This window comes from Solwaraspora sp. WMMD937 (assembly GCF_029581175.1).
In the GTDB taxonomy this organism is placed as follows: Bacteria; Actinomycetota; Actinomycetes; order Mycobacteriales; family Micromonosporaceae; genus Micromonospora_E.
This window is the reverse complement of record NZ_CP120738.1, coordinates 6447037-6562379: the sequence shown is the minus strand read 5'-3', so window position 1 is coordinate 6562379 and position 115343 is coordinate 6447037. Positions and strand designations below refer to the sequence as shown.

Genomic DNA, 115343 nt, shown 5'->3' with positions numbered 1-115343 from the left:
GCCGGTGTCGGCAGCGAAGGCGGTGCCGTCCGAGCTGGTGAAGGCGCTGCCGCCAGCGTTGATGGCGAAGACCGTCTGAGTGGGTGGTGCTGTGGTTGGTGGTGCTGTGGTTGGTGGTGCTGTGGTTGGTGGTGCTGTGGTTGGGGTGGTGGAGCCGGTGCAGACGGTGCCGTTCAGGGTGAACGAGGTGGGCTCCGGGTTGTTGTTGGTCCAGGCTCCGTTGAACCCTGGGCTGACGGTGCCGTTGGTGGGAATGTTGCCGTTGTACGAGGCGTTTCTGACGGTCACGTTGCTGCCGGACTGGCTGACTGAGCCGTTCCAGAGCTGAGTGATTGTCTGGCCTGCGGGGAAGGTGAACTGTAGGGTCCAGCCCGAGATCGGGTCGCCGAGGTTCGTGATGTCGATGGTTGCGCCGAAGCCGCCGGACCATTGGCTGGTGATGTTGTAGTCGACCCGGCAACCGGCTGCGGCGTTGGCTTGAGTGGCGACGGCGACTGTTGCGCCGGAAGCAACGACGAGCGCAGTCGCGGCAAGGGCGCTACGTCGGAGTCCGGACAGTCGAAATCTCCTGTGTTTGGCAAGCCTCATCGGGCTTCCTCTCTGCCGCCCTAATCAGGACGATGGGCGGCGAATAGCGCAGCTGGACCTGAGTCGAGCGCATTGCTGCCAGAAGGTGAACGGACATGTCGCCGGCTGCCGCCCCAGCTGCGGGTATGAAGGACGGAAGCTTCTGCGGCCGTTGCCCTCGGCCACAGAATGAGCAGAACCTCCGGTCTCCCGAACGCCATATCGACAGTCATCGTCGCAGACGGGAATCGCAGCTGCAAGGGTAGTCGTCACTGAATATCTATTCTATGTCCGTTGGGTGTGCTGTTTCGCCTTGAATGGCGTCGGTGTTTGTGGGGTGCCCGGCCGGGCTGACGCTTTCCAGTGGGCGCTGCGCATGCGACAGCGAGCGTCGCTGCGGTGACCGCGCGACGCCGGGATGGGCGTAGCTGAGGGCGTGGGCCTGCTTCTCGCCGGGTGGCCGGCGTGCTACTGCTGGCCTTTGCCCTCAGCTACGTCGTCGAGGAATGGGTGCATCCGTCGCCGTTGCCCTCGGCCACGGAACATCAGCGCTTCTGGGCTCCCAGCGCGTGTTGTCCACACCTCATCATGCCAGTAGAGGTCGGGCGCTGCAAGGAAAGTCGGTTATGAATACCTACTCGACGAGGGTGCGACATCGGTTGACTGCGGAAGTAGGCAATCTTGTCGACCTGCCAGACTTACCAGTTTCGCTGGCCTCGGCGAAACAAAATCGGATGAGCTACCGGGAAGTAGGTCGATCTGGGGTGTCAACCAGGAGTTGGGCGACCGTGAGATCGGTGATGAGCACATTGACGTGCTTGCCGAGCAGCGCGCCGCGGATGGCGGCGAGCTTGTTCCGCCCGCCAGCGACGGCGACCCGCCGAGGAATCGTCTGCAACTCTGTGGGACTGATGCCAAGGATTCGGTCGCCGAGCGGGGTGTGCACGGCCTGACCTACGGCGTCGTAGAACCGCAGACAGACATCCCCTACGGCACCGCCAGCGCGTAGGGCCGCCTGGTCAGGCTCCGCGAGGGCGTTGCCGCTCTCGAGTAGCAGCGGCGAGGGCTCGAGGCTGCCGATGCCGACCAGTGCCATCGTCAGCTTCGGCCAGGTCTGCAGCACTTCCGCGACGGTGGGATCCCGCAACAACGCCTCGCGAGCAGCCTCGGTGCCGAGCATCGCCGGCGCCGGCATGAAGAGTGGCTCGGCTCCGGTCATCGCCGCGAATCGGCTCATCAGCAGGTTTGCGCGTACCTGCACGCGAGGATTCCCGACACCACCGACGATCTGGACAACCTGATCAACGACGCGGGTGCGGGACGGACGCATCCGTTCGACGGCGGCCAGCAGAGTCGCGCTCCACGAGGAGATACCGACCCGGTCCCCGCCGGTGAGGGTGGTCTCCAGGTATTCAGCTGCCGCCGCGCCCAGAGCTGGGAGCAGATCATCCACGCTCGAGGCATCGACCACCACGGCCTCATGTAGGTCGTACTGCTGCTCGATGGCCTCCTCCAAGTCGGTGTGGACACCGGCCGGCAGCGACACGATCGTCCGGACGATGCCGATCTCAGTAGCTCGTTTAAGCAGCCTGGACACACGTGCCTGCGAGATGTGCAACTCATCGGCGATGCTGGTCTGCCGCATGTTCCGTTCGTGGTACATGCGGGCGACCTTCGCGACAAGCCGAACCTGGTCGTCGCTGTATGCCGCTCGTGGTTTCGTGCCGACGACGTCCTCCTCAGCTGCGGCTTGGTGGCTGCCCTCTGGCACTTGCCCGAGAGCCGGTTGGCCGATCCCTGCCGATCGTAGCGCCCGCCTTCCGGTCGGCAGGCGCACGCGCAGCACGGCCTACTCGGAACCCCGTGTGGGTCAGCGTCGAAGCGCCCGGTGGGCCGCGTCCACGATGCCGGCGGGAGAGATCCCGAAGTGATCCAGCAGCCATCGGGCCGAACCGGTGGGCGCGAATACGCCGGGGACGCCGACGAACCTGACCGGAACCGGATGGTGCTGCACAACGGTCTCCGCGACCGCTCCGCCCAGACCACCCGTGGTCAGCGCCTCTTCGACGGTGACGATCGCGCCGGTGTCCCGAGCCGCCGCGACGACGGCGTCGACGTCGAGCGGCTTCACGGTCGGCATCGACAGCACCCGGGCCTCGATGTCAAGTCGACTCAGCAGCCCGGCGGCCTCCATCGCCGCGGCCACGACGGTTCCGTTGGCGATGATTGTGAGGTCGGTTCCTTCGCGGAGCCGGACCGCCTGCCCGGCCACGAAGCGGTAGTTCTCGGCGTTGACCGCAGCGACTCCCATCCGACTGACCCGGATGAAGACCGGCCCGGGATGTCCGGCCGCCCAGCGGACCGCCTGTCCGGTCTCGGCGGGGTCGCTGGGCACGATGACCGTGAGATTGGGTATGGCACGGAGCCAGGCCAGGTCCTCGATCGAGTGGTGGGTGGGTCCCAGTTCGCCGTACGCCATGCCCGGGCTCATCCCGCACAGGTTCAGGTTGTGGTTGGAGTACGCGGCGTCGACCTTGATCTGCTCGAGCGCGCGGGCGGTGAGGAAACACGAGGCGGCCGAGACGAACGGGATCTTCCCGCCGTTGGCCAGGCCGGCGGCAACGCCCACCATGTCCTGCTCGGCGATGCCGACGTTGATCAGCCGGTCAGGAAATCTGCTGCTGAACTCGCTCAGCTTGCTGGAACCCACCGAGTCGTTGACCACCGCGACGATCCGTGGATCGGTTGCTGCGAGCTCGACGAGGGTCGCCGCGTAGGCGTCGCGGCAGTCGTGCAGGACCTGATCGGTCGTCAAGGTGCTCACTCTGTCTCCAACTCAGCGAGGGCGGTGGCAACCTGGTCGGCGTCGGGGACCTTGTGGTGCCAGGCGACCTCGTCGCTCATGAAGGTGATCGGATGGCCCTTCACCGTGTGGGCGATCACGAACGTGGGTTTGCCGTCGGCCGGGGCGCGGGTGAGCACGTCGAGCAGCGCGCCGTGGTCGTGTCCGTCTACCTCGACCGGCTGCCAACCGAAGGCACGGATCTTGTCCGCGAGTGGCTCCAGCTCGTTGGTGTCAGCGACCCGGGCACCCTGCTGCAGCCGGTTGCGGTCGACAATCGCGGTGAGGCGCTCCAACCGGTGGTGTGCGGCGGCCATCATCGCCTCCCAGTTGGAGCCCTCCTGCAACTCGCCGTCGCCGAGGACGACGAAGGTGCGTCGACGGGAACCGTCGAGCTTGCCGGCCAGGGCGGTGCCGACCGCGATCGGCAGTCCGTGCCCGAGCGGGCCGGTGTTGGCCTCGACACCGCGGACCTTGGTCCGGTCGGGATGTCCGTTGAGCTTCGACAGCGGCTGCAGGAATGTGTCCAGGGCGACCGGGTCGAGCAGACCGGCGGCGGCCAGCGTGGCGTAGAGTGCGCCGGCCGCGTGACCTTTGGACAGGATGAGCCGATCTCGCTCCGGATCATCCAAATGGTCTGCGGAGATCTCCAGCACGTGCAGATAGAGGGTGGCCAGGATGTCGATGACACTGAATTCGCCACCGACATGCCCCAGCCCGGCCGCGTTGATCATGCTGATGTCGCGCCGCCGGATGAGCCGGGCTCCCTCCCGGATGTGCGCGATGATCGCTTCCCGGCCGGCCTCGGGGCCGATCCGACCGAGAACCGGCAGCGCCGGGGTGTCGGGGGCAGCGACCGGTGCCGCGTTCATCGGTCCACTGCCATTGATCGCAGCAGGGCGTCCTGCACCAGGCGTTGTGCGGTGAGTGCGTCCTGGCGGTGCTGTGCCTCGCGTAGCGCCTGAACGTCGAGCAGATCCAGACCTCGGTGCACCGCTTTGAGGAAGCGGATCGACAGCCGGGCCGCCTCGATGCTGTCCTCCCGGAACGGGAACTGGTCGAGCTGCCAGACGCCTTCCCAGTTGTTCACCCGCAGGGTGTAGAAGAACTCGAAGATCTCGGTGAGGTGGACGGTGCCGACGACCAGGTCGTCGTCCCAGCCGCGGAGGTTGTCGTTGACGTCCATCCCGTAGAGCCGGCCGTGGTCGATGAGCAGCTGAGCGGCGTCGGCGGGCGACTCTCCGCCGTACAGTGAGTGACCGAAGTCGAGCAGGACCCCGACGTTGTCCAAGCCGATCTGCTGGATGCCCAGCAGCGAACGGGCGGCGGAGTCCCAGGTCATGTGCACCCGGGGCTCGCGCGGCTTGTACTCGATGGCGAACTTCAGGTCGGGATGAGCGCCAGCGAGCTCGCGCATGCCGTCGACGGCCAGTGCCCAGAGCTGCCGGTGGTCAACCTGGAACGGGTAGTCCCAGCCGTCCTGACCGGGCCATATCTTGACGTAGTCGGCGCCGAGCTCGCGGACGACTCCGGCTGCCTCGTGCATCAGGTCGAGCGCGGCGGACCGCACCGCCGGGTCCGGGTTGGTGAAGGCACCCTTGCTGAACCTGCGCAGGTAGATCTCCGGCGTGATGCCGATGGCAGCCAGGCCGGCCTCGGCAAGCGCGTCCTTCACCTCGGACAGACCGACTCCCGCAGTGAACGGGTAGTTCAGATCGACCACGGACAGCTCACCGACCTCGCCCGCCCGGGCTATTGCTTCCAGGGTGGTGACAGCGGGGGCGTAGCCGTCCACCGCGTAGCGGTCGACGTAACTGGCGAAGTGCCACAGTCCGGCACCGAACCTCGGCTCACTAGGCATATCTATTCAACTCCGAAATCCGATTCATTAGAAGGTTACCAGAGCCCGGTAGGGGCGCAAAGCTTCCCAGCGCCCCTACCGGGCGGCGTACGTCACTCCAGCGCGAACAAGGTGTACGAGTCGGCGTTGTCCGCGGTGATCAGGGCGCAGTCGATGGACTGCTTTTCGGGCTGGCTGGCGGTACCGGTGCGAATCACCTCGTCGGCCTGTTCCACCGCGGTTTCGGCGATCAGCACGGCCGGCTGCAGGCCGGTCGCGAGCAACTCGCCGGCCTTGATCGCGGCCACCGCGTCCGGGCTGCCGTCGAAGCCGGCGATGACGATGTCGTCGCCCAGGCCGGCGGCCTTGACCGCGGCCAGCGCACCCAGTGCCATCGTGTCGTTACCCGCAATAATGCCCTTGATGTCCGGGTTCGTCTGCAGAATCGTCTCCGTCTTGGTGAACGCCTCCTGCTGGTCCCAGTTCGCCGTCTCCTGGGCGACCAGCTGCATGTCCGGGTACTGCGAGATCACACCCGAGTAGGCGCTGGAACGAACTCCGGCGTTGGTGTCGGAGGCCTTGCCGGTCAGCTCGACGTAACCGCCGCTACCGTCCATCGCCCGGACGAACTCCTCGGCGACCAGCGCAGCACCCTGTGAGTTGTTCGCCACGATCTGCGCGGTGGCCAGGCCGGTCTCGTTGATCTCCCGGTCGATGAGGAAGACCTTCACGTCGGCCTCGACCGCCTTTCGGATCGGGCCGATCGACGCGTCGGCGCCGGCGTTGTCCAGGATGATCGCTTTGGCCCCAGCGCTGATCGCCGAATCGATCAGCTCGGACTGCTTGTTGGGGTCGTCGTCGTGCGACGTCGACGTCGTCTCGTAGCCGAGCGACTCGGCCTTGGCCACCGCCGCGTCGGCCTCTGCCTTGAAGAACGGGTTGTCGTGCGACGGGGTGATGACGGCGATCAGCCCGCCGGCCGAGTCGGTCGAATCGTCGGTGGCCGGTGCGGTGCCGTCGTCGGTGCCGCACGCCGCCAGGGCGAGCGTCCCGGCGACCAGCAGCGCGGTCGCCCGCAGTACGGGAGAACGGAACATCGGTGCTGCCTCCTCAGTTGGGGTTTTGTGGGGAAGAGGGTGCCGTCGGCGGCGGCTGAGAGGATGCCTGTCTCGCCGCCGTAGCTGCAGTGGAGCGTTTGAGCCGTTGCTGGCCCTGATCGAGCAGCACGGCGAGGATGATCACCGCTCCCTTGATCACGATCTGCCAGAACGTCGAGACTCCGACCATCACGAGACCGTCGGAGAGAAAACCGATCACGAACGCACCGACCAACGCGCCGCGGACCGTGCCCCGCCCGCCGGCCAGAGACGCACCGCCGATCACGACGGCGGCGATCGCGTTGAGTTCGAAGGTCTCTCCGGACTGTGGCGCGGCCGAGGTCAGCTCCGAGGCGATGATCAGACCGACCATGGCGGCACAGAATCCGGATAGCATGTAGACCCACATTTTGACCTTGCGGATCGGTACGCCGGACAGCTCGGCCGCCCGCTCGTTGCCGCCGACGCTGTACAACCAGCGCCCGAACGGCATCCGACGGATCAGCACCATCGCGAGCAGGGCCAGCAGCACCATGATCCAGATCGAGGTGGGAATACCGAGCAGTCGGCCGCGGCCGAGGAAGCCGAAACCGGTGTTGCCCAGTTCCGGGCTGCCTTCGAGCCGGGGGAACGTGGCGCCGTCCGAGATCAGCATGGCGATCCCGCGCGCCACGTACAGCATGCCGAGGGTGGCGATGAACGGGGCCAGGTTGAATCGTGCGACGAGCAGCCCGTTGACCGCGCCGACCAGCATCCCGACCGCGAGGGAGATGACGATCACCGCCCACACCTGCGGGTACAGGACGACGTCGAAGGAATTGATCTCCCAGCCCTGCAGCAGCACCCCGGCGACGATGCCGGACAGCCCCACGATCGAGCCGACAGACAGATCGATGCCGCCGGTGAGGATGACTAACAGCATGCCCAGCGCGAGAATGGCGTTGATCGCCACATGGCGGGTCATCGTGATCAGGTTGCTGCTGGTCAGGTAGGTGTCGGACAGCGAAGCGAAGATGACCACGATGACGGCGAGGGCGATGAACGCCCGCAGCTCCAGGGCGGCGTCACCCAGCCGGCGGGTCCAGGTCGGTCCCGATCGCACCGTCGGCCGGCGTTCGCCGGCCGTGGCGGTGGCCGGCTCGCTGGTGCGGATGCTGGTCATGCGGTCGCTCCATTCGACGGTGGCGGCGGCTCGGCCTCGCCGGAGGCCGCCATGAGCTGCTCCTTGCTGGTGGTCGCCGGGTCCAGGATCTGCACCACCCGGCCGCGGTACATCACCACCACCCGGGTGGCGGCGTTCAGCGCCTCACCCAGCTCCGAGGTGGCGAACAGCACCGCGACACCCTGCCGGGCTTGGTCCGCCATCAGGGTGAAGATGTCCGCCTTGGCGCCGACGTCGATACCCCGCGTCGGTTCGTCCAGCAGCAGCACCTGCGGCTCGGTCAGCAGCGCCTTTCCGATCACCACCTTCTGCTGGTTGCCGCCGGACAGCGAAGAGATCGCTACACCGGCACCAGCGGCCTTCACCGTGACACTGGCAATCGTTCGGCCGACCGCGCTGGCCTCCTTCGCCCGGGCGATGAGCGGCCCGAGCCGGAGCCGCCGGATCGCCGCCAGTGTCAGGTTCTCGCCGACCGACATGGTCTGCACCAGGCCGTCCCGTTGACGATCCTCAGGAACCAGTACGAGCCCCAGGCTGATCCGCTCGGCGATGCCCGCCGAGGCGACGTCCCGGCCGGCTACCGCGACCGATCCAGCGTGCAGCGGAAGCCGGCCGGCTAGCGCCTCCAGAAGTTCGGTACGGCCAGCGCCCATCAGGCCGTACAGGCAGACCACCTCGCCGGCGTGCACGGTCAGGTCCAGACTGTCGACGGCGAGGCGAGCCGGGTTGGTCGCGTCCACGACGCTCAACCCGCGAATCTGCAGCAGCGGCTCGCCCGCCGGAGTCGTCAGCTTCGGGTACAGGTCGTCCGGGCTGCGACCGACCATGTTCGCGACGATCCAGTTCAGGTCGACGTTGGCGGCGTCGTCGGTGGCGATGAGCGTCCCGTCGCGCAGGACGGCGACATCGTCGGCGATCTCCAGTGCCTCCTCCAAGTGGTGGGAGATGTACACGATCGCCACACCGTTGCCGGTCAGCTCGCGGATGACCCGGAACAGCACCTCGACCTCGGAAGCGCTCAGCGCGGAAGTCGGTTCGTCCATGATCAGAACCCGGGTGTCGAGCGAGATCGCACGCGCGATCTCGACGATCTGCTGCTGACCCAGACGAAGGTCACCGACCAGGGTGTTCGGATCGATCGGCTCCTCCAGCCGGTCCAGCAGGGCCGCTGTGATCCGCCGTTGCCCTCGAGAGTCGAGCAGGCCTCCGCGCCCGGTGCGCTCACGCCGGAGGAACAGGTTGTCGGTCACGCTGAGGTTCGGGCACAGGTTGAGCTCCTGGTGGATGATCGCGACGCCGTGCCGGACGGCGTCAGCGGCCGACCGGAACGTCACCGGCGTGCCGTCCATCTCGATCACCCCGCTCGACGGCGTCTCCACCCCGGCCAGGATCTTCATCAAGGTGGACTTGCCGGCGCCGTTCTCACCGAACAGGGCGGTGACGGCGCCGGTACGGATGCTGAAATCGACTTCGGTGAGCGCGTGGGTGCCGCCGTACACCTTGCTGACCGCACGGGTGCGCATCACCACCGGCCCGGCGGTGTTCACCGTGCCACCGTCAGTTCGACCGGCGTGACCTGGATCAGCTCCGGGTTGCTGCCGTAGGTGAACGCACCCACGAACGACACCTGCTCGCCGGCTGCGGCCTCGGCGTCGAACCCTGCCAGCACCTTCGCCTTCACCTGGTTGTTCAGCTCGGTGGCGGCGTCGGCGTACTCCAACTGATTGAGGAACTGGTCGAAGGTGATGAAGCCGACGGCGTCGCGAAGGGCGGTGCCGTTGATCGCCGGCCCGATCTGCAAACTCACCTGCACCCCCGCGGGCACCCCGTCGATCTGCAGTGGCAGCAGGGTGCCCGCGACTGGTCCGGCCACGCCGGTGCCGGAGACGGCAAAGGCATAGCGGGCGTTCGGGCCGTCGCGGTGCCCGTACTCCTGCCCGGCCGCCGCCGGGTCGGCGGTGACCGCCTCCAGCAGCTGGGCGATGTCGACCGCGTTCTGTTCGATGGCCGGCACCACCTCTGAGTCGTAGCGCTGTGCGGCGTACTCGGAGGCGTCGAACTGCTGTGCCGCACCCGCGACGGCGGCTTCCTCCGCATCGACCACCTTGGTGGTGGACACGATCGCGATCAGCAGCGCCACCAGGCACGTACCGCCGATCACCGAGGGACGGCGTAGCAACGCTACGGCGGATTGTCGGGTTGTCTGCGTCATCGCGAAGGTGCTCCTCTCGACGGGGTTGTCGCGGACGGGTCGCGGCTCGTCCGGTCGTCAGTCGCCGACGTCCGGCAGGTCAGACACCAGACCGACCCTGGACCGCGCAACGGCTGCGGCCCACTCGGTCCGGCGCCGGGCCCGAGCCTCGGCCGCCATGGTGGGCTCGACGAGCATGCCTGCGGACACCGCCGCGTCGGCATCGGTCAGGCCGAGCGACTGCCGGGCGAGCGTCGCCGCGCCCAGCGCGGACGCGTCCACCGCGTCCGCCACCCGAATCGACCGGCCCAACAGGTCGGCCTGCAACCGCATGAGTCGACCGCTGGCGGTGGCGGCACCGTCGGTGTGCAGCACGTCGATCGCGGACGAGTCGACCTCGATCGCCTCGAGTACGTCGGTCACCTGGTGAGCGACACTCTCCAGGGCAGCCATCGCCAGATGCGCCCGGTCGGTGCCGCCGGTGATTCCGGTCAGGATGCCGGTCGCGGACCGGTCCCAGTACGGGGCGCCGAGGCCGGAGAACGCCGGTACGAAGTGCACACCGCCGGCGTCGTCGACCGCGTCGGCGACCTTCTCCAGCTGCCCCACGTCGGGCAGACCGAGAGTACGGGCCATCCAGGCGAGCGCGGCTCCGGACGCGATGATGTTGCCTTCCCGGGCATAGGTCGGCTTGCTGGTCAGCCAGGCCAGTGTTGTGGCCACCCCGGCGGCCGGGACGTCGGGGCGCGCGACCGCCGCCATCACCGAGGTCCCGGTGCCGTAGGTGGCCTTCGCCGTACCGGGCAGGTGACAACCGTGCTGGTACAGCGCGGCGTGCGAGTCGGCCAGCACTGCGGCGACTGGCAACTTCGCCGGCAGTACGCCGAGGTCGGCGGTGACCCCGAAGCCCGCGTCGGAGGCGCGCACGGGGGGCAGAGCCGCGCGGGGTACGCCGAACGCGGTCAGTAGGTCCGTGTCCCAGTCCAGCGTCGTGAGGTCGTAAAGCAGCGTTCGGGAAGCGTTGCCGGCCTCGCAGGCGAACACAGCTCCACCGGTGAGGTTCCAGACGAGCCAGGCGTCGACCGTGCCCACGGCGATCCCGGCCTGCTGCGCCGTGCCGGGTTGAGTCAAACCTGCCGCCGCCAGCAGCCAGGCCATCTTGGGTGCGGAGAACATCGGGTCCAACGGCAGTCCGGTCCGCTGGCGTACGGTGTCGGCCAGCCCGGCGGCGGTCAGCTGCCGGCACTTGTCGTCCGCTCGGGCGTCCTGCCAGCTGAGCACCGGGCCGATCGGCCGGCCGGTGCGGCGGTCCCACCCGACGACGGACTCCCGCTGGCTGGACACGGCGACCGCGGTGGGGGTCTGGCCGCCTGCGGCGTCGAGGCAGTCCCGAACCGCGGTCAGAACGCTGCGCCACAGCTCCTCGGCGTCCTGTTCGACCCAGCCCGGGCGGGGAAAGGTGACGCCTGCGGGGGCCGACGCCCGGCCGAGGACCGTCCCGGAGCCGTCGACGAGCAACGCCTTCGTGTTGGTGGTGCCCTGGTCCACCGACAGGATCGTGTCCATCGTCACCCTCTGGATATCTATTCACTATTGAATCAATTGGTCATCAGGTTACGGCCCCGTGACCACCACGTGTCAAGAGTCGGCTGCGTACCCGTTACTGCACGATCTGTGTCCGCTGGCGGCGTTCACCGGGCAGCGGCGGGCTGGGTGAGACCGGCAGGGTCGGCCAGCGCCGTCGCTCGTCAGCTAACCGGAGGTCCGGTACGGTGGCAGGCGAATTCTGCGGCCCCTCGACAACGCCAACGGCGGAGCGGCCGACGGCACCTGGGCTCAACCGGCGCCGAAGCAGACGAACGCGGCGGCCGTCGCATGCCGGGCCCCGACCGCACCGTCCGGGTCCGCGGCGAACGCCCGCTGTGCCCGGGCCAGCGCCACCGCCGGAGCATGCCCGGCCAGCATCTCGCGGTGCAACTCCAGCATCAGCGCGGTGGTCAGCTCGCCCGGCACCGGCAGCACCGTCGCGATCAGACAGCGGGCGCCCAGCGCCAGCAGCACCGCAGTGAAGCCCATCACCTCGTCGCCGGGGCGGATCCCGGCCAGCCCGGAATCACAGGCCGACAACACCACGCAACCGGGCGGACTGATGATCCGCTCCAGTTCGTACGCGGTCAACGGTCCGTCAGCCAGCTCCAGCGTAGAGAACAGCGGGTTGTCCGCCCGGAAGCGCCCGTGCGCGGCGATGTGCGCCAGCCCAGCGCCGTTGAGCGCCCCGGTTACCGCGTCGGCGGTGGCGGCGGCCCTGGTGAGCACGCGGGAGCCGGGCAGCACCGCACCGAGCTGCCGTACCTCGGTCTCGGCAGCCGGTAGTCGCGGCCCGGCCACCAGTACCGCTGGTCCGCCGGCCCGCTGCACCCCGGCCGCCGGTCCGCCGGCCTGCTGCGGGTCCGCCCCGCCGGTGCGTCGGCCGGTGGCCCGCAGCCACGCTGTCGCCGACGGGGCCACCGTCACCGCCCGGCCCGCACAGGTCGGCAGACCCGACCACGGTACGGCGTGTAGTTCGCCGATCGGCACGATCACCAGCGGTCGGTCGGCGATCAGGCCGCGTACCGGATCGAACAGCTGCCGGTCCAACGCGCCGGCCGTGTGCCGTACCCCGGCCTGGGCGTCGGCACTGTCGCCGGTGGTGACCAGCCGACGTAGACCGAACCGGTGCAGCCGGGCCACCCGTACCGTGTCGGTCAGTGACCCGAGATCGTGCAGCGTCGGCCGGCCGTCGCGGACCAGCACCGCGAGCAGCCGCTCGCCGTGCGCCACCAGTTCCAGCAGTACGGCGGCACCGAGCGCACCGGCGAGGTCGGCGACCCCGGGCGGCGCGAGCAGTTCGCCGCCACCGTTGACCCCTCGGGCCAGCTCCCGGATCCGCTGCTCCAGCCGGGCCTGACTGCCGCGTAGCGTCTGCACCGGGTTGCCGGCCAACAACGCGTCCTCGAGTGCGGCGCTGACCATCCGCAGCTCGGTCAGCGCGGTGGCCAGGTCCGGATCCGGCGGCGGTGAGACCCGCCGCATCCGTAGCGCGTTGGCCCGCCACCGTTCCGCCCAGGCGAACACCTGCGCCGGTGCGCCCCGCTGGATGGCGATGTCCAGGCCTTCGGCGGCCAGCTCCTTACCGTACGTCCCGCTGTTGGCCCGCAGCTCGGTCGCGCCGAGCGAGGCGCGGTGCCCGTCGAGTACGGCCAGTCCGTGGCGTAGCGCACGGGCCGCCCCGGCCTCGTCGCCGGCCAGCCGGTGGCGCAACGCCAGGGCGTACCACCCCTGGGCGCGGCGGGGTGCGGTGCCCCGCCGCCGGGCGTCAGCGGCGACCTCCAGCAGTTCGACCGCCCGGCTGTGCCGGCCCAGCGTGGTGGCCAGCCGGGCGGCCTCGATCCTGCTGGTCAGGGCGGGTCCGGGCCAGCCGGTGGCGTCGAGCTGGTCGGCGGTACGGATCATCGCGGCGAGCAGCGCGGGGGACCGAGTGCCCCGGGCGTACCCGGCCCGCAGCTCGACGTGCCGGGCGAGGATTGCCCAGGCCCGCCGGCCCTGTCGTCGGAACCGGCTACGCGCCGCCCCGGCAGTGTCGGCCGCAGTGGCCAGGTCGCCGGCGAGCAGGGCAGCCCGCGCCTGGGCGAGCAGCGCCTCGGCCAGGTCCGAGGCCATCCCGAGCCGGCGCAGCTCGGTCACGGCGGTCCCGGCCACCGCGACCGCCTCGTCGATCAGCGGTACGGACAGCAGCAGCTCGAAGCGGTCCAGCAGCAGCGCGGGGCGGGGCACCGCGAGCCGGCGGTACTCGTTGTCGACCTCGGCGAAGCAGTGCAGCGCGCCGGCCACGTCGCCGCGTTGTCCGGTGGCGATGCCGCTGTTCCACCGGGCGTCGGCGGCGGCCAGGTCCAGCCCGAGCTGACTGAAGATGGCCGCGGCGCGGTTCAGATCGTCGTCGGTGTCGGCATCGAGGTGGGCGTTCAGGTGTGCGTTGAGCAGTCCTCGGTTGTTGCGGGCGCGCGCCTCCAGCAGCAGGTCGCCCTCGCGGCGGGCGATCTCCACCGCTTGGTCGTAGTCGCGGACCGCCTCGTCGAACCGGCCCCGGTAGTGCAGCACCACGCCGCGCTGCATCCGGGCCCGGCCGGCGTCGGCGCCGGTCAGCTGCGGCAGGGCCAGGGTGACGACCCGCAGCGCGGCGGTGGTCCGGCCGGCGCTGGCCAGGACGTAGCCGAGGCTCATCCGGGCCAGTGCCCGAAGCCGGGCGTCGTCCCCAGCCCGCACCGCCCGGCGCAGGTGGCGTGTCGCGCCGGTCAGGTCGTTGAGCTCGCGTAACGCCAGGCCGATGGCGCGTTCCGCAGTGGACCGGGTGCGGGCGTCCGGCGCGTCGGCAAGCACCCGGTGGGCGATCGAGATGGCCTCGTGTGGGTAGCGCTGGACGGTGTCCAGGGCCCGCTGTGCCAGGTCGACACCGGAATCGGTGCGTTCGGTCACGAGAGAGAGAATTCCCCACCCGTGCACCCCGGGTCAACGGCGGCGCCCGGACGCCAGTCATTTAATTGACACATAACTATCCTTTGAAATAATCGTGTCGGTCCCGTAACCTTCTGTGGTCGCCCTCGTGGTGCCGGCCCCGTCTCCCACCCGCTTGGAGGGTCAGGTGTCGTCCGACCACCGTCACCCCGTGCCGGGTCTCCCCGGGCAGATCTCCCGCCGGCAGCTGATGGGGTGGTCCGCGCTGGCCGCCGCGCTGCTGCCCCTAGGTCCGGCGACCAGCTGGCCGCACCTGACCGGCCAGGCCGGCGCGCCAGGACCCGCCGACCGGTCCCTCGACCAGAGCTATCAACGCGCGTTCCTGGAGACCCTGGCCGCCCACCCGGCGGTACGGCGGTACACCGCGGCAGCCGGCAAGGAGTTCCTCTACCGCCCCCGGCAACTACTGGTCGCCCCGGCCGACGTCGAGCGGGTGACGGCCCGGCTGCGCGCCGACGGCCACCAGGTCACCGAGGACGACGGGTTCGCCCAGGTCGGCCGGCTGCGCTTCGACCGGGAGACCGACATCCCGGCCGTGGTCGACAAGCTCCGCGACCCGCGCCAGTGGCCCGGCGGGCGGGCCCCGCAGGTGCAGCCGCACCACGTCCTGCTCGGCTTCGGCAACATCATGGGCAACCCCGGCGGGCCACCACGGTTGGCGGCCGCGCTGCCACCGCCGGACCCGGCCCGGCTCGGTGAAGGGGCCGACGTCACGGTCGGTGTCTGCGACACCGGCATCTGGCGGCTGGCCGGCGACGTGCACCCGGACTGGCTCGGCGGCAGCTACCTGCCGGAGACCGACGATGAGGACCCGCTGTACCTCGGCGGCACCCAACTGGCTCTGCAGGGCGGGCACGGCACCTTCGTCGCCGGTGTCGTACGGCAGGCCGCCCCCGGCGTACGGGTCGACCCGGAGTCCGCACTGGACGCCAACGGCATCGGCGACGAGGAGAGCCTGATCGCCGCGATCGGCCGGCTCGGCCAGCAGGTGTCGGTCATCAACCTCTCCCTCGGCTACTTCACGCAGCACGACCAGCCGCCGTTGCCGCTGGCCAACGCCCTCGCCGCGCTGCCCAAGACGACGAAGGTGGTCGCCGCCGCCGGAAACGCCGGCACCAGCCGCCAGTCCTGGCCGGCGGCGCTGCCCGGGGTGCTGGCCGTCGCCGCCCTCGACGCGACCGACGGCGTCCCGGTGCCGGCCGACTACAGCAACTACGGCTCGTGGGTGGACGCCAGCGCGTACGGCGACCGCACCAGCACGTACGTCGACGGGGAGATGGTCCTGCCCGGCCAGCCGGTGCTGCACTTCGACGGCTTCGCCGCGTGGGCCGGCACCTCCTTCGCCACCGGCCACGTGTCCGGTCGGCTCGCCGCCCTGATGACCGGCACCGGGCTGGACGCGGCGGCCGCCGCGGCGGTGCTGACCGCCGGTCCGGCCTGGCACCCCGACTACGGCGTGCTGGTCGAATGAGCAGCCCCGACGCCGTCCCCGACCCAGCGCCGGCTACCGACCCACCGCCGGCTACCGTTCCCGACCTGGTTTCCGCTGCCGCCGACGGCGACGAGACCGCCTGGGCTGCACTGGTCCACCGGTACGGCCCGCTGGTAGCGGCGGTGATCCGCAGCCACGGGCTCGACCACGCCGACGCCGCTGACGTCAACCAGACCGTCTGGTTGCGGCTGGTCGAGCACCTCGGCCGGCTGCGTGAGGCACACGCTCTGCCCGCGTGGCTGGTGACCACCACCCGACGGGAGTGTCACCGAATGCTGCGGCTCGGCCGGCGTACGCAGCCGTTCGACCCGTACGACGAGTCGACCGACGCGCATGTCGGTGTCTTCCGGCTGGTCGACCCGACGACCCCTGACGAGGATCTGCTCCGGGACGAGCGGTGCCAGGCGCTGCGCGACGCGCTCGCCGAGTTGCCGCCGCGCTGCCGGGAACTACTCACGCTACTCGTCGCCGACCCGCCGGCCAGCTACCGTGAGATCGGCGAGCGACTCGGCATGCCCACTGGAAGTGTCGGCCCGACCCAGGCCCGATGCTTGGCGAAGCTGCGCAACTGCCCAGCCCTCGCCCCGTACGTCAGGATCGGCCCGCTCGGAGAGCAGCAGGGGAACGGAGGTGAACGTGATGCGGCAGTGGCCACCAAACAGTGACGACGAGCTGCTGATCGAGCTGGGTGCCGCCCTGCGCGACTCCGGACCGGTGCCGGAGCACTTCCTGGCCGCGGCACTGGCCGCGTTCAGCTGGCGGACCGTCGACGCCGAGCTGGCGGTCGCCGAGCTGATCTTCGACTCGGCTTGTGACCTGGAGCCGGTCGGGTCGACCCGGTCCGGCGGTACCGACCGGACCCTGACCTTCCGGTCCGGCCCGGTGGTCCTCGCCGTCGAGGTCACCGGTAGCGGGGTGGTGGGGCAGCTCTCTCCGGCCGCGCCGGGACGACTCAGCGCCCGGTCCGCCGCCGGGCAGTACGAGGACGTGCCAGTGGACGAGGCCGGGTTCTTTTCGATGGGCGTACCGCCGACCGGCCCGGTGCAGCTGCGGGCCAGCACCGCGACGTACAAGGTCCGGACCTGCTGGGTCAGTCTTCGCTGAGCCAGCAGATCCGGAACCTTGTCGGGACGGAGGTCACGGGTCCCGGACGCCACCTCCGTCCCTGCCCTGCGAGGTGGCTAACGGTCCTGCTTGCTGACGGTCACGTCGTAGCGCACACCACCCAGGTCGGCCCGGTCGGAGCCGTCGACGTCCGGGCCGAACTGCGTCACCAGTACGGCGATCGGCTTATCGACCGGGTTGGTGGCGGTGAACAGCAGTCGCATGGTCAGCCGCTCGTTGCCCCGGAGCATCAGGTTGTCCAGACTGGCCTGGCCCGGTTCGACGATCTCGACCCGGTTACGGCCCGCCTCCCGGATGCCCTTACCGGCCATGCCGCCCTCGACCCAGCGGGCGAACAACGTCGGCCCGAGATCCACCACGAGCCGCCCGCCAGCGGCCTGCAGTGGTGCACCTTCCGCGCTGAAGACCACGCTGTTGCGGGTCGGCTGGGCCAGTGCGTTGCCGATCGCGAACGGCCGGACCTCGGTCTGCCCGTTGGCCGACAGCGCCACCGAGTCGACGTTGCGCCACGCGATGTTGTTGTTCTGCCGGGTGTTCACGCTGATGCTCGGACCTTCGATGGTCATCGGGTCGTTAGGGGAGACCCAGCGGGCGAGCAGACAGAAGTGTCCCGGACCGGGGACACCGTTCCAGGGGATGGTGACGGTGGTGACACCGGCGTAGACCGGCACCGACATCCAGCCGATCTCGGTCCAGTGGGTGGGCCAGGTCGCGCCGCCACCCGGCGTGGTCCGGTAGACGTGGATCTCACCCTGCTCCATGCCGCCGGAACCGTACGGTCCGGGGTTGCGCAGCTTGATGAAGATGTAGTTGGTCTGCCCGACGATCGGGTTCTGGCTGGTCGAGCACTCGACGGCGGTGGGGCAGACCTTGATGTCGGGGCTCGCCCAGATCGGGTTCAGGCCGTGCGGCTGAATCCCGACGTCCGACGGATGGTCCTTCATGAAGACGTCGACGGGTGCGGCGGTTGCACCGCTGCCGGTCGAGCGGTCCAGCGCCGCCGCCGTGGCCGAGCTGACCGGCAGCAGCAGTGCTACGGCGGCAGCGGTTACCAGGGCGAGCGTTGATCGACGTACGCGTTGCGTCAGTCGCGTGGACAAGGTTCCTCCCGAGGTAGGGGTGTGAGAGGCAGACCGTGACGGTCACGGTCGCGCGGGGCGGATACCTCTACCGAGAGAGATCGATGGACAGAAATACCTTTGGTGGGGTGGTGGGATCGGCAGATGGCGAAAATTGCGGCGTCTGGCGTCCGGTGTCGAGTTCTGGGTTCTTCGGAGAGCTGGTCAGCTGGTTCTCATCAGAACAGGCGCCACTGCTGCCGGGGTGCGTTGAGGCAGTCCCACAGCTGCAACGGGGGCGCCGTCCCGCGTATCGGGTCCGCGCACATCGACGCAGCGGCTGGCGAACAGGCTCTGGATCTGCTGCGGCGCACTCGACGGGGCGACCACCACGGCAGGGCTGGGCGCGTGCTGGCGGGATACGGCGCGGCATTCGGCACAGCTGCTCGCCACGGGCCGGTGGGGGCCGGACACAGTGGAACAGACGATGAAGGCCGCTGACTGGGCTTGCCCTGGTCAGCGGCCTTCATCGTGCAGGTCAAAGGTTCTTTAGCAAGTGTGCCCCCGGCAGGATTCGAACCTGCGCTCCCGCCTCCGGAGGGCGGTGCTCTATCCCCTGAGCTACGGGGGCTCAGCGACCCAGGAAGATTAGCAAACCCAGCACCGGGTCGCCGAATCGGTATCCGCCGTGTCCGGTCCCGGCCGGCGCGGTGGTCCGGTCGCCGGCCGCGACGCCGGAGTTGCTCAGGCCGACCGGGCCGGGCGGGCGCAGCTGGGCAGCAGGTGCGTGACGATGCTCCGGGGCAACCGGCGGGGCAGTTCGGAGCTGGCCCAGGAGCCATCCACCACGAGATGCGCCCCGCGCCGGTCCGGTCCGCACAGCCGCAGCAGGAACTCGCGCGGCAGTGGCGGATCTATCGACGGGGTCAGGATCATGAACCGGGTCTGGCCGCGTACCGAGGCGGCCGACAGCACGTCGGCGGCCGGGGTGGTGCCGTGCAGCCGGGTCCGCCCGAGCCACCACAGGTCCGTCCGGTGCTCCCGGGCCGCGCGCAGCACCGTCGGGTAGACCCGCTCGGCCCACTCGTTGACCGCATCGACGCAGAGTCCGCAGGCGCGTTCCTCCGGCCGCCGGGGTGCCAGCCCCCAGGCGTCCAGGTAGTGGCCGACGTCAGTCGGGCTCAGCGTCAGCCCGAACCGCCGCTCGATCAGCGTCGCGACGGTACGCCGGCTCCACAGCTCGTCGTCCAGCGCGTGGTCCTCCGGCCATCGGCCCCGCAACAGGTCGATCAGGTCGAGTTCCTGCTCCGGTGTCAGCCCGCCAGCGTCACCGGTGGGTGATCCGCGACGGCGGGCCGCCACCGCGCCGTCACCGCCGAGCGTATGCCGTCGGCACCAGCTCGTGATCGATCTCCGAGTATCGCTAAGAAGTGCCCCCACGTCAGGACCAACGAGGCTGTATCAGGACGGTAGCGATATGTGCCTAGAAAACGTCTGAGACGGTAGAGTCCGTCAAAGTGTGCGAAGTCGTGGTATAGGTAGACATACCCGACCGGGTGCACCGGGAGGCGAGCAGGTACGACGCCGCCCGCCCCGGCGAAGGCCGGGACGGGCGGGTGAAGCCGGCAGGCGTAGGGGCCGCCGTCGGGCGGTGCGGTGTCAGCCGCCGACCTGGGACTGCAGGGTACGGATCAGCTCAATCTCCTTCTGCTGGCCGCTCACCATCGACTCGGCCAGCCAGCGCACGTCCTCGTCGTCGGAGAGCTCGAGCACACCGTCGGCCATGTGGATGCCGCCCAGGTGGTGGGTGAGCATCAGCGACAGGTACAGCCGGTCCACCTCGGCGCCGGTCGCCGCCCTCAGTTCGGCGCGCTGCGCGTCGGTGGCCATCCCCGGCATCAGACCGTCGACCACCGCCCACTCGCCGGTGGTCTCCATCCAGTCCATCCGGGGCTGGGTGCCGGTCGGCTCCAGGCCCCACTCGCGTAGCCAGGTCTGCATCATGCCGATCTGGCCCTGCTGGGTCAGCGCGATGTCGCTGGCGAGGGTTCGCACCGCCGGGTTCTCGCTGCGCTCCAGCACGATCATCGACATCTCCACGGCCTGCGCGTGGTGGGTCGACATGTCCCGGGTGAACCCGGCCTCCGGCGAGGTGTCGCCGGGACGCAGCAGACCGGGGGTGAGCAGGCCGGCGGCGTACCCGAGCAGGAGACCGACCACGACGGCCGCAGCCAGCCACGCGGTGCCGAACCGGCCACGACGGCTGGTTGCGGCCGCATCGCCGCCGGGCGGCGGTGGATCGGTCGGTTCCCCGCCGGCCGGGTCGGCCGGCCGGTCCTGCGTCGCCGGCCCGTCGACGGGCCCCCGCCCGGTGTCGGCCATCGCGTCCGTCTCCGTCCTGGTGGTCACGACCCGGCGCCGCCGTCCATCTGCTGCTCCTGGGCGCCGATGTCACGCGGGGTGGTGCCGGTGGCGGTGATCCCACCCGAGCAGGTGGCGCCCGGCTCGACGGTGGCGTTCTGCCGCAACGCCCGGATGAACTCGTCGATCCGTGGGTCGTTGACGTCGTCGACGGCCAACTGGTAGCCCCACGCCTGCAGCGAGACCGCCGACTCCAGGCCCTCGAACGGGCTCATCAAGGTGAATTCGTTGCCCCGGATCTTGCTGGCCAGCGTCTCGACCTGGTCGGCGGGCAGGCCCTCCTGGTAGGTGAGCCAGACCGCGCCGTGCTCCATGCTGTGCACGGCGTGCTCACTGGCGATCGGCGCGTCGTAGACGTCACCCATGCAGTTCTGCCAGTTCGGGTTGTGGCTGCTGCCGACCGGCGGCTGGATCTCGTACTCCAGCGGGCCCCACTCGTGCGACTGCTTGCCGGCCATCGGGTCCAGCGCCGCCGGGTTGGACTCCCGGTAGTTGATCAGGTCGGTGATGTCCGAGGCGCGGTCCTGCCATGACCGGGCCTCCTGGGATACGGCGTACGCCCCGTACCCGATGATCGCGGTGGCCAGCACGCCGACGCCGACCATCAGCGCGATCGGACCCCAGTTGCGCTCCTGGGTGACCTTGACCGGTTTGACCGGCTTGCGGCCGCCCTTGCCGGCCTTGCCGCTGGTCTTGCCGCCGGCGGTCCGGGCGGCCGTGGCACCACCGCCCCGGCTGCTCGCCGATTTGCCCTTCGCCGGCTTGCCCGCGGCCTTGTCGTCGGTCCGGGGCTTGCCGCCGGCCGCCGGCTTGCCGGTGCTGACCACGGAGGGGTTGCGGTTGTCGCCACCCTGGGTGCTGATGCTCATGGTGTGGTGCCTCGTCAGGTCGGTCGGTCAAGGGGCATTCAGCGGGGACACAGCAGGTGAGGGTCGCCGCCAAGGCCACGAGTCTACCCCCGGTAACATGCTTTGGTGACTCCCGCCAATCTCGCTGAGCTCGTCCGCGCCGCGGCCCGGTCGGTCTTCGTCGACCGTGACATCGATCTATCTTTACTCCCCGACGTGGTCACCGTCGAGCGTCCGCGCAACCCCGACCACGGCGACTACGCCTCGAACCTGGCGTTGCAACTGGCGAAGCGAGTCGGCACCGCCCCACGTGAGCTGGCCGCCGCGCTGGCCGCCGCGCTCAGCGAGGCCGACGGGATCGCCTCGGTGGAGATCGCCGGGCCGGGCTTCCTGAACATCCGACTCGACTCGGCCGCCGCCGGTGCGCTGGCCCGCACCGTGGTCCTGGCCGGCCGGGAGTACGGCCACAGCACCCGTCTGGCCGGCCGCCGGCTCAACCTGGAGTTTGTCTCGGCCAACCCGACCGGCCCGGTGCACCTCGGTGGCACCCGCTGGGCCGCCGTGGGCGACGCTCTCGCCCGGATCCTGCGGGCCAGCGGGGCCGACGTCGGCACCGAGTACTACTTCAACGACGCCGGCTCCCAGATCGACCGGTTCGCCAAGTCGTTGCTGGCCGCCGCGCGGGGCGAGGCGGCGCCCGAGGACGGGTACGGCGGGGCGTACATCGCCGACATCGCCGGTGCCGTGGCCGCCAAGCACCCCGAGGTCCGCGAACTCGACGACGACGCCGCCCGGGAGCTGTTCCGGGTCGAGGGCGTGGCGTTGATGTTCGACGAGATCAAGGCTTCGCTGGCCGGTTTCGGGGTGCACTTCGACACGTACTTCAATGAGAAGGACCTGCACGCCCGGGGCGAGCTGGAGCTGGCGTTGACCCGGCTGGGCGAGCAGGGGCGCACCTACCAGCGCGACGGCGCGACCTGGCTACGTAGTACCGACTTCGGCGACGACAAGGACCGGGTGCTGCGCAAGTCCAACGGCGAGTGGACCTACTTCGCCGCCGACTGCGCCTACTACCTGGACAAGCGGGAGCGCGGCTTCGACCAGGTCGTGATCATGCTCGGTGCCGACCACCACGGCTACATCGGCCGGCTGCGGGCGATGGCCGCCTGCTTCGGCGACGACCCGGATCAGACTCTGGAGATCCTGATCGGGCAGATGGTGAACCTGGTGCGCGAGGGGACGCCGGTGCGGATGTCCAAGCGGGCCGGCACCGTGGTCACCCTGGAGGACCTGGTCGAGGCGATCGGCGTCGACGCAGCCCGGTACGCCCTGGCCCGCTACTCGTCCGACTCGCCGATCGACATCGACGTGGAGCGGTGGACCCGGGCCAAGAACGACAACCCGGTCTTCTACGTGCAGTACGTGGCCGCCCGGACGGCCAGCGTGGCCCGCAACGCCACCGAGGTGGGGCTGACCCGGGGCGCACCGGACGACTTCCGGCCCGAGCTGCTCGACCATGAGAAGGAGAACGAGCTGCTCAAGGCGCTCGGCGAGTTCCCCGCCGTGGTCGCCTCTGCCGCTGAGCTGCGCGAGCCGCACCGGATCGCCCGCTACCTTGAGGAGCTGGCCGGGGCGTACCACCGGTTCTACGACAAGTGCCGGATCATGCCGCTCGGCGACGAGGAGATCACCGACCGGCACCGGGCCCGGCTGTGGCTCAACGACGCCACCCGTACGGTGATCGCCAACGGCCTGGACCTGCTCGGCGTCTCGGCGCCCGAGCGGATGTGAATGGCTGACACGACCCATGAGCGACGAAGGACGGTAGCGCCGTGCGCGCACACGAGGCCGGGGCCCTGCACGGTGACCTCGGCAGCCGGGGGCCGGGCTGGCTGCGTACCCCGGATGACGTCAACACCCTGCTGCCGCAGCTGTGGCCGCGGACGGTGACCCGGACGGACACCGGGTCGATCACCGTCGGCGGCCGGGACGTGCGGGAGCTGGCCGCCGAGTACGGCACCCCGGCGTACCTGCTCGACGAGGACGACCTGCGGGCCCGCTGCCGCGACTTCCGGGCCGCCTTCGCCGGCCAGGACGTCTACTACGCCGGCAAGGCGTTCCTGTGCCGGGCGGTGGTGCGCATCATCGCCGAGGAGGGCCTGCACCTGGACGTCTGCACCGGCGGTGAGCTGGCCGTCGCGCTGTCGGCCGGGATGCCGCCGGAGCGGATCGGCCTGCACGGCAACAACAAGAGCGTCCCCGAGCTGACCCGGGCCCTCGACGCCGGGGTGGGCCGGATCATCGTCGACTCGTTCGACGAGATCGACCGGCTGACCGCGCTTGGCCGGGAGCGGCAGGTCCGGCCGAAGGTGCTGGTCCGGGTCACCGTCGGGGTCGAGGCGCACACCCACGAGTTCATCGCCACCGCCCACGAGGACCAGAAGTTCGGCTTCTCGCTGGCCGGCGGCGCAGCGTTCGAGGCGGCCGCCCGGATCCTCGACGAGGGTGTGCTGGAGCTGCGCGGGCTGCACTCGCACATCGGTTCGCAGATCTTCGACACCGGCGGCTTCGAGGTGTCCGCCCGGCGGGTGCTGGCGCTGCAGGCGCAGATTCGCGACGCGCGCGGCGTCGAGCTGCCCGAGCTGGATCTCGGCGGCGGATTCGGCATCGCCTACACCACCCAGGACGACCCGGCGCCGGCCCACGAGCTGGCCAAGCGGATGAACAAGATCGTCGACAGTGAGTGTGAGGCGTTGCGGCTCGCCGTGCCGCACCTGTCGGTCGAGCCGGGCCGGGCGATCATCGGCCCGGCGGTGTTCACCCTCTACCAGGTCGGCACCGTCAAGGACGTCGACGGCATCCGGAGCTACGTCAGCGTCGACGGCGGGATGAGCGACAACATCCGTACCGCCCTCTACGACGCCTCCTACTCGGCGACGGTCGCCTCCCGGGCGTCGACTGCGGCTCCGATCCTCGCCCGCGTCGTGGGAAAGCATTGTGAGTCCGGGGACATCGTGGTGAAGGATGAATTCCTGCCCGCCGACGTGCAGCCGGGAGATCTTCTCGCGGTGCCGGGCACGGGGGCGTACTGCCGGAGCATGGCGAGCAACTACAACCATGTGCCCCGGCCGCCGGTTATCGCGGTCCGCGACGGAGCGGCCCGGGTGATCGTCCGTCGGGAGACCGAGGCCGATCTGCTGGCACTGGACGTGGGATAGCGCCGCAGGCGGCGGGACGACGTGGATAGCGCGTGCGGCGCGCGGTCGCGAGGTATGGGGTGAGCATGGGTAAGCCGGTACGGCTGGCGTTGCTGGGCTGCGGCACGGTGGGCTCCGAGGTGGTGCGGCTGCTGCACGAGCAGGCTGCCGACCTCGCCGCCCGGGTCGGGGCGCCGATCGAGATCGCCGGGATCGCGGTCCGCCGGCCCAACCGGGCCCGGGGTGACCTGCCGGTCGACCCGGCGCTGTTCACCACCGACGCGTTGGGCCTGGTCAAACGGGACGACGTCGACGTGGTGGTCGAGGTGGTCGGCGGCATCGAACCGGCCCGGACCTGGCTGGTCGAGGCGCTGCGCAGCGGCAAGAGCGCGGTCACCGCCAACAAGGCGCTGCTCGCCGAGGACGGCGGCACCCTGCACGACGCCGCCGCCGAGGGCGGTGCCGACCTGTTCTACGAGGCGTCGGTGGCCGGCGCCATCCCGCTGCTGCGCCCGCTGCGCGATTCGCTGCACGGCGACTCGATCACCCGGGTCACCGGCATCGTCAACGGCACCACCAACTTCATCCTCTCCGCGATGGACGCCACCGGGGCCGGGTTCACCGAGGCGTTGGAGGAGGCGACCGCCCTCGGGTACGCCGAGGCCGACCCGACCGCCGACGTGGAGGGGTTCGACGCCGCGGCCAAGGCCGCCATCCTGGCCTCGCTGGCCTTCCACACCCGGGTCGGCGCCGACGACGTGCACCGCGAGGGGATCACCGAGGTCAGCGCCGCCGACATGGCCAGCGCCAAGGCGATGGGCTGCACCATCAAGCTGCTCTGCATAGCCGACCGGGGCCCGGGCGCCGACGGCGCCGAGTCGGTCAGCGTCCGGGTGCACCCGGCGATGATCCCACGTAGCCATCCGCTGGCCAGCGTCGGCGACGCGTTCAACGCGGTCTTCGTCGAGGCGGTCGCGGCCGGGCAGTTGATGTTCTACGGCCGGGGCGCCGGTGGGGCGCCGACCGCCAGCGCGGTGCTCGGCGACATCGTCGCGGTGGCCCGCAACCGGCTCGCCGGGGTGCACACGGCCAGCGAGTCCGCCTACGCCGACCTGCCGATCCGGCCGATGGGGGAGGCGGTCACCCGCTACCACATCAGCCTCGACGTGGCCGACCGGGCCGGGGTGCTGGCCGCCGTCGCCGGGGTGTTCGCCCGGCACGACGTGTCCATCGCCACCGTGCGCCAGTCCGGCCGGGACAACGACGCCAGCCTGGTGATCGTCACCCACCGGGCGCCGGACGCCGCCCTCGCGGCCACCGTCGAGGAGCTGCGCGGCCTGGACGTCGTCCGTTCCATCGCCAGCGTGCTGCGGGTCGAGGGCGGCCAGTAGCCGCCCGGTACGCTGTGCCGGCGCGAACCGAGGAGGTTGTCATGTGGCGGGGCCTGATCGAGGCGTACCGGGACCGGTTGCCGGTCACCGACGCCACGCCGGTGGTCACCCTCTACGAGGGCAACACGCCGCTGCTGCCGGCGCCGGTGCTCTCCGCCCGGGTCGGTGCCGACGTCTACCTCAAGGTCGAGGGGGCCAATCCGACCGGGTCGTTCAAGGACCGGGGCATGACGATGGCGGTCTCCAAGGCGGTCGAGGAGGGCAACAAGGCGATCATCTGCGCCTCGACCGGCAACACCAGCGCGTCGGCCGCCGCGTACGCCGCCCGCGCCGGCCTGACCTGCGCGGTGCTCGTGCCGCAGGGCAAGATCGCGCTCGGCAAGCTCGCCCAGGCGCTGGTGCACGGGGCCCGCCTGCTGCAGGTCGACGGCAACTTCGACGACTGCCTGTCGATGGCGGCCAAGCTGGCCCAGGACTACCCGGTGGCGCTGGTCAACTCGGTGAACATCTTCCGGCTGCACGGGCAGAAGACCGCCGCGTTCGAGATCGTCGCCGGGCTCGGCGACGCCCCGGACATCCACTGCCTTCCGGTCGGCAACGCCGGCAACATCAGCGCCTACTGGATGGGTTACCTGGAGGACGTCGAGGCCGGCAACGCCACCCGCGTCCCGAAGATGTACGGCTTCCAGGCGTCGGGTGCCGCCCCGATCGTCTCTGGCGAGGTGGTCCGCCAGCCGTCGACGATCGCCACCGCGATCCGGATCGGCAACCCGGCGAGCTGGACCAAGGCGCTCGACGCCCGGGACGCCTCGGGGGGTCTGATCGACGCGGTCACCGACCGGGACATCCTGGCGGCGTACCGGCTGCTGGCCCGGGAGGTCGGGGTCTTCGTCGAGCTGGCCAGCGCGGCCAGCGTCGCCGGGCTGCTGCAGGCCGCCGCCGCCGGCAAGGTACCGGCCGGTGCCACCGTGGTCTGCACGGTCACCGGGCACGGTCTGAAGGACCCGGAGTGGGCGATCTCCACCGCTCCGGCACCGACCACCATCGGCAATGATCCGCTACTCGCGGCCCGTGCTCTCGACCTGGCCTGAGGACGGCGCCGGTCGGGTGTGACGCGGCTCGACCTGAGCCGTGTCGGTTTCGGCCAGGTCCGCTTCCGCGGCGTCGACCAGCAGCCGGGTCGCGACGGCAACGGTACGCAGCTCGTCGGTGTCCAGCCGGGCCAACAGCCGGGCCTGGCGGTCGGTGCCGGCGGTGACGATCCGGTCCATCAGCTGCCGCCCGTCGTCGGTCAGCTCGATCCGGCGGACCCGCCGGTCCCCGGGGTCCTCCCGGCGGCCGACCAGCCGGTGCGCCGCGAGTCGGTCCACGATTCCGCTGACCGTGGCCATCCGTACCCCGAGCACCTGGCTGAGCTCCTGTCCCGAGGCGCTGCCACGCAGGTACAGCAGGAGCAGTATCTTCAGCTGCGGCACGGTGAGGTGTGAGTCGAACAGCGGGTCGGAACGGTCGGAGGCGAACAGGACCTGCAGCCGGCGGCTGGTCGCCGTGATCTGGTCGATCAGTTCGTCCCGCTGGGCCACCTGCGCTCCCTCTGGTCCGGCACGGTGGTGGGCCGGCCGCCCGCCGTGCGCAGACGATATCCCAACAACTTCGCGTGACGCTAACTGTTAGCCTTGGCCGAACAATTCCCGTCGTTCCGCCGCCGGACTCTTCCAGGAGTGAGCCCGCACATGTCGTTGCTCGCCAGACTCAGCCTCGCCAACCGAGGGCTCGTGGCGCTCGTCGCGGTCGTGATCACGATCTTCGGCGCCGTCACCATCCCGACGCTCAAACAGCAACTTCTGCCTTCGTTGGAGTTCCCGGCCGCCTTCGTCAGCGCGGTCTACCCCGGCGCGGCACCGGAGATCGTCGAATCGCAGGTGACCGAGCCCATCGAGAACGCCATCTCGGGCGTCGCCGACCTCGAGAGCGTCACCTCCACCTCCAGCGAGAGCTTCGCCACCGTGCAGGTCGAGTTCGCCTTCGGCACCGACCTGACCAGCGCCGTGAACGAGCTGGAGACCTCGATCAACCGGATTCAGCTGCCCGACGGTGTGGAACCGGCCGTCTTTGCCGGCAGCACCGATGACCTGCCGGCTGTGGTGCTCGCCGCCACCGGCGCCGGTGGACCGGGGCTCGCCGGACGTCTGGACGAGGTCGTGCTGCCCGAGCTGGAAGCAATCGATGGGGTACGCGCCGTCGACGTCACCGGCGCCGGTGAACAGATCGTCTCGATCACCCCCGACTACGCCGCGCTGGCCTCCGCCGGTCTCGACCCGAGCGCGATCGGCAACGCCCTGCGGGTCAACGGCGTCACCATCCCGGCCGGCTCCCTCACCGACGGCGACGAGAGCCTGACCGTCCAGGTCGGCACCAGGATCGATTCACTGAGCGACCTCGCCGGGATCTACCTCACCGCGTCCGGCCGGCCGTCGGTGCGGCTCGGCGACGTCGCCGAGATCAGCGAGCAGACCGCTCCCGCCACCTCGATCACCAGAACCAACGGCGCGGACAGCCTCGGGATCGCGGTGACCGCCGGCCCCGACGGCGACGCGGTCGGCATCTCGCACGAGATCCGGGACCGGCTCGACGAGCTTGGCGCGGCCGCCGACACCGAGCTGATCGTGGTGTTCGACCAGGCGCCGTTCGTGGAACGCTCGATCGAGGCGCTCACCACCGAAGGCATGCTCGGCCTGGTGATGGCGGTGCTGGTCATCCTGATCTTCCTGCTGTCGGTACGGTCCACCGTGGTCACCGCGGTCTCCATCCCGCTGTCGGTGCTGATTGCGCTGATCGCCCTGTGGATCGGCGAGTACTCGCTCAACCTGCTCACCCTCGGCGCGCTGACCATCTCGGTCGGCCGCGTGGTGGACGACTCGATCGTGGTGCTGGAGAACATCAAACGACATCTGGAGTACGGCGAGGACCGGCGTACCGCGATCCTGACCGGGGTCCGGGAGGTGGCCGGTGCGGTCACCTCGTCCACCCTGGCGACCGTCGCCGTCTTCGCCCCGATCGCGATCGTCGGCGGGTTCGTCGGCCAGCTGTTCGCGCCGTTCGCCATCACGGTGACCGTCGCGCTGCTCGCTTCGCTGCTGGTCTCGCTCACCATCATCCCGGTGCTCGCCTACTGGTTCCTCAAGCCGGCCGCCGCCGGCACCGACCTGGAGCAGGTCCGGCAGGAGGCCGAAGCCAAGGAGCTGCGCAACCCGTTGCAGCGCGGCTACCTGCCGGTGATCCGGTTCGCCACCACCCGGCGGTGGGCCACCGTCGGCATCGGGCTGGCGGTACTGCTCGGCACGTTCGCGCTGAGCACCCGGCTGGAGACCAACTTCATCGACGACGCCGGCCAGGACACCCTGAGCATGCGGCAGGAGTTGCCGGCGGGCACCAGCCTGGCCGCCGTCGACCGGGCCGCCATCTCGGTGGAGCGGGTCCTCGCACGGACCGACGGAATCGAGTCCTACCAGGTGTCGATCGGCGCGAGCAGCAACCCGTTCGCCGGTGGCGGCGGCAACACCACGGCGAGCTACTCGATCAGCCTGACCGAGGACACCGACAACATCGCCGTGCAGCAGCAGTTGCGGGACGAGTTCGCCGGCCGCGACGGCCTGGGCGAGATCACGCTCGGGGCGGCCGACGGCGGGCCCGGTGGCGGGAGCGCCAACCAGCTGCAGGTCATCGTGCAGGCCAACGACCCGGACGATCTGGCCACCGCCGCGGAGCGGGTCCGGGCCGCGATGTCGCGGACCCCGGACGTCGCCGACGTCACCAGCACCCTGTCCGAGGACGTGACCCGGCTGCAGGTGCAGATCGACCGCGCGGCGGCAGCTCAGGCCGGGCTGAACGAGGCCGCGCTCGGGCAACTCGTCGCCCAAGCCTTCCGCGGCAGCCCGCTGGGACAGGTCACCATCGACGGCGACCGGCTGGACGTGGTGCTCAGCCCGAGCGCCCGGGTGACCTCGGCCGAGGAGTTGGCGGCGTTGCCAGTCGGGCCGGCGACCCTCGCAGCCTTCGCCGACATCGTCGAAGTCAGCGGGCCGGTGCAGATCAACCGGGTGGACGGCGAACGCAGTGCCACTGTCACCGGCACCGCGACCGGCTCCAACGTCGGGCGGACCAGCGCGCAGCTCGAGGATCGGCTCGAGGAGCTGCGGCTGCCGGCCGGCGCCACTTACACCATCGGTGGGGTCAGCGCCGACCAGGCGGAGGCGTTCGCCGACCTCGGGCTGGCCCTGCTCGCCGCGATCGCCATCGTCTTCGTGATCATGGTGGCGACGTTCCGCAGCCTGATCCAGCCGCTGATCCTGCTGGTGTCGGTGCCGTTCGCGGCGACCGGCGCGATCGGTCTGCTGGTCGTCACCGGTACGCCGATGGGTGTGCCGGCGCTGATCGGCGCGTTGATGCTGGTCGGCATCGTGGTGACCAACGCGATCGTGCTGATGGACCTGATCAACCAGTACCGCGAGCAGGGGATGAGCGTGTCCCAGGCGGTGGTCGAGGGCGGCCGGCGTCGGCTGCGGCCGATCCTGATGACCGCGATTGCCACCATCTGCGCGTTGACGCCGATGGCGCTCGGCCTGACCGGGGTGGCCGGCTTCATCGGCCAGCCGTTGGCGATCGTGGTGATCGGCGGCCTGTTCAGCTCGACGCTGCTCACCCTGGTCCTGGTGCCGACGCTCTACACCATGGTCGAGGGCACCAAGGAGCGGCTGCGGCAGCGCCGGGCCGCCCGCCGGTCGGCCGGCCCGGCCGACGACACGGGTGACGTCGCTGCGGCACCGGACCGGCCGTCAGGAGCCGTTACCGGCACCGATGCCGTACGAGGCACCGGCGACGCGGCGGATGGCCGCAACGGCTCCGACACCGCCGGCCCCGCCAGTCGTACGTCGCCGGTCGCCGCGCCGCCGGCCCGCCCCTCGGCGGCACTGGTCGACGGTACCGACCAGTTCGAGGTGCTGAAACTGCCGAAGAGCCGCACCTCGCCGCTGCCGCCGACGGATCCGCCGACGGAGAAGTGACCGTGCGGGTCCCCGGGGCGCCGGCCCCGGGGACCCGCGACGACCGGTCGCGCAGATCACACTTCGTCCACTGTCCGGTTTCCGGTCGGTAAGGTGTCGGTACGTGTCCTCACCGTTAGCGGTCCTTACCGGAAACCGGGATTTCCGCCGGCTGCTCCTCGCCGAGCTGGTCGTCTTCGGGGCGGACTGGTTCGTCATGGTGCCGCTGGTGGTGCTGCTGCCGGAGCTGACCGGCAGCGGCGTCTGGGGCGCTCTGGTGCTCGCCGTGGACACCGGCATCCACGCCCTGATGTTGCCGTTCACCGGTACGCTCGCCGACCGCTTCGACCGCCGTCGGATCCTGATCGCCGCGAACCTGGCCGCCGTCGTCGCGGTGCTGTTGCTGCTGGCCGTGCGCACCCCGGGTACCGCCTGGCTGGCGTTGTTCGCCATCGCGTCGCTCGCGGTGGCGAAGTCCTGCTACTCGCCGGCCGCCCAGGCCGCGCTGCCGAACGTGGTCTCGGCGGCGGAGCTGCCCGCCGCCAACGTCTTCGCCGGATCCGCGTGGGGCACCATGGCGATCGTGGGCGCGTCGCTGGGCGGGCTGCTCAGCGCGGCCCTCGGCCCGTACGCGTGCTTCTGGATCGCTGCCGCGGCGCTGCTGCTGGCGGCGGTGGTCACCATGTCGATCCGCCGGCCGATGCAGGCCCCGCGCGACGCCACGCTGCCGGCGCCCCGGACGCTGACCGCGATCCGGGAGGCGCTGGTCTACATCGCTGGCCGTCCGCAGGTGCTCGCCCTGGTGACCGCGAAGAGCGCGGTCGGCCTCGGCAACGGCGTACTCACGTTGTTTCCGCTGTTGGCCGGGGTGTACGGGGTCGGCGCGATCGGCACCGGGCTGCTGTTCGCCGTGCGGGGCGCCGGCGCGGTCATCGGGCCGCTGCTGACCCGCCCGGTGCTGAACCGGCGGTCCTGGCTGCTCACCGGGTTGGCCGCGTCGATGTCGGTGTACGGGCTGTCCTACGCCAGTATCTCGCTGGTCACCTGGTTCCCGCTGGTGCTCGCCCTGGTCTTCCTGGCGCACCTGGGCGGCGGCAGCAACTGGGTGCTGTCGAACTACGCCCTGCAGGCGGTGGTGCCGGACCGGCTGCGCGGCCGGGTCTTCGCCACCGATCTGATGCTCGCCACCCTGTCGATCTCGGTGAGTCAGTTGATCGTGGCCAGTGTGATCGACACCCTGGACACCCGGATCATCCTGGCGACGTGCGGCCTGGTGACCGTCACCTATGCGATCGGCTGGCGGTTGGCGACCCGCCGGCTGGGCTCGGTGGTTGCGGCCAGCCGCTAGCATCGTGATATCACTTTGATAGCGAGCTGGTGGTGGAGGGAACGAGCATGGAACGAGCCGTGTTCCGGATGTCCGGATTCGTGGCGATCAGCGGCCTGATGGTGCCAGGTCTGCTCGGCCTGGCGGTGGTGGCGCCCGGCATCAATTCGGTGGCCGACGTGGATGTCTGGATGGCCGTCGCCGCCGTGGTCTACGTCGGGGTCGTCGCGCTGGCCGCCACCGGGTTCACCGTGGTCGACCCCAACGAGGCGCAGGTGGTGCAGTTCTTCGGCCGCTACCTCGGCTCGATCCGGGTCGCCGGCCTGCACTGGACCTGGCCGCTGACCGCCCGGCGCAAGGTCACCCTGCGGGTGCGCAACTTCGAGACCGACCGGCTGAAGGTCGCCGACGCCGACGGCAACCCGGTAGAGATCGCCGCCGTCGTGGTGTGGCGGGTGGTCGACTCGGCGAGCGCTGTCTTCGCCGTCGACGACCACGTCGAGTACGTGGCGGTCCAGGCCGAGGCCGCCGTCCGGCACCTGGCCACCAGCTACCCGTACGAGGCGCACGACGCCGAGCGGGCCAGCCTGCGGGACAGTACGGTGGTCGCCGACGAGCTCACCGAGGAGTTGCGGGAGCGGGTCGAGTTGGCCGGCGTGGAGGTGCTGGAGTCCCGGGTCACCCACCTCGCGTACGCCCCTGAGATCGCCCACGCGATGCTCGCCCGGCAGCAGGCCGCCGCTGTCGTCGCGGCCCGGTTCCGGATCGTCGAGGGCGCCGTCGGCATGGTCTCCAACGCGCTGGAACGGTTGGCCGACGAGCATGTGGTCGACCTCGACGAGGAACGCAAGGCCCAGATGGTCGCCAACCTGCTGGTGGTGCTCTGCGGCGATCGGGCGGTGCAGCCGGTGGTGAACACCGGGTCTCTCTACAGCTGAGGCGGTCCACGGCTGATGGCCGAACGCAAGAAGCTGCTGTTGCGGCTCGATCCGGCGGTCCACGAGGCGATTGCCAAGTGGGCCGCCGACGACCTGCGCAGCGTCAACGCCCAGATCGAGTACGCGCTGCGGTTCGCGCTGCGCGCCGCCGGCCGGGCACCTGGATCCGATCGGGCACCTGGATCGGGCCCGTCGGCCGCCGGCCCGGACCGGCCGCCGGCGCCCTGACACCGGACGACCTGCCAGGACCTAGCATGGTGCGATGGCTATCAGCTTCGTCCCCGGGCCGGTGACCGTGCGGGTCCCGGCCACCAGCGCCAACCTCGGCCCCGGGTTCGACGCGCTCGGGTTGGCGCTCGGTCACCACGACGAGGTGACCGCCCAGGTGGTGCCCGCCGGCTGCCGGGTCGAGATCTTTGGCGAAGGCACCGGGGAGTTGCCGCTCGACGACGGCCATCTCGTCGTCCGCGCCATGCACGCCACCTTCGACGAGCTCGGCGGCCGGCCGGCCGGCCTGGCGCTGAGCTGCGTGAACCAGATTCCCCAGGCACGCGGCCTGGGTTCGTCGTCGGCGGCGATCGTGGCCGGCGTGCAACTGGCCCGCGGGCTCGTCGTCGGCGGGACGCAGCTGCTGGACACCGCCGCCGCGCTGCGGATCGCCGCGCGGCTGGAGGGCCACCCGGACAACGTGGCGCCCTGCCTGCTGGGAGGCTTCACCATCGCCTGGACCGAAGCGTCCGGGGCGCGCGCGGTGTCGGTGCCGGTGCATCCGGCGGTGTCGCCGACCGTCTACGTACCCAGTAACCGGGGTCTGACCGAGGCGGCGCGGGCGGCGTTGCCCGCTCAAGTCCCGCACGCGGACGCCGCGTTCACCGCCGGTCGGGCCGCCCTGCTGAGCCACGCGATCAGCGCCGACCCGACGCTGTTGCTGGCCGCTACCGAGGACCGGGTGCACCAGGACTACCGGGTTCCATCGATGCCGGCCAGTGCGGAACTGCTTCGCCGCCTGCGGGCAACCGGTGTGGCTGCCGTGATCAGTGGGGCAGGTCCGAGCGTCCTGGCGTTGACCGAAGTCCCGGCGGGCTTCTGTCCGGGAATGGACTGGCAGACTCACTTGTTTCCGGTAGACGTTGCCGGAGCGCGGATCGAAGGCGCTATAGTAGGACACGCCGAGCGGGACCCTGTTGCCGCAGGTCGGAAGAGTTGACTACGCTCTAGGCCAAGCACAGCCGCGAAGCACGCGATCTCCTGCGGGGCGGCGCACCCCCGAAGCTATCGGCGGTAAGCCCGTCTCACCCCTGCCTAGGTCACCGCCAAACCGCAGTCTCCACGGATCGCTGCAGATGTCGAGAGCTGCCCACCGAGGCTGGTGAAGCGGGCTCGGCAGAGCTGCGCGAAGACTCCCGCGACGTGTCATGCGAGGCGGGTGCACCGAGGCCACCCGGCCACCTAGCGTTTTGACCCGGGTTGCCCGGCCTATCGAGGGAAGGAATCCATTGAGCGACACCACCGACGTGACGTCGGATGTCTCCAACGTCGCTGACGACACCACCGCTGCTCCTGCCCGCCGTCGGCGGTCCGGCACCGGGCTGTCCGCGATGCTGCTGCCGGAGTTGCAGAGCCTCGCCGCGTCGCTCGGCATCTCCGGCACCGCCCGGATGCGCAAGAGTGAGTTGATCACCGCGATCACCGAGCGCCAGGCCGGCGGGGGCGCCCCACGGCCGCGCGCCGAGGTGGCGGCGGCGACCGCACCCCCTCGGGAGGAGGTCCGCGCCGAGGTCCGTCCTGAGGCCGAGCGGCGCGACGGCGGGTCCGAGCAACTCGCCATCGTCGACGAGCCGGCCCGCGACGAGCCGGCCCGCGAGCGCAGCACCCGCCGGGGCCGTCGGTCGGCAGCCGAGTCGCGTACCGACGAGACCGCGACCGCGCAGACCACGCCGACCGAGTCGGGCGAGCGGGCCGACCGGGGCGGTGACGGCCGGGACAACCGTGACCGTGACGGCCGGGACAACCGGGGCGAGCGGGACAACCGCGGCGAGCGGGCCGAGCGGGGCGGTGACAGCCGGGGTGGTCGCGACCGTAACGACCGGGGTGACCGCAGCGAGCGGAACCAGCGGGACAGCAACAACGACGACGACGACAACGAAGGCGGCGGTCGGCGTAGCCGACGCAGCCGGTTCCGCGACCGTCGGCGGCGGGGAGACCGCGGTGACGGCGACGGTGGTGGCGGCCGGGAGCCGCAGGTGACCGAGGACGACGTACTCGTCCCGGTGGCCGGCATCCTCGACGTGCTGGACAACTACGCGTTCGTGCGTACCACCGGCTACCTCTCCGGGCCCAACGACGTCTACGTCTCCATGTCGCAGGTCAAGAAGCACGGTCTGCGGCGCGGTGACGCGGTCACCGGCGCGGTGCGCGCCACCCGCGAGGGTGAGCAGCGCCGGGACAAGTACAACCCGCTGGTCCGGCTGGACACCATCAACGGCATGGAGCCGGAGGAGGCCCGGCGGCGTCCCGAGTTCTACAAGCTCACCCCGCTCTACCCGCAGGACCGGCTGCGGCTGGAGACCGAGCCGCACATCCTCACCACCCGGGTCATCGACCTGGTGATGCCGATCGGTAAGGGGCAGCGGGCGCTGATCGTCTCCCCGCCCAAGGCAGGCAAGACGATGGTGCTGCAGGCGATCGCCAACGCCATCACGCACAACAACCCCGAGTGCCACCTGATGGTGGTGCTGGTCGACGAACGTCCGGAAGAGGTCACCGACATGCAGCGGTCGGTGAAGGGCGAGGTCGTCGCGGCCACGTTCGACCGGCCGCCGCAGGACCACACCACGGTCGCCGAGCTGGCCATCGAACGCGCCAAGCGGCTGGTGGAGCTGGGCCACGACGTCGTCGTGCTGCTCGACTCGGTGACCCGGCTGGGCCGCTCGTACAACCTGGCCGCGCCGGCCAGCGGGCGGATCATGTCCGGTGGTATCGACTCGACGGCGCTGTACCCGCCGAAACGGTTCCTCGGCGCGGCCCGCAACATCGAGAACGGCGGTTCGTTGACCATCCTCGCCACCGCACTGGTGGAGACCGGGTCAATGATGGACACGGTGATTTTCGAGGAGTTCAAGGGGACCGGCAACGCCGAGCTCAAGCTGGACCGCAAGATCGCCGACAAGCGGGTGTTCCCGTCGATCGACATCCACCCGTCCGGCACCCGTAAGGAGGAGATCCTGCTCGCGCCGGAGGAGCTGGCGATCACCCACAAGCTGCGCAAGGTGCTCCACTCGCTGGACTCCCAGGCGGCGCTGGACCTGCTGCTGGACCGGCTCAAGCAGAGCCGGACGAACATCGAGTTCCTGATGCAGATCGCGAAGTCGACGCCGGGGGAGTGACCCCGGCACCGGTCGCCCCGCGCGGTCGGGAATCCGGCAGGTCCGTCGGGCGTTGTGTCCGGCGGTGTTCGTGACGGTCGCGGTGGGCGGTTCGCTCCGCCCACCGCGACCCGCTGCCACGGCCCGTGGCAGACTGACAACAGGCCAGGTTCCGGTTCACGCCAGAGTCGGCCCGCGCACGGCGCGGCCGATGTCGACGGCGACCCGGCGACCGACGAAGAGAGGACCATCCGTGAAGAAGGACATTCACCCGGAGTACGTGACCACCGAGGTCACTTGCTCCTGCGGCGCATCGTTCACCACCCGCAGCACCGCACCCGGCGGCAAGATCCACGCTGAGACCTGCAGCGCCTGCCACCCGTTCTACACCGGCAAGCAGCGCGTCCTCGACACCGCCGGCCGGGTCGCCAAGTTCCAGCAGAAGTACGCCAAGGCGAAGGCCAACAAGGCCAAGTAGCTGTGCACGCGGCGCCCGCTTCCGACCGAGGTCGGGGGCGGGCGCCGCGGTGTCTGGACGGTCCTGGTCTTCTCACCCCGGATGAAGGAGTACTTGGATGAGCAGCGAGCGCCTGGCCGGGCTCCTCGACGAGTACGCCGAGCTGGAGAAGCAGCTGTCTGATCCGGCGATCCACGCGGACCAGACCACCGCCCGCCGGGTCGGTCGCCGGTTCGCCGAGCTGGCCCCGCTGCACAAGGCCGCCGGCGAGCTCGCCCAGGCCCGGGCCGATTTGGCCGCCGCCCGGGAGCTGGCCGGCGAGGACCCGGCGTTCACCGTCGAGGCGGAGGCGATCGCCGCCAGCCTGCCCGACCTGGAGGCCCGCCTCGCCGAACTGCTGATCCCCCGGGACCCGCACGACGCCAAGGACGTCATCGTCGAGATCAAGGCGGGCGAGGGCGGCGAGGAGTCGGCGCTGTTCGCCGGCGACCTGCTCCGGATGTACCTGCGGTACGCCGAACGGCGCGGCTGGCAGGTCGAGGTGCTCGACTCGCAGGATTCCGACCTCGGCGGGGTCAAGGACGTCTCGCTCGCGATCAAGTCGCGGGGGGTGCCCGAGGGCGGTAACGGCGTCTGGTCCCGGCTCAAGTGGGAGGGCGGCGTGCACCGGGTGCAGCGGGTGCCGGTCACCGAGTCGCAGGGCCGGATCCACACCAGCGCAGCCGGGGTGCTGGTGCTGCCGGAAGCCGAGGACGTCGAGGTCAACGTCGACCCGAACGAACTACGCGTCGACGTGTTCCGCTCCTCCGGCCCCGGCGGCCAGTCGGTCAACACCACCGACTCGGCGGTGCGGATCACGCACCTGCCGACCGGCATCGTCGTCTCCTGCCAGAACGAGAAGAGCCAGCTGCAGAACCGGGAGCAGGCGATGCGGATTCTGCGCGCCCGGTTGCTCGCCACCGCCCAGGAACAGGCCGACGCGGCGGCGTCCGACGCCCGCCGATCCCAGGTGCGTACGGTCGACCGGTCCGAGCGGGTGCGCACCTACAACTACCCGCAGAACCGGATCACCGACCACCGGATCGGCTACACGGCGTACAACATGGACCTGGTGGTCGGCGGGGAGCTCGACGGCGTCCTCGACGCGCTCGCCGAGGCGGACCGGGCCGCCCGGCTGGCCGGTGACACCGAACTGACCCGCCGCTGACCGGCCACACCGGCACCGGCCGGGCGGTCAGCGCACCGGATGGGGCCGTTGCCGGGCCTCGCGCATCTGTCGGGCGGCCACCTCGAAGGCCCGACTGAGCGCTTCGCGCAACCCCGGACCGGAACCGCTGATCTCGGCGTAGCCGACGCTGACCCCGACCGGAGTGCCAGGCACCAGCGACTCCCACTCCTCACCGGCCACCGCGGCGGTGATCCGGCGGGCCACGTCGGCCGCCTCGGCCGGGCCGGCGCCCGGCAGCACCACCACGAACTCGTCGCCGCCGTACCTGGCCACGAAGTCACCCCGGCGCATCACCCGGTTGATCACCCCAGCGACCCGTTGCAGCACCAGGTCACCGGAGTGGTGGCCATGCACGGTGTTGACCGACTTGAAACCGTCCAGGTCGCAGACCATCACCACGGCCCGGTCGCCCCGGCCGGCCATGTCGGTGACGTAGAGGTCGAGGTGGCGGCGGCTGGCCAGCCCGGTCAACGGGTCGGTCAGCGCCTCCTGGGTGTACTGCGCGGCGGAGCGACGCATCTCCTCCTGGTCCAGCCGGGCGGCGATGCCGTCGACGTACATGTCGCGCAGCCGGTCGTTGCGCCGGGTAGCCAGCCGGAACGCGTACCGGTCGGCGTCGTGCGCGGCGGCGTGGTCGCCGGCCCGGGTGTGCGCGACGCTGCGCAGCCGGGCCGTCTCGGCGGCACCGAGCGTCTCGGCGGAGACCACCGCCGTGGACAGCCGGGTCAACGCCTCCACCGGCCGGTCCGCCGCGATGGTCAGGCACACCACTCCGAGCTGGCGCAGGTCGCGGGCGCGGGCACTGTCGCCGCCGTCGATCATCAGGCGGGTGGCCTCCGGGGCGCCGGGGGGCAGCCGGGCCGGCTCACCGAGCGCGGCGAGCCGGGCCAGCGCGTACCCGTACGCCACCCGGCTGCTCGGGCGTAGCAGCCCGGTCCGGTCGGCGTGCACGAACTTCGCCAGGTCGCTGCCGATGTCGCGGAGCACCCGCAGGCAGCCGTCGGTGTCTCCATGATGGTCCAACGCGACGGCGTTGCGCAGCCGGATACCGGGCGCGGCGAAGGTCTCCTCTGGAATGCCGGTGGCGTTGCCGAGCTGCCGGGCGTGCTCGATGGCGCTCAACGCGTACCCGTGGAAACTGAGGTAGGAGTAGGCCATCGCCAGGTCGTGCCAGCCCCAGGCGGTTTCCCGGTCGACGTCGGTGGCCGCGCCGAGCGCCCGCGCACTGTGCACCAGATGGGTGACGCACCGGTCGAACGCGCCCTGCTGGTGGGCGGCGAGCGCGGCCAACGCGTGCAGGTGGCCGTGCAGGTACGGCTCGCTGACGTCGCGGGCAGCCTCGAACGCCCGGTCGACGGCCACCGTGTACTCGGCGGACCGGCCGAGGTTGAGTAGCGCGGAGAGCCGCTGCACCAGCGCGTCGGCCCGGACGTACCGGTTGCTGGTGCTCCGGATCACCTGCTCGAAGGCGACACAGGCTTCCGCCGAGCGGCTGCTTTCCATCAGCGCCCGGGCCTGCATCAGCGCCTCGGCCTGGTCGGTGAGCCGGTCGAGCCAACCCACGCACAACCTCCCTGGAGCCCGCTGGAATCTGGCGGAGCACACACCCGACCCGATCCGCGACCTGTTCCACGGACGCCCGGGTGGACGCACCATGATTATGTCGTGAACCACTTGCCAGAGAACACCTCCGGATTGCCGGATCGGACGCCGGTCCGAGCCGCGGTGGCCGCCGCGGCCGCCCGGCTGGCCGCCGCCGGTGTCGCCGCCGCCCGGGTCGACGCGGAGCTGATTGCCGCCTCGGTGCTGGACATTCCGCGTGGCCGGCTGGCATTGAGTGGCGACTTCGACCAGGCCGACATCGGCAGGTTCCACAGTCTGGTGACCCGCCGGGCGGCTGGAGAACCGGTGCAGCACCTCACCGGATCGGCACCGTTTCGTTATCTGGAGCTCGCGGTGGGGCCGGGGGTCTTCGTGCCCCGGCCGGAGACCGAACTGCTCGCCGGGGCGGGCGTCGACGCGCTGCGTGACCAGCCCGGCGAGGCGGTCGTCGTCGACCTGTGCAGCGGCAGTGGCGCGGTGGCACTGGCGGTCGCGCACGAGGTTCCGACGGCGCGGGTGGTCGCGGTCGAACGCTCGGCGGACAGCCTGCGCTGGCTGCGCCGCAACGCCCGGCGACGGGCCGCCGCCGGGGACCGGGCGATCGAGGTGCTGGCCGGCGACGTCCGGGATCCGGGCCTGCTCGGCGAGTTCGCCGGCCACGTGGACGTGCTGCTGTGCAACCCGCCGTACGTACCGGACGACACCCCGGTGCCGCCGGAGGTCGCCAGGCACGACCCGGCCGAGGCGGTCTTCGGCGGGCCGGACGGCCTGGCGGTCATCCGACCGGTGGTGCACCGCGCCGTGACCCTGCTGCGTCCCGGCGGGCTGTTCGGCGTGGAGCACGACGACGGCCACGCCGCCGCGGTCGTCACGTTGGTCGCCGCCGCCGGCCGGTTCGACGCTGTCACCAGCCACCGCGACCTGGCCGGCCGGCCGCGTTTCGTGACCGCCCGCCGGACGGGCTGACGGCAGCTGGAGGTGATCGGTGCGGATCAGCGGTCGGGCACGTGGCAGACTGGCACACCGTGATGCTCTATGACTGCCGGTCCGCCGCCGACCGTGACAAAGGCATCGCCGCGGCGATCGAGGCGGTCAAGAACGGCGAGCTAATCGTGCTGCCGACGGACACCGTGTACGGCGTCGGTGCCGACGCCTTCACCTCGTACGCGGTCACCGCGCTGCTCAACGCCAAGGGCCGGGACCGGCAGATGCCGCCGCCGGTGCTGGTCGGTTCCCGGCACACCCTCGACGGGTTGGTGCTGATCCTGCCGCAGCCCGCCCGCGACCTGGCCGACGCCTTCTGGCCGGGGGCGCTCACCATGATCGTTGAGCACGCGCCCAGCCTGAACTGGGACCTGGGGGACACCAACGGCACCGTGGCGATTCGGATGCCGCTGCATCCGGTGGCGCTGGAGGTGCTGCGGGAGACCGGGCCGATGGCGGTCTCATCGGCGAACAAGACCGGCCGGCCGCCGGCGGTGACCGCTGCCGAGGCCCGGGACCAGCTCGGCTACTCGGTTCGCGCGTACCTGGAGGCCGGCCCGTGCCCCGACCCCGTGCCCAGCACCATCGTCGACCTGACCGGCGACGTGCCCCGGGTGGTCCGTGACGGCGCGATCCCGATCGAGAAGCTGCGTGACGTGGTCCCGGACATCATCGGTACGGAGTCCTAGTGCCGCCGTTCACCGTTCTTCATGTCTGCATGGGCAACATCTGCCGTTCGCCGATGGCCGAGCGGCTGCTGGTGCTGGCGCTCGAGCAGCGGCTGGACCGCCTCGGTCCGGCCGTCGCGCCGCCGGTCGAGGAGCTGTTGCACAGCCACAGCGCCGGCACCGGTGGTTGGCACGCCGGCGAGGAGATGAACCCGCCGGCGGCCCGCCAGGTGCTTGCCCGGGGCGGGCAGGTCGACGGCTTCGCCGCCCGTAAGCTGCGGTCCGACCAGATCGACGCCGCCGATCTGGTCCTCACCGCCACCGCCGACCAGCTCGAGTACGTGCTCGCGTTGCGCCCGGATGCCGCCGAACGCACCTTCGTGCTCGGCGAGTTCGGCCGGTTGCTGCCGGCGGTGGACGCGGCCGGGCTGCCCGGTGCCCGGTCGAGTCCGGACGCGGCGGTCACCCCGGAGGCGGTGCACGCCCGGGGCGCGGCACTGGTCGCCGCGGTCGCCGCGGTCCGGTCCGGCGCCGGTCCGCAGCCGGGGGACGATCTGGACGACCCGTGGGGGCGCGGCGACCACACCTTCGCCCGGGTGGCCGACGAGATCGAGGAGACGGTGGGAGCGCTCGGCGTGGCGCTGCTGCCCTGAGATCGGCGGGGCGGGCAGAGGATGCAGGCGGAGGTCGTCCGGTGATGCGCAGTCGGCTGCGGCATCTGCCGGTGCCGTCGATGGTGTCGGCGGTGCTGCTGGTGGTGCTCGCCGGGGTCGGCGGCTGGCTGGACGGAGTCCCGGGGGCGGTCGGCGCCGTCGTCGGTGTCGCGCTGGTGGCGGCCAGCTATGTGGCCTCCAGCCTGGCGCTGGCCTGGGCGGACTCGGTGCATCCGCGGATGGTGCTCAGTGTGGGCCTGCTCACCTACAGCCTGAAGTTCGCGCTGCTCGGGGTGGCGGTGTTCGCGGTGGCGGCGTCGGACTGGCCGGGGCAGCGGATGCTGGCGGTGGCGATCATCGTGGCAACAGTGGGATGGATCACGGCCCAGGTGTGGTGGACCTTCCGGGCCCGGATCCCGTACGTGGAAATCGATCCGCGCTGATCATCCGGTGACCCCGGGTGCCCATCGACGGCGGGGTCAGCGGCGAGGATCAACGATATTCGCGAGGATTTGTCGGATTTGACCTACGCTGAGGCCGAGATCGCCGGTGGTGTGGGGAGTGGATACCGACCGGGGCGGAAGAGGAGTAGCGTGTGCACCCATCTGATGTGCGACCGGGTCGCCCACACAACGAGGGTTGTGCGGGGGGTGACGCACAGCCTTCATCGTTGCCCTGATATGTTTCCGGCGTCATGGCCGGTGAACCACCTTCCGAACCCGCAGGTCCCTCGGGGGCCGACACCGGGTTTGCCGCGATCGGCTATCTGCTCGGCGGGATGGCCGTGTGGGGCGGCGCGGGGTGGCTCGTCGACCGTTGGCTGGACCTGCCCAACGTCGGGCTGCTGATCGGGCTGATCGGCGGGACGGCGGCCGGGGTCTACCTGACCGTTAAGAAGCTGGGCGCGTGAACCAGGCCCGACCAACGGAGGATGCGCGTTGATTGAGCAGCCGACCGTTCTCGCCGCGGAGTTCCCTCCCGGCGTGGATGCCTTCGACTTCCGCAGCCTGATCCCCGGGTTGGACGGCACCGCCTGGGCGGCCGCCTTCACCAAGATCACGCTGCTGCTCTGGATCGCCGCCGCACTGGTGATGATCTTCTTCCTGGTTACCTACCGCAGCCCGAAGCTGGTGCCGACCAAGGGCCAGTGGCTGGCCGAGTCGGTGTACGGCATGGTTCGCGACAACATCGCCCGGGACGTCATCGGCCGGGACGGGGTGCGGTTCGCGCCCTACCTGACGGTGCTGTTCTGCTTCATCCTGCTGAACAACCTCTGGGGCATCGTCCCGTTCGCCCAGATCTCCCCGATGTCGCACATCGCCTTCCCGATGGTGTTGGCCTTGGTCAGCTGGCTGCTCTACATCGGCCACGGCATCGCCAAGTGGGGTTTCGTCGGTTACGTCAAGCACGTCTGCTGGGTCTCCGGCGCGCCGCTGTGGGTGCAGCCGATCCTGGTGCCGATCGAGTTCGTCTCGAACCTGATCCTGCGGCCCGTCACGCTGTCGGTCCGACTTTTCGCCAACATGTTCGCCGGCCACATGATCCTGCTGGTCTTCACCCTCGGCGGCGTGGCGCTGTTCCAGGCCGACAGCCTGTTCATCAAGCCCATCGCGGTGCTGAGCTGGGGCATGGCGATCGTGATGACCTTCTTCGAGTTCGGCATCATGGTTCTCCAGGCGTACGTGTTCACCCTGCTCAGCGCGACCTATCTGCAGCACTCCCTGGCCGAGTCGCACTGATTCCGCCTCCCTCGACCGATACACGTCCATGGGTCAGCCGCGTGGACGACAACTGAACATTCACCTAAACGTGCGCGTGACGGACACGCGTTCAACGCAGGAGGAAAACAACCATGGAGATCACCGGCAGCCTGAACGCCATCGGCTACGGCATCGCCGCCCTCGGCCCCGGTATCGGCGTTGGTCTGGTGTTCGCCGCCTACATCCAGGCGACCGCCCGCCAGCCGGAGAGCGCCGGCCTGACCCGGGTCTACATGTTCATGGGCTTCGCCGTGATCGAGGCGCTCGCCCTGCTCGGTCTGGTGCTCGCGTTCGCGCTCTAGGCCCACTGGCGGTCTGACTCGGTGACCGGTTGCGCGAGCGCCGGTCCGGGCGAAGGGAAGTGTCCATGTACGAAGAAGTCACGTACATCGCCGCGGAAGAGGGCGGGAACATCCTGCTCCCGCCGCTGTCCGAGATCATCGTCGGCCTGATCGCCTTCGGGCTGCTCGTCGCCGTACTGCTGAAGTTCGTGTTCCCGCGGATGGAAGCGATGTACCAGGCGCGGGTCGAGGCGATCGAGGGCGGCATCAAGCGGGCCGAGGCCGCCCAGGCCGAGGCGAACCAGCTGCTGGAGCAGTACAAGGCCCAGCTGGCCGAGGCGCGTACCGACGCGGCCCGCATCCGCGACGACGCCCGGGCCGACGCCGAAGGGATCCGGCAGGACATCCTCGCCAAGGCGCGGGAGGAGTCCGACCGGATCATCGCGGCCGGCAAGGAGCAGCTCGCCGCCGAGCGGCAGACCATCATCCGGGAGCTGCGCGCCGAGGTCGGCACGCTCGCGGTCGACCTGGCCGGCCGGATCGTCGGGGACGCGCTCGCCGACGAGGCCCGCCGTAAGGGCACCGTCGAGCGGTTCATGGCCGACCTGGAGAACGCGGGGGCCCGCTGATGCAGTCCGCCACCAGCCGGGAGTCCTACGCCGCGGTGACCGAGCGACTGGTCGGCTACGTTGCCGGTGCCGCCCCGACGGCGGTCGCGACCACGGCCGACGAGATCCTCTCGGTGGCTGATCTGCTGCGCCGTCAGCCCCGGCTGCGGCGGGCGCTGGCCGACCCGGCCCGGCCCGCCGACGACCGGACCGGGCTGCTGCGCGGCCTGTTCGAAGGGAAGATCGGCGCGGACAGCCTCGACCTGCTCGACGCGGTCGTCGCGGCCCGCTGGTCGGCGCCGTCGGAGCTGCTCGACGCCACCGAGCGACTCGGCGTCGACACCGCACTGGCCGGTGCCGAGTCGGCCGGCGAGCTGGCCGAGGTGGAGGACGAGCTGTTCCGGTTCGGCAAGATCATCGACGGCGACCCGCAGCTGGGTGCCGTCGTCGGTGACGTCGTCGTGCCGGCCGACCGGCGGGTCGAACTGGTCCGCACGCTGCTCACCGGAAAGGCGCTGCCGGCCACGGTGCGCCTCGCCGAGCAGGCGGTCCGGGGCTTCGGCGGGCGATCCGTCGGCGCCGGACTGGGCCGGCTGGTCGAGCTGGCCGCCGCCCGGCGGGACCGGCAGGTCGCGCACGTCACGGTCGCCGCACCACTGACCCAGCCCGAGGAGCAGCGGCTGGGCGCCACGTTGGCCGAGATGTACGGTCGGGAGGTATCCGTCAAGTTGACGGTCGACCCCGCCGTACTCGGCGGGATGAGCGTACGGATCGGTTCCGACCTGTACGACGGCACCGTTCGGCGCCGCCTCATCGACACTCGCAAGGCGCTCGCCGGGCGCTGATTCAGTCCATGCCGTTCCGGGTTCATCCGGGCCACTAGACATAGAGGAAGCAGAGGATGGCCGAGCTGACCATCTCGTCGGACGAGATCCGTGGTGCCCTAGAACGCTACGTCTCCTCCTACACGCCGGAGCTGTCTCGTGAAGAGGTCGGCACCGTGGCGGACGCCGGGGACGGCATCGCCCACGTCGAGGGCCTGCCTTCGGCGATGGCAAACGAACTGCTGGAATTCGAGGACGGCACGCTGGGCGTGGCGTTGAACCTCGACGTACGTGACATCGGTGTGGTCGTCCTGGGCGACTACGCCGGCATCGAGGAGGGCCAGCGCGTCAAGCGCACCGGCCGGGTGCTCTCCGTCCCGGTCGGCGACGCCTTCCTGGGCCGGGTGGTCAGCGCGCTCGGTGAGCCGATCGACGGCCTCGGGGACATCGCCAACGACGGCTTCCGCGAGCTGGAGCTGCAGGCGCCGAACGTGATGGCCCGCCAGTCGGTGTCCGAGCCGCTGCAGACCGGTATCAAGGCGATCGACGCGATGACCCCGATCGGTCGCGGCCAGCGGCAGCTGATCATCGGCGACCGCAAGACCGGTAAGACCACCGTCGCGCTGGACACGATCCTCAACCAGCGGGCCAACTGGGAGTCCGGCGACCCGGCCAAGCAGGTCCGCTGCATCTACGTGGCGATCGGGCAGAAGGCTTCCACCATCGCCTCGATCAAGGGCGTGCTGGAGGAGCACGGCGCGATGGAGTACACCACCATCGTCGCCTCGCCCGCCTCCGACCCGGCCGGCTTCAAGTACATCGCTCCGTACACCGGGTCGTCGATCGGCCAGCACTGGATGTACGCCGGCAAGCACGTGCTGATCGTCTTCGACGACCTGAGCAAGCAGGCCGAGGCGTACCGCGCGGTGTCGCTGCTGCTGCGCCGTCCGCCGGGCCGTGAGGCGTACCCGGGTGACGTCTTCTACCTGCACTCCCGGCTGCTGGAGCGGTGCGCGAAGCTCTCCGACGAGCTGGGCGGCGGCTCGCTGACCGGTCTGCCGATCATCGAGACCAAGGCCAACGACATCTCGGCCTTCATCCCGACCAACGTCATCTCGATCACCGACGGGCAGATCTTCCTGGAGACCGACCTGTTCAACCAGGGCCAGCGGCCGGCGATCAACGTCGGTACGTCGGTCTCCCGGGTCGGTGGCGCCGCGCAGGTCAAGCCGATGAAGAAGGTCGCCGGCCGGCTGCGGCTGGACCTGGCCCAGTACCGCGAGCTGGAGGCGTTCTCCGCGCTCGCCTCCGACCTGGACAAGGCGTCGCGCAACCAGCTGGAGCGCGGTGCCCGCCTGGTCGAGCTGCTCAAGCAGCCGAACTATTCGCCGTTCCCGGTGCAGGAGCAGGTCGTCTCGGTCTGGTCCGGCACCGAGGGCAAGCTCGACGACATCCCGGTCGGCGAGATCCGGCGGTTCGAGTCGGAGTTCCTGGAGTACCTGCGGCACTCCCACTCCGGCACGCTGGACTCGATCGCCGCGCACAACTGGGACGACGAGATCATCGCGACGCTGTCCGACGCGGTCGAGAAGTTCAAGCAGATGTTCCTGTCCAAGGACCCGGAGCGGGTGGTCAACGAGGCGCCGGCCGAGGCACTGGAGGGCGAGCAGGAACGCGAGAGCGTCACCCGGTACGTCGCCGACGCTGACGCCGAGAAGGAATAGGGCGGTTCCGGATGCCAGCGCAGGTTCGGGTACTCCGCCAGCGGATTCGCTCGGCGAAGTCGATGAAGAAGATCACCAAGGCGATGGAGCTCGTCGCGACGAGTCGGGTCGCCAAGGCCCAGGCGCGGGTGGCGGCCTCGCTGCCGTACGCCAACGCGATCACCGGTGTGCTCACCGCGCTGGCCTCCAATGCCTCGGTCGACCATCCGCTGCTGACCGCACGTCCGAAGGTGCGCCGGGCCGGTGTGCTCGTGGTCACCAGCGACCGGGGCCTGGCCGGCGGGTACAGCACCAACGCGATCAAGACAGCGGAGTCGCTCATCGAGCGGCTGAAGGCCGACGGCAAGGAACCGGTGCTGTACGTGATCGGCCGTAAGGGCGTCTCGTACTACCGGTTCCGTAACCGGCCGATCGAAGCGAGCTGGACCGGCTTCTCCGAGCAGCCCGGCTTCGCCGACGCCCGCGAGGTCGGCCAGACGCTGATCGCGGCGTTCCAGCGCGGCGCGGACGACACCGACGGCGGCGGGGCCGACCAGGTGCTCGGGGTGGACGAACTGCACATCGTCTCCACCGAGTTCAAGTCGCTGATGACGCAGACCCCGGTGCCCCGGATCCTCGGCCCGATGGAGGTCAAGGACGAGCCGAGGGACGCCGCTGGGGTGCTGCCGGCGTACGAGTTCGAGCCGAACGCCGAGGCGCTGCTCGACGCGTTGCTGCCGAAGTACATCAACACCCGGATCTACGCGGCACTGGTCGAATCGGCGGCGAGTGAATCGGCGGCCCGGCGGCGGGCGATGAAGAGCGCCACCGACAACGCCGAGGAAATGATCGAGAAGTACACGCGGCTAATGAACTCGGCGCGTCAGGCCGGGATCACTCAGGAGATCAGCGAGATCGTCGGCGGCGCCAACGCGCTCGCGGCGGCGGGAAGTGAAGTGTGATGACTGCCTCTGTAGAAACCCAGGCAACCGGAGCGACCGCATCGGCTACCGGCCGCGTGGTCCGGGTCATCGGCCCGGTCGTCGACGCCGAGTTCCCGCGCGACGCGATGCCCGACATCTTCAACGCCCTGCACGTGGACGTCGCGCTTGCCGGCGGCGAGCGGACCCTGACCCTCGAGGTCGCCCAGCACCTCGGCGACAACGTCATCCGGGCCATCTCGATGCAGCCGACCGACGGCATGGTCCGGGGCGCGGAGGTCCGCGACACCGGTTCGCCGATCATGGTGCCGGTCGGTGACGGCATCAAGGGCCGGGTGTTCAACACCATCGGTGAGTGCCTCAACCTGGCCGAGGGCGAGACGCTGCAGGTGACCGAGCGCCGGTCGATCCACCAGAAGGCGCCGGCGTTCGCCGACCTGGAGCCGAAGACCGAGATGCTGGAGACCGGCATCAAGGTGCTCGACCTGCTCGCCCCGTACGTCAAGGGCGGCAAGATCGGCCTGTTCGGCGGTGCCGGCGTGGGCAAGACGGTGCTCATCCAGGAGATGATCATCCGGGTCGCGAACAACTTCGGTGGTACGTCGGTCTTCGCCGGCGTCGGGGAGCGGACCCGTGAGGGTAACGACCTGATCCACGAGATGACCGAGTCCGGCGTCATCGACAAGACCGCGTTGGTCTACGGCCAGATGGACGAGCCGCCGGGTACCCGGTTGCGGGTCGCGCTCGCCGCGCTGACCATGGCCGAGTACTTCCGGGACGTGCAGAAGCAGGAAGTGCTGCTGTTCATCGACAACATCTTCCGGTTCACCCAGGCCGGTTCCGAGGTCTCCACGCTGCTCGGCCGGATGCCGTCCGCGGTGGGTTACCAGCCCACCCTGGCCGACGAGATGGGTGAGCTGCAGGAGCGGATCACTTCGGTCCGGGGCCAGGCGATCACCTCGATGCAGGCGATCTACGTGCCCGCCGACGACTACACCGACCCGGCGCCGGCCACCACCTTCGCCCACCTGGACGCCACGACCAACCTGGAGCGGTCCATCTCCGACAAGGGCATCTACCCGGCGGTGGACCCGCTGGCGTCCTCGTCGCGGATCCTCGCCCCGGAGTTCGTCGGCCAGGAGCACTACGCGGTGGCTTCCGAGGTGAAGCGGATCCTGCAGAAGTACAAGGACCTGCAGGACATCATCGCCATCCTCGGTATGGAGGAGCTCTCCGAGGAAGACAAGATCACCGTCTCCCGGGCCCGCCGGATCGAGCGGTTCCTGTCGCAGAACACCTACGCGGCCGAGGTCTTCACCGGCATCAAGGGTTCGTACGTGCCGGTGAAGGACACCATCGAAGCCTTCCGCAAGATCAGTGAAGGGGAGTACGACCACTTCCCCGAGCAGGCCTTCTTCATGTGCGGTGGGCTCGACGACCTGGAGCGCAACGCTCAGGAACTCATGAAGAGCTGACGACGGCGCCAGCCGTCGGCTTGGAGGAAGAGCTGACGACGGCGCCAGCCGTCGGCTTGGAGGAAGAGCTGACGACGGCGCTAGCCGCCCCGGTCGTTCACGAGCGCCCCGCCACTGCGGCGGGGCGCTCGTCGCGTTTGTCGACGGCCATCCGGGGTACCCGACCGGCTCTGCGGCGGACGGGGGGCGGAGCATGACGCAACCGGATCGGACCCGGGCACGCCCAGCGAGGCTGAGCCGGCCGGAACGGCTGGCGTTGCTCGCCGTACTCGTCGGTCTGCTTCTCGCCGGTGGGGCCGTGGTGGTGCTCAGCCGCACCGTCGCCGACCGGTATGCGGCCGCCGTACCCACCGCGGACCTGTTCGGCGACGTCGGCGTCGGCACCGGTGTGGACAGCGCTCCGGACGACCGGCTCACCGGCCCGGTCAACCTGCTGGTGGCCGGCATCGACCGGCCGACCGACCAGCCGGAGAAGGCGCCCCGGGCCGACACCGTGCTGCTGGTGCACGTGCCGAGCGGGCTGTCCCGGGCGTACCTGATCTCGCTGCCCCGGGACCTGCTGGTGGACGTCCCGGCATTCGGTGTCAGCGGCCACCCGGGCGGCGTCGACCGGATCAACGCCGCGATGGCGTACGGCAGCCGGGTGCCCGGTGCCGAGTACCCGGACCCGGTGACCGGATTTCAACTGCTCGCGGCGACGGTCTCGGCCCGCACCGGGATCGACCGGTTCGACGCCGGTGTGATCGTCAACTTCGCCGGCCTGGAACGCCTGGTCGACGCGGTCGGTGGGGTACGGATGACCATTGACGTCGATGTGCGCTCGGCGCACCGCCAACCGGACGGCCGGCCGCGGCCGGGCAATCCCGACGGCCCCGGGTACGTCGGTCCGCAGGCCGAGTACAAGCAGGGGGAGCAGCGGCTCAACGGTTGGCAGGCGTTGGACTACGTCCGGCAGCGGGAGAGCCTGCCGGACGGCGACTACGGCCGGCAGCGGCACCAACGGCAGCTCGTCCGGGCGTTGGCCGAGCAGGTGATCAGCCGGGATCTGATCACCGAACCGGGTCGGTTGACCGCGGTGCTGGACGCCGCCGGTGAGGCGGTGGTGGTGGGCACCCGGGGCCGGTCGCTGGTCGACTTCGCGTTGGCGCTGCGCCAACTGCGTGCCGACGACATCGTCATGCTGGACCTGCCGGGCGTGGCCGTCACCGACCCGGGCGGCGGGTATCAGGGGGAGCGGTTCACCGACGACGCCGACGAATGCCTCGCCGCGTTGCGGGCCGGCACTCTCGACCAGTTCGTGTTGACCCGTCCTGAACTGGTCAATCGCGAAAAGTAACCGGTGCTCCGGCGGGCACCCGGCTGGGAGTCCGCGCATCGCCCCGATTAAACTCGGGTGGTCCTCGCCATCAAAGGAGTCCGCGTTGGCCAAGCAACTGCACGTCGAACTCGTCGCCGTCGAGGAGATGGTCTGGTCCGGTGAGGCCGAGATGGTGATCGCCCGCACCACCGAGGGCGAGCTCGGCGTCCTGCCCGGCCACGCGCCGATGCTCGGCCAGCTCGCCGAGCCCGGCCAGGTGCGGATCACGCTGCCGGGGCGGGAGCAGCTCGCCTACGACGTCGCTGGCGGGTTCCTCTCAGTGACCACCAACGGAGTGACGATTCTCGCGGAGGAAGCCACTCCGGCCGCCCCCGCCACCGCGTCCGGACACTGAGCGGGCTGCGTCGATGTCGACCATCCAATGGTTCGGGATCGGCGTACTGATCCTGCTCGCCGCGATCCTGGTGCTGTTCGTCCGGCGGGCGCTGGTCGTCCGGGTGCGCGGCACCATCAAGTTGAGCTTCCGGGTCTCCACCATGGTCGACGGCCGTGGCTGGTCGTCCGGATTCGGCCGGTTCGCCGGTGATGAGCTGCGCTGGTACCGGATGTTCAGTTTCGCGCTGCGGCCCAAACGGGTGCTGTCCCGGCACGGCCTGGCCGTGGAGAGCCGGCGCAGCCCGCGCGGGCAGGAGCGGCTCGCGTTGCCGCACGACTGGGTGATCCTGCGGTGCACCAGCCACCACGCACCGGTCGAGATCGCCATGGCGGAGTCGACGGTCACCGGCTTCAGCTCCTGGCTCGAGGCGAGCCTGCCGGGCGGCAGCTCACGCAGCCTCGCCGCCTGACCTCTCAAGGCGCATCCGGCGAACAGCAGCGACCCCCCGTGGCCGGCGCCGCCGGGTGGTGAACGCCGGGGACTCCTCCAACACCAGGTACGTCGTGCCGTACCGCCAGGAGCGGCCGGCCAGCGTTGGTACGCCTGCCAGCCGAGTTCACCCAGCAGCCAGGACCAGCCCGGTTCAGCCCCGGACAGATCGGGTACCCACAGCTCCACGTGGTGCAGTCCGGCCATCGGCTGATTCGCGATCTTGTCGAGATCAGCGCCCGCCGCCCGGTTTCCACAGCACGTCGCCGTCCGGGTTTGCGGTTCTGGACAAGATGAAGAGCAGATCCGAGAGACGATTGAGATACTTTGCCGGAAGAGCACTAGTTCGTTCCGGTTCGTGGGTGATCAGCGCCCATGCCGAACGCTCGGCCCGCCGAGCGACGGTGCGGGCCACGTGGAGCAGCGCGGCACCGGGGGTACCGCCTGGCAGGACGAAGGAGTCGAGCTTGGCCAGCCGTGAGTTGTGCTCGTCGCACCACCCCTCCAGCCGGGTGACGTACGCCTCGGTCACCCGCAGCGGCGGGTACGCCGGTTCCGGCTCGACCGGGGTGGCCAGGTCGGCGCCGACGTCGAACAGGTCGTTCTGGATCTGCCCGAGCATCCCACGTAGCGTCTCGTCGAGATCGCCGAGGGCGAGGGCGACACCGAGCGCGGCGTTGCATTCGTCGACGTCGGCGTACGCGCAGATCCGCGGGTCGGTCTTGGCGACCTGTTCGTTGTTGCTCAACCTGGTCGTGCCGGTGTCCCCGGCCTTGGTGTAGATGCGGGTGAGGTGGACGGCCATGAGCGACAGGGTACGGATTCTCAGCCGCGCCGGCAGCGCCACCGTCGAGCCAGCTCTGCTGCCGGCCGCGTCCGGGGACGTCATCCGGGTCGGCGGCGGTAGTCGGCTCGCCGGGACGGTGCCGGTGGAGGGCGCGAAGAACTCGGCGTTGAAACTGATGGCGGCGGCGTTGCTGGCACCGGGCCGGACGGTGATCGGCAACGTGCCGCGGATCACCGACATCGCCATCATGGCCGACGTGCTGCGCGGACTCGGCTGCGAAGTCACCATGAGCGAGGCCGACCCGCTGTCGGTCACCGGACCGTCGTTGGTCGCCGGCTCGCGGTCGGCTGCTGGTTTGCGGCCGGTTGCCGGCTCGCCACGCGCCGACACGGTGACCATCGACGTGCCGCCGGCACCCAGCTGTCAGCCCGACGTCGATCTGGTCCGCCGGCTGCGGGCGTCGATCTGCGTGCTCGGCCCGCTGCTGGCCCGGTGCGGACGCGTCACCGTCGCCCAACCGGGCGGCGACGCGATCGGCTCGCGCGGGCTCGACATGCACGTCGCCGGCCTGGCCCGGATGGGCGCCGAGATCTCCGCCGCCGACGGCCTGGTCGTCGCCTCGGCCGCGCGGGGTCTGCACGGCGCGACGATCTGGCTGGACTTCCCGAGCGTCGGCGCCACCGAGAACCTGGTGATGGCGGCGGTGCTGGCCGATGGGACCACCGAGATCGACAACGCTGCCCGCGAGCCGGAGATCGTCGACATCTGCGCGATGCTCACCGAGATGGGCGCCCAGATCGACGGCGCCGGCACCGCCACCCTGCGGATCGAGGGTGTGCCGGAGCTGCGGCCGGTCCGCCACTCCACCATCGGCGACCGGATCGTCGCCGGCACCTGGGCGTTCGCCGCCGCGATGACCCGCGGCGACGTCACCGTACGCGGCGTCGACCCGTCGTTCCTGGCGGTCGCCCTCGACAAGGTGGCGGCCTCCGGGGCCACCGTCGACACCACCGGCGACGGTTTCCGGGTACGGATGGAACGTCGGCCGAGGGCGGTGGACGTGGTCACCCTGCCGTTCCCCGGCTTCGCCACCGACCTGCTGCCGATGGCGATCGGCCTGGCCTCGGTCAGCGAGGGCGCGTCACTGGTCACCGAGAACATCTTCGACGGCCGGTTCCAGTTCGTCGACGAACTGCTGCGGCTGGGCGCGGACATCAGGACCGACGGCCATCACGCGGTGGTACGCGGCCGGGAACGGCTGGTCGGCGGCCGGGTACGGGCGACCGACATCCGGGCCGGAGCCGGGCTGGTGATCGCCGGGCTCTGCGCCGAAGGGGTCACCGAGATCGCCGACGTGCACCACATCGACCGGGGCTACCCGAACTATGTGGCCGACCTGTGCTCGCTCGGCGTCCAGGTGCAGCGGCTGTCCGGGGCACCGGCCGGCTGACCGCTGGGTGTGCCGTACGGCCAGCGGCTGACCGCCCCTACCGGGTTAGCGATCGTTCAGGTGCGCCGGATAAGCTGCCAGCTGGCACATCCGGTCGAGGCGCGTGGACGAGGAGATGAAGAGATGGCAGGTCAGCTGGCAGTGATCGGCGCGGGGTTGATGGGCTCGGGCATCGCCCAGGTTGCCGCCCAGGCGGGCTGGCGGGTCATCCTGCGCGACCTGGACGACGCGGCGACCTCCCGGGGCGTCGCCGGCATCCGCCAGTCCCTGGACAAGTTCGCCGGCAAGGGCGTGATCAGCGCCGATGACGTCGAATCGACGATGGGCCGGATCACCACCACCACCGAGCTGGAGGCAGCGGCCGACGCGGACGTGGTCGTCGAGGCCGTCTTCGAGCGCATCGAGATCAAGCATGAGGTGTTCCGGGCACTCGACAAGATCTGCAAGGCGGACGCGGTGCTGGCGACCAACACGTCGGCGATCCCGGTGACCCAGATCGCCGCGGTCACCGAACGCCCCGAATCGGTGGTCGGTACCCACTTCTTCTCCCCGGTGCCGATGATGAAGCTGTGCGAGCTGGTCCGCGGCTACAAGACCTCGGACGCGACGCTGGCCACCGCGAAGGCGTTCGCCGAGGAGATCGGCAAGACCTGCGTGGTGGTCAACCGGGACATCGCCGGCTTCGTCACCACCCGGCTGATCGCCGCGCTGGTCGTCGAGGCGGTCAAGCTCGTCGAGTCCGGCGTGGTCTCCGCCGAGGACCTCGACACCGCCTGCAAGCTGGGCTTCGGTCACGCGATGGGGCCGCTGGCCACTACCGACCTGACCGGCGCGGACGTGTTGCTGCACGCGGCGAAGAACATCTACGCCGACACCGCCGACGAGAAGTTCTTCCCGCCGGAGCTGCTGCAGCGGATGGTCACCGCCGGCGACCTGGGCCGCAAGACCGGCCAGGGCTTCTACACCTACTGACCTCGACGCCAGCTACCGGAACGCGGGCCAGTGCTCCGGCCTTCAGGCCGGGGGTGAAGGCCCGCGCGCCGCTGGCCACGGCGTCGACGCTGACGAACTACTGCGCCAGCTTGCTGACCGCGCGGAGCGCGAACAGCAGTGAGCGACGAGGCGTACCGACTTTCCGTAGCGCCCGCTGCCCGGCGAGCCCTGACCAAGGGACCACCTGTCGGCCTGCCGCTGGTCGTCGCGATGGCCGTCGGTCAGTTCCTGACCGGCCCGTTGCTGGAAAGGCCCTATGTGGTCGGCAAGCCGTTGACCCGCGAACTGACCGATTATCACTCGGCACGACGCGGCGCGTATCGGGTGATCTACCGGATCGACGAGGACAACCGAACGGTTCATGTTACCCGCATCGATCACCAAACGGATGTCTACCGTCCGTAGCAGTCGCATCGGTTCAGCTGACGCGTAGTGCTGCTGCCAGAGGTGGTTGGTCGACCGGGTCGCCGGAGCGGCGCATCGCCCATAGCGGCGGCCCGCCGGCCGGCAGGTGCGCCACCCGGACGATCCGGTAGCCGTTGCGCAGGTGGAACGCCTGGGACCGTGGACTGCTCGCCTCGACCACCGCCGGCATGCCGATCCGGTCCAGCCGGGCATGATGCGCGGTGAGCAGCGCCGACCCGATGCCTTGGCGGCGTAGCCACGGCGCCGCCGCCAGGAACGCCAGGTGGTGGTGTCGGCCGGTCGGTTCCAGGCGGCCGGCGGTGAAGGTGTAGTGCGCGTACGGGCCGTGCCGGTCACCGCAGGCCCGCAACCGGCGCCGCTGATGTTCCGCCGACAGGAGCCGGTCTGCCGGGTGCGGGTACCAGATCGCCACGCCGTCGCAGTGCCCGACCACGTCGACGATGCCGTGCCGTACGGCGTACCTCAGCTCGGCGGCGAAGAACCGGTGCATCGTCAGGTACCGCAACGCGTGGTCGTTGATCAGCCAGGACACCACCGGGTCCAGCACACACGCCTGCGCCAACAACTCGGCCAGGGGTTCGACGTCGGCGGCCGTGGCGGTCCGTACGGTCAGCGCCGGACCGCCACGGCTGCCGGCCGCTGGCGTCGACCCGGTCACCGGCGCGCGCCGGCCTGGTAGACGCCGTGCCGAGTGGGCGTTGCCTGGGCGGACTGCCAGCGGCGCAGCGCGTCCTTGATCCGGTCGTTCTGTTCCCAGGTGCGTTCGAGTTCGGCGTACACGATGCCAAGGTCGTGGGCGACGCGGTCGAGGAACGCGGCGACCTCGCCGGGGTCGAGGCCCCGGCCGCCGCCGCGCCGGGCGACCGTCGGGAAGCGGTGGCTGCGGACCTGCCAGGGCCGGATCGGCCGGTACGCCGACCCGCGCTGATTGTGGCCGGCGGGGTTGCCGGGTGCCCGGTAGACGCCGGTGGCGCTGCCGGCGGGCCAGGTAGCCGGTGGTGTGGTGGCCATGGTGCGTCGTCGCCGGCGGACCTGCCACCGGCGCCACAGTTCACGCATCTCGTCTTCCTCCCCATTGCTCGCTACTGCCGCTGGTGGTTCCGTTCATTCGTGTGCCGGGTTGCCGGTGACGGGTGGACGGGGTGGCCCTGCCGCTTGCCGATGCCGGTGGGGCCACCCCTCCCCGATCACCGCAGCCCTCCTCGGCGGTACGGCGACCAGGGCGAACCTTCGGGGCCGGGACGCCCAACGGCGTGACTCGCTACCCGCCCCGACCGCTGTCACTCACGGGCTCATCTATGTGCCCAACAGCCTCACTTATCACTTCGACAGTGTCAAGTCGGTAAGTGCTGAAGTAGTAACACCTTGCCGACCTACGTTCAGGTCGTGAAGCTCGTCGCCCTGGCAGACATCGCCACGATGCTCGGCGGCGTGTCGCGGACGAGGGCCGTGGAGATCGTTCGCCGGCCAGGCTTCCCCGAGCCGATCGATGTGGTGGGCAACGGCCGGATGCGCATTTGGAGCCGCGACGAGGTGGCGGCCTGGATCGCGGCCAACCGGCCGAGTCAGCGCGAGGACTAACCTCGCCGGGGTCGAGGCCCCGGCCGCCGCCGCGCCGGGGGCCGTCGGGAAGCGGTGGCTGCGGACCTGCTGCCGGCGCCACAGTTCACGTATCTCGTGTTCCTCCCCATTGCTCGCTGTTGCTGCTGCTGGTTAGCGTGATCAAATGGGCATGCCATCCGGGGAGTGTTTATGCCCAAGCAGCAGTACCAAGTTCTTGCCGACGAGCTACGAGCGAAGATTGAGTCTGGCGAGTGGCCACCGGGCACAAAGCTGCCCAGCCGCTCACAGCTCTGCCGCGAGTACGACGTCTCGGACACCGTCGTCGGCAAGGCGATGATGATCCTCCGTGCCACCGGGCTGACCGAGACCCTCGAAGGAGTCGGCGTGTTCGTGGCCGAACCAAAGTGACTGCGTGTCGGCGTTGGGCGGACAGGGGTGGCTCGGGCGGCCGTAGTTCATGATCAGGTGAGGCCTACGCACGTTAAAACGCGAAAATAACGTGCGTAGGCCTCACCTCGATAGCGTTCGGCAGGGCGCGGATGATCATCCGCGTCAGCCGGCGGTGTGTCGGTGGCCAGTTCGGTCTTCGCTGGTGGCCAGTTGGCGGGGATATTTCTGGCCGTAGATGACTATGACTACTCAGGGCCGACTACTCAGGGCCGTCCCTGCCCGTGCACCGGCCGAGCTATAACGACGTGGTGGAAACAAAGCCGACCCTTGTCGTCATCAGCGGACCACCCGGGGCTGGCAAGACGACGCTTGCCTACCTGCTCGCCCGGCGGATCGGCTGCCCGGCGATCTGCCGCGACGAGATCAAGGAGGGCATGGTCCACACTGCCGGCGGCATCATCGCCGCACCGAGCGACGAGCTGACCCTTCGAACCCTGCCCACCTTCTTCAACGTGCTGCGACTGCTGCTGACCGCTGGGGTCACCACGGTCACCGAGGCGGCTTTCCAGGACCGCCTGTGGCGGCCGGGCCTGCAGCCGTTGATCGGAATCGCCGACATCCGGGTGGTGCACTGCCGGGTCGCCGCGCAGACGGCCTTCGACCGCGTCCAGCGGCGGCAGGACGAAAACGCAACCCGGCGCGCCCACGCCGATACGTACCTCGGTGACCATCAGACCCATACTGTCGGCCACCACGGCTTCCAGCCCGTCCGACTCGACGTACCCGAGATCGAAGTGGACACCAACGACGGCTACCGTCCTGGGCTCGACGAGATCGTCGCTTTCGTGAACGCCGGACGGTGAGCCGACCGTGGTCCCATTCCGTCGTGGTCCTCGATCACGGCCAGGTGTCGGCGGTCGTGCCAGCTCGTCGGGTTGGTGGTACCGGTTGAGCTTGATGCCTCAGGTGCATCAAGATGCACCTGAGGCATCAAGCCTTGGGCGAGCACCTCGGGTCCAGAGGGAGTCAGCCGTCGCGTTTGGTGGTCCAGCGGAACGTGGTCAGGCAGAGCACCAGGCCGATGACGCACCAGATGGCCAGCACCAGCGCGACCATGCCCAGCTCGAACGAGCCGCCCGGCTCCTGCGTGCCGAAAGCCTCCGGCAGGAAGACCGAGCGCAGCCCCTGGCACATCCACTTGAGCGGGAACAGCGCGGCGATCTGCTGCATCCAGCCGGGCAGCGCGGTGAAGACGAAGAAGACGCCGGAGGTGAACTGCAGCACCAGCGACACCGGGGTGGCCACCGCCGAGGCGCTGCGGCCGCTGCGGGCCAGCGACGAGAACGCGATGCCGCACAGCGTGCAGGCGGTGATGCCGAGCACCGACACCCAGCCCAGGGTGAACCACTTGAACGCCGTGTCCGGCAGCTGCAGGTCGAACAGCAGGGTCGCAACGGCCAGCAGGAGCACCGTTTCGGCGAAGCCGATCACCGCCACCATGATGACCTTGCCGGCGAAGTAGACCCATTTCGGCATCGGGGTGCCGCGCAGCCGCTTGAGTACACCCCGGTCCCGCTCGATCGGGATCTGGATGGCCAGGCTCTGGAAGCCGACGGTCATCAGCCCGGTGGCGATCATGCCGGTGATGAAGTACTGGGTGAACCGGACACCGTCGGTGATCTCGCCGGTGAAGATCGACGCGAAGATCAGGATCATGATGACCGGGAAGGCCATCGTGAAGACGACCGACTCGCGGCTGCGCATGAACTGCCGGATCTCCAGCCGACCCTGCCGCAGCCCCAGCCGCGCCGGCCCGACCCGGGTGACGGCCGCCGAGGTGCCGGGGGCGCCGGCCGCTGGAGAGGTCACAGCGCCGGCGGTGCCGCCGGTGGTCGCGTTCACTTGTGTCCAATCATCCGCAGGTAGACGTCTTCCAGGGTGGGGCGGGTGACGGTCAGACCGGGCACCTCGCCGTCGAAGCGCGCGGCCAGCTCGGCGACCAGCTTCGTCGGCGTCGCGCTCTCCTCGCGATGCGCCGTCCCATCGGCGGTACGCCAGGCGACGGTGGCCAGGGCGTCCCGCCGACCACCCAGCTCGGCCGGGGGTGCCACCTCGACGAGCCGACCGGCGGCGATCACCCCGACCCGGTCGGCGAGGGCTTCGGCCTCGTCCAGGTAGTGGGTGGTCAGCAGGATGGTGGTGCCGGCACCGGCGAGTGACCGGATCAGCTCCCAGAACTCACGGCGGGCCTCCGGGTCGAAGCCGGTGGTCGGCTCGTCGAGGAAGAGCAGCTCCGGTCGGCCGACGATGCCGAGCGCCACGTCGAGGCGACGCTTCTGCCCGCCGGACAGCGTGTGGGTGCGGGCGCGGGCCTTGCCGGCGAGGCCGACCCGGTCGATCACCGCCGCCGGGTCGTCCGGTGTCGGGTAGAAGGCGGCGAAGTGGCCGACCACCTCGGCGACGGTCAGTTCGTCGAACTCGCCGGTGCCCTGCAGCACGATGCCGATCCGGGAGCGCCACTGCGGCGTACCAGGGTCGGGGTCGACGCCGAGCACCCGGACCTCGCCGGCGTCGCGGCGGCGGTAGCCCTCCAGGATCTCGACGGTGGTGGTCTTGCCAGCGCCGTTCGGGCCGAGCAGAGCGAACACCTCGCCGCGCCGCACGGTCAGGTCGACCCCGTCCACCGCCGGTGTCCCGGCGTACATCTTGCGCAGCCCGCGTACCTCGATGGCCGGCGCGTCCGCCGCCTTGTCGCTCATGGCGTCAACTATCGCCCCTGCCGTGCGGGGGAAGGCGCCCGGGTGTCGTGGTGGTGACGGACACCGCTGGCGGGCTGGACTGGGTTGGTTCGCCGGTGCTACGGTTCATTACACGAGTAATGAACCAGTGAACCAGAGGTGCTCCCGTGTTCGATGATCGAAGTCCGATCTATCAGCAGATAGCCGACAAGATCAAAAACGACATCCTGAGCGGGGCGCTGCAGGAGGGCGAGCAGGTCATGTCCACCAACCAGTACGCCAGCTACTACCGGATCAACCCCGCCACCGCCGCCAAGGGCTTCCACCAGCTCATCGACGAGGGCGTGCTGTTCAAGAAGCGGGGCATCGGCATGTTCGTCAGCCCCAACGCCCGCGAGACGCTGCGCGGCCAGCGCCGCGACCGGTTCTTCACCGAGGTTGTCGACCCGATGGTCACCGAGGCCCGGATCATCGGCATCCCGTTGACCGAGGTCGTCGCCCGCATTCAACACGCAGCAGAAGGGGAACACCAGTGACCGGCCTGGGCATCGAGACCCACGACCTCACCGTCCGCTACGGCGACACCGTCGCCGTCGACTCGCTCGACCTCACCCTCGCCCCGGGTAAGATCTACGGACTGCTCGGCCGCAACGGCTCCGGCAAGACCAGCCTGCTCGCCGTACTGGCCGCCTTCCGGACCGCCACCAGCGGCACGGCGCGCATCGGCGGCGCCGACCCGTTCGAGAACGCGGCGATCATGTCGCAGATCGCGTTCGTCCGGGACAAGGTCGACGCCCAGGACACCGACCGGGTCGGCTGCATCCTGGACCTCGCCGCGACACTGCGGCCCAACTGGGACGCCGACTACGCCGCCCGCCTGGTCGAGCGGTTCGACCTGCCGATGCGCAAGCGGCTCAACGGGCTGAGCCGGGGCATGAAGTCGGCGCTCAGCGTCACCCTCGGGCTGGCCGCCCGGGCACCGCTGACCATCTTCGACGAGGCATACCTCGGCCTCGACGCACCCAGCCGCTACGCCTTCTACGAGGAACTGCTCAACGACTACCTCGCGCACCCGCGCACCATCGTGCTCTCCACCCACCTGATCGAGGAGGTCGGGTCGCTGTTCGAGGAGGTGGTGGTGCTGCACCGGGGCCGGCTGGTCGCCCACGAGGAGACCGAGACGCTGCGGGCCCGGGGGACGGCGGTGACCGGCCCGGCCGCCGCCGTCGACGCGTTCGTCACCGGACGCACCGTGCTCGGCAGCCAGCAGCTCGGCGGCACCCGGTCCACCACCGTCTTCGGGGCCGTCGACGACGGCGACCGGGCCGCCGCCCGCGCCGCCGGCCTGGAGCTCGGCCCGATCGGGCTGCAGGACCTGTTCGTACACCTCACGGCGGACACCACGGACAAGGAGGCCCGGCGATGAACGCCACCGCCTGGAAGGTCACCCGTACGCTGCTGCGCCGGTCGCTGCCGCTGGCCGGGTGGTACTGGACGATCATCTACCTGGTCTGGGCCGTGGTCATCGGCCTGATCGCCCGGTTCGGCACGGTCGAGACGAGCATGTGGCAGAACATGGGCCTGCAGGCACCGCGCTGGTTCACCTTCGTGTTCGGCATCATCGCCGTCGGCACCTACCTGCCGATGTTCGTCGCCCACGGCGTCACCCGGCGGGACGCGCTGATCGGCTCCTGGGGCTTCCTCGTGCCGTACGCCCTCGGCTTCTCCACCCTGACGACGCTCGGCTTCGGCCTCGAATACCTGACCCTCGACGTCTTCGGTCTGCTCGACGGGCTCACCGAGCCGTACCTGGTCGGTTCGGCAGGCGACGCCGCCGCGATCTGGCTGGAGTACAGCCTGGTCAACCTGGGCTACATGGCGGCCGGGGTACTGACCGCGATCGTCTACCACCTGTTCAATCCCTGGTGGGGGACGTTGCTGCTGCCAGTGGTGCTGCTGCCGGCGTTCGTCGTCGAGATCGGCTTCCGTACCGAATGGACCGGGTTCGGCCTCGCCCGGATGCTCGGCCTTGACGACGAGGCACACGCTGGCACCGGGACGGCGATCGCGCTGCTGACCCTGCTGGTCGCCGGTGCCGTCACCTGGCTGCTGGTCCGCCGGCTGCCACTGAAGAAGATCTCCGGCTGAGGAGAGCTGAGGAGCGACGCCATGTCCGTCATCGAGATCGAGCATCTGCACAAGCGGTACGGCGACCTGGTCGCGGTGGACGACGTGTCGTTCACCGTCGATGAGGGGGAGATTTTCGGGATTCTCGGCCGTAACGGTGCCGGCAAGACCACCACTGTGGAGTGCGCGCTCGGGCTGCGCCGGCCGGACCGGGGCGCCGTACGGGTGCTCGGCCTGGACCCGCAGCGCGACGGTGCGCGGCTGCGCCAGCGTCTCGGGGCGCAGCTGCAGGAGAGCCAGCTGCCGGAGCGGATCAAGGTGTGGGAGGCGCTGGAGCTCTACAGCTCCTTCTACCGGCAGCCGGCCGACTGGCGGGAACTGCTCGACCTGCTCGGCCTGTCCGCTCGGCACGACGCCCGGTTCGGCCAGCTCTCCGGCGGGCAGAAGCAGCGCCTGTCCGTCGCCCTGGCCCTGGTCGGCGACCCGAAGGTGGCCTTCCTCGACGAGCTGACCACCGGGCTGGACCCGGCGGCCCGCCGGGACACCTGGGGACTTGTCGAATCGGTCCGCAACCGGGGCGTCACCCTGGTGCTGGTGACGCATCTGATGGAGGAGGCGGAGCGGCTCTGCGACCGGGTCGCGGTGATCGACGCCGGCCGGGTGGTCGCCCTCGACACCCCGGCCGGGCTGGCCGCCAGCGTCGACAGCGGGCAGCGGATCCGGTTCGTCCCGGACCGATCGCTCGACCTCGCCCTGCTGACCGAGCTGCCGCAGGTCACCGCCGCGACCATCGAAGGTCGTGAGGTCGTCGTCGACGGCGGTGCGGAGCTGTTCTTCGCCGTCGCGGCGGCGCTGTCCCGGCACGGCGTCACGCCACGCGAGCTGCGCCTGCAGCAGGCGACGTTGGACGACGCGTTCCTCGCCCTCACCGGAGGTGGCCGATGACCGCGCTACGCCGGCTCACCGTGATGGAGGTCAAACTGTTCCTGCGGGATCCGGCGGCGATCGTGATGTCGCTGGCCTTCCCGATGCTGCTGATCGTCGTGCTGGGTGTGGTGATGCCGGGCTTCCGTACCCCCGTTGCGGAGCTCGCCGGCCTGCGTCCGATCGACATCTACCTGCCGGTGGTGGTCGCGCTGGCGGTCGCCGGCGTCGCGATCAACTCCCTGCCGACGACGATGGCCGGGTACCGGGAACGCGGGGTGCTGCGCCGGATGGCCACCACCCCGGTACGCCCGACGAAGCTGCTCGGTGCCCAGCTGCTGGTCTCGGTGGCCGCGACGACGCTCGCGGTCGGTCTGGCCGTCGCCGCGGCGGCGGTCGCGTTCCGGGTGCCGCTGCCCGAGCACCCGGTGAGCTTCCTCGGCGTGTTCCTGCTCGGCGGGGCGGCCACCTTCACGGTCGGGTTGCTGATCGCGGCGCTGGCGTCGACCGGACGGGCGGCGAACGCCATCGGCATGCTGGTCTACTTCCCGATGCTGTTCTTCGCCGGGGTGTGGACCCCGGGGCCGATGATGCCCGAAACGATCCGCCGGCTGAGCGACCTCACCCCGCTCGGCGCACTGAGCCAGGCGTTGCAGGCCAGCTGGGCCGGGCAGGCGGTTCGTCCGCTGCACCTGCTGGTGATGGTCGGCTACCTGGCGGTGGTCGGTGCCCTGGCGGCCCGCTTGTTCCGCTGGCGGTGAGGCGCTGCGATGTGCGGCCCGGGATGTCCGGTCAGACCCGGTATCCGGCGGCCCGGGCCGCCCGCCGCTCCCGGCGGCGCTGCCGGGCCCGGCGGATCAGCAGCGGCCCGCCGATCAGCAATGCCACCAGGAAGACCAGCACCAGGACGGGCAGCAGGATCGCGACGACCGACATCACCACGCTGGTCGCGTCCTCGGCAGTGCTCGCCACCGGCGCGCCGATCCCGGCGGTGGCGGTGTTGATCACCGGTCGGGCGGTCGCCTTGAGTAGATGTATGCCGAGCGCGATCAGCACACCGACCAGCACCGGAACCCACTGGTCCGAGGAGAAGAACTCCCCGGGGTCGCTGACCGTCACTGTTTCCGACGCCGACCCCGCTCCGAACGCCAGTCCGCCGGCGGTCGGCCGGACGACCGTCTGCACCACGTCGTTGACGTGGTCGACGACCGGCACCTTGTCGGCGACGACCTCGACAACCAGCAGGACGGTGAGGATGCCCAGCACCCATTCGTCGGACATCCACTGCCAGCCGTCCGGCAGCGTGATCAGGCTGGTGTAGCGGGCGAGCACGCCGACAGTCAGCAGTGGAATGTAGGCGTTGAGCCCCGCGGACGCGGCCAGCCCGGTCCCGGTCAGCAGTTCGAACACGTCACCAGGATCGCACCGCCGCGCCAGCCCTGCGCGGTACGCGGGCACCGCTGGCGCTACCCTCGTCGGGTGCGGCTGGTGATTGCTCGATGCTCGGTGGACTATGTCGGTCGGCTCTCGGCACATCTGCCGCCGGCCACCCGGCTGTTGATGGTCAAAGCGGACGGATCGGTCTCGATTCACGCCGACGACCGGGCGTACAAGCCGCTGAACTGGATGAGCCCACCATGCCGGCTGGAGGAGACGCCGGGTATGTGGCGGGTGGTCAACAAGGCCGGCGAGGAGCTGCGGATCACCCTGGAGGAGATTCTTCAGGAGATGTCGTACGACCTGGGTGTCGACCCCGGTCTGCGCAAGGACGGGGTGGAGGCGCATCTCCAGGAACTGCTCGCCGCCAACCCGACCACCTTCGGTGACGATTTCACCCTGGTGCGGCGGGAGTACATGACCGCGATCGGCCCGGTGGACCTGCTCTGTCGCGATGGTGCGGCGAGCGTCGCGGTCGAGGTGAAGCGGCGGGGCGAGATCGACGGTGTCGAGCAGCTGACCCGCTACCTCGAACTGCTCAACCGGGATCCGCTGCTGGCGCCGGTGACCGGCATCTTCGCTGCGCAGGAGATCAAACCGCAGGCCCGGGTGCTGGCCGAGGACCGTGGTATCCGGTGCGTGGTGGTCGACTACGACAAGCTGCGCGGCATCGAACGGGACGAACTCACCCTGTTCTGACCAGCCCGAAGTTTGACCAGCTCCGACACTGAGTATTCTGGAGTTCGCCGATGGGTGTGCGCAACCAGCAGCGTCGAGCCGCCAAGAAGAAGGTCAGGGAGCAGCGGCAACGCCAACGGGCGCAGGCCGCCGGCGCGGCCTACCCCGACGGGTTCGGTTTCTACCAGCCACCGACCGAGGCGCAGCGGGTCGACGAGCTGCTGCGTAGGGCGGCCCGAATGGTGACGGCCGACCGACCGGACGACCTCGACGAGTGCGTGGCCGCGCTGGTCGCAGCCGACGACCGGCTGGTGGACCAGGCGGTTGACGAGGCGTTGCGGCAGGTGGCCGCCGGGCTGTGGGGCCACGGCTGGATGCCGGCCGACGTGCTGCGGGTGGCCGGCCGGGAGCTCGGCAAGCGGGCGGTGAGCCTGACCGCCGGGTACGTCGCGGCGCAGCTGCGCGGATACGCGCCTGCGACGGTCGCCGACCGCTGGCACCGCCAACTGCGTGATCTCGACCTCGACGTGTGGGGTGCTGCTCCGCCAGACCACCGGCTGACCGCCTGGGCGGCCGGAGCCAAGCTGGACCGGTCCGCTGCCGTGCTGCTCGCGGTGCGAGTGGCCGGGCTGCTGATCGGCCTGCCGAGACTGGAGCTGGTGGCCCCCCTGCCCGGCACGGTCCGCCCCGGCGACGACGGGCCGCAGCGCCAGCGGCCGACCGCTGCGGCCCAGTCCGCGACCGAGGACGTGGACGAGCGGCAGCTCGGCCGGATCCGGGCGTTGCTGGCCAAGGCCGAGTCGACCGAGTTCGCGGAGGAGGCCGAAGCACTGTCGGCCAAGGCCCAGGAGCTGATGACCCGGCACCGCATCGACCATGCGCTGCTCGCCGCGCAGCAGCCCGGTGCCGGCGGGCCGCAGGCCGACCCGGTGGCCGTACGGATCGGCCTGGAGGCACCGTACGAGCAGGCCAAGGCGTTGCTGCTGCAGCAGGTCGCCGAGGCGAACGGCTGCCGGTCGGTGTGGTCAAACAATCTCGGCTTCGCCACCGTCGTCGGGTTCGCCGCCGACTGCGAGTCGGTCGAGTTGCTGCACACCTCGCTGCTGGTACAGGCCACCGCGGCGATGCTGCGCAACGGCCCGCAGCGTGGCCGGGGCGGGCAGTCGACCACCCGGTCGTTCCGCCAGTCCTTCCTGGAGGCCTACGCGGTGCGGATCGGGCAGCGGTTGCGTACCGCCGCCGACGACGTCGGCCGGGAGGCGGCCGCGCGGACCGGCACCGCGCTGGTTCCGGTGCTGGCGGCCCGCGACGAGCAGGTGGACCGGGCCACCGAGCGGCTCTTCCCGACGGTGACCAGCCGGTCGATCGCCGGCCACAACCGGGCCGGGTGGATCGCCGGCACCACCGCCGCCGACCAGGCCAGCCTCGGCGCGCACCAGCCGATCGCCGGCTGACCCGCGATCAGTCGCGGCCGTACCGCAGCTTGACCACCTTGACGATACGGGCCAGGTCGGTCGGGGTCCGCTCGAACGTCATCGTCGGTAGCACCGACGGTGCCCGGCGTCGGGTGATCGCCTTCGACCGGGAGAACTCCCGCAGCCCGTCCTCACCGTGCACCCGGCCGAAACCCGAGTCACCAATCCCACCGAACGGCAGCTCACTGAACCCGACGAAGGTGAGCACCGAGTTGATCGACACCATTCCACTGCGGACCCGGCGGGCGACGGCGATCCCCCGCCGCTTGCCGAAGACCGCGCCGCCCAACCCGTAGCGGGTGTCGTTGGCCGCAGCGATCGCCTCATCGATGGTCCCGACCCGGTGGATCGTGACGGTCGGTCCGAAGGTCTCCTCACGGACGGCGGCGCAGTCGGGCGGCACGTCGACCAGGACGGTCGGATGCACGTACGGCGGCTGCACCGCGGCTGCACCGCCGAGTACCGCCCGCCCACCAGCGGCCAGCGCGTCGTTGACGTGCCGTCGGATGACGTCGAGCTGGCCGGGCACGGCGATCGGCCCGACCTGGTCATCCGGCCCGCTACCGACAGTCAGTCGGCCGGCCCGGTCCACCACCGCGGTGACGAACGCGTCGTACACCGGGGCCAGCGCGTACACCCGCTCGATGCCGATGCAGCTCTGCCCGGCGTTGGTCATCGCTCCCCAGACGCAGGCCTCCGCCGCCGCATCGATGTCGGCGTCGTCGTCGACGATCATCGCGTCCTTGCCGCCGGCCTCGATCACCACCGGGGTGAGTGTCTCGGCGCAGGCCGCCATGACCAGGCGGCCGGTCCGTGGTGAGCCGGTGAACGAGAGCTTGTCCACACCGGACCGGCACAACGCGTCGCCGACGTCGCCAAGCCCGTGCACGGCGGTCAGGACCGATTCCGCGCCGACCGCCTCGGTGAGCGTGTCGACCAGCCACTGTCCGGTCACCGGGGTGTACTCGCTGGGCTTGAAGACCACCGTGTTGCCGGCGGCCAGCGCGTACGCAATCGGGCCGATCGGAATGAGCACCGGGTAGTTCCACGCGCCGATCACCCCGATCACGCCGAGCGGCTGGTACTCCAGGTGACCGCTGAACTCGGCGGTGATCAGCCGGGTGCGGGTCCGCCGGACCCCGAGCACCCGCCTGGCGTGCTGGGCCGCCCAGTCGATGTGTTCGATCGCGGCGGCGATCTCGACGACCGCCTCGGCCACCGGCTTGCCACACTCCCGGTTGACCAGATCGGCGAGTTCGGTGATCCGGGTGGCGAGCAGCGACCGCCAGCGCAGCAGCCGGCGGCGGCGTTGCGCGTGGCCGATTCCGACCCACCAGTCGGCAGCGGTCCGGGCCGCCGCCACCGCCGCCGCGACCTGATCGCGGTCGGCGATCCGGACCCGGCCCACCTGCGCACCGGTCGCCGGGTGGCAGGAGAGAAGGTGCCCGTCGTCGACCACCGGTCGGCTCGGGTTCCGTACCACCGTCACCATGGCCTCCTCCACACAGCTGCGGCTGCGCACCGGCCCCGGATCGCTCCGCCTGCCCGCCGCGCAGTATTGTCCGAGGTTAGCCGTGAAGGGTACTCGCGGGTAGCGAGACTTCGATTCTTGGCGATGTAATGACAGCCTTGGCCACCTGGCGTCAGGGCGGGTGTCCGGTTGTCGCGGACCACCGTCGAACCGGTGGCGCGGACCTGACCCGGCCGGCGGCCAACACCGGACAAGGGACCATGTCCCGGGTCGGCGCGAGCTGGCAGGCTGCAACGGGTGGCGCGACGTGCGTCGCTGTCGAGGGGGGAAGGCACTTCACCAGCTGATGTCCGAACACCAGTCGCTGCTACCTCTCCTACAGGTGATAACCGGCCCGACTCCGGGGGCCAGCTACCGGCTGTCGCCCGGGGAACGGGTGATCGGTCGGGACGCCGGCCTGGACATCACCATCGACGACATCAAGGTCAGCCGGTGCCACGCGGTGCTAACCGCCGGTGGCGGCCGTACGGTGCTGACCGACCAGGAGTCGACGAACGGCACCTGGGTCAACGATCTGCGGATCCGGCAGCCGACCGAGCTGCGCGACGGTGACCGGATCCGGATCGGTGGCGCGGAACTGCGGTTCTACGATCCGGCCTCGGCGCTCACCGATCCGGTCGGCACCCGGATCCCCCGGCCGGCCACGGCGGCGCTGCCCGGCGCACCGGTGCGGCCGACCACCGGACCGGGTTCCCCGCTGCATACCGTGCTCGGCGAGCCCACCCAGCCGATGCGGCCCCGCCGTCGGCCCAGCACGCTGCTGATGGCCGGGCTGGCCGGGGTCTTCCTGGTCGGCTGGTTGACCTGGCTGGTCGTGGTGCTCTCCTGAACGACGCCGGTCGTGGTGCTCCTGAACGACGGTGTGGCGGTTCGTGGCAGACTCGCGTCGCACCAGGGCCGGCGCAGGTGACGGACGGAGACCAGATGGCGCGCGAGTTCAACACCGTGGGAGTGGTGGGGCTCGGCACGATGGGTGCCGGGATTGTCGAGGTCTTCGCCCGCAACGGCGTCGACGTGGTCGCCGTCGAGGTGGACGGGGCGGCGCTGGACAAGGGCCGGGCCAACCTGACGGCGTCCACCGACCGGGCCGTCGCCCGCGGCAAACTCGATCCGGCCGACCGGGACGCACTGCACGCCCGGGTGACCTTCGCGGTCGGACTCGACGCACTCCGCGACGTCGACCTTGCCGTCGAGGCGGTCCCGGAGCGGCTCGATCTCAAGCAACGCCTGCTGGCCGAGCTCGATCGGGTGTGCCCACCGGGGGCCGTCCTGGCGACCAACACCTCGTCGTTGAGCGTCACCGAGATCGCTGTCGCCACCGAACGTCCCGGCCAGGTGATCGGGCTGCACTTCTTCAACCCGGCACCGGTGATGCGGTTGGTCGAGGTGATCAGCACCGTGGTGACCGCGCCGGAGGTGGCCCGCGACGTCCAGTCGCTCTGCGTCCGGCTCGGCAAGGTCGGGGTGAGCGTCACCGACCGCGCCGGCTTCATCGCCAACGCGCTGTTGTTCGGGTACCTCAACCAGGCGGTCGGGATGTACGAGGCCGGGTACGCCAGCCGGGAGGACATCGACGCCGCCATGCAGCAGGGCCACGGCCTGCCGATGGGCCCGTTGACGCTGCTCGACCTGATCGGCCTGGATACCGCGTACCAGGTGCTGGAGACGATGTACCAGCGTGGTGGCCACGACCGCCGGCACGCGGCCGCGCCGCTGCTGCGGCAGATGGTCACCGCCGGGCTGCTCGGCCGCAAGTCCGGCCGGGGGTTCTACACCTACCAGGCACCGGGCTCGTCGCGGCTCGCCCCGGACGACCTCAGCCCGGTGGCCGGCGCTGAGGCCGCTGAGCCGGCACCCCGTACGGTCGGGGTGGTCGGGTCGGGCAGCGCCGCGACCGACGTCGCGGACGTCCTCACCGCCGCCGGAGTCGACGTCGTCGCGGTGGCCGACCCCGGTGGCGTCCCGGCGGCCGACCACCACCACCAGGCCGTGCGTGACCTGGCCGCCGTCGACCTGGTGGTGGTGGTCGGCCCGTCGACGGCACCGGTGATCGACGTGGCGATGGCCACCGGCCGGCCGGCCGACGTGGTCGGACTGCACTTCGTTGGCGGTACGGCGGCGCGGGCCCGCCTGGTCGAGGTGGTGCGTACCGTCCGGACCTCGCCGAGCGCGGTGCGGGCCGCGCACCAACTCTGCGCGGCACTCGGTAGGACCGCGGTGACCTGCGGCGACCGCGCCGGCTTCATCGCCGACGCGTTGCTGCTGCCGTACCTCAACGACGCGGTCCGGATGCTGGAGAGCAACTATTCGACGGCGGACGACATCGACGCGGCGATGAAGCTCGGCTGTGGCTATCCCGCCGGGCCGTTCGAGCTGCTCGACACCGTCGGCCTGGACGTGGCGTTGGCCGTCCAGACCGCCATCCACCGGGAGCTGCCCGAGCCGGGTCTGGCACCCGCTCCACTGCTGCGCAACCTGGTGACCGCCGGTCGGCTCGGCCGCCGCACCGGTGGCGGGTTCCGCGACCACGCCGGCTGAGCAGGGCGCCGCACCGGCGACGTACCCTTGCGATCATGAGTCCGCGCCGCAACCGCCCGACCCGCCGGTCCGCCGGTCGCGCCGGCCACGGCGATCCCGGCCAGCCCGAGCCGGTCGACCCGGAGCGGGTGCGCCGGGGCGTCGCCGCCGTGCAGTCGTTCAGCGACGGCGACTGGATGGTGCGGTCGGTGCCCGGTCCGGCGGCGACCAAGACATACCGTTGTCCGGGCTGCGTGCAGGAGATCCGGCCGGGCGTGCCGCACGTGGTCGCCTGGCCGGCGGACGGCCGGGGCGACCTGACCGACCGGCGGCACTGGCACTCCGGCTGCTGGCGGGCCCGCGAGCAGCGGCGGCCGGCGGTCGAGCGATCCCGCTCCGCGCCCCGCTACGGCTGATCCCCGACGGGCCGGCTGGTCAGGGCAGTGCGAGACTGGCCGGGTGAGCGAGCCGATCAGGTCCATGTCGATCCTGCCCGCCGAGCGCCGCGACATCGAGCTGCACACCGCCGACGGGCTCACCCTCGTCGGTGAGCTGGCGTTGCCAGCCGATCGTCCGCCGGTCGCCACGCTGGTCTGCCTGCATCCGCTGCCCACCCACGGCGGGATGATGGACAGCCACGTGTTCCGCAAGGCCGCCTGGCGGCTGCCGGCGCTGGCCGACGTGGCCGTGCTCCGGTTCAACACCCGGGGCACCAGCAGCGAGCGCGGCACCAGCGGCGGCAGCTTCGACTCGGCCGAAGGGGAGCGGTTCGACGTCGCGGCGGCGATCGAGTACGCCGAGTTCGCCGAGCTGCCCAGGATCTGGCTGCTCGGCTGGTCGTTCGGCACCGACCTGGCGCTGCGCTACGGCTGCGACCCGGCGGTCGAGGGCGCGATCCTGTTGTCGCCGCCGCTGCGCTTCGCCACCGACGCCGACCTGGCCACCTGGTCGGCGTCCGGCAAGCCACTGACCGCGCTGGTCCCGGAGCTGGACGACTACCTGCGGCCGGACGAGGCGGCCCGGCGGTTCGCCGCGGTCGGTCAGGCGGAGGTGGTCGGGGTCGCAGGAGCCCGCCATCTCTGGGTCGGCCAGGTGGAGCGGGTGCTCGACGAGGTGGTCCGCCGGGTCGCGCCGCAGATCACGGTGCCGCTGCCGACCAGCTGGGACGGCCCGATGCAGTACGGCGACGCCAACGCGTACGCCGACCGGACGGTGGCGGCGTTCGCCGACGTCCCGGTCGCCGGACCAGCGCAGCGGCAGGCCGACGACGGATGACCGCACAGGTGCGGCCGACGCACGGACGTGCCCGCGGGGTGGGTCGGCCGGGGCGGTCAGCCGGCCGGTTCGAGCCGTTCGGTGGTCGGCCGATCCTCGTCGACCGGCGGGTAGCCGGCCGCCCAGTCCCGGCGGGAGCGCCAGACCTCGATCCAGTCGACGCCCCGGGACCGGTCCCGGCCGAGCAGCGTCTTGCCCACCGCCCGTAGACCGACCCCGGCGACCAGCAGCCGGACGGCGGTCCAGGCCCGCAGCGGCGACCAGTGCCGCCGGACGTAGGTGGCCTTGCCGCGCAGGATCCGGATCCGTTGCCCCTCGGAGCTGGACGAGGCACCGACCAGGTGCACCACCTGAGCGGTCGGGGTCAGCACCGGGCGGGCACCCAGCACCCGGGCCCGGGTGCTGAGGTCGATGTCCTCGCTGTAGAGGAAGTACTGCGGGTCGAAGCCGCCGAGTCGGCCGAACAGGTCCCGCTCGATGAGCAGCATGCAGCCGGACAAAGCCGGCACCTCGCGTACCGACTTGCGGTCGTAGCCGGGCAGCGCTTCCGGATCCGCCCAGGCCCGGCCGCGGAACGCGGTCGACAGCCCGCTGGCGAAGCCGAAGATGCTCCACACCGTGGGCATGCCCCAGCAGGAGTAGTTGTCGTCGGTGCCGTCGGGGTGCAGGGTTCGTCCGGTGTACAGGCCGTGACCGGGGTGCTGGTCGGCGAAGGTGACCAGTTCGGTGACCGGATGGCCGACCGGAACCGTGTCCGGGTTGAGACAGAGCAGGTAGCGCCCGGTGCTGACCGCCGCCCCACGGTTGATGCCTCGGCCGAAACCGACGTTTTCCGTCAGCCGTACCAGGCGGACCTGCGGGAACCGGTCGGCGATGGTGTCGGCGGAACCGTCGGTGGAGGCGTTGTCGACCACCACCACCTCCGCTGTGACGTCCGGGGTCAGGCTCGCGTACAGCTCGGTCAGGCAGCGCACGATCAGCTGGCTCGTGTTGTACGAGACGATGACGACCGAGACGTCGGGGCGGCTCACGGGCGGTTCCCGGAGCCGACCGGGTCGGGACGGTTGGCGTCCCGGTTGTCCTGGCTGTCCTGACTGCCCCGGGGGGCCGGGATGTGCCGGGTCGGCGGGAGCGCCGGCACGCTGCCGGTGTTCGTCGCCTGGTCACCGCGCCGCCACCGGGTTCGGACGCTGCCGCCGAGCAACTGCAGCGCGAACGGTACGTCGTGCAGCAGGTAGCGGCGGGTGAGCCGCTGTGGCTCGCGGAGCAGCCGGTGCATCCACTCCAACCCGGTGCGCTGCATCCACCGGGGGGCCCGACGGTGTACCCCGGCGACGAAACCGATCGCCGCTCCGCAACCCATGAACCAGGTGTTCGGCAGCATCGGCCGGAGCCGGGCGATGAGCCGTTCCTGTTTGGGGAAGCCGAGCCCGACGAAGATCAGGTCCGGTCGGGCGGCGGCCACCTCGGCGCAGATCTGGGTGAGTTGCTCCTCGGACCGGTCGAACCCGAACGGCGGGCTGAGCTGGCCGGCGATGGTGAGCTGGGGAAACTCGCGGCGGAGTACGGCGGCGGCCTGCACCGCCGTGCCTGGCTCGCCACCGAGCAGGTAGACCGACCGGCGCTGCTCGCCGAGCGCCCGGGACAGGCTCCAGATCAGGTCGGACCCGGGGACCCGGGCCGGCAGTGGGTCACCGCTGATCCGGCTGGCCCAGATTAGTGGCGCACCGTCCGCGACTACCAGAGTTGATGACTCTATGTGTCTGTGGCACTCCTCTTCGCGGTTGGCGCGGCGCAGAATATCCACATTTGGGGTGATGATCTGGCCGCCGGTTCCGGCGTCCAGTGCGGCGACGACGTGGCGGATGACGTCTTCTTCCCGAACGGGATCAAAAGCGACATTGCTCAGAGTGATCCGATGCCTATTTGCGGTAACGGGGTACTGGTCACGAGGCACAAGCTGCACCGTACTCGGCGTAGTGGTCCACCGGATGGGCCAATCGGTGTCAGCTAGGCGATAGTGAGGTTGCCCATTCGACTGGTTGTCGCATCGTCCGTGAATGGAAGCATCGTGGTTGTGCAGATTACCGTCATCATGCCGGCCTTCAACGAGGAAGAAGGGATCGGCCCGGTCTTGCGTGCAATGACCGAATCGCCGTCCTTCGGGCCGGACGTCGAGATCATCGTGGCCGCCAACGGCTGCACCGACCGGACGGCGGCGGTCGCCCGGTCCTGCGGCGCCCGGGTGCTGGAGATCGCCACGCCGTCGAAAATCGCCGCGCTCAACGCCGCCGACGAGATTGCCGGGGGAGACGTCCGGATCTACCTGGATGCGGACATCGCGGTATCGGTGGAACTTCTACGCGCGCTCGCCGCCGTGATCGCCGAACCCGGCGTGGAGGCGGCGGCGCCGCGACCGGTGATCGACACCTCGGCGAGTACCTGGCCGGTGCGGGCCTACTACGCGATCAATGCGCGGTTGCCGATATTCAGCGGCCGCCTCTTCGGTCGTGGGTTGATCGCAATCTCCGCCGCTGCGCGGGCGCGATTCACCAATTTTCCGGACATTATCGCCGACGACATGTTTCTCGACGCAGTGGTCAGAGCCGACGAAAAGCGGGACGTTGACCTGCCCGTACGGGTGGTGGCACCACGGCGTACGGGTGAGTTGGTCCGACGAGTGGCCAGGTCCCGGGCCGGTAACGCGGAGTTCTGGGAGTTTGTCCGGACGGATCCGCGGGGCGCCGAGTTGGCACTCGATCCGGTGCCCGGTTCCCGTCCGTGGTCCTGGTTGCGGAGGGTCGTACTCACGGCGCCACACCTTGTTCCGGCCGCGTTCTGTTATGTGGCGATCACCGTTGCTGCAGAGTTAAGGCGGCGTTCTCCTGGTTGGAGCGTGCGCTCCGGTTGGGGACGGACCACTGCCGGTGTGCCGACCGGTGGTCCCGCTGATCCACATTCCGCGGTCGACGCCTCCGGAGCCGGCCCGAGCGGCCGGTAAACGATCTCGATCTGTCGATGTTCGAGGTGAGCGGATTTCATCATTCACGTTCGCTGCGGGTGAGCTCAGGGTCGTGCCGGCTTGCCATAAGAGAGCATTAAGTTCCTTGGGAAGGTTCGTGGCCTGGGTTAACGTCAGCCTCGGTCCCGATGGGGCGGCGTAGCGCGCTGCGATCGGTCGGGACGGGGAGTGCCTGGGGGAGATCCACCGAACGTAGTACCGACAACGGACCATGTCCCGAGAGGTGTACATCTCGTGGTAAGCAAGGATTCTTTCGAGCCGGACGGGGGGCGGGACGAGCCGTTCCCGGGGTCGTCCACGGGTAGTTCGTCCGGTTTGCCCGGATCGCCGCGCGCCCGGCGGCCCGGTCGTCCGTCGCCACGTCCCGTCGCTGACCATGGGCCGGGCCCGGCCGGCCGGCACGCGAGCGTGGCCGGGTCTGGTCGTGGCCGGCGTCGGATGCTGCGTCGTCCGACCGGTCGGCGCGGCCGGCTGATGATGATCGGCGCGGTGGTGTTCAGCTTCCTCGCCACCGCGACGGTGGTCACCGCCTCGGTCGCCGGGGAACAGGTCGACGGCTATACGCTGTTCGCCGAGGCGGACGTGTCCCGGGTGCCGATCGACCCGGACACCCGGCCGGTGGAGCTCGGTGTGCGCTTCACCGCCGACCGCGACGGACTGGTCACCGCGGTGCGGTTCCTCAAGGCCAAGGGCGACCGCGGCGGACACCGGGTCAACCTGTGGTCCGCCGACGGCAAGCGACTGGCGACCGCCGTACCGAAACGGGAGTCCCGCTCCGGGTGGCAGCACGTCGCGTTGCCCGAGCCGGTCGAGGTCGAGGCGGGCGAGGTGTACATCGCCTCGTACCACACCAGCCGGTACCGGGCCACCCAGCGTTACTTCGAACGACCGGTGTCCGCCGGTCCGCTGCGGGCCGACGGCACCGCCGGCGTCTACGCCTACGGATCGGGTGGTTTCCCCCGCCAGACCTGGAAGGCCAGCAACTACTGGGTCGATCTCGCCTTCGAGCCGACCGGGTCGCAGCAGCCGGAACCGTCGCCGTCGCCGACTGCCTCCGCTGAGCCGTCGCCGTCGCTGTCGCCGTCGGCCAGCCCGACCGCCACCCCGTCGGCCACCCCGTCGGCCTCGCCGACCGGCGGTACGCCGGCCGTGCTCGACCTGCCCCGGGTGCCGTGGGAAGGCGGCCCCGCGTACTACGCGAACTTCCCGCAGGCCCGTGCCTCCGGCTGGACCGACCCGTCGTTCTTCCCGATCGGCGTCTGGTACGAGGGTGTCTACACCCAGCAGGACATCGACCGGGACAAGGCGGCCGGCCTCAACACCTACGTCATGCTGACCGATCAGTCGGATGTCGCGCTGATCAGGCGCAACGGCATGTACGCCTTTATCCCGCAGCCGTTCAGTGACCGGGGCAACGAGAGCGTCGGCTGGGTGATCGGTGACGAAGCGGATATGTGGGGCGGGCCGGGCAACGGTACGTGGACCGGAAACTACCCCGGCCAGGGCCCGATCTGTACGTCAAGTCGGGACGGCTGCGGGCTGGACGTGATGAAGAAGGAGTCGGGCACCGTTCCGTCCGGTGACCGTGGGTTGCGCTACGCCAACTACGGCAAGGGCGTGATGTTCTGGCAGTCGGACTCCGACGCCGGCAAGTTCGTCAACGGCTTCAGCTCGGTCGTCTCCAACGACATCTACTGGTACACCGACCCGCACGTCTGCACCGCCCCGGCAGAGGGCCCGACGTACGGCGTGAACAAGGACAACTGCCGGCGGGCGGCCAACTACGGGCTGACCATGCAGCGGATGCGTGAACTCGACGCGATGGACGGCAATCGGCAGCCGGTGTGGGCCTTCGTCGAGGTGGGGCACCCGTTCACCGAGGACTGGGCGCCGACCATCACCGGTGAGCAGATCACCGGTGCGGTGATGAACTCGCTGATCAACGAGGCGCGGGGCATCCAGTACTTCAACCACAACTTCGGCGGGTCGTGCATCTCCCAGCACGTGCTGCGGGAGCGGTGCGGTGACGCGGTCCGGCCGGCCGTTGCCGAGGTGAACAAGCGCATCGCCAGCCTGGCGCCGGTGCTGAACACCCAGTCGTACGAGTGGGAGTTCAACAACGGGCTGGACACGATGCTCAAGGCCCACGACGGCTCGTTCTACGTCTTCGCGATGCTCGGCAAGGACACCCCGACCGGCGGCCACTCGCTGGCGCTGCCGCCCGGCGTGACTGGTGACACCGCCGAGGTGCTGTTCGAGAACCGCTCGGTGCCGATCAGCGGTGGTGCGATCCGGGACACCTTCGCGAAGGAACACACGTACCACATCTACAAGATCACGCCGTAAGGCTCGATCCGACGGGCCGGGTGGACGCTGCAGGGCGCCCACCCGGCCCATTGGTCGGTCCCCCTGACGGCCGAGTCTGTGCTGTCGTGTTGGCGACTCTCGGCGTGGCTCGGTCGTTCGGTGCGGCGTTACAGGACATATGTCCGGGATGGGGCGGCGGTCGGAGGCTTGCGGAGGCGCCGCGCCCGGCCGGACACTGAACCCGGCGGAGGGCTCGACGTGCCACGCCGTACCTTCATGCTTCTCGGCTGGCCATACGATGGAAGACGAGCGCCCCGACCTCGCCACCCAATGGAAGGACAGCAGTGGACTTTTGGGATCTCACCAAACTGCTGTTCCGGCGCTGGTACGTCGCGACGCCGCTGCTGCTCATCTCGGTAGCGGCTGCCGGATGGACCCGGATGAGCGTCGAACCGGACTATATCGCGACATCCTATGTTCAATTGATCCCGCCCACCGCCGCCAACACAGCCCCGGATGAGGATGCCCCGGTTACGCCCCGTAACCCCTGGTTGGAGCTGGGGCTGGGATCGCTGAGCCGGGCCGCTGCCCTCACCGTGCAGGACCAGGCCGTGCTCAAGCAACTGGACGCCGCCGGCCTCAGCGAGAACGTCGCGATCACCCTCGACAACCAGCAGCCGATCATGACGATCGAGGTGGTCGGCGAGTCCGAGGACCAGGCCACCGAGACGACCGAGGAGGTCGTCCGCCGGTTGGAGGCGAGCGTGGTCGGGCTGCAGGCCGACTACGGCGCGAGCGAGGAGAGCTTCATCACCGCTCGCCGTCTCGACCGGGGCGACAACATCCAGGAGGCCAACTCCAAGGTCAACCGGGCGATGATCGCGGTCGCCGGGGTCGGCGTCCTGCTCAGCGCGGCGCTCACCATCGGGATCGACGGTCTGCTGCGGCGCCGCCGGCCGCGACCTGCGGCCGGTGTGCCAATCACCGCTGGCACCGATGAGAGGATCGCCATCCCACCGATGGCCGGGCGGGTCGATCAGACCCGGTCGGTGTCGCGCCCGCAACCGGTCCCGCACCAGAGGGCGAGCGATCGCGACGGCGCGAGCAAGCCCGGCGGTGTCTACAGCTCCGGCAACGCCTCGCAGGGGCGTCAGGAAAGCTCCGGCAACGCCTCGCAGGGGCGTCAGGAAGGCCGGCGGGAGAACCGTCCGGAGGAGCGTCAGGGTGCCGGGTCTTCGCCAGGCGAGGCGCCGGTGGCTGGTAGCGGACTGGCCGGCGGTCAGGTACTGGTCGGCAACGGTTCGTTGACCTTCCGCGCGGTCGACGACCGGGCCGACGGGGCAGGCGAGGAGCGCACCGGATCGAAGCCGGCCACGCCGCAGCCCGGCACGCCGCAGTCGGCCCCCCACCAGCCGCCCGCGTCGTCGGCCAACGACGAGACCGCGGTGATTCGCGCGGTCCGTGACGACGCGACGATAATCCTGCCCAAGGCCGGAGCCGGCCGTGAGCAGTGGACGCCGCCTGAGACGTCCAAGAACGGCAGCCAGGCGCGATGACCGAGGCCAGGACCCGGTGATGTCATCCGGGGTGCACCCGGCAGACCTCGAACCAGCGTGGATCGCCGAGCGCACTTACATCACCCGGCGCCGGCTGACCAGGATCGACGCGCCAGTCATGTTGTCGCTCATGGTCTGCCTGCTGACCCTGATCCCATCGCACCTGATTCTGCCCGGAATGACCGACCTGGGGCGTCCTGCGCTGGTTGTGGCAATTCTGATGTGGTTCTGGTGGATGACCGCCCGGCTCAACTCCCGGTTGGTGCTCACCGGCCCGCAGCCGCTGCGGTGGGCGATCCTGGCTTTCCTGTTGTCGATGCTGCTGTCGTACGCCATCGGGTTCCTCCGTGGTCTGACGGTGATGGAAGCGAACTCGGCGGACCGCTGGATGCTGACTGCGGCGGCGATCTCCGGGGTGATCCTGTTGACCGCCGACGGCATGCCCAACTGGGACCGTCTTGACGGCGTACTGCGGGTGTTTGTCTACTGCTGTGCCTTCGTCGCCGTGGTCGGGCTGATTCAGGCGTTCTTGTACTTTGATCTGACCCAGTACATGCGGGTGCCCGGTTTGCAGATGAAAGGGTGGATCGTCGGCCTGGAGATCCGTGGCGGCGGTGTACGGGTGCCCAGCACAACCTTCCACTACATCGAGTTCAGTCTGTTGATGGCGATGGCGCTGCCGTTCGCGATCCACTTTGCGCGCTTCTCGGCCACTTCCCGGCAGCGGCAGATGTTCGCATTTCTGGCATTGCTCATCGCGGCGGCGATCCCGGCGACGATGTCCCGGACCGGATTCGTGGCGTTGGCGATCGTGTTGCTCGTCCTGATGCCCACCTGGGCGTGGCGGATGCGCTACAACATGATGGCGCTGGGTCTGGTCATGTTCGCCGGAATGGCGGTGGCGAAGCCGTCACTCGTCACCACGATCACCAACATGTTCCTTGGGGCGAGCACGGACCCGAGCATCACCTCGCGGACCGAGCGGTACGAGATGGTCGGGTACTACTTCGCGCAGCGACCGTGGCTCGGCCGGGGGACCGGGACCTGGGTCTCGCCGCAGTACCAGTACCTCGACAACCAGTGGCTCGCCTTCGCGCTCACCAACGGCGTGATCGGGGTCGTGGTCCTCGTCGCGCTGCACGTCACCGCGATCGTCGTCGCGCTGCTCGCCCGGCGCCGGTCGACGTCGGAGCGTGACCGGCACCTCTGTTCCATCCTCGTCGCGGTGCAGCTGGTGGCGATCGCGGCAGGCTTCACCTTCGATTCACTGAGCTTCAGCACCTACGCCACGGCGATGTCACTCATGGTGGGTATGTGTGGTGCGGTGTGGCGACTCAGCCACCCGGCGCTCAAGGTGCGCACGTCGACCCCTCGGTGGTTCGGTTCGTAGCGCCGGCACCGGAGCCCGCGCCCGGGCCGGATCAACCGCCGCCGGTCGTCGATCCGGCATCTCAAAGATCGTCTATCGATTAACTGTGTGAGTGCAGATCATTACGCATTGCCTGGGGCCAGTTGTCCGAATGGGCGATGGGCGGGCTGTCCGGGTCGCGCCGAGGGTCAGATACATGCCCGGTTGTGAGCTTGACTCACGCTGGTAGCGTCGGCGCTGCGTAGCTGGGGGAGGCACGCGGTATCGCGTCGGGCTGGCTCCTGAAGGGACATTCGGTGAGGGCGGGCGTATTTAAGTTTTTTGATCGTGGCAGTCGGCACTTCGTCGCCGTCGCGACCGCCATCGTCATGATGGCGACCCTGATGATCGCGATGCCAGCGGCATCCGCGTCCACTGATCCGTGCGCGCCTCCGGTCAACGTGATTGCCTGTGAGAACAGCAAGTCGGGAACGCCGAGTTCGGTGTGGGACATTTCCGGGGTCGGCGATCCCACGATCCAGGGCTTTGCGACCTCGATAAGCGTGAATGTAGGGGAACAGATCGGCTTCAAGGTGCGCACCGAGGCGTCCGCGTACACGATCAAGGTCTACCGGCTCGGCTGGTACGGCGGCGACGGCGCACGGGAGTGGGCCACGCTGACCCCGAGCCTGCCGCTGGCGGCCAACACCGACGCGGACTGCGTGCGCGCCACCGACTCCCAGATTTTCGACTGCGGCACCTGGCAGGTCGGCGCTACCTGGAACGTGCCGGCCGACGCCGTCTCCGGGGTCTACATCGCCCGACTCATTCGCTCGGACACCGGCGGTGACAGCCACATCCCCTTCATCGTGCGAGATGACACCAGCACCTCGCAGTTGGTGTTCCAGACCTCGGACACCACCTGGCAGGCGTACAACCGCTACGGCGGAGCGGACTTCTACTGGGGCGAAGGTCCGGCGTACCGCGCCTACAAGCTGAGCTACAACCGGCCGTTCGCCACCCGCGGCGCTCAGCAGGGGCGCGACTTTCTCTTCGCCAACGAGTATCCGATGATCCGCTTCCTGGAGCGCAACGGGTACGACGTCAGCTACGTCAGTGGGCTCGACGCGGACGTGCGCGGTGAACTGCTGCTCAACCACGAGGTGTATGTCTCCGTCGGGCACGACGAGTACTGGTCCCCGCAGCAGCGGGCCAATGTCGAGGCGGCCCGCGACGCCGGAGTGCACCTGGCGTTCTTCACCGGCAACGAGGTCTACTGGAAGGTCCGCTGGGAGGACAGCGTCGACGGTGACGGTACGCCGTACCGCACCCTGGTCTGCTACAAGGAGACCTGGGACAACGCGCGGATCGACCCGTCAGACGAGTGGACCGGCGTGTGGCGTGACCCACGCTTCCCGACCGGAGAGGTGCGCGAGCCGGAGAACGCCCTGGTCGGCAACCTCTACATGGCCAACAACACCGACCTGGCCATGCAGGTCCCCGCCGAGCAGGGCCGGCTACGGTTCTGGCGACACACCGGCGTGGCCGAGCTGGCTCCGGGCCAGACCGCCACCCTGGCGCCACACACCGTCGGCTACGAGTCCAACGAGGACCTGGACAACGGCTTCCGACCGGCCGGCACCTTCCGGCTCTCCACCACCACCGGTCATACCCCCGAGTACCTGGTCGGCTACGGCCCGGAGAACAAGCCGGGGGAGACCACCCACCACATGACCATGTACCGGGCACCGAGCGGTGCGCTGGTCTTCGGGGCCGGCACCATCCAGTGGGCGTGGGGGCTCGACGCCTACCATGACGGTGGCTCGGGCGCGCCCGCCGATGACGCGATCCAGCAGGCCACGGTCAACCTCTTCGCCGACATGGGTGCGGCGCCGACCACCCCGATGAGCGGCATCGTGGTGACCAGCCAGTCCGCCGACGCGCTGGCACCCACCGTGACGATCACCGGACCGACCGACGGCAGCTCCGTGGCCCACGGCGCGCCGGTGACGGTCACCGGCACCGCGTCCGACGCCGGCGGCGGGCTGGTCGCCGGCGTCGAGATCTCCACCGACGGCGGCGACACCTGGCACCCGGCCACCACCGGTACGCATTCCTGGACCTACGATTTCCTGCCCACCGACACCGCCGCACACGTGGTGCTGGCGCGGGCAGTCGACGACAGCGGCAACCTCGGCGCACCGTCCGATCCGGTCGCCCTGTCGGTCTCCGGACCGTACTCGCTGTTCGGCCAAGCGGTGCCGGACACCAAGGCGTTCGTCGAGACCGACAATGGCAGGCCAGACGGCGAGCCGCTGAGCACTCAGCCGGCGGTCGAGGTCGGGGTGCGGTTCACTCCTCAGATCGACGGTCTGGTCACCGGACTGCGCTTCTACAAGGGCGAGGGCAACGGTGGCGAGCATCGTGGCACGCTCTGGACCAACGGCGGTTCAGTGCTGGCCACCGCGGTGTTCACCGACGAGACCGAGACCGGCTGGCAGCAGGTGAGTCTCCCGACCCCGGTCCCGGTCTCCGCCGGTACCAGCTACGTGGTCTCCTACTTCGCACCGCAAGGGCGGTACGCCAGCGACGGCGGCTACTTCCTGACCGATCACGTCTCGGGACCCCTCCTGGCGCCCGCCACTGCAGGCACGGTGGGCAACGGTGTCTACCGGGAGGACGGACCCGGCTTCCCGAACAACTCGTGGGGTTCGACGAACTACTACGCCGACGTGACCTTCGTGACCGCCGACGACGCACCGCCCACGGTGTCGTCGACGGTGCCGATCGCGGACGCGGCGAACGTTCCGGCGGATGTGACCCCGTCGATCGTGTTCAGCAAGCCGGTCGACGAGACCACCATCGAGTTCACACTGGCCGGCCCGGCCGACGAGCCGGTGGCGGGTGCCGTCAGTTACGACGGTGCGGCCCGTCGGGCCACCTTCACCCCGGTGGTGCCGCTGACCGAGCAGACCGCCTACACCGCGACGGTGACCGCGCGCGACGAGGCCGACGTGCCGATGAACGCGCCGTACTCGTGGTCGTTCACCTCGACCTTCTCCGATCAGGTGGTGACCCTGTTCGAGCCGGACGCGGTTCCGCAGCAGTCCTCGGTCGGGGAGAGCGACCCGGTGGAGGTGGGCGTCAAGTTCACCCCGTCGGTGGACGGTGAGCTGGTCGGGATGCGGTTCTACCGGGGGCCGGGGAACGTGGGTAGTCAGGTCGGCAGGTTGTGGCCGGTCGGTGGTGGTGCGCCGTTGGCGGAGGTGACGTTCCCGGAGGGTGAGGGTACGGGTTGGCAGGTGGCGGCGTTCGCTGAGCCGGTGGCGGTGTCGGCGGGTACGACGTACGTGTTGTCGTACTACGCGCCGAACGGCAACTACGCCTACGACCCCGGATTCTTCGACTCCGGCTACAGCCGTGGCCCGCTGACCGCCACCGCGGAGAACAACGGTGTGTTCAACTACACCGCCGGTGGTGGCTTCCCGACCCTGACCTACGGTGCGGCGAACTACTGGATCGACCCGTACTTCCTGCCGACCGGTGACGGTTCGTCCCCGTCTCCCTCCCCGTCGCCGTCCGGTCGGCCGGACGAGAGCGGACCGGCGGTGACCGCGACCGTGCCGACACCCGGTTCCACCGGGGTGGCTGCCGAGACGGTGGCCTCCGCACACTTCGACATCGACATCGACGAGTCGTCGCTGGAGTTCGAGCTGGTCGACGCGGCCTCCGAGCCGGTCGCCGGCACGGTCGCCTACGACGGCGCGACCCGGCTCGCCACGTTCACCCCGTCGACCGCGCTGCGGTCGCTGCACACCTACACCGCATCGGTGCGGGCCAGCAGCGACGGGACGACGATGGCGCAGCCGTACACCTGGTCGTTCACCACGACCTACGGCGACGACGTGGTGACCCTGTTCGAGCCGGACGCGGTTCCGCAGCAGTCCTCGGTCGGGGAGAGCGACCCGGTGGAGGTGGGCGTCAAGTTCACCCCGTCGGTGGACGGTGAGCTGGTCGGGATGCGGTTCTACCGGGGGCCGGGGAACGTGGGTAGTCAGGTCGGCAGGTTGTGGCCGGTCGGTGGTGGTGCGCCGTTGGCGGAGGTGACGTTCCCGGAGGGCGGCGTCACGGGCTGGCAGTCGGCGGCGTTCGCCGAGCCGGTGGCGGTGTCGGCGGGTACGACGTACGTGTTGTCGTACTACGCGCCGAACGGCAACTATGCGTTCGATGGCGGTTTCTTCGGCTCCGGCTACAGCCGTGGCCAGTTGAGCGCCCCGGCGGGGGACAACGGGGTCTACCGGTACGGTTCCGGCGGTGGGTTCCCGACCGGAACGTACAACTCGGCGAACTACTGGGTCGACCCGCTGTACATACCCGGTGACCCCGACGCCGACCCGACGCCGACCCCCAGCCCGTCACCGGCAGGACCGTCGCCGTCGCCGTCGACCGAGCCAAGTCCGACCGCGGAGCCGACCCCGACCGGGTCGCCGTCGCCGAGCCCCGAACCGACGCCGAGCCCCGATCCGTCGGCGCCGCCGGTCAGCATCTTCGGCCCGGAGGACGTGCCCGCCGCGGTGAACTGGGCCGACGAGGACGCGGTCGAGGTGGGGGTGCGGTTCCGCTCCGACGTCGCCGGTCAGGTCACCGGTGTCCGGTTCTACAAGGGCCCAGCCAACACCGGGACGCATCGCGGGTCGCTCTGGACGGCGGACGGTGTCCGGTTGGCGACGGCGGTGTTCACCGACGAGACGGAATCCGGTTGGCAGACGGTCACCTTCGATCAGCCGGTGCCCATTGTGGCGAACACCACCTATGTGGCCTCATACCACACGTCGGTCGGCCAGTACGCCGTGACCGCCAACCAGTTCGCCGAAGCCGAGCTGGACCGCTCGCCACTGCATGTGCTGGTCGGCGGGGGTGTGTACCACTACGACCCGTACGGCTGGGTGTTCCCCGGCCAGTCGGTCAACCACAACTACTGGGTAGATGTCGTGTTCACGCCTAACTCTTGAGGACAGTCGCGGCGAAGCCGTTGAATCATCGGCAGGGCGGCTTCGCCGCGATTGAAAGGGACACTAGGTGCGTATCCTCACTTGCCTGCACACGATGGAGATCGGCGGGAGCCAGATCAACGCCATCGAGATCGCGGCGACAGTGGCCGGGCTCGGGCACGAGGTGATCATCTACGGCCCGGACGGCGAGCTGCGGAGCATGGTCGACGAGTGGGGCCTGGAGTTCGTCCAGGCACCACCGAAGGGCGAGGCACCGTCACCGCGCAACGTCGCCGCCATCGCCGACGTCGTCCGGCAGCGCCGCATCGACCTGGTCCACGCCTACGAGTGGGCACCCAGCCTGGAGGCAGCCTACGGCGCGTACCTGCGCCAAGGGGTGCCGCTCGTGGTGACTGTGCTCTCCATGGAGGTCCCGGCCTGGGTGCCCCGGCACCTGCCACTGATCGTCGGCACCGAGCAGATCGCCGCCCAGGAACGCCCACACCGGACCGAGGTGCACGTCATCGAACCGCCTATCGACACCGACGCCAACGCCCCGGTCACCGATCCCGGTCCGGCCCGGCGTGCCCTCGGCATCGCCGCCGACGAGATCGCCGTGGTGTCGGTGTCCCGGTTGGCGGCGGCGCTCAAACTCGAAGGACTGCTCGCCGCGACCCGGGCGATGGTCGGCATCGACCCGGCGCTGCGGATGCGGCTGCTGATCGTCGGCGACGGCGAGGCCCGCGCCGAGATTCAGCAGGCGGCCGACAAGGCCAACGCCGAGCGGGGCGCAGAGGTGGTCACCCTCACCGGCGCGATGCTCGACCCGCACGACGCGTACGCCGCCGCCGACATCGTCATCGGCATGGGGTCGTCGGCGTTGCGGGCGATGGCCTTCGCCAAGCCGGTCGTCGTGCAGGGCGAGCAGGGGTTCTGGCTACCGCTCACCCCGCAGACCCTGCCGGTCTTTCTCGACCAGGGGTTCTATGGTCTCGGCGACGGCACCGACGGCACCGGCCGGGTCGCCGACGCGCTCACCGAACTCGGCACCGCCGACCCACGGCAGCGGGCCGAGCTGGGCGAGTTCGGCCGCCGTACCGTCGTGGAGCGGTTCAGTCTGCAGGCCGCCGGCCGGCGGCAGACGGACATCTACGCCCGCGCCGTGGAGCAACGGCTGAACCTGCCGCGCCGGGCCGGAGCCATGGCCCATCCGACCGCCCATCTGCTCAACTTCAAGGCGAGTCTGGCCCGGCAGCGGTTCGCCGCCGGGCGGACCGCGGCCGGGAGCGGTAGTGACAGCTGACGCAGCCGCACCGGCCCCGCTCGGTGCCAGGGTCAAGCGTGCCCTCGCGTGGAGCACCCTGAACAGCATCGCCCTGCGGATCGGCAGCCTCGGCGTCGGCGTCCTGCTGGCCCGGCTGCTCGCTCCGGAGGAGTTCGGTGTCTTCGCGGTCGCGCTGACCGTGCAGACCATCGTGATGTCCCTGGCCGACCTCGGGATGAGCGCGGACATCATCCGGCACGGGGTGCAGGGCCGAGCCGGCACCGTCACCACCATCTCGTTGCTGACCAGCCTGGGCCTGGCCGGTGCGATGTCGCTGGCCGCCGGGCCGGTGTCGGTGGCCATGGACAGCCCGCAGGCCACCCCGGTGGTGCAGGTGATGTCGTTGACTTTGGTGCTCAGCGGCCTGTCGGTGGTGCCGTACGCGGTCATGCAGCGGGAGTTCCGGCAACGGGCCCAGCTCGGCCTCGACGGTGCCAGCCTGGTGGTGAGCACCACGGTCACGGTCGCTCTGGTGCTGCTTGGGTTCGGCGCGATGTCGCTGGCGATCTCCCGGGTGGTCGCGCAGTCGATGGTCACCGTGCTGCAGTTCGTGCTGACCCGGTCCCGGCCGACGTTCGGGTTCGACTCGGCGGTGGCCCACAGCCTGATCCGGTTCGGCGTGCCGTTGGCCGGCGCCAACGTACTGTCCTGGGTGGTGATGAACGTCGGTCACCTGACCGTCGGCGCCACCGCCGGAACGGTGATGCTCGGCCTCTACACCCTGGCGTTCAACATCTCCACGTGGCCGATGAGCGCCCTCGGGGTGGCGATCCGGGCGGTGGCGCTGCCGGCCTTCGCCACCGTGACCGACCCCCGGCGTAAGGCTGCCGGATTCGTCTCGGCCGCCGCGTTGACCTGGACCGTCGCGCTGCTCGTCGGCGTACTGCTGTCCGGGTTGGCCAGTGTCGTGGTGCCGTTGCTGTACGGTCAACGCTGGTCGATGGCGGCCGACGCGTTGGCCGGTCTGGCCTTCTTCGGGGCGTTCCGGGTGCTGTTCGACCTGGTGGCGACCTACCTCATCGCAGTCGGCGCGAGCCGGGCGTTGTTCGTCGCCCAGGTGGTCTGGCTGGTCGCGCTCTTCCCCGCAGTGATCCTCGGCGTGCGCTGGTACGGCCTGGTCGGTGCCGGGTTCGGGCATGCGCTGGTCTGCGCGCTGATCATCCTGCCGATGTACGCGTTCGCGCTGCGTCGGCACGGCGTCCGACTGCGGGCGTTGGCCGGTGCGCTGGTGCTGCCGCTGGCCGTGGCGGTGCCCGCGGTGGCGCTCGGCCTGCTGATGGTGCGTACCGTGCCGGGCACGCTGTGGCAGTTGCTGGCCGGTGGCGCCGTTATGACCGTGGCGTTCGCCGGGCCGTTGCTGCCCTGGCTGCGGCGCCGACTGCGGGACCTCAAGGCGGCCGGCCAGGTCGCCGACCAGCCGGGCGGCGGCGAGCCAGCCGACCGTGGATCGAGTGACGGCGGCCCGGCCACCGGTCCGCCCCCGCCGGTGCCGCCTGCCCCGACGACGCCGCTCGCCACGGCGGTCCGACCCTGAAAGAGGTGTACGTGTCTCTGCCAGCCCGCCGCGCGCTGCCGCCCCGCACCCGGGTTCCGGCACCGGTCCCGGCCGGTGATCCGGCCCGTACGCCACGGGTGTCGGTGATCATCCCGAGCTACAACTACGGGCGGTTCCTGCCGTCGAGCATCGGCAGTGCGCTCGCCCAGCAGGGCGTCGAGGTCGAGGTGGTCGTCGTGGACGACTGCTCCACCGACGACACCCGGCAGGTGCTGACCACCCTCCGGGCCGACGAACCTCGGCTGGTCGTGGTGCACAACGAGACCAACCACGGGCCCTGCGTGGCGTTCAACGACGGGTTGGCGGTGGCGACAGGGGAGTTCGTCGTCCGACTCGACGCGGACGACCTGCTGACCCCGGGGGCGCTGACCCGCGCGACGCGGCTGTTCGACGAGTTCCCCGAGGTCGGTCTGGTCTACGGCCATCCGGTGCACTTCCACGGGGCGGTGCCGACCGAGTTCCGGTCCGAGGTCACCGGTTGGACGATCTGGTCCGGTGAGGACTGGATCGCACAGCGGTGCCGGTTGGGCGTCAACTGCATCACCACTCCCGAGGCGGTGGTCCGGGCCAGCGTCTACGCCGAGGTCGGCCCGTGGGACAGCCGGATGCGCTACGCCTGCGACATGGAGGCCTGGATGCGGGTGGCGGCGGTTTCCGACGTCGGTCACGTCGACGGTGCCGATCAGGCCTGGCACCGGGAACACGCGGCCAGCGTCAGCGTCACCGCCGCGTCCGGCCGGCGGACCGACCTGATCGAGCGGCGGACCGCCTTCGACGTACTGTTCGACGGTCCCGGCGGCAAGCTGCCCCGGGCCCGGGAGCTGCACGACCTGGCCCGTCGGGCGTTGGCCACCGAGGCTCTCGAATCGGCATGCCACGCCTACGACCGGCGGCTGACCGACCGCGAGCCGGTCGAGTGGTACGTGGAGTTCGCCCGGGAGACGTATCTGGCCGCGGAGCAGTTGCCGCACTGGGCTGGGCTGCAGCGGCGCCGGGCGGTCGGTGCGCGGTTCGCCCCGCTGGTGCCGGGCTTCGCCGCCAGCGTGGTGCAGCGTCGACTGCGCAACGACGCCCGTTACCGCACCTGGATCCGGCACGGCATCTGACGACCGAGCGGGTTGCGGCCCCGGTGACGGGCAGGGGACCGGCGGGGCGGCGGGCCGTGCGGACCGGTCAGCCGGGGGTCAGCAGCGGGTGGTAGAAGGCGGTCAGGTCTTCGCGTAGGCCGGCGACGGTGTAACGGTCCTGCACCGCCGCCGAAGCGGCACCCGCCCGCCTGGCCAGCTCCTCCGGCTGGGTGACCCAGGTGGCGCAGGCCTGCTCGACGGCTCGGGCGAAGGCCAGCAGGTCACCATCGGGCACTGGCGCACAGTGGGCCGGGTCGAAGAACTCGCGGCCGGCCAGGCCGGGGTAGCCGACCACGTACGCGCCGCAGGACATCGCCTCGGCCGGTGGCATACCGAACCCCTCGCGGTCACTGAAGCTCAGGAAAATGGCGCAGTCGCGCATGATCTCCGCGGTCTGTTGCTCGGTGCGTCCGGCGATCCGGGTGACCTCCCAACCGTCCAGCACCCGGCGGGACCGCAGGATGTGCAGCAACTGGTCGCGTTCGTCGGCCCGCCGGTGCCCGACGTACGCGATGTGCCGTCGCCGGGGCCAGCTGCCGAAAGCGAACACGTCGGGGTCGATCACGTTGCGGGTCAGCCGGACCGGGATGTCCGGGAAGGCGTGGCTGAGCAGCTCGACGTTGTCGTGCGAGACGGCCAGCAGCGCGGTCATCCCGGGCAGGTCGGCGTAGGGCGCGCCGGGGCGGGTGTCCGGGTACGGGATGTGGTCGAAGGTGTCGTACGCCCGTTGGTTGAACACCACGAGGCGCGGCCCGCGCGGGATCGTGGTCAGACCGGGTCCGTACCACTCGGGGACGACGAGGATGTCGGTCGGGCCGAGGGTGGCGTTCGCGGCCGCGACGACGGGCGTCTGGTTGGTGAACCAGGTGCAGCGGAACGCCGGGTCCTTGTGCATGACGTACGCCCGGATGCCCATGTCGTTGAGCAGGTCGACATGGCGATAGATGACCCGTACCCCGCCGCTGGGCTGTGGGTTGTCCGGCGCGAGGTAGTAGACGGTCGGTGTGCCGGTCCGTACGTCGGTGGTCCGGAAGGTCGGGACCTGCCGCCGGTTGAGCTCTGCCGCGGTAAGGCGGGACCGGACCAGGCCCTTGGCCTGGTCCGCGAGACGGTTGATCACGTGAGAACTCCGTGCAGCGGGGGTCGGGGTACCGGCGTGATCGTACCCGGCCGCTACCACCGCTTCGACTACTGTCGGTTGCCGGACAGGCGGCCACCGAACACGGACTGTAGTGGGCAAAGCGGGCAGTTGTCGACGCCGGCTGTTGTTAGCATCGGATGTTCCGCTCAGGGTGGTTGTCCGACTACTGCTGGTCGGCACCCCCCTCGGTGCTGGCAGGTACCGTTCGAAAGGTCGTCCATGGTCGTCGCTACCGGACCCCACCGCCCGCGCCGGCGCTGGATCCTGATCGCCAGCGTCGTCGCCGGCGCGCTCGTCGTCGCCGGTACAGCGTGGGCGATCGGTGGCACCGTCCGCGGTCCGGTCGCCGCCGGGATCGCCCCCGGTACGGTCGCCACCGCGGGTGGCGCCGGCGCGACGCTGCGCCCGGTCGACGGCGGCCCGGACTTCTACGACCGCTTCTCCCCATCACTGCCCACCAGTCCCGAGTTCTTTCCGATCGGCGTCTGGCTGGAAAGCGTCACCGACCCCGCCGACACCGCCAAGGACGTCGAGATCGGCCTCAACACCTACGTCGAGCTGACCGGCACCACCAATCTCGACCTGGTCCGGGCCGCCGGGATGCACACGATCACCAGCCCGATCGGCGAACACGGTGACGAGACCGGCGGCTGGCTGATCTCCGACGAGGCCGATATGTGGGCCGGGCCTGGCGACGACCCATGGACCGGCAACTTCCCGGGGCAGGGCGACATCTGCCAACCGTCCGACGGCGAGTGCGGCTACACCGTGCAGCGTGACATCCTCGACCGGCTGCCGGACGACCAGCGGCTGCGGATGGTCAACTACGGCAAGGGCGTAGCGTTCTGGCAGAGCGACGCCGATGCCGCCCGCTTCGTCAACGAGTTCGCCGACGTCGTGTCGGTCGACACCTACTGGTTCACCGACCGTGGCATCTGCGGGCACAGCGAAGGCGGGCGGTTCTTCGACCCCGACCAGCTCACCACCGTCGACGGAGCCGATCGGTTGCCCGCCGAGCTGTGCCACCGGGCCGCGAACTACGGCCGTACCGTCGACCGGGTCCGGTCCCTGGTCTCGCCGCCCGGCAGCCGACCGGTCTGGAGCTTCGTCGAGGTCGGGCGTCCGTTCAACGAGGAGCACTACCCGACGATCGCCCCGGAGCAGGTCGTCGCGGCGGTCTGGAGCAGCATCATCCACGGTGCCCGGGGCATCGTCTACTTCAACCACAGCTTCAGCGGTCCCTGCCAGAGCCAGCATGCCCTGCGGGAACCCTGCTACGCGCCGGTGCGGTCGGCCGTGGCTGGGGTCAACGACCGGATCACCCGGCTCGCGCCGGTGCTCAACGCCCCGTACGCCGACGGGGTGGCCAGCGTCTCCACCGGAGTCGACCTGGCCACCAAGTGGTACGACGGCCACTTCTACCTGCTCGCCAGCTCGGCCGGCGGCAGCGTCGCCGAGGCGACGTTCCAACTGCCGTGCGTCGGTGACGCCCGGATCACCGTGCTCGACGAGGACCGCACCCTGCTCGCCGACGACGGCCAGTTCACCGACTCGTTCATCGACGGCAACGCCGTGCACGTCTACCGGGTCGACGGCGGCTCCAGCTGCGGCGCGTACTGACCGGTCGCTCAGCCGGTGAGCGCGGTGATCGCCGCGCGGCGCAGCTCCAGCGGCGTCCGCGACTTCGCCGAGATCATCACGGCCACGTCGTCCGGGCCGATCCCGGCGACGAAACGGGCCACCGACGACTCGTCGAGCGGCACCTCCTCCCAGTACGCGTGGCACCGGCTGTCGGTGGTGGCGAACCCGGTCGCGGCCTGACCGCCGAGCACCTCGTCGACGTAGACGCCGTACAGCGTCCACTCGGAGAAGTGCAGCTGTGCCCCGACGACATCGGCCCACCGTCGCCCGGTGACCGACTCGATCCGCTGCAGCAACCCCCGGACGATCACCGGATCCCAGGCAAGCAGGGACGAGACGTAATCCGGGTACGGTGGCGGCTGAGCCGGCAACCCCAGCAACTCGCGGGCCACCTCGTGCCACCGGACATGTCGGGGCAGCCGCTGGTCGACCTCGTCCGGCTGGCGGTAGAACCGTACGACGTCGTCGTGGCGGAAGGTCGCTGCGGAGAACGGCCGGACGAACTCGATGTCCGAGTCGACCAGCACCACGACGTCCGCCGGGATCCGGGCCGCCGCCGACAACTTGATCACCTGCTGCAGGATCCAGCCGCGTAGCGGCGGGAACGGTCGGCGCAGGTTCACCGAGTATTTCGTCCCCGGCAGCGACCGGACCGACGACGGCAGGAACTCGGCCTCGTCGTGCAGCACCGTGCGGTCGCCCCGCAGCGCCCCGAAGCGGGGCAGGTCCGCCCGGGGCACGATGATGTGATGCCGCACCGAGGCGGGGGAGTGGGCCAGCACCGAGCGGTGCAACGCGGCGCACAACTCGAAATCCGGGCCGAAGCTCGGGGTGACCACGGCAAGCTCCGTCAAGATGATCTCCTTCGTCGGGTCACCGGACCACCGCCGGTGACCAGGCATCATGCACCAGCACCTGCGGTGCGCCCGAACCGTCCGCCGAGACCTGCCATACGTCACTGGTCGCCGCGCCGCCGTCCGCGTCGCGGGGCAGCCCGTAGATGACGTTCCCGTCGTCGAGCCACTCGACCTGGTCGTCGACGCTGCGGGTCTCGGCCAGCATGGTCTCGGCGCCGGTGGCCAGGTCGTATACGGCCAACCGCCACTGGCCGGGCGGCAGGTCGCCGCGCTTTTTGAACACCACCCGGGTCCGGTCCGGGGACAACGACGGGCACTCGGCGTCCTCCCGCAGCGCGTCCACCCGGCGCTCGCCGATGCTTCCCTCGACCAGCCAGGTCCGGCCGCCCGACGCGGCGGTGGCGTAGAACCGGTCGTCGTCGGCGAAGGTGACCCCCCACAGGTTCTTGTCGGCCGCGGTGACCGGCTCGCCGTCGACGTACAGCGGGAACTGTTCGATGTCGCCGACCACCTCGCCGTCGGTGCGGCTGATCACCGTACGGGTGGAGAACTCGCCCGGGTTGGCGTAGGAGTCGCCGGCCACAAAGGATGTGGTCGCGGCCAGCGTACCGTCGCGGGACAGCCGTGCCCGGGACGGGATCCCGGTCAACGGCAGGTCCAGCCTCGGTTCGAACCCCGCGTCCAGCAGCCGCGCCCGGTACACGGTGAGCAGCCCACGCTCGGCGGACAGGCAGAGAGTCTGTGAGTCGGTGGCGTACACCCGCTCGCAGCTCGCCCCGGTCAGCGCCCGCGGCCCGTCCGGATCGGACAGTGGCGTCATCGCGACCTCGCCGTAGCCGGTGCCGAGTGCGGTGGAGCGGAACACCAGATGTGCCTCGGCGCGTACCGCCGCCAGGTCGGCCCGCACCGGCACCGGGCTGGCATCGGCCTGCACCCGGGCCTGCGACTGCCGGACCTGCCACACGTACCCGCCGGCGCCGAACGTCACCAGCAGCACGATCGCGACGAGGACCGCCAGCCGGACCCGCAGCCCCATCAGGACCCCTCACCCGCCGGTACGACGGCGTCGCCGGCCGCCGGAGCCCGGTCCACGCCACGCAGCAGCCACCAGGCCACCGGGATGCCGCCGGCCAGGACCGCCGCGAAGATCAGCACCGCACCGGCCGGACCGGTCACCGACCACAGCAGACCGAATGCGATCGACGAGACGAACCGGGTCAGCACCACCACCGTCTGCGCGGCGGCGATCCCACTGCCCCGGGCCGGGGCCGGCACCAACCGGGCGACCAGCGCCGGCAGCACCCCGTCGGTGGCGGCGTAGAAGACGCCGAGCAGCAGCAGCACCGCGACGGTCAACCCGACGCCGCCGGCCGGCGCGGCGGCCAGCAGGTAGCAGACGAGCAGCGCGCCGTGCCCGGCGACCATCACCTTCGCCCGGCCGACCCGGTCAGCCAGCCGGCCCATCGGCACCGCCAACAGCAGGTACGCCACGTTGGTGCCGACGAACAGCAGCGGGAAGTACAACGCGGCGAAGTCGTCGCGGTCCTGCAACGTCAGGTAGAGGAACCCGTCGCCGACGGTCGACAGACCGAGCAGACCGGCGGCGAGCAGCGGCCGGCGCAGCCGGGCTCCGGTCACCTCGGCCACCATCCGCCTTACGCCGAACCGCACCGCGCCCACCGTGGTCGACAGGTTCGGCACGAACAGCACCAGCACCGCCACGCCGACCACCGCGAACGCGAACGACACCAGGAACACCGAGTCGTAGCTGCCCGGGACCGCGGCGAGCAGAGCGAAGGCCACCAGCGGCCCGAGCGCGGCGCCGAAGGTGTCCAACGCCCGGTGCACGCCGAACGCCCGCCCCAGCAGCGCCGGATCCGACGAGGCGGCGATCAGCGCGTCCCGGGGCGCGGTGCGCAGCCCCTTGCCGAGCCGGTCCGTGGTGATCACCGCGGTGATCGCGGCGAACCCCTGGGCCGGCACCATGGCGATCCGGCTCAACGCCGACGCGCCGTAGCCGACCACCGCCACCCACTTCGGGCGCCCACCGCGGTCCCCGGCGTACCCGCCGGCGATCCGGACCAGCGCGCTGACGCCCTGGTAGACACCGTCGAGAAAGCCGTACGCCACCGGGCTGAGCCCGACCACCACGGTCAGGTACAGCGGCAGCACCGAGGCGACCATCTCCGAGGAGACGTCGGTGAGCAGGCTGACCGTGCCGAGCAGCAGTACGGTGCCGGACACCCGCCGGCCGACGGCCCGGCCCGGGGTGCCCGAGTCCGCGCCAGGCCGGTCGCGCAGGGTGACGTACACGGTGGACTGTCCGGTCAACCCGCCAGCGCGGCGGCCAGCACCTCGACGACCCGGTCCTGCTGCTCGGCGGTCAACTGCGGGTAGATCGGCAGCGACAGCAGCTCCGGCGCGGTCGACTCGGCGTGCGGGAACGACCCGGCCGGGTAGCCGAGGTCGGCGAAGGCCGGGGTCAGGTGCACCGGTACCGGGTAGTGAATGCCGGCACCGATCCCGGCCGTGTTCAGCGCGGCCAGCACAGCGTCGCGGCGATCGGTCCCGCCGGGCACCCGGACACAGTAGATGTGCCAGACGTGCACGTTGCCGTCCAGCGTCACCGGCCGGACCACGTCGAGGCCGGCCAGCAGCTCGTGGTAGCGGGCCGCGATGGCGCGCCGTCGGTCGTTCCAGCCGGCCAGCCGGGCAAGCTTGGCCCGCAGCACCACCGCCTGCAGCCCGTCGAGTCGGCTGTTGAAGCCGACCACTTCGTGCACGTACTTGCGGACGCTGCCGTGCGCCGACATCCGCCGGACGTCAGCGGCGAGCTGGGCGTCTGCGGTGACCACCGCGCCGGCGTCGCCGTACGCGCCGAGGTTCTTGCCCGGGTAGAAGCTGGTGGCGGCGATGCCGTCGGCACCGGCGCCCCGGCCGTGCCGGGTCGCCCCCTGGCACTGCGCGGCGTCCTCGACGATCGCGATCTCCTGCCCGGTGGCGGACAAGCTGGCGAGCCCGGCGCGCAGCCGCTCCACCTCGGCGAGCTGGCCGTACAGGTGCACCGGGGCGATCGCCCGGGTGGCCGGGGTGACCGCGGCCAGTGCCGCGTCCACGTCGATCAGGTACGTCGCCGGGTCGCAGTCGACCAGCACCACCCGGGCACCGGCTCGGGCGACCGCCTCGGCGGTGGCGATGAACGTGTTCGCCGGCAGGATCACCTCGCTGCCCGGGCCGACCCCGACCGCCCGCAGGGCCAGCTCCAGCGCGTCGGTGCCGTTGGCCACCCCGACACAGTGCGACACGCCGCTGAACGCGGCGTACTCGGTCTCGAAGGCGGCCACCTCGGCGCCGCCGATGAACGCGGTGCCGGCGAGGACCCGCTTGAAACCGGCATCGACCTCCTCGGCCACCTCGGTGTGGGCGGCGGCAAGGTCGACGAGGGGGATGCTGCTCACGCGTGACTCCTCAACTGCGACTCGTTCGTTCGATCGGCGGGGTGGCCGGCCGGGCCGTCAACCGGCGCGTCGGCTGGGCCGTCAACCGGGGCGTTGGCGGGGCGCAGAAAGCGGGCCGGCGCGCCGACCCACACCTCGCCGGCGGGTACGTCGCGCAGCACCACCGAGCCCATGCCCAGCTGCGACCAGGCACCGACGGCGATCCCGTCGCGCAGCAGCGCGCCAGCACCGACGTAGACGCCGTCGCCGAGCCGCACCCCGCCACCGAATCGCACCCCGGAGGCGATCGTGGCGTACGACCCGATCACGTTGTCGTGGGTCAGCACCACCTGTGGCATCACCGCGACGTGCGCACCGACGGACACCTCGGCGGTCAGATCCACCCCGGCCAGCAGCACGCTGCCCGGCCCGACGGTGCAGCCGACGCCGATCCGGGCGGCCGGGTGCACGATGGTGGCGTACCGCTGGGGCGGCAGGCCGAACCGCTCGACCAGCCGCCGCCGGGACCGGTAGTCGCGCGGGTTGCCGACGCAGACCAGCACCGCCGCGTCGGTCAGCTCGGCGACCAGGTCGGTGCCGCCGATCACCGGTACGCCGACCCGCCGGGTGCCGTGCAACGCCGGGTCGTCGTCGAGGTACCCGAGCAGCCGCCAGGTGGGTGCCGCCACGTTGACCACCGCGACAGCGGCGGCGGTCTCCCGGGCGAAACCGCCCGCCCCGACGATCAGCAGGTCCCTCATCGGCCGGCCAGTTTGCGCAGCACCGCGACGATGTGGTCCTGGTCGGCCTCGGTGAGCGCGTGGTGCAGCGGCAGGATCAGCGAATCCCGGGTCAGCCGCTCGGTCACCGGTAGCGGGGCCGGGGCGACGTGGGCGTACGCCGGCTCCAGGTGGGCGGCCATGATGCCGCGCCGGGCCGACACCCCGGCGTCGGACAGCCCGGTGAGCACGTCGTCGCGGCCGACGCCGAACTCCGGGTCGACCCGCACCCAGAACGACTGGAAGTTGGTTTCGCCGTACGCCGGATCGACCACCGGCACCAGCCCGTCGATCCCGGCGAGCAGTTCGTGGTAGCGGGCGGCGAGCGCCCGCCGGCCGGCGACCAGGCCGGCGAGCCGACCGACCTGGACCAGGCCGACCGCCGCCTGGATGTCGGTCATCCGGTAGTTGAAGGCCGGTTCCAGGTATGCCTCCAGCACCGGCTGGGAGCTGGCGTGCCGGTCGGCGGCGGAGACGTTCATGCCGTGCTCGCGCAGCCGGCGCAGCCGGACCGCGCCGTCGGCGTCGGCCAGGGTCAGCATGCCGCCCTCACCGGTGGTGATCACCTTGCGCGGGTGAAACGACCAGGCAGAGACCGTTGCCCCGGCACCCACCGGTCGGCCGTACGCCCGGGAACCGGCCGCGCAGGCGGCATCCTCGATCAGCGGTACGCCCCAGCCGGCGGCCGCCGTACGCAGCGCGGCCGTGTCGAACGGCATACCGCCCTGGTGGACCGCGATCACCGCCCGGGTACGCGGGGTGCGCACCGCCTCGATCGTCTCGACGGTCAGGTTGCCGGTGGCCAGGTCGACGTCGGCGAAGACCGGCTCGGCACCGGCGTGCCGGACCGCGTTCGCGGTGGCGATGAACGACAGCGACGGCACGACGACCTCGTCGCCGGGGCCGACGCCGTGCAGCACCAGCGCCAGGTGCAGCGCGGTGGTGCAGGAGCTGACCGCCACCCCGTGGTCGGCGCCGACGACGGCGGCGAACTCGCGTTCGAACTGCGCCACCCGGGGGCCCTGGGCCACCCAGCCGGAGCGGATCGCCGCGGCGGCGGCCTGCTCCTCCTCCTCGCCGAGCATCGGCAGCATCACCTGGATGCGGCGCGGACTGGTTTCGCTCATGCCGGTTGGCTCCAGTTCCTGGTCTGCATCCGCTCCAGCGCACCGGGCTGCTCGCGCAGCAACCGCTGGAAGTACTCGAGGGTGTGGCCGATGCCTTCGGCCAATGACACGCGGGGGGCGAAGTCGACCGTCTTGCGCAGTCTGGAGGTGTCCACCCAGAGCCGGGGGACATCGGCCGGGCGCGGCGGCTCGAACACCGGTTGCAGGTCGGTGCGGCCGACCGCCTCCAGCACCGTGCGGGCCAGCAGACCGATGGTCAGCTCCTCGCCGTACCCGAGGTTGACCACCTCGCCGACCAGCTCGGTGGACTCGGCGACCCGGGCCAGTGTCTCGACGCAGTCCTTCACGTACAGGAAGTCGCGGGTGACGCTGCCGTCGCCGAAGACCACCGGCGGCTGCCCGGCCAGTGCCCGCAGGATGAACCGGGGGATCACCTCGCCGGAGTCACCTTCGAAGTGCGACCGCGGCCCGTAGTTGTTGAACGGCCGGACGCAGACCACCGGCAGCCCCCAGCATTCCAGGTACGAGCGGGCGTAGTGCTCACCGGCCAGCTTGCTGCTGCCGTAGACGGTCAGCGGCCAGGGGGTGGTCTGCTCGGTGATCGGGAACTCCAGTGCCCGGCCGTAGATCTCCGAGGTCGACACGTACAGCAGCCGGGACACCTGCGCGGCCCGAGCCGCCTCCAGCACGTTGAGCGTGCCGAGCGCGTTGACCTGGTGGTTCTCCACCGGGCTGTGCAGCGAGTGGCGTACCCCGAGGCAGGCCAGGTGGAACACCACGTCGACCCCGGCCATCGCGTCATGGCAGGTCTGCGGGTCGCAGATGTCGCCCTCGATCACCCGGACCGACTCGGCCCCGGGGAAGGTCAGATTTCCGCGGGTGCCGTTGCGGAAGTTGTCCAGCACGACGACCTGCGCGCCGAGCGAGACGAGGTGCTCGGTCAGGTGCGAGCCGATGAAGCCGGCGCCGCCAGTGACCAGCACGGTCGAGTTGGCCAGGTCGACGGCGGGAGTGGCACCGGGAGTGGACCCGGCAGTGGCTGCGACGGTCATGCGGCGGGCTCCTCGTCCAGCGGGATCATCGTGCCGCCAGCGGCGAGGCTGCGGGTGGCGGCTTCCAGGATGGCCAGCACCCGCAGGCCGGAACGGCCGTCGGTCAACGCCGGGGTGCCGGTACGGATGGCGCGGGCGTATTCGTCGACCATGGTGCGCAACGCCTCCCGCTCGGTCAGCGCCGGGGCGACCATGTCGCCGGAGCGGTACGACACCAGCATGTCCCGGCGGGCCTCGGTGCCGAGTTCGTCGGAGGTGGCGACGTCGACGCCCCGGTCGAACAGGGCGAGTCGCTGGCCCGGGTTGAGGTCGTCCCAGACCAGGGTCCGCTTCGACCCGCCGATGATAGTCGTACGGATCTTGACCGGGGACAGCCAGTTGACGTGCACGTGGGCGATCGCGCCGCTGCTCAGCCGCAGGGTGAGGTACGCCACGCAGGCCCGGCCGGCACCGATGCCGTCGGCGCCGTGCGCCGCGACCGCCACCGGCCGTACCCCCGGCGGCAGCACGAAGTCGAGAATGGACAGGTCGTGTGGGGCGAGGTCCCAGACGACGTCGATGTCGCGCTGCACCAGGCCCAGGTTGATCCGTACCGAGTCGAGGTAATGCAGCTCGCCCAGCTCGCCGGAGTGCAGCATCTCCCGGATCCGCAGCACCGCCGGGGTGTAGCAGTAGGTGTGGTCGCACATCAGGGTCAGGCCGCGCTGCTCGGCCTCGGCGACCAGCCGCGTCCCGTCGGCGTGGTTGGCGGCGAGCGGCTTCTCGACCAGCACGTGCTTGCCGGCGCGCAGCGCGGCGAGGGCGACCTCGAGGTGGGTGCCGGCCGGCGTGGCGATCGCCACGGCACGCACCGAGTCGTCGGCGAGCACCCGGGCCAGGTCGTCGGTCGCGCCGACCGTCGAGTAGCCGCCGAGCACTGCACGGGCCCGACCGAGATCGAGGTCACAGAGCCAGCGCAGCCGGAACGCCGGGCTGGACATGAAGTTGCGGACCAGGTTGGGGCCCCAGTAGCCGGCGCCGATGACGGCTACGCCGATGGGCTCGTCCGGCATGGCAGGCGGATGAGTCACGGATGTCCATTTCGTCGGGGGGCATGCTGACCCGGGCGGAGCCGGGCCGACCCGGGCCACCGCCGGATGGGCGCGGCCTACCGGTGGGCCCGGCGGAGAGGGTCCGTTCGGGAAGCTACCGAGCGCTGCCATGCCGACGCCAGCACTGTGACGTAAACCCGGCACAACCGCGCGGTCAGGAGGTACCTTCGTTGGCCCGGGTCCACCTGTCGGCCAGTGCCGGCCCGGATGGTCGGTTCCTTCCAGCCGGAGAGTCGGCCGCTTCGCAGCACAGGGTCGGTTTTCCGACATCGGTGGCACCGGTGACCCCCTACCGTGTGCGCCGCACCCCCGGCAGCTCTGACACACTGCCGGTGACCAGGGAGGATCACGGCTTATGAGTGCAACCGCAGCGCGTCCGGACGCCACTGCCGCCGACGCCACCGTCGCCGGCTCCGCCGACGTGGCCGACACGGCGAGTATCGGTGCCGGTACCCGCGTCTGGCACCTGGCTCAGGTCCGCGAGGACGCGTCGGTCGGCCGCAACTGCATCATCGGCCGAGGGGCGTACGTCGGTCCGGGGGTCCGGCTCGGCGACAACGTGAAACTGCAGAACCACGCCCTCGTCTACGAGCCGGCGCAACTCGACGACGGAGTGTTCATCGGGCCGGCGGCGGTGCTCACCAACGACGAGTACCCCCGGGCGGTCACCCCGGACGGGCGGCTGAAGACCGGCGACGACTGGACCGCGGTCGGTGTCACCATCGGCACCGGCGCGGCGATCGGTGCCCGGGCGGTCTGCGTCGCCCCGGTGCGGATCGGCCGCTGGGCGACGGTCGCCGCCGGTGCCGTGGTCACCCGGGACGTCCCGGACTTCGCCCTGGTCGTCGGGGTGCCGGCGCGTCGGGTCGGCTGGGTCGGCCGGGCCGGCGTACCACTGGTCGAGGACGGCGACGGCCGGTACGTCTGCCCCCGCACCGGGCAGCGCCACGTCGAGCGCGACGGGCGGCTCACCGAGGAGTGAGCCCGACCACCCCACGTCCGCCGGCAGGATCATCGGCGGTCGGGGCCGGCCGGGTCAGGCGTGGGTACGGCGCTTGCGCTCGGGCGCGCCCGCGGCGACCTTCTCAGCGGTCTGATCGACCGAGACCGCCTCGGTCGGGACCGCGTCGACCGGCAGGGTCTCCTCCGACGCCTCCTCCGGGGCCTGCACCGTCGTCGTTGTCGGCTCGGTCTGCTGCGCGGCCGTCTCGGGCTGCGGCGCCGCCGGTTCTGGTTCCCGCATCCCGGCGAGCCGTTGCTGTTCGGTGGCCAGCTCGGCCTGGACCGCACTGAGCGTACGCCGTGCCTCGTCGGACTCCTGCCGGGTGAGCACCATCTGGTGCCGCAGGTCAGCGAGGGCCTGCTGCGCCTCGGCGACCTCCTGCAGTACCTCGGTGAGCTGCTGACCGGCAGAGACGACCTCACGCTGGGCGGACGCCACCTGCTGCTGACTGCTGGCCAGCTGACGCTGGGCGATCGCGGCGTGCTCCTCGGAGAGGCGCCGCACGCTGGCGGCGTGCTCGTCGGCGCTGACCCGGGTGCTGAGCGCATACTCTTCGGCCTGCTGGCGGATGGTCACCGCCTGCTCCTCGGCCCGGGAGCGGATGTGGGTGGCGTACTCCTCGGCCTCACCGCGCTGGTTCGCGATGATCTCCTGGGTAGTGTCGCGCCACTGCTCCACCTCCTGCTCGGCGGCGGCCCGCAACTCGCCGATCTCCTGCTCCATCGTCGCGCGGCGCCGGTCGACCTCCTGCTGTACGCCGTCACGCAACTCGGCGACCTCCGCTTCGGCGGTACTGCGCAGCGCGGTCACCTCCTGCTCGACCTGGTCACGTCGGGCGGTGAGCTCCTGGTCCAGCTCGGCGCGGGTCTGCGCGACGAACGCGTCGGTCTCGGCGTGGGTCCGGGTGACGTACTCGGTCGCCTGCTCGACGGCCTGAGCGGCCTCCCGACGGGCCGACTCGGCGGCGGCCTCGCCCTCGGTACGGATCCGTTCGGCGTCCTGCCGGGCGGCGGCGACCGCCGCCTCGGCGGCCTCACGCAGGTTCGCCGCCTCCTCCTGGGCGGTGGTGACCATCCGGCTGGCGTCCATCCGGGCCTGGGTGACCAGCCGTTCGGCCTCGGCCTGGGCGTCGGCCAGGGTCCGGTCGGCGGTCTCCTGGGCGGTGCTGACCGCGTTGCTGGCCTGCTCCTGGGCGGTGGTGACGGTCTGCCTGGCTTCCCGCTGCGCGGCCTTGATGGTGTCGTCGGCCTCGCGCCGCGCCGCGTGCAGTGCGTCGTCGGCCTGCTGCTGGGCGGTGGCGATGAGCTGGTCGGCCTCCTCCCGGGCGGCTACCAGCGCCGCCTCGGCCGCTGCCCGCAGGTTGTCCGACTCCTCGCGGGCGCTGGTCACGGTCGCCTCGGCCTCGGCGCGGCGGGCGGCGTTGGCGCGGTCCTCCTCGGCGCGGCGGGCGGAGAGCGCCAGCTCGAAGTCGCGCATCGCGGTGTCGGCCTGCTGCCGGGCGTCGGCGAGCACCTGCTCGGCCTCGGCGCGGCGGGCTGCGATTTCTTCGGCGGCGTTGAACCGGATCTCTTCGGCCTGGTCCTCGGCGAGTCCGAGGATCTGCTCGACCCGGGGGCCGAGGTGCCGGAACGACACCTGGTCCAGGAAGCTGGTCTCCCGCCGGGCCTCGGTAAGATCCGCTTGGAGCTGCTCGATCTGCGCGGCCAGAGTGTGCATCTGCACGTAGATCTGTTCCCGCTCCGCGCCGAGCGTGGCCAGCTCGTTCTCGGTACGGGCGATGTAACGGTCGACCTGACGTTTGTCGTACCCCCGCAGCGCCAGCTCGAAGCTGGGCCCGGACCCGGAGTCCCCGTCAAGGTTGAAGAGTTCTTCGCCTTGCGCCATGGCTCCATCCTCACACGCAACGCCCTGTTGCGGGGCGATACCCATGCTCCTGACAGGACGCGCGTCACTTCGGATGATTTGCCAGGTGTGAACCATTCGCTCAGCGGGTATGTCGCAACACCGGCGGTGACCAGGCGCGTCGCCCCCGGGCGGCAGGCTGGCAGGGACACGTACAGCAGGGGACCGGGCACCGAACGCGAAGGGCCACGCCGGTGGTACGGCGCGGCCCTTCGTCGGTGTGGTTCAGGTGGTCAGTGCACCGCAACGGTGCGGCACCGGGTGGTCAGCCCGCCGACTTGGCGTTGACCGGCTCGGTGCTGTCGTCGGCCTTGGCCTTGCCGCTGTCCGCGCCGCCCTGCGGCACGCCGGGAACGATCCCGGCCAGGCCGGAGAGCATCTGGCCCAGCTGCGAGGTGACCGCGTCCTTCTGCCGGTTCAGGTCCTCGACCTCGCGGCGAGCGGCCTGGGTGGTCAGCTCGGCCTCGGTCCGGGCCTCGGTGAGCAGCCGGTTGGCTTCGCTGCGCGCCTCGTTGAGAGTCTTGTCCGCCAGCGACTTCGCCTTGTCCACGGTCTCCTGGGCGGACCGCTCCGACTCGATCCGGCGTGCCTCGGCGCGCTGCTCGATCTCCTTTGCCCGGTCTTCGGCGGCTCGGGCGCGCCCTTCGGCCTCGGCGACCATCCGCTGAGTCTGCGCGACCTGAGCAGCGTGCCGTTCCGACTCTTCCCGCTCAGCCTTCTCCCGGCGCTCGGCCAGCTGCAGCTCCAGCGCCTGCAGATCCTTGTCCCGCTTGTCGCGAGCGTCGGTGAGCAGCTTGGTGGCCTCGGCCCGCTTCTCCTCGGCCTCCCGGGCCGCCTTGGCCCGCAGCTGGGTGATTTCCCGCTCCGCGGTAGCCCGCAGGGTGGCGACCTCACGCTCCACGGTCGACTTCAGCTCGGCGACCTCGTGTGCGGTGACCGCGCGCAGCTGCTTGGTTTCCCGGTCCGCGTCGGCGCGCAGCGTGTCCGCCTCGCGCCGGGCCTGCACCCGGACCTCGGCCGCCTCCCGCTCGGCTGCGGTCCGGACGCTGCCCGCCTCCCGCTCGGCCCCGGCCTTCATCGCGGCGGCCTCGGCCCGCGCCTTGTCGGTGATCTCCCGGGCCTCCAGCCGGGCTGCGGAGAGGATGCCCTCGGACTCCCGCTTGGCCTCACCGCGGTGGTCGTTGGCCTGTTCCTCGGCGAGCCGGAGGATCTGCTCCACCCGGGTCCCCAGGCCGGAGAGGGTGGGCCGGTTGTTCTCCTCGAGCTGCTTGTTCGTGTCGGTGAGCTTCTGTTCGACCGCGTTGAGTCGCTGCTCAGCTTGGCGGAGCCGGCGCTGCGCGTCGTTCATCCGCTGCTCGGCCTCAGCTCGAGCCTGCTCCGACTGGGTGAGGGCGGCTACCAGCCGCTGCAGGTGGTCATCCACCTGGTTGCGGTCGTAGCCACGAAGCACGACGGTGAAGTCGTGCGGAGCGCTGGCGTTATCGAAGAACGCAAGGGAGGACTGCTGCTGGGGCATTGAGACATAGTGGCAGACGTACCTAGGTGTTTCGCAAGAGCGAACTGCCCGTCACCACGATAGCCGACATGGTCATCTTTTCTCGGCCGACCGGCGGTCGGTATACGAATTGTAGGCGTGCGCGTACGCAACGAAGTTTTTCTGGTCGTCGGGTCATCGCCGTCCACCCTGTCCGGAGCCGGTCAGCGCGACATCTGCCCAGCTCAGAGCGGTCCCCTCTGGGTGGTTCCGGGCAACGCCGACGACGTCGGGTGGGGTCATGCCCGGCCTGCGGGCCGGCCGCCGACGAACCGTTGCGCCGCCGGTGTCACACCGGTGGCTCGCCCCCGGACGCCGTACCTGAAAACCGGTGAAGTTGTCGGTCGGCTTCCTTTGGCATTACCGACCGACCAGTTCCGGTCCGTCGATCGCGATCGACGGACCGGAACTCGCCGGACCGGTCGGCACGACCGACCCGCTCCGTGGCTCAGCCGGCTGGGCCGGTCCGTGGTTCAGGTCGGCTGGGCCGGGGCCGCGGCCGGCTGGACCAGCTCGACCAGGACGCCGCCGGCGTCCTTCGGGTGCACGAAGTTGATCCGTGAACCGGCGGTGCCCGGCCGGGGCGCGTCGTAGAGCAGCCGCAGTCCGCGCTCGCGCAGCGCGGCGCACGCCGCGTCGATGTCCACCACCGTGTACGCCAGCTGCTGCATCCCGGGGCCGTTGCGGTCCAGGAACTTGGCGATGGTCGAATCGGGCGACAACGGGGCGAGTAGCTGCACCTGACCGCCGTCGGGCACCGGCCCGACGGCGAGCATGGCCTCGCGTACCCCTTGGGCGTGATTGACTTCCAGGTGCACGCAGCGCATGCCGAAGGTCCGGGTGTAGAAATCGAGCGCGGTGTCCAGATCCGCCACCGCGATCCCGACATGATCGATCTTCAGCAGGCCGATGTCTGTGACATAGTCCGCAGCGGCCTCGGCGGGAGCTTCTTCCGTCATGGCGATAGTCTGGCCGAACCATCGTTAAGTTGTCGCCGGCACCCCGGCCTTGTCCCACTGTGCGGAGGCGGAATCCCATGACCTCGGTGATCGTCAGCGGCGCACGCACCCCGATGGGCCGGTTGCTCGGCAATTTGAAGGACTTCCCGGCCACCGCCCTCGGCTCGACCGCGATCTCCGCCGCCCTCGGTCGCGGCGGCGTCGACCCCGGTCAGGTGCAGTACGTCATCATGGGCCAGGTGCTCCAGGCCGGCACCGGCCAGATGCCGGCCCGGCAGGCCGCGGTCGGCGCCGGTATCCCGATGAGTGTACCCGCGCTCACCATCAACAAGGTCTGCCTTTCCGGTCTCGACGCGATCGCGCTCGCCGACCAGTTGATCCGGGCCGGCGAGTTCGACGTCGTGGTGGCCGGCGGGATGGAGTCGATGACCAACGCGCCGCATCTGCTGCGGGGCCAGCGCGCCGGCTACAAGTACGGCGACGTCGTGGTCGCCGACCACATGGCCCTGGACGGGCTGACCGACGTGTTCGACTGCTGTGCGATGGGCGAGTCGACCGAGCGGCACGGCACCCGGCTCGGCATCAGCCGGGCCGAGCAGGACGCCTTCGCCGCCACCAGCCACCAGCGGGCCGCAGTAGCCCAAAAGAACGGCGTCTTCGCCGAGGAGATCACCCCGATCGAGGTGCCACAGCGTAAGGGCGACCCGGTCCGGCTGCTCAACGACGAGGGAATCCGGCCGGACACCACCGTCGAGACGCTGGCCCGGCTCCGTCCCGCCTTCACCCCGGACGGCACCATCACCGCCGGTAGTTCGTCACCGATCTCGGACGGCGCGTGCGCCGTGGTGGTGATGAGCCGGTCCCGGGCCGAGGCGCTCGGCCTCGACTGGATCGCCGAGATCGGCGCGCACGGCAACGTCGCCGGCCCGGACAACTCGCTGCACTCCCAGCCGTCCAACGCCATCCGGCACGCCCTCGGCAAGGCCGGGATGACCGTCACCGATCTCGACCTCATCGAGATCAACGAGGCGTTCGCCGCCGTCGGCGTCCAGTCGACCCGGGACCTCGACGTCGATCCAGGCATCGTCAACGTCAACGGCGGCGCGATCGCTCTCGGTCACCCGATCGGCATGTCCGGCGCCCGGCTGGCGCTGACCCTCGCGCTGGAGCTGCGCCGACGCGGCGGCGGGACCGGCGCCGCCGCGCTCTGTGGCGGCGGCGGGCAGGGCGACGCCCTGATCCTGCGGGTGCCGACCGCGAAGTGACTGCGGGTGCCGACCGCGAGGTGACTGCGGGCGCTGACCGCGAGGTGACTGCGGGCGCTGACCGCGAGGTGACTGCGGGTGCCGACCGCGAGGTGAGCAGGGGCGGCTCCCGCGACGTACCGGATCTCGTCCGGCGGGCCCGCGCCGGCGACGCCCGGTCCGTGGCGCGGCTGATCACGCTGGTCGAGTCCGGCGGGCCGCAGCTGCCGCAGATCGCCGCCGAGCTCGCCGGGCACACCGGGCACGCCCTGGTCGTCGGGCTGACCGGAGCTCCCGGCGTCGGCAAGTCGACCACCACCAGCGAGCTGGTCCGGGTGCTGCGTGGTCGGAACCTGCGGATCGGCGTCCTCGCCGTCGATCCGTCCAGCCCGTTCACCGGCGGGGCGATCCTCGGCGACCGGGTACGGATGCAGGACCACGCCACCGACCCGGGCGTGTACATCCGCTCGATGTCCAGCCGGGGCCACCTCGGCGGGCTGTCGTCGGCGACCCCGGCGGCGGTGCGGGTCCTCGACGGCGTCGGCTGCGACGTGGTGCTGATCGAGACGGTCGGTGTCGGGCAGGCCGAGGTCGAGGTGGCCGGGCTGGCCGACACCACGGTGGTACTGCTCGCCCCCGGCATGGGCGACGCCGTGCAGGCGGTGAAGGCCGGCATTCTGGAGATCGCCGACATCTTTGTGGTCAACAAGGCCGACCGGGACGGCGCCGACGGCACCGTACGGGACTTGACGGGCATGCTTGCGTTGACCGCCACCGCCCCGGGCGGATGGCGCCCGCCAGTGCTGCGGACCGTGGCCGCCCACGGCGACGGTCTCGACGATCTGGTGACCGCGATCGAACGGCACCGTGACTGGCTGGCCGGTCGGGGCGAGCTCACCGCCCGTCGGGCCCGGCGGGTCGCCGCCGAGGTCGAGGCGATCGCGATCGGCACGCTGCGCGGGCGGATCAGCTCGCTGCGCGGCGGTACGCTGCCCGCCGAACTCGCCGCCGAGGTGCTCGCCGGCCGGCTCGACCCGTACGCCGCCGCCGACCGGCTGCTCGCCGAGCTGACCCGGTCCACCCCGACACCGCGCTGACCTGGCTGTTTCCGACACCGCGCTGACCTGTGCTGCTCCCGCTTCTCCACCCCGCGTTTCCGTACCGTGCCGATCAGGCTGCTCCCGCACGCGCGGTCGGCGCGCCGATGCTAGGTCCGCTAGGGTCGGCGGGTGCCTACCACCGTCGATTCGCCGATCATCGAGCTCGCGGCTGCCACCGTCGGCTACCTCGGTGCCGAGCCGGTGCTGCGTGACGTGACGCTGACCGTGCGACCCGGTCACCTGCTGGCGGTCACCGGGCCGTCCGGTGCGGGCAAGACGACCCTGCTGTCGGCGATGGCCGGCCTGCTGCGGCCGATCGGCGGATCCATCTCGCTCGGTGGTGAACCGCTGCGCGACCGCGACCACGCTGTGGATCGCAAGGTCGTGCTGGTCCCACAGGACAACGGCCTCGCCGCGATACTGACAGCAGGGGAGAACCTGCAGGTGGCGCTGATCGCTGTCGGGATGAGCCCAGCGGCAGCGCGGCGGGCCGGCGCGGCCGCACTCGACCGGCTCGGCCTCGCCGGTCAGTCCGACCAACTCGTCGAGGAGCTCTCCGGCGGCCAGCAGCAGCGGACCGCCTTGGCCCGGGCGCTGGCGCTGCACGGTGACGTGCTGCTCGCCGACGAGGTGACCAGCGAGCTTGACGCGGCCAACCGTCAGCTGGTCCTCGACCTGCTGCGGGCCGAGGCCGACCGGGGTGCAGCCGTCGTCTTCGCCACCCACGACTCGGAGGCGGCTGCCGCCTGCGACGCCGAACTGCACCTGCTCGACGGCCGGGCCGAACTGACCCGCGGCTGGCCTGAGCCGGCTCAGGGGTCAGGCGACGGATAGCGTGTCGACGACCGTCGAGGTCGCCGCCGTGCCGACACCCGGGTGGCCGCAGGTCATCCGGGCGTCGGCTTGCTGATCAGGGAATCAACAGCAGTTTGCCGGTCGAGCGGCGGTGCTCGAGGTCGTCGTGCGCGGTGCCGGCGTCCGCCAGCGGGTAGGTGCGTCCGAGCTCGGTGACGAGTCCTGGGGTTCCTACATCGGTGTCAGCCTGCGTGAGCTGATCACCACCGGTGTGGGGCGGCCCAACACCAAGGCGGCGGGCGGCGAGTTCTACCGGACTCCCGCCGTGGCGATGATCAGCGTGCCGGTCGTGGGCGAGGCCAGCCGGCCGGCCTGACCACGGGGCGCCGGTCAGTGGAGGCCAGCCCACTCACCGGCACCCGCCCGAGGTCACAACTGTGGTGCCACCTCGGCGGCGACGAGTTCGACGTGGTCGAGGTCGGCCAGGTCCAGCACCTGCAGGTAGATCCGCTGGGCGCCGATCTCGGCGTACCGGCCGATCTTGTCCACCACCTCGGCCGGCGTGCCGGCCAGACCGTTCACGCGCAGCTCGTCCGGCTCCCGACCGATGGCCGCCGCCCGCCGCGCCACTTCGGCGTCGTCACGACCGCAGCACAGCACCAACGCGTTGGACAGCCGCAGGCTGTCCGGGTCGCGGCCGGTCTCGGCGCAGGCCGTCCGTACCTGCTGGAACAGTCGCGCCGACTCGGCGAGGCCCTCGAACGGCACGTTGAACTCGTCGGCGTAGCGGGCAGTCAGCTGCGGGGTCCGACGGCGGCCCTTCCCACCGAGCAGCACCGGCGGCCGGGGCCGCTGCACCGGCTTGGGCAGCGCCGGCGAGTCGGCGATCCGGTAGTAGCTGCCCTGGAAGTCGAAGGTGTCGCCGACCGGGGTCTCCCACAGGCCGGTGATGACCGCCAGCTGCTCGTCGAGCCGGTCGAACCGCTCGGCCAGCGACGGGAACGGAACCGCGTACGCGGTGTGTTCGGCCTCGAACCAGCCGGCCCCGATGCCGAACTCGACCCGACCGCCGCTCATCTCGTCGACCTGCGCGACGGTGATCGCCAGCGGACCGGGGTAGCGGAAGGTCGCGGCGGTCATCAGGGTGCCGAGCCGGATCCGGCTGGTGTCCCGGGCCAGCCCGGCGAGGGTCGTCCAGGCGTCGGTCGGGCCGGGCAGTCCGTCGCCGCCCATCGCCAGATAGTGGTCGGACCGGAAGAATGCGTCGTACCCGGCGTCTTCGGCGCACCGGGCCACCGCGAGAAGCTGCTGGTAGCTGGCACCCTGCTGAGGTTCGGTGAAGATCCGCAAGTCCACGCCGTCGAGCATATGCCGGTCAGGACGACCGGGCCGGGCGCACCGGTACGCCCGGTAGGAGACGTTGTCGTCGGGGACCTGATCGACCAGCACCGCGCTACCTGGGACCCGACCCGGTTTACCCTGTGTCGTTGCTGAGTGCCGCGCCGCCGCCGGAAGTGAGGAAGGCCGTTCATGCGCTGGTCCCGACTACACATTCCTACGTTGCGCGATGACCCGGCGGAGGCCGACGCGCCGAGCCACCGGCTGCTGCTGCGGGCCGGCTACCTGCGGCAGTTGATGGCCGGCCACTACTCGCTGCTGCCGCTGGCGGTGCGGGTACGGGCGAAGGTCATCGAGGTGATCCGCGACGAGATGACGCGGATCGGGGCGCAGGAGTTCAGCCTGCCCGCGTTGCATCCGGCGGAGATCTGGCGCCGGACCGGTCGGTGGGATTCGATGGGTGAGGAGATGTTCCGGCTGCGCGACCGCAGGGGCGCCGACCTGGCGTTGGGCATGACCCACGAAGAGGTGTTCACGATCCTCGCCCGGGAGCTGAACTCCTACCGGGAGCTGCCGCAGCTGTGGTACCAGTTCCAGACCAAGTTCCGGGACGAGCCGCGGCCCAAGGCCGGGCTGATGCGCACCCGCGAGTTCACCATGAAGGACTCGTACAGCTTCGACCTGGACCGGGCCGGGCTGGACCGGTCCTTCGACCTGCACCACGACGCGTACCGGCGGATCTTCGACCGGCTGGGCGTCCCGGCGGTTGCCGTGCAGGCGTCCAGCGGTGCCATGGGCGGGTCGGCGTCGGTCGAGTTCATGTGCCCGGCACCGACCGGCGAGGACCAGGTGGTCGACTGCCCGGCCTGCGGCTACGCCGCGAACCTGGAGAAGGCGACGTCGCGGCTCGATCCATGGACGGACGCCGCCGGGTCCGCCGCCCCGCAGCCGTTCGACACCCCGGGCGTACGGACCATCGACGATCTCGCGGTGCGCTTCGCCGCGCCGGCCGACCGGCAGATCAAGACCCTGGTGTACGTGCTCGACGGCCAGCTCACCCTGGTGCTGCTGCGCGGCGACCACCCGCTCAACGAGCAGAAACTGGCTGACGCCACCGGCGCGGCGCAGCTGCGGCCGGCCGCCGGCGACGAGATTAGGGCGGCGCTGGGGGCGGCCCCGGGCAGCCTGGGCGCGGTCGGGGTGACGGGTCTGCCGGTGATCGCCGACGAGGCGTTGCGCGGCCGGCGGGAGATGTTCACCGGCGCCAACGTCGACGGCGTCCATCTGCGTGGCGTCGACGTCGACCGGGACGTCGCCGTCGGCACCTGGGCCGACCTGCGCGAGGTGGCCGCCGGCCAGCCGTGCGTGCCGTGCGGGGAGCCGCTGCGGGTACGCCGGGCGATCGAGGTCGGGCACATCTTCAAGCTCGGCCAGCGCTACAGCGAGGCGCTGGACGCGTCGGTGCTCGACCCGGCCGGCAACCGGATTCCGGTGGTGATGGGCAGCTACGGGATCGGGGTGGAGCGGGCGATGGCGGCGATCGTGGAGAGCCACCACGACGCCAAGGGCATCGTCTGGCCTGCGGCGGTCGCCCCGTTCGAGGTGGCGGTGGTCGTCGCCCAGGTCGACGATGGTCCGGTGGCTGAAACCGGCGAGCGGATCTACCAGTGGCTGCGCGACGAGCGGGTGGACGTGGTGATCGACGACCGAGCGGAGCGGGCCGGGGTCAAGTTCCGCGACGTCGAGCTGGTCGGCATTCCGTTGCGGGTCACCGTCGGCAAGCGGTCGCTGGCCGAGGGGGTGGTCGAGGTGACCGACCGGGCCACCGGGGAGACGGTACGGGTGCCGGTGGGCGAGGTGGTCGACCATCTCCGGCGGCTGTTGCGGCCGGCGGGCTGAGGTGGCATCCGTCGCCGATCGCAGCCGGTGGGCTTAGCGATCGTTCAGTACGGGCTCTAGACTCGGATCCGCCCGGACCCGAGGAGGCCCTTCGATGGACGCCGAACAGATCGCCGCCGGTCGTGCCCGCTGGCAGGCCCGCTACGACGCCGCGAAGAAACGCGACGCGGACTTCACCACGCTGTCCGGCGCGACGGTGGATCCGGTCTACGGTCCGCCCGACGGCGCCGACCACCCCGGCTTCGAGCGAATCGGCTGGCCGGGCGAGTACCCGTACACCCGAGGGTTGTATCCGACCGGCTACCGGGGGCGGACCTGGACCATTCGGCAGTTCGCCGGCTTCGGCAACGCCCGGCAGACCAACGAGCGGTACAAAATGATCCTCGGTGCCGGCGGCGGAGGACTGTCGGTGGCCTTCGACATGCCGACGCTGATGGGCCGCGACTCCGACGACCCGCAGTCGCTCGGCGAGGTCGGCCACTGCGGGGTGGCGATCGACTCCGCCGCCGACATGGACGTGCTCTTCGACGGCATCGACCTGGCGGCGGTCACCACCTCGATGACCATTTCCGGGCCGGCGGTGCCGGTGTTCTGCATGTACCTGGTCGCCGCCGAACGGCAGGGCGCCGACCTGGCCACCCTGGACGGCACCCTGCAGACCGACATCTTCAAGGAGTACATCGCCCAGAAGGAGTGGCTGTTCGGCCCCGAGCCGCACCTGCGGCTGATCGGTGACCTGATGGAGTTCTGCGCGCGGCGGATTCCGCGCTACAAACCGCTGTCAATCTCCGGATACCACATCCGGGAGGCCGGCTCCACCGCCGCGCAGGAGCTGGCGTACACCCTCGCCGACGGCTTCGGCTACGTCGAGCTGGGGCTCTCCCGCGGGCTGGACGTCAACCGGTTCGCCCCCGGGCTGAGCTTCTTCTTCGACGCGCACGTCGACTTCTTCGAGGAGATCGCGAAGTTCCGCGCCGCCCGGCGGATCTGGGCCCGCTGGCTGCGCGACGAGTACGGCGCCACCGACGAACGCGCCCTCTGGCTGCGGTTCCACACCCAGACCGCCGGGGTGTCACTGACCGCGCAGCAACCGGTCAACAACGTGGTACGTACGGCGGTCGAAGCGCTCGCGGCGGTGCTCGGCGGCACCAACTCGCTGCACACCAACGCCCTGGACGAGACCCTGGCGCTGCCCACCGACGAGTCTGCGGAGATCGCGTTGCGTACCCAGCAGGTGCTGATGGACGAGACCGGGGTGGCCAACGTCGCCGACCCGCTCGGCGGTGCCTGGTACGTCGAGGCGCTCACCGACCGGATCGAGGCCGAGGCGGAGGAGACCTTCGCCCGCATCCGTCAGCTCGGCGGCGACGGCCCGCACCCGATCGGGCCGATCACCTCCGGCATCCTGCGCGGCATCGAAGACGGCTGGTTCACCGGGCAGATCGCCGAGGCGGCGTTCGCGTACCAGCAGGCGGTCGAGGACGGCCGGAAGAAGATCGTCGGGGTGAACTGCCACACCGGTACGGTCGCCAAGGAGCTGGAGATCCTGCGAATCTCTCACGAGGTGGAGGTCGAGCAGCGCCGGCTGCTGGCCGCCCGTAAGGCCGACCGGGACGACGCGCTGGTCCGCCGCCGACTCGACGACCTGGTCACCGCAGCCCGGGACGGCGACAACATGGTGCCGGCGATGCTCGACGCGGTCCGCGTCGAGGCGACCCTCGGCGAGATCTGCGATGCGCTGCGTGCCGAATGGGGCGTCTACCGCGAGCCGGCCCGCTTCTGATCCGACCCCGCGCTCCTGACCTGGGTGCCCGTGCCGGCCACCAATCGGGGGCAGCGGTTCCAAGGGATTCATGGTAGGCAGTACGCCGTGACGGGACTTGCGGTGAGCTGCCGACGGGTGGTGCAGATCTACCGGGGCGAGGCCGGCGACGTGGTCGCGCTCTCCGGCGTCGACCTGCGGATCAACCCCGGTGAGATGCTTGCCCTGGTCGGCCCGTCCGGATCCGGCAAATCGACCCTGGTGGCGCTGCTCGCCGGGCTGATGCGCCCGTCCGCCGGCCGGGTCAGCGTCGGCAGCTACGACCTGGGCAAGCTCTCCGACCGGGAGATCGCCCGGTTGCGGGGCACCCAGATCGGCGTGGTGCTGCAGGGCGCCGCCCGTAACCTGCTGCCGTACGCGACGTTGCGCCGCAACGTCTGGCTTGCCCAGCGGCGGGCCGCCGCCACCGCCGGCATCGACCTGGACGACCCGGACCGCATCCTCGACCTGGTCGGGTTGCCCGGCCGCGGCGATGACCGGCTGGCCGAGCTGACGCCGGGCGCCCGGCAGCGGGCCGCGCTCGCCGTCGGCGTCGCCGCCTCGCCCGGCCTGCTGCTGGTCGACGAGCCGACCAGTCAACTCGACACCCGGGGCCGCGACGAAGTACTCGACGCGCTGGAGACGATCAACCGGGAACGGGAGACCACGATCGTGGTGGTGACCCACGACGCGCAGGTGGGTGCCCGGCTCGGCCGGGCGGTGACCATCCGGGACGGCCGGGTCGGCGCCGAGGGCCGCGACGGTGAGGACTTCGCGGTGGTGGCCGGCGACGGTACGGTGCAGCTGCCGCCCGAGGTGCTCGGCGACTTTCCACCCGGCACCCTGCTGCGGGTGGCCCAGGCCGACGGCGCGGTAACCCTGGTCGTGGGCGGGGCCGCCCCGCCCGGTCTGCTGCCCGACGGCGTCGACGGCACAGGAGTCTGAGTGTTCGCACTGCTCGTTGGCGCGGTCCGGGCCCGCGCCGGCCAGGCCGTCGCCCTGTTGGTGCTAACCGCACTCGCGGTCACCGCCACCACTGCCGCCCCCTGGTACGCAGCGGCGACCACCCGTACCGTCGCCGAGGCCGCGGTCGACGCGGCCGGCCCCAACCTGCTGGCCGCCCGCGCCACCGGCCGGGTCGCCAGCACCGCCGCCGAAGTCGCCGCTGACCAGCAGGTCGACCCAGCCGCCGGGGACCGCTCCGAGCTCGACGCCACCGGCGCCGACCTGGTCGACCGGGCCCGGCACGCCGGCGCCGAGATGATCGGCTACCCGGGTGCG

General features: G+C 70.6%; 104 protein-coding genes and 1 tRNA gene (2 of these 105 only partly in view). 65 read left to right on the top strand and 40 right to left on the bottom strand.

Annotated elements, in window-relative coordinates; translation table 11 throughout:
- The 11 genes from O7621_RS28975 to O7621_RS28925 all read right to left on the bottom strand — a co-directional run.
- Positions 1-588: the 5' portion of a nucleoside hydrolase-like domain-containing protein gene (locus O7621_RS28975; protein ID WP_282232137.1), read on the bottom strand. The gene continues 1896 nt to the left of window position 1, outside the view; only the first 588 of its 2484 coding nucleotides appear in the window; it begins with the start codon at positions 586-588; its stop codon lies off the left edge, out of view.
- A gap of 718 nt (positions 589-1306) precedes the next feature.
- Positions 1307-2413: a sugar-binding domain-containing protein gene (locus O7621_RS28970; RefSeq protein WP_282232136.1), complete on the bottom strand. Its 1107-nt coding sequence runs from the start codon at positions 2411-2413 to the stop codon at positions 1307-1309.
- A gap of 24 nt (positions 2414-2437) precedes the next feature.
- Positions 2438-3391 carry a transketolase C-terminal domain-containing protein gene (locus O7621_RS28965; RefSeq protein WP_282232135.1) on the bottom strand — a complete coding sequence of 318 codons (954 nt, stop codon included), beginning with the start codon at positions 3389-3391 and terminating at the stop codon, positions 2438-2440.
- On the bottom strand, positions 3388-4281 hold the full coding sequence (locus O7621_RS28960) for a transketolase (protein WP_282232134.1): 894 nt from the start codon (positions 4279-4281) through the stop codon (positions 3388-3390). Before O7621_RS28960 ends, O7621_RS28965 begins: the two co-directional genes overlap by 4 nt.
- Positions 4278-5270 carry a TIM barrel protein gene (locus O7621_RS28955; protein ID WP_282232133.1) on the bottom strand — a complete coding sequence of 331 codons (993 nt, stop codon included), beginning with the start codon at positions 5268-5270 and terminating at the stop codon, positions 4278-4280. The genes O7621_RS28960 and O7621_RS28955 overlap by 4 nt, the downstream gene beginning before the upstream one ends.
- Positions 5271-5362: 92 nt before the next feature.
- Positions 5363-6346: a D-ribose ABC transporter substrate-binding protein gene (locus tag O7621_RS28950; RefSeq protein ID WP_282232132.1), complete on the bottom strand. Its 984-nt coding sequence runs from the start codon at positions 6344-6346 to the stop codon at positions 5363-5365.
- A 13-nt stretch (positions 6347-6359) separates the two neighbouring features.
- Positions 6360-7508 (bottom strand): ABC transporter permease, encoded by a 1149-nt coding sequence (locus O7621_RS28945; protein WP_282232131.1) that lies wholly within the window; start codon positions 7506-7508, stop codon positions 6360-6362.
- Positions 7505-9055, bottom strand: a complete 1551-nt coding sequence (locus O7621_RS28940; protein ID WP_282232130.1) for a sugar ABC transporter ATP-binding protein — start codon at positions 9053-9055, stop codon at positions 7505-7507. Before O7621_RS28940 ends, O7621_RS28945 begins: the two co-directional genes overlap by 4 nt.
- Complete coding sequence (locus O7621_RS28935) at positions 9052-9720, bottom strand: DUF2291 domain-containing protein (RefSeq protein ID WP_282232129.1); 669 nt, start codon at positions 9718-9720, stop codon at positions 9052-9054. Before O7621_RS28935 ends, O7621_RS28940 begins: the two co-directional genes overlap by 4 nt.
- Before the next feature lie 57 nt (positions 9721-9777).
- Positions 9778-11265, bottom strand: coding sequence for an FGGY family carbohydrate kinase (locus O7621_RS28930; RefSeq protein ID WP_282232128.1), 1488 nt, complete (start codon positions 11263-11265; stop codon positions 9778-9780).
- Between the two features lie 270 nt (positions 11266-11535).
- Positions 11536-14211, bottom strand: coding sequence for a CHAT domain-containing protein (locus O7621_RS28925; protein ID WP_282232127.1), 2676 nt, complete (start codon positions 14209-14211; stop codon positions 11536-11538).
- 190 nt (positions 14212-14401) lie between these two features.
- Between O7621_RS28925 and O7621_RS28920 the strand changes: the two genes are divergently transcribed.
- Genes O7621_RS28920 through O7621_RS28910 form a run of 3 tightly spaced genes read left to right on the top strand, consistent with a single transcriptional unit; the run spans position 14402 to position 16846 of the window.
- Positions 14402-15721, top strand: coding sequence for a S8 family serine peptidase (locus O7621_RS28920; protein ID WP_282232126.1), 1320 nt, complete (start codon positions 14402-14404; stop codon positions 15719-15721).
- Positions 15718-16407 (top strand): sigma-70 family RNA polymerase sigma factor, encoded by a 690-nt coding sequence (locus tag O7621_RS28915; protein ID WP_282232125.1) that lies wholly within the window; start codon positions 15718-15720, stop codon positions 16405-16407. Before O7621_RS28920 ends, O7621_RS28915 begins: the two co-directional genes overlap by 4 nt.
- The gene (locus tag O7621_RS28910) at positions 16382-16846 is read left to right on the top strand and encodes a hypothetical protein (protein ID WP_282232124.1); all 465 of its coding nucleotides are present in this window, start codon (positions 16382-16384) and stop codon (positions 16844-16846) included. Before O7621_RS28915 ends, O7621_RS28910 begins: the two co-directional genes overlap by 26 nt.
- Before the next feature lie 77 nt (positions 16847-16923).
- Here O7621_RS28910 and O7621_RS28905 read toward each other — a convergent pair whose 3' ends face one another.
- From O7621_RS28905 to O7621_RS28885, 5 genes are all read right to left on the bottom strand, one after another.
- Entirely contained in the window at positions 16924-17967 is a 1044-nt protein-coding gene (locus O7621_RS28905; protein ID WP_282232123.1) for a hypothetical protein, read from the bottom strand.
- Positions 17968-18484: 517 nt separating this feature from the next.
- Positions 18485-18556, bottom strand: a tRNA-Arg gene (locus tag O7621_RS28900).
- Between the two features lie 113 nt (positions 18557-18669).
- Entirely contained in the window at positions 18670-19365 is a 696-nt protein-coding gene (locus O7621_RS28895; protein ID WP_348775271.1) for a winged helix-turn-helix domain-containing protein, read from the bottom strand.
- Positions 19366-19584: 219 nt separating this feature from the next.
- A complete protein-coding gene (locus O7621_RS28890) occupies positions 19585-20334 on the bottom strand; it encodes a DUF305 domain-containing protein (RefSeq protein WP_282232121.1) in 750 nt (249 codons plus the stop codon).
- Positions 20331-21215: a DUF3105 domain-containing protein gene (locus tag O7621_RS28885; RefSeq protein WP_282232120.1), complete on the bottom strand. Its 885-nt coding sequence runs from the start codon at positions 21213-21215 to the stop codon at positions 20331-20333. Before O7621_RS28885 ends, O7621_RS28890 begins: the two co-directional genes overlap by 4 nt.
- A 105-nt stretch (positions 21216-21320) precedes the next feature.
- Here O7621_RS28885 and argS point away from each other — a divergent pair, with 105 nt between their 5' ends.
- From argS to thrC, 4 genes are all read left to right on the top strand, one after another.
- A complete protein-coding gene (argS, locus tag O7621_RS28880; protein ID WP_282232119.1) occupies positions 21321-22985 on the top strand; it encodes an arginine--tRNA ligase in 1665 nt (554 codons plus the stop codon).
- A 41-nt stretch (positions 22986-23026) separates the two neighbouring features.
- Positions 23027-24412 carry a diaminopimelate decarboxylase gene (gene lysA, locus O7621_RS28875; RefSeq protein ID WP_282232118.1) on the top strand — a complete coding sequence of 462 codons (1386 nt, stop codon included), beginning with the start codon at positions 23027-23029 and terminating at the stop codon, positions 24410-24412.
- 65 nt (positions 24413-24477) lie between these two features.
- Positions 24478-25782, top strand: coding sequence for a homoserine dehydrogenase (locus O7621_RS28870; protein WP_282234783.1), 1305 nt, complete (start codon positions 24478-24480; stop codon positions 25780-25782).
- A gap of 41 nt (positions 25783-25823) precedes the next feature.
- Positions 25824-26873: a threonine synthase gene (gene thrC / locus O7621_RS28865; RefSeq protein ID WP_282232117.1), complete on the top strand. Its 1050-nt coding sequence runs from the start codon at positions 25824-25826 to the stop codon at positions 26871-26873.
- Here thrC and O7621_RS28860 read toward each other — a convergent pair.
- Positions 26841-27365 (bottom strand): MarR family transcriptional regulator, encoded by a 525-nt coding sequence (locus O7621_RS28860; RefSeq protein WP_282232116.1) that lies wholly within the window; start codon positions 27363-27365, stop codon positions 26841-26843. The genes thrC and O7621_RS28860 overlap by 33 nt on opposite strands.
- A 150-nt stretch (positions 27366-27515) precedes the next feature.
- Between O7621_RS28860 and O7621_RS28855 the strand changes: the two genes are divergently transcribed.
- The 8 genes from O7621_RS28855 (at position 27516) to prfA (ending at position 38118) form a co-directional block, all read left to right on the top strand.
- On the top strand, positions 27516-30845 hold the full coding sequence (locus tag O7621_RS28855; protein WP_282234782.1) for an efflux RND transporter permease subunit: 3330 nt from the start codon (positions 27516-27518) through the stop codon (positions 30843-30845).
- A gap of 103 nt (positions 30846-30948) precedes the next feature.
- Positions 30949-32172, top strand: a complete 1224-nt coding sequence (locus O7621_RS28850; protein ID WP_282232115.1) for an MFS transporter — start codon at positions 30949-30951, stop codon at positions 32170-32172.
- 47 nt (positions 32173-32219) lie between these two features.
- A complete protein-coding gene (locus tag O7621_RS28845; protein ID WP_282232114.1) occupies positions 32220-33089 on the top strand; it encodes an SPFH domain-containing protein in 870 nt (289 codons plus the stop codon).
- Positions 33090-33104: 15 nt separating this feature from the next.
- Positions 33105-33317, top strand: a complete 213-nt coding sequence (locus tag O7621_RS28840) for a hypothetical protein (RefSeq protein WP_282232113.1) — start codon at positions 33105-33107, stop codon at positions 33315-33317.
- A 34-nt stretch (positions 33318-33351) separates the two neighbouring features.
- Positions 33352-34296 carry a homoserine kinase gene (gene thrB / locus O7621_RS28835; protein ID WP_282232112.1) on the top strand — a complete coding sequence of 315 codons (945 nt, stop codon included), beginning with the start codon at positions 33352-33354 and terminating at the stop codon, positions 34294-34296.
- A 289-nt stretch (positions 34297-34585) separates the two neighbouring features.
- On the top strand, positions 34586-36475 hold the full coding sequence (gene rho, locus O7621_RS28830; RefSeq protein ID WP_282232111.1) for a transcription termination factor Rho: 1890 nt from the start codon (positions 34586-34588) through the stop codon (positions 36473-36475).
- Between the two features lie 232 nt (positions 36476-36707).
- Positions 36708-36932, top strand: coding sequence for a 50S ribosomal protein L31 (gene rpmE, locus O7621_RS28825; RefSeq protein WP_123603402.1), 225 nt, complete (start codon positions 36708-36710; stop codon positions 36930-36932).
- 97 nt (positions 36933-37029) lie between these two features.
- Positions 37030-38118, top strand: a complete 1089-nt coding sequence (prfA, locus tag O7621_RS28820) for a peptide chain release factor 1 (RefSeq protein ID WP_282232110.1) — start codon at positions 37030-37032, stop codon at positions 38116-38118.
- Between the two features lie 27 nt (positions 38119-38145).
- Here the strand turns inward: prfA and O7621_RS28815 are convergent, their stop codons facing one another.
- Positions 38146-39702, bottom strand: coding sequence for a GGDEF domain-containing protein (locus O7621_RS28815; protein WP_282232109.1), 1557 nt, complete (start codon positions 39700-39702; stop codon positions 38146-38148).
- A 102-nt stretch (positions 39703-39804) separates the two neighbouring features.
- On the opposite strand from O7621_RS28815, the gene prmC reads away from it, so the two are divergent.
- From prmC to O7621_RS28740, 15 genes are all read left to right on the top strand, one after another.
- The gene (gene prmC / locus O7621_RS28810; RefSeq protein ID WP_282232108.1) at positions 39805-40707 is read left to right on the top strand and encodes a peptide chain release factor N(5)-glutamine methyltransferase; all 903 of its coding nucleotides are present in this window, start codon (positions 39805-39807) and stop codon (positions 40705-40707) included.
- Between the two features lie 62 nt (positions 40708-40769).
- Positions 40770-41414 carry an L-threonylcarbamoyladenylate synthase gene (locus O7621_RS28805; protein ID WP_282234781.1) on the top strand — a complete coding sequence of 215 codons (645 nt, stop codon included), beginning with the start codon at positions 40770-40772 and terminating at the stop codon, positions 41412-41414.
- Entirely contained in the window at positions 41414-42046 is a 633-nt protein-coding gene (locus O7621_RS28800; RefSeq protein ID WP_282232107.1) for a phosphotyrosine protein phosphatase, read from the top strand. Before O7621_RS28805 ends, O7621_RS28800 begins: the two co-directional genes overlap by 1 nt.
- A 44-nt stretch (positions 42047-42090) precedes the next feature.
- Complete coding sequence (locus O7621_RS28795; protein ID WP_282234780.1) at positions 42091-42489, top strand: hypothetical protein; 399 nt, start codon at positions 42091-42093, stop codon at positions 42487-42489.
- A gap of 251 nt (positions 42490-42740) precedes the next feature.
- Positions 42741-42956 (top strand): hypothetical protein, encoded by a 216-nt coding sequence (locus O7621_RS28790; RefSeq protein WP_123603396.1) that lies wholly within the window; start codon positions 42741-42743, stop codon positions 42954-42956.
- 28 nt (positions 42957-42984) lie between these two features.
- Positions 42985-43785: a F0F1 ATP synthase subunit A gene (gene atpB, locus O7621_RS28785; protein WP_282232106.1), complete on the top strand. Its 801-nt coding sequence runs from the start codon at positions 42985-42987 to the stop codon at positions 43783-43785.
- Between the two features lie 113 nt (positions 43786-43898).
- Positions 43899-44108: an ATP synthase F0 subunit C gene (atpE, locus tag O7621_RS28780; RefSeq protein ID WP_278113038.1), complete on the top strand. Its 210-nt coding sequence runs from the start codon at positions 43899-43901 to the stop codon at positions 44106-44108.
- 65 nt (positions 44109-44173) lie between these two features.
- Positions 44174-44716, top strand: a complete 543-nt coding sequence (locus O7621_RS28775; protein WP_278171188.1) for a F0F1 ATP synthase subunit B — start codon at positions 44174-44176, stop codon at positions 44714-44716.
- Positions 44716-45540, top strand: coding sequence for a F0F1 ATP synthase subunit delta (locus O7621_RS28770; RefSeq protein WP_282232105.1), 825 nt, complete (start codon positions 44716-44718; stop codon positions 45538-45540). Before O7621_RS28775 ends, O7621_RS28770 begins: the two co-directional genes overlap by 1 nt.
- 56 nt (positions 45541-45596) lie before the next feature.
- A complete protein-coding gene (atpA, locus tag O7621_RS28765) occupies positions 45597-47243 on the top strand; it encodes a F0F1 ATP synthase subunit alpha (protein WP_282232103.1) in 1647 nt (548 codons plus the stop codon).
- Between the two features lie 11 nt (positions 47244-47254).
- Positions 47255-48184, top strand: coding sequence for a F0F1 ATP synthase subunit gamma (locus tag O7621_RS28760; protein WP_282232102.1), 930 nt, complete (start codon positions 47255-47257; stop codon positions 48182-48184).
- Entirely contained in the window at positions 48184-49638 is a 1455-nt protein-coding gene (atpD, locus tag O7621_RS28755; protein WP_282232101.1) for a F0F1 ATP synthase subunit beta, read from the top strand. The genes O7621_RS28760 and atpD overlap by 1 nt, the downstream gene beginning before the upstream one ends.
- Before the next feature lie 193 nt (positions 49639-49831).
- Positions 49832-50974: an LCP family protein gene (locus O7621_RS28750; protein ID WP_282232100.1), complete on the top strand. Its 1143-nt coding sequence runs from the start codon at positions 49832-49834 to the stop codon at positions 50972-50974.
- An 85-nt stretch (positions 50975-51059) separates the two neighbouring features.
- Entirely contained in the window at positions 51060-51350 is a 291-nt protein-coding gene (locus tag O7621_RS28745) for a F0F1 ATP synthase subunit epsilon (RefSeq protein ID WP_123603387.1), read from the top strand.
- A 13-nt stretch (positions 51351-51363) separates the two neighbouring features.
- A complete protein-coding gene (locus O7621_RS28740) occupies positions 51364-51801 on the top strand; it encodes a DUF2550 domain-containing protein (RefSeq protein ID WP_278171179.1) in 438 nt (145 codons plus the stop codon).
- Positions 51802-52053: 252 nt separating this feature from the next.
- On the opposite strand, the gene O7621_RS28735 is transcribed toward O7621_RS28740, so the two are convergent.
- On the bottom strand, positions 52054-52626 hold the full coding sequence (locus tag O7621_RS28735) for a cob(I)yrinic acid a,c-diamide adenosyltransferase (protein WP_278171177.1): 573 nt from the start codon (positions 52624-52626) through the stop codon (positions 52054-52056).
- Here O7621_RS28735 and murA point away from each other — a divergent pair.
- The 3 genes from murA (at position 52625) to O7621_RS28720 (ending at position 55456) form a co-directional block, all read left to right on the top strand.
- Complete coding sequence (murA, locus tag O7621_RS28730) at positions 52625-54058, top strand: UDP-N-acetylglucosamine 1-carboxyvinyltransferase (protein ID WP_282232099.1); 1434 nt, start codon at positions 52625-52627, stop codon at positions 54056-54058. The genes O7621_RS28735 and murA overlap by 2 nt on opposite strands.
- 123 nt (positions 54059-54181) lie before the next feature.
- Positions 54182-55030 (top strand): 3-hydroxyacyl-CoA dehydrogenase family protein, encoded by an 849-nt coding sequence (locus tag O7621_RS28725; RefSeq protein ID WP_282232098.1) that lies wholly within the window; start codon positions 54182-54184, stop codon positions 55028-55030.
- Between the two features lie 138 nt (positions 55031-55168).
- The gene (locus tag O7621_RS28720; protein ID WP_282232097.1) at positions 55169-55456 is read left to right on the top strand and encodes a type II toxin-antitoxin system RelE/ParE family toxin; all 288 of its coding nucleotides are present in this window, start codon (positions 55169-55171) and stop codon (positions 55454-55456) included.
- Positions 55457-55469: 13 nt separating this feature from the next.
- On the opposite strand, the gene O7621_RS28715 is transcribed toward O7621_RS28720, so the two are convergent.
- On the bottom strand, positions 55470-56135 hold the full coding sequence (locus tag O7621_RS28715; protein ID WP_282232096.1) for a GNAT family N-acetyltransferase: 666 nt from the start codon (positions 56133-56135) through the stop codon (positions 55470-55472).
- A complete protein-coding gene (locus tag O7621_RS28710) occupies positions 56132-56536 on the bottom strand; it encodes a DivIVA domain-containing protein (RefSeq protein ID WP_282232095.1) in 405 nt (134 codons plus the stop codon). Before O7621_RS28710 ends, O7621_RS28715 begins: the two co-directional genes overlap by 4 nt.
- A 327-nt stretch (positions 56537-56863) precedes the next feature.
- Here O7621_RS28710 and O7621_RS28705 point away from each other — a divergent pair, with 327 nt between their 5' ends.
- The 3 genes from O7621_RS28705 (at position 56864) to O7621_RS28695 (ending at position 58293) form a co-directional block, all read left to right on the top strand.
- Positions 56864-57058 (top strand): hypothetical protein, encoded by a 195-nt coding sequence (locus tag O7621_RS28705; RefSeq protein ID WP_278171167.1) that lies wholly within the window; start codon positions 56864-56866, stop codon positions 57056-57058.
- Positions 57059-57229: 171 nt separating this feature from the next.
- On the top strand, positions 57230-57448 hold the full coding sequence (locus O7621_RS28700) for a winged helix-turn-helix domain-containing protein (RefSeq protein ID WP_281551357.1): 219 nt from the start codon (positions 57230-57232) through the stop codon (positions 57446-57448).
- A 290-nt stretch (positions 57449-57738) separates the two neighbouring features.
- Positions 57739-58293, top strand: coding sequence for an AAA family ATPase (locus O7621_RS28695; RefSeq protein WP_282232094.1), 555 nt, complete (start codon positions 57739-57741; stop codon positions 58291-58293).
- A 163-nt stretch (positions 58294-58456) separates the two neighbouring features.
- Here the strand turns inward: O7621_RS28695 and O7621_RS28690 are convergent, their stop codons facing one another.
- Positions 58457-59299: an ABC transporter permease gene (locus O7621_RS28690; protein ID WP_282234779.1), complete on the bottom strand. Its 843-nt coding sequence runs from the start codon at positions 59297-59299 to the stop codon at positions 58457-58459.
- A gap of 29 nt (positions 59300-59328) precedes the next feature.
- Complete coding sequence (locus tag O7621_RS28685) at positions 59329-60189, bottom strand: ABC transporter ATP-binding protein (protein ID WP_282232093.1); 861 nt, start codon at positions 60187-60189, stop codon at positions 59329-59331.
- Between the two features lie 146 nt (positions 60190-60335).
- Here O7621_RS28685 and O7621_RS28680 point away from each other — a divergent pair, with 146 nt between their 5' ends.
- The 5 genes from O7621_RS28680 to O7621_RS28660 are packed head-to-tail and all read left to right on the top strand — an operon-like array spanning position 60336 to position 63980.
- Positions 60336-60704: a GntR family transcriptional regulator gene (locus tag O7621_RS28680; RefSeq protein WP_282232092.1), complete on the top strand. Its 369-nt coding sequence runs from the start codon at positions 60336-60338 to the stop codon at positions 60702-60704.
- Positions 60701-61594 (top strand): ABC transporter ATP-binding protein, encoded by an 894-nt coding sequence (locus O7621_RS28675; protein WP_282232091.1) that lies wholly within the window; start codon positions 60701-60703, stop codon positions 61592-61594. Before O7621_RS28680 ends, O7621_RS28675 begins: the two co-directional genes overlap by 4 nt.
- Entirely contained in the window at positions 61591-62316 is a 726-nt protein-coding gene (locus tag O7621_RS28670) for a hypothetical protein (protein WP_282232090.1), read from the top strand. The genes O7621_RS28675 and O7621_RS28670 overlap by 4 nt, the downstream gene beginning before the upstream one ends.
- Positions 62317-62337: 21 nt before the next feature.
- Entirely contained in the window at positions 62338-63240 is a 903-nt protein-coding gene (locus O7621_RS28665; protein WP_282232089.1) for an ABC transporter ATP-binding protein, read from the top strand.
- Positions 63237-63980 (top strand): ABC transporter permease, encoded by a 744-nt coding sequence (locus O7621_RS28660; RefSeq protein WP_282232088.1) that lies wholly within the window; start codon positions 63237-63239, stop codon positions 63978-63980. Before O7621_RS28665 ends, O7621_RS28660 begins: the two co-directional genes overlap by 4 nt.
- A 31-nt stretch (positions 63981-64011) precedes the next feature.
- Here O7621_RS28660 and O7621_RS28655 read toward each other — a convergent pair whose 3' ends face one another.
- Positions 64012-64629, bottom strand: coding sequence for a DUF4126 domain-containing protein (locus tag O7621_RS28655; protein ID WP_282232087.1), 618 nt, complete (start codon positions 64627-64629; stop codon positions 64012-64014).
- 69 nt (positions 64630-64698) lie between these two features.
- On the opposite strand from O7621_RS28655, the gene nucS reads away from it, so the two are divergent.
- A complete protein-coding gene (nucS, locus tag O7621_RS28650) occupies positions 64699-65355 on the top strand; it encodes an endonuclease NucS (protein WP_278171154.1) in 657 nt (218 codons plus the stop codon).
- A gap of 50 nt (positions 65356-65405) precedes the next feature.
- Positions 65406-66788: a DUF2786 domain-containing protein gene (locus O7621_RS28645; RefSeq protein WP_282232086.1), complete on the top strand. Its 1383-nt coding sequence runs from the start codon at positions 65406-65408 to the stop codon at positions 66786-66788.
- A 7-nt stretch (positions 66789-66795) separates the two neighbouring features.
- Here the strand turns inward: O7621_RS28645 and O7621_RS28640 are convergent, their stop codons facing one another.
- Entirely contained in the window at positions 66796-68298 is a 1503-nt protein-coding gene (locus tag O7621_RS28640; RefSeq protein ID WP_282232085.1) for an aldehyde dehydrogenase family protein, read from the bottom strand.
- 328 nt (positions 68299-68626) lie between these two features.
- Between O7621_RS28640 and O7621_RS28635 the strand changes: the two genes are divergently transcribed.
- The 4 genes from O7621_RS28635 to O7621_RS28620 all read left to right on the top strand — a co-directional run bounded on the left by O7621_RS28635 (position 68627) and on the right by O7621_RS28620 (position 72132).
- Complete coding sequence (locus O7621_RS28635; protein WP_282232084.1) at positions 68627-69169, top strand: FHA domain-containing protein; 543 nt, start codon at positions 68627-68629, stop codon at positions 69167-69169.
- A gap of 95 nt (positions 69170-69264) precedes the next feature.
- Complete coding sequence (locus tag O7621_RS28630; RefSeq protein ID WP_282232083.1) at positions 69265-70878, top strand: 3-hydroxyacyl-CoA dehydrogenase; 1614 nt, start codon at positions 69265-69267, stop codon at positions 70876-70878.
- A 35-nt stretch (positions 70879-70913) separates the two neighbouring features.
- Entirely contained in the window at positions 70914-71273 is a 360-nt protein-coding gene (locus tag O7621_RS28625) for a hypothetical protein (protein WP_278171146.1), read from the top strand.
- A gap of 43 nt (positions 71274-71316) precedes the next feature.
- Complete coding sequence (locus tag O7621_RS28620) at positions 71317-72132, top strand: alpha/beta hydrolase (RefSeq protein WP_282232082.1); 816 nt, start codon at positions 71317-71319, stop codon at positions 72130-72132.
- Positions 72133-72188: 56 nt separating this feature from the next.
- On the opposite strand, the gene O7621_RS28615 is transcribed toward O7621_RS28620, so the two are convergent.
- Entirely contained in the window at positions 72189-73163 is a 975-nt protein-coding gene (locus tag O7621_RS28615; RefSeq protein WP_282232081.1) for a glycosyltransferase family 2 protein, read from the bottom strand.
- Positions 73160-73939: a WecB/TagA/CpsF family glycosyltransferase gene (locus O7621_RS28610; RefSeq protein ID WP_282232080.1), complete on the bottom strand. Its 780-nt coding sequence runs from the start codon at positions 73937-73939 to the stop codon at positions 73160-73162. The genes O7621_RS28615 and O7621_RS28610 overlap by 4 nt, the downstream gene beginning before the upstream one ends.
- A gap of 264 nt (positions 73940-74203) precedes the next feature.
- On the opposite strand from O7621_RS28610, the gene O7621_RS28605 reads away from it, so the two are divergent.
- From O7621_RS28605 to O7621_RS28570, 8 genes are all read left to right on the top strand, one after another.
- The gene (locus O7621_RS28605; RefSeq protein WP_282232079.1) at positions 74204-75133 is read left to right on the top strand and encodes a glycosyltransferase; all 930 of its coding nucleotides are present in this window, start codon (positions 74204-74206) and stop codon (positions 75131-75133) included.
- A 459-nt stretch (positions 75134-75592) separates the two neighbouring features.
- Positions 75593-77500 carry a DUF4082 domain-containing protein gene (locus O7621_RS28600; protein ID WP_282232078.1) on the top strand — a complete coding sequence of 636 codons (1908 nt, stop codon included), beginning with the start codon at positions 75593-75595 and terminating at the stop codon, positions 77498-77500.
- 305 nt (positions 77501-77805) lie between these two features.
- Complete coding sequence (locus tag O7621_RS28595; RefSeq protein ID WP_282232077.1) at positions 77806-79017, top strand: hypothetical protein; 1212 nt, start codon at positions 77806-77808, stop codon at positions 79015-79017.
- A 19-nt stretch (positions 79018-79036) separates the two neighbouring features.
- Positions 79037-80407, top strand: coding sequence for an O-antigen ligase family protein (locus O7621_RS28590; RefSeq protein ID WP_282232076.1), 1371 nt, complete (start codon positions 79037-79039; stop codon positions 80405-80407).
- Positions 80408-80928: 521 nt separating this feature from the next.
- A complete protein-coding gene (locus O7621_RS28585) occupies positions 80929-85377 on the top strand; it encodes a DUF4082 domain-containing protein (RefSeq protein WP_282232075.1) in 4449 nt (1482 codons plus the stop codon).
- A 67-nt stretch (positions 85378-85444) separates the two neighbouring features.
- Positions 85445-86659, top strand: a complete 1215-nt coding sequence (locus O7621_RS28580; protein WP_282232074.1) for a glycosyltransferase — start codon at positions 85445-85447, stop codon at positions 86657-86659.
- Positions 86649-88214 carry a lipopolysaccharide biosynthesis protein gene (locus tag O7621_RS28575; protein ID WP_282232073.1) on the top strand — a complete coding sequence of 522 codons (1566 nt, stop codon included), beginning with the start codon at positions 86649-86651 and terminating at the stop codon, positions 88212-88214. Before O7621_RS28580 ends, O7621_RS28575 begins: the two co-directional genes overlap by 11 nt.
- 11 nt (positions 88215-88225) lie before the next feature.
- Positions 88226-89341 (top strand): glycosyltransferase family 2 protein, encoded by a 1116-nt coding sequence (locus tag O7621_RS28570; RefSeq protein WP_282232072.1) that lies wholly within the window; start codon positions 88226-88228, stop codon positions 89339-89341.
- A 67-nt stretch (positions 89342-89408) separates the two neighbouring features.
- On the opposite strand, the gene O7621_RS28565 is transcribed toward O7621_RS28570, so the two are convergent.
- Positions 89409-90482, bottom strand: a complete 1074-nt coding sequence (locus O7621_RS28565) for a glycosyltransferase (protein ID WP_282232071.1) — start codon at positions 90480-90482, stop codon at positions 89409-89411.
- A 240-nt stretch (positions 90483-90722) separates the two neighbouring features.
- On the opposite strand from O7621_RS28565, the gene O7621_RS28560 reads away from it, so the two are divergent.
- Positions 90723-92123: a hypothetical protein gene (locus tag O7621_RS28560; protein WP_282232070.1), complete on the top strand. Its 1401-nt coding sequence runs from the start codon at positions 90723-90725 to the stop codon at positions 92121-92123.
- Between the two features lie 8 nt (positions 92124-92131).
- Here O7621_RS28560 and O7621_RS28555 read toward each other — a convergent pair whose 3' ends face one another.
- Genes O7621_RS28555 through O7621_RS28520 form a run of 8 tightly spaced genes read right to left on the bottom strand, consistent with a single transcriptional unit; the run spans position 92132 to position 100448 of the window.
- Positions 92132-92998, bottom strand: coding sequence for a DUF6492 family protein (locus O7621_RS28555; RefSeq protein WP_282232069.1), 867 nt, complete (start codon positions 92996-92998; stop codon positions 92132-92134).
- Positions 92999-93017: 19 nt separating this feature from the next.
- A complete protein-coding gene (locus O7621_RS28550; RefSeq protein ID WP_282232068.1) occupies positions 93018-94037 on the bottom strand; it encodes a hypothetical protein in 1020 nt (339 codons plus the stop codon).
- On the bottom strand, positions 94037-95332 hold the full coding sequence (locus tag O7621_RS28545; RefSeq protein WP_282232067.1) for an MFS transporter: 1296 nt from the start codon (positions 95330-95332) through the stop codon (positions 94037-94039). The genes O7621_RS28550 and O7621_RS28545 overlap by 1 nt, the downstream gene beginning before the upstream one ends.
- Positions 95329-96459, bottom strand: coding sequence for a DegT/DnrJ/EryC1/StrS family aminotransferase (locus O7621_RS28540; protein ID WP_282232065.1), 1131 nt, complete (start codon positions 96457-96459; stop codon positions 95329-95331). Before O7621_RS28540 ends, O7621_RS28545 begins: the two co-directional genes overlap by 4 nt.
- Positions 96456-97199 (bottom strand): acetyltransferase, encoded by a 744-nt coding sequence (locus O7621_RS28535; RefSeq protein ID WP_282232064.1) that lies wholly within the window; start codon positions 97197-97199, stop codon positions 96456-96458. The genes O7621_RS28540 and O7621_RS28535 overlap by 4 nt, the downstream gene beginning before the upstream one ends.
- Entirely contained in the window at positions 97196-98344 is a 1149-nt protein-coding gene (locus tag O7621_RS28530; protein ID WP_282232063.1) for a DegT/DnrJ/EryC1/StrS family aminotransferase, read from the bottom strand. Before O7621_RS28530 ends, O7621_RS28535 begins: the two co-directional genes overlap by 4 nt.
- Positions 98341-99396 carry an NAD-dependent epimerase/dehydratase family protein gene (locus O7621_RS28525; protein ID WP_282232062.1) on the bottom strand — a complete coding sequence of 352 codons (1056 nt, stop codon included), beginning with the start codon at positions 99394-99396 and terminating at the stop codon, positions 98341-98343. The genes O7621_RS28530 and O7621_RS28525 overlap by 4 nt, the downstream gene beginning before the upstream one ends.
- Positions 99393-100448, bottom strand: a complete 1056-nt coding sequence (locus O7621_RS28520; protein WP_282232061.1) for a Gfo/Idh/MocA family oxidoreductase — start codon at positions 100446-100448, stop codon at positions 99393-99395. The genes O7621_RS28525 and O7621_RS28520 overlap by 4 nt, the downstream gene beginning before the upstream one ends.
- Positions 100449-100842: 394 nt before the next feature.
- Between O7621_RS28520 and O7621_RS28515 the strand changes: the two genes are divergently transcribed.
- Complete coding sequence (locus tag O7621_RS28515; protein WP_282232060.1) at positions 100843-101469, top strand: acyltransferase; 627 nt, start codon at positions 100843-100845, stop codon at positions 101467-101469.
- 54 nt (positions 101470-101523) lie between these two features.
- Here O7621_RS28515 and O7621_RS28510 read toward each other — a convergent pair whose 3' ends face one another.
- From O7621_RS28510 to mce, 3 genes are all read right to left on the bottom strand, one after another.
- Positions 101524-103374 (bottom strand): hypothetical protein, encoded by a 1851-nt coding sequence (locus O7621_RS28510; RefSeq protein WP_282232059.1) that lies wholly within the window; start codon positions 103372-103374, stop codon positions 101524-101526.
- Between the two features lie 283 nt (positions 103375-103657).
- The gene (locus O7621_RS28505; protein WP_282232058.1) at positions 103658-104908 is read right to left on the bottom strand and encodes a DivIVA domain-containing protein; all 1251 of its coding nucleotides are present in this window, start codon (positions 104906-104908) and stop codon (positions 103658-103660) included.
- Between the two features lie 491 nt (positions 104909-105399).
- Entirely contained in the window at positions 105400-105885 is a 486-nt protein-coding gene (gene mce / locus O7621_RS28500; protein WP_282232057.1) for a methylmalonyl-CoA epimerase, read from the bottom strand.
- 77 nt (positions 105886-105962) lie between these two features.
- Between mce and O7621_RS28495 the strand changes: the two genes are divergently transcribed.
- From O7621_RS28495 to O7621_RS28480, 4 genes are all read left to right on the top strand, one after another.
- The gene (locus O7621_RS28495; protein WP_282232056.1) at positions 105963-107150 is read left to right on the top strand and encodes an acetyl-CoA C-acetyltransferase; all 1188 of its coding nucleotides are present in this window, start codon (positions 105963-105965) and stop codon (positions 107148-107150) included.
- A 68-nt stretch (positions 107151-107218) separates the two neighbouring features.
- Positions 107219-108226, top strand: a complete 1008-nt coding sequence (gene meaB, locus O7621_RS28490; RefSeq protein ID WP_282234778.1) for a methylmalonyl Co-A mutase-associated GTPase MeaB — start codon at positions 107219-107221, stop codon at positions 108224-108226.
- 156 nt (positions 108227-108382) lie between these two features.
- Positions 108383-109063 carry an ATP-binding cassette domain-containing protein gene (locus O7621_RS28485; RefSeq protein WP_282234776.1) on the top strand — a complete coding sequence of 227 codons (681 nt, stop codon included), beginning with the start codon at positions 108383-108385 and terminating at the stop codon, positions 109061-109063.
- Positions 109064-109175: 112 nt separating this feature from the next.
- On the top strand, positions 109176-109400 hold the full coding sequence (locus tag O7621_RS28480) for a hypothetical protein (RefSeq protein WP_282232055.1): 225 nt from the start codon (positions 109176-109178) through the stop codon (positions 109398-109400).
- Positions 109401-109453: 53 nt separating this feature from the next.
- Here the strand turns inward: O7621_RS28480 and O7621_RS28475 are convergent, their stop codons facing one another.
- Positions 109454-110380 (bottom strand): LLM class F420-dependent oxidoreductase, encoded by a 927-nt coding sequence (locus tag O7621_RS28475; protein ID WP_282234775.1) that lies wholly within the window; start codon positions 110378-110380, stop codon positions 109454-109456.
- 174 nt (positions 110381-110554) lie between these two features.
- Here O7621_RS28475 and O7621_RS28470 point away from each other — a divergent pair, with 174 nt between their 5' ends.
- The 4 genes from O7621_RS28470 to O7621_RS28455 all read left to right on the top strand — a co-directional run.
- Positions 110555-112261: a proline--tRNA ligase gene (locus tag O7621_RS28470; RefSeq protein ID WP_282232054.1), complete on the top strand. Its 1707-nt coding sequence runs from the start codon at positions 110555-110557 to the stop codon at positions 112259-112261.
- Positions 112262-112355: 94 nt separating this feature from the next.
- Positions 112356-114044 (top strand): methylmalonyl-CoA mutase family protein, encoded by a 1689-nt coding sequence (locus O7621_RS28465; protein WP_282232053.1) that lies wholly within the window; start codon positions 112356-112358, stop codon positions 114042-114044.
- 87 nt (positions 114045-114131) lie between these two features.
- A complete protein-coding gene (locus tag O7621_RS28460; protein ID WP_281551312.1) occupies positions 114132-115007 on the top strand; it encodes an ATP-binding cassette domain-containing protein in 876 nt (291 codons plus the stop codon).
- Positions 115008-115343 carry the start of an FtsX-like permease family protein gene (locus O7621_RS28455; protein ID WP_282232052.1) on the top strand. It continues 2847 nt past the right edge of the window, so the window shows 336 of its 3183 coding nt (coding positions 1-336); the start codon lies at positions 115008-115010; the stop codon falls past the right edge of the window.

Bases quoted from the DNA above. Each gene is read 5' to 3' on its own strand.
- O7621_RS28760 (WP_282232102.1), top strand. From the start codon at position 47,255: ATGCCAGCGCAGGTTCGGGTACTCCGCCAGCGGATTCGCTCGGCGAAG.
- O7621_RS28495 (WP_282232056.1), top strand. From the start codon at position 105,963: ATGACCTCGGTGATCGTCAGCGGCGCACGCACCCCGATGGGCCGGTTG.
- O7621_RS28625 (WP_278171146.1), top strand. From the start codon at position 70,914: ATGAGTCCGCGCCGCAACCGCCCGACCCGCCGGTCCGCCGGTCGCGCC.
- O7621_RS28635 (WP_282232084.1), top strand. From the start codon at position 68,627: ATGTCCGAACACCAGTCGCTGCTACCTCTCCTACAGGTGATAACCGGC.
- atpA (WP_282232103.1), top strand. From the start codon at position 45,597: ATGGCCGAGCTGACCATCTCGTCGGACGAGATCCGTGGTGCCCTAGAA.
- O7621_RS28525 (WP_282232062.1), bottom strand. From the start codon at position 99,396: ATGACCGTCGCAGCCACTGCCGGGTCCACTCCCGGTGCCACTCCCGCC.
- O7621_RS28960 (WP_282232134.1), bottom strand. From the start codon at position 4,281: ATGAACGCGGCACCGGTCGCTGCCCCCGACACCCCGGCGCTGCCGGTT.
- O7621_RS28590 (WP_282232076.1), top strand. From the start codon at position 79,037: ATGTCATCCGGGGTGCACCCGGCAGACCTCGAACCAGCGTGGATCGCC.
- O7621_RS28915 (WP_282232125.1), top strand. From the start codon at position 15,718: ATGAGCAGCCCCGACGCCGTCCCCGACCCAGCGCCGGCTACCGACCCA.
- O7621_RS28530 (WP_282232063.1), bottom strand. From the start codon at position 98,344: ATGAGCGAAACCAGTCCGCGCCGCATCCAGGTGATGCTGCCGATGCTC.
- O7621_RS28520 (WP_282232061.1), bottom strand. From the start codon at position 100,448: ATGCCGGACGAGCCCATCGGCGTAGCCGTCATCGGCGCCGGCTACTGG.
- O7621_RS28510 (WP_282232059.1), bottom strand. From the start codon at position 103,374: ATGGCGCAAGGCGAAGAACTCTTCAACCTTGACGGGGACTCCGGGTCC.
- O7621_RS28740 (WP_278171179.1), top strand. From the start codon at position 51,364: ATGTCGACCATCCAATGGTTCGGGATCGGCGTACTGATCCTGCTCGCC.
- O7621_RS28630 (WP_282232083.1), top strand. From the start codon at position 69,265: ATGGCGCGCGAGTTCAACACCGTGGGAGTGGTGGGGCTCGGCACGATG.
- O7621_RS28550 (WP_282232068.1), bottom strand. From the start codon at position 94,037: ATGGGGCTGCGGGTCCGGCTGGCGGTCCTCGTCGCGATCGTGCTGCTG.
- thrC (WP_282232117.1), top strand. From the start codon at position 25,824: ATGTGGCGGGGCCTGATCGAGGCGTACCGGGACCGGTTGCCGGTCACC.
- O7621_RS28645 (WP_282232086.1), top strand. From the start codon at position 65,406: ATGGGTGTGCGCAACCAGCAGCGTCGAGCCGCCAAGAAGAAGGTCAGG.
- O7621_RS28735 (WP_278171177.1), bottom strand. From the start codon at position 52,626: ATGGCCGTCCACCTCACCCGCATCTACACCAAGGCCGGGGACACCGGC.
- O7621_RS28935 (WP_282232129.1), bottom strand. From the start codon at position 9,720: ATGACGCAGACAACCCGACAATCCGCCGTAGCGTTGCTACGCCGTCCC.
- O7621_RS28930 (WP_282232128.1), bottom strand. From the start codon at position 11,265: ATGGACACGATCCTGTCGGTGGACCAGGGCACCACCAACACGAAGGCG.
- O7621_RS28945 (WP_282232131.1), bottom strand. From the start codon at position 7,508: ATGACCAGCATCCGCACCAGCGAGCCGGCCACCGCCACGGCCGGCGAA.
- O7621_RS28950 (WP_282232132.1), bottom strand. From the start codon at position 6,346: ATGTTCCGTTCTCCCGTACTGCGGGCGACCGCGCTGCTGGTCGCCGGG.
- O7621_RS28910 (WP_282232124.1), top strand. From the start codon at position 16,382: ATGCGGCAGTGGCCACCAAACAGTGACGACGAGCTGCTGATCGAGCTG.
- O7621_RS28955 (WP_282232133.1), bottom strand. From the start codon at position 5,270: ATGCCTAGTGAGCCGAGGTTCGGTGCCGGACTGTGGCACTTCGCCAGT.
- O7621_RS28710 (WP_282232095.1), bottom strand. From the start codon at position 56,536: ATGCGTGAACTGTGGCGCCGGTGGCAGGTCCGCCGGCGACGACGCACC.
- prfA (WP_282232110.1), top strand. From the start codon at position 37,030: ATGAGCAGCGAGCGCCTGGCCGGGCTCCTCGACGAGTACGCCGAGCTG.
- O7621_RS28845 (WP_282232114.1), top strand. From the start codon at position 32,220: ATGGAACGAGCCGTGTTCCGGATGTCCGGATTCGTGGCGATCAGCGGC.
- O7621_RS28665 (WP_282232089.1), top strand. From the start codon at position 62,338: ATGTCCGTCATCGAGATCGAGCATCTGCACAAGCGGTACGGCGACCTG.
- O7621_RS28750 (WP_282232100.1), top strand. From the start codon at position 49,832: ATGACGCAACCGGATCGGACCCGGGCACGCCCAGCGAGGCTGAGCCGG.
- O7621_RS28770 (WP_282232105.1), top strand. From the start codon at position 44,716: ATGCAGTCCGCCACCAGCCGGGAGTCCTACGCCGCGGTGACCGAGCGA.
- O7621_RS28805 (WP_282234781.1), top strand. From the start codon at position 40,770: ATGCTCTATGACTGCCGGTCCGCCGCCGACCGTGACAAAGGCATCGCC.
- O7621_RS28505 (WP_282232058.1), bottom strand. From the start codon at position 104,908: ATGCCCCAGCAGCAGTCCTCCCTTGCGTTCTTCGATAACGCCAGCGCT.
- O7621_RS28670 (WP_282232090.1), top strand. From the start codon at position 61,591: ATGAACGCCACCGCCTGGAAGGTCACCCGTACGCTGCTGCGCCGGTCG.
- O7621_RS28465 (WP_282232053.1), top strand. From the start codon at position 112,356: ATGGACGCCGAACAGATCGCCGCCGGTCGTGCCCGCTGGCAGGCCCGC.
- atpE (WP_278113038.1), top strand. From the start codon at position 43,899: ATGGAGATCACCGGCAGCCTGAACGCCATCGGCTACGGCATCGCCGCC.
- O7621_RS28470 (WP_282232054.1), top strand. From the start codon at position 110,555: ATGCGCTGGTCCCGACTACACATTCCTACGTTGCGCGATGACCCGGCG.
- thrB (WP_282232112.1), top strand. From the start codon at position 33,352: ATGGCTATCAGCTTCGTCCCCGGGCCGGTGACCGTGCGGGTCCCGGCC.
- O7621_RS28840 (WP_282232113.1), top strand. From the start codon at position 33,105: ATGGCCGAACGCAAGAAGCTGCTGTTGCGGCTCGATCCGGCGGTCCAC.
- O7621_RS28885 (WP_282232120.1), bottom strand. From the start codon at position 21,215: ATGAGCATCAGCACCCAGGGTGGCGACAACCGCAACCCCTCCGTGGTC.
- O7621_RS28685 (WP_282232093.1), bottom strand. From the start codon at position 60,189: ATGAGCGACAAGGCGGCGGACGCGCCGGCCATCGAGGTACGCGGGCTG.
- atpD (WP_282232101.1), top strand. From the start codon at position 48,184: ATGACTGCCTCTGTAGAAACCCAGGCAACCGGAGCGACCGCATCGGCT.
- O7621_RS28600 (WP_282232078.1), top strand. From the start codon at position 75,593: ATGCTGCGTCGTCCGACCGGTCGGCGCGGCCGGCTGATGATGATCGGC.
- O7621_RS28535 (WP_282232064.1), bottom strand. From the start codon at position 97,199: ATGAGGGACCTGCTGATCGTCGGGGCGGGCGGTTTCGCCCGGGAGACC.
- O7621_RS28870 (WP_282234783.1), top strand. From the start codon at position 24,478: ATGGGTAAGCCGGTACGGCTGGCGTTGCTGGGCTGCGGCACGGTGGGC.
- O7621_RS28795 (WP_282234780.1), top strand. From the start codon at position 42,091: ATGCGCAGTCGGCTGCGGCATCTGCCGGTGCCGTCGATGGTGTCGGCG.
- O7621_RS28725 (WP_282232098.1), top strand. From the start codon at position 54,182: ATGGCAGGTCAGCTGGCAGTGATCGGCGCGGGGTTGATGGGCTCGGGC.
- O7621_RS28660 (WP_282232088.1), top strand. From the start codon at position 63,237: ATGACCGCGCTACGCCGGCTCACCGTGATGGAGGTCAAACTGTTCCTG.
- O7621_RS28775 (WP_278171188.1), top strand. From the start codon at position 44,174: ATGTACGAAGAAGTCACGTACATCGCCGCGGAAGAGGGCGGGAACATC.
- O7621_RS28515 (WP_282232060.1), top strand. From the start codon at position 100,843: ATGAGTGCAACCGCAGCGCGTCCGGACGCCACTGCCGCCGACGCCACC.
- O7621_RS28790 (WP_123603396.1), top strand. From the start codon at position 42,741: ATGGCCGGTGAACCACCTTCCGAACCCGCAGGTCCCTCGGGGGCCGAC.
- O7621_RS28700 (WP_281551357.1), top strand. From the start codon at position 57,230: ATGCCCAAGCAGCAGTACCAAGTTCTTGCCGACGAGCTACGAGCGAAG.
- murA (WP_282232099.1), top strand. From the start codon at position 52,625: ATGAGCGACAGGGTACGGATTCTCAGCCGCGCCGGCAGCGCCACCGTC.
- O7621_RS28855 (WP_282234782.1), top strand. From the start codon at position 27,516: ATGTCGTTGCTCGCCAGACTCAGCCTCGCCAACCGAGGGCTCGTGGCG.
- mce (WP_282232057.1), bottom strand. From the start codon at position 105,885: ATGACGGAAGAAGCTCCCGCCGAGGCCGCTGCGGACTATGTCACAGAC.
- O7621_RS28560 (WP_282232070.1), top strand. From the start codon at position 90,723: ATGGTCGTCGCTACCGGACCCCACCGCCCGCGCCGGCGCTGGATCCTG.